This window comes from Streptomyces sp. NPDC054047 (assembly GCF_055585065.1).
Genome location: NZ_JBVJKV010000001.1, coordinates 1 through 111078 on the forward strand (window position 1 = coordinate 1; position 111078 = coordinate 111078).

At 71.7% G+C, this 111078-nt stretch carries 111 protein-coding genes, 2 pseudogenes and 1 riboswitch (1 of these 114 only partly in view); of the genes and pseudogenes, 55 read left to right on the forward strand and 58 right to left on the reverse strand.

What is annotated here, in order from left to right:
• Positions 1–385: 385 nt before the first annotated feature.
• Positions 386–1027 carry a DNA-3-methyladenine glycosylase gene (locus tag ACZ6ZP_RS00005; RefSeq protein WP_351161741.1) on the reverse strand — a complete coding sequence of 214 codons (642 nt, stop codon included), beginning with the start codon at positions 1025–1027 and terminating at the stop codon, positions 386–388.
• 160 nt (positions 1028–1187) lie between these two features.
• On the opposite strand from ACZ6ZP_RS00005, the gene ACZ6ZP_RS00010 reads away from it, so the two are divergent.
• The 3 genes from ACZ6ZP_RS00010 (at position 1188) to ACZ6ZP_RS00020 (ending at position 3224) form a co-directional block, all read left to right on the forward strand.
• A complete protein-coding gene (locus tag ACZ6ZP_RS00010; protein ID WP_351161743.1) occupies positions 1188–1970 on the forward strand; it encodes a sporulation protein in 783 nt (260 codons plus the stop codon).
• A gap of 60 nt (positions 1971–2030) precedes the next feature.
• A complete protein-coding gene (locus ACZ6ZP_RS00015) occupies positions 2031–2570 on the forward strand; it encodes a YbhB/YbcL family Raf kinase inhibitor-like protein (protein ID WP_351161745.1) in 540 nt (179 codons plus the stop codon).
• Between the two features lie 147 nt (positions 2571–2717).
• Positions 2718–3224 (forward strand): HNH endonuclease, encoded by a 507-nt coding sequence (locus ACZ6ZP_RS00020; protein ID WP_351161747.1) that lies wholly within the window; start codon positions 2718–2720, stop codon positions 3222–3224.
• 88 nt (positions 3225–3312) lie between these two features.
• On the opposite strand, the gene ACZ6ZP_RS00025 is transcribed toward ACZ6ZP_RS00020, so the two are convergent.
• The 3 genes from ACZ6ZP_RS00025 to ACZ6ZP_RS00035 all read right to left on the reverse strand — a co-directional run bounded on the left by ACZ6ZP_RS00025 (position 3313) and on the right by ACZ6ZP_RS00035 (position 5673).
• Positions 3313–4245, reverse strand: coding sequence for an SPFH domain-containing protein (locus ACZ6ZP_RS00025; RefSeq protein ID WP_351161749.1), 933 nt, complete (start codon positions 4243–4245; stop codon positions 3313–3315).
• Between the two features lie 118 nt (positions 4246–4363).
• Entirely contained in the window at positions 4364–4792 is a 429-nt protein-coding gene (locus ACZ6ZP_RS00030; protein WP_351161751.1) for an NfeD family protein, read from the reverse strand.
• Positions 4793–4875: 83 nt separating this feature from the next.
• Positions 4876–5673 (reverse strand): ABC transporter ATP-binding protein, encoded by a 798-nt coding sequence (locus tag ACZ6ZP_RS00035; protein ID WP_351161753.1) that lies wholly within the window; start codon positions 5671–5673, stop codon positions 4876–4878.
• A gap of 123 nt (positions 5674–5796) precedes the next feature.
• On the opposite strand from ACZ6ZP_RS00035, the gene ACZ6ZP_RS00040 reads away from it, so the two are divergent.
• Positions 5797–6576, forward strand: coding sequence for a hypothetical protein (locus ACZ6ZP_RS00040; protein WP_351161755.1), 780 nt, complete (start codon positions 5797–5799; stop codon positions 6574–6576).
• Positions 6577–6834: 258 nt separating this feature from the next.
• On the opposite strand, the gene chpE is transcribed toward ACZ6ZP_RS00040, so the two are convergent.
• From chpE to ACZ6ZP_RS00055, 3 genes are all read right to left on the reverse strand, one after another.
• The gene (chpE, locus tag ACZ6ZP_RS00045) at positions 6835–7080 is read right to left on the reverse strand and encodes a chaplin ChpE (RefSeq protein WP_351161757.1); all 246 of its coding nucleotides are present in this window, start codon (positions 7078–7080) and stop codon (positions 6835–6837) included.
• 170 nt (positions 7081–7250) lie between these two features.
• Positions 7251–7913 carry a response regulator transcription factor gene (locus ACZ6ZP_RS00050; RefSeq protein WP_351161759.1) on the reverse strand — a complete coding sequence of 221 codons (663 nt, stop codon included), beginning with the start codon at positions 7911–7913 and terminating at the stop codon, positions 7251–7253.
• Complete coding sequence (locus tag ACZ6ZP_RS00055; RefSeq protein ID WP_351161761.1) at positions 7906–9051, reverse strand: GAF domain-containing sensor histidine kinase; 1146 nt, start codon at positions 9049–9051, stop codon at positions 7906–7908. Before ACZ6ZP_RS00055 ends, ACZ6ZP_RS00050 begins: the two co-directional genes overlap by 8 nt.
• A gap of 194 nt (positions 9052–9245) precedes the next feature.
• Here ACZ6ZP_RS00055 and ACZ6ZP_RS00060 point away from each other — a divergent pair, with 194 nt between their 5' ends.
• The 3 genes from ACZ6ZP_RS00060 (at position 9246) to ACZ6ZP_RS00070 (ending at position 12056) form a co-directional block, all read left to right on the forward strand.
• Positions 9246–9962 (forward strand): SDR family NAD(P)-dependent oxidoreductase, encoded by a 717-nt coding sequence (locus ACZ6ZP_RS00060; protein WP_366464941.1) that lies wholly within the window; start codon positions 9246–9248, stop codon positions 9960–9962.
• The gene (locus tag ACZ6ZP_RS00065; protein ID WP_383819918.1) at positions 9959–11041 is read left to right on the forward strand and encodes an S-adenosylmethionine:tRNA ribosyltransferase-isomerase; all 1083 of its coding nucleotides are present in this window, start codon (positions 9959–9961) and stop codon (positions 11039–11041) included. The genes ACZ6ZP_RS00060 and ACZ6ZP_RS00065 overlap by 4 nt, the downstream gene beginning before the upstream one ends.
• Positions 11042–11336: 295 nt before the next feature.
• On the forward strand, positions 11337–12056 hold the full coding sequence (locus ACZ6ZP_RS00070) for a transglycosylase SLT domain-containing protein (protein ID WP_351161767.1): 720 nt from the start codon (positions 11337–11339) through the stop codon (positions 12054–12056).
• Positions 12057–12172: 116 nt separating this feature from the next.
• On the opposite strand, the gene ACZ6ZP_RS00075 is transcribed toward ACZ6ZP_RS00070, so the two are convergent.
• Positions 12173–14794 carry an ABC transporter ATP-binding protein/permease gene (locus tag ACZ6ZP_RS00075; RefSeq protein ID WP_469405077.1) on the reverse strand — a complete coding sequence of 874 codons (2622 nt, stop codon included), beginning with the start codon at positions 14792–14794 and terminating at the stop codon, positions 12173–12175.
• Between the two features lie 265 nt (positions 14795–15059).
• On the opposite strand from ACZ6ZP_RS00075, the gene ACZ6ZP_RS00080 reads away from it, so the two are divergent.
• Both ACZ6ZP_RS00080 and serB read left to right on the forward strand, forming a co-directional pair.
• Complete coding sequence (locus tag ACZ6ZP_RS00080; RefSeq protein ID WP_469405078.1) at positions 15060–16784, forward strand: streptophobe family protein; 1725 nt, start codon at positions 15060–15062, stop codon at positions 16782–16784.
• A gap of 173 nt (positions 16785–16957) precedes the next feature.
• Complete coding sequence (gene serB, locus ACZ6ZP_RS00085) at positions 16958–18172, forward strand: phosphoserine phosphatase SerB (RefSeq protein WP_351161773.1); 1215 nt, start codon at positions 16958–16960, stop codon at positions 18170–18172.
• 106 nt (positions 18173–18278) lie between these two features.
• Here the strand turns inward: serB and ACZ6ZP_RS00090 are convergent, their stop codons facing one another.
• The 4 genes from ACZ6ZP_RS00090 to ACZ6ZP_RS00105 all read right to left on the reverse strand — a co-directional run bounded on the left by ACZ6ZP_RS00090 (position 18279) and on the right by ACZ6ZP_RS00105 (position 20809).
• On the reverse strand, positions 18279–18797 hold the full coding sequence (locus tag ACZ6ZP_RS00090; protein WP_351161775.1) for a SixA phosphatase family protein: 519 nt from the start codon (positions 18795–18797) through the stop codon (positions 18279–18281).
• Positions 18798–18885: 88 nt separating this feature from the next.
• Positions 18886–19158, reverse strand: coding sequence for a hypothetical protein (locus ACZ6ZP_RS00095; RefSeq protein ID WP_383819908.1), 273 nt, complete (start codon positions 19156–19158; stop codon positions 18886–18888).
• A gap of 120 nt (positions 19159–19278) precedes the next feature.
• Positions 19279–19395, reverse strand: coding sequence for an SGM_5486 family transporter-associated protein (locus tag ACZ6ZP_RS00100; protein ID WP_351161777.1), 117 nt, complete (start codon positions 19393–19395; stop codon positions 19279–19281).
• A gap of 106 nt (positions 19396–19501) precedes the next feature.
• On the reverse strand, positions 19502–20809 hold the full coding sequence (locus ACZ6ZP_RS00105; RefSeq protein WP_351161779.1) for a CynX/NimT family MFS transporter: 1308 nt from the start codon (positions 20807–20809) through the stop codon (positions 19502–19504).
• 129 nt (positions 20810–20938) lie between these two features.
• On the opposite strand from ACZ6ZP_RS00105, the gene ACZ6ZP_RS00110 reads away from it, so the two are divergent.
• Positions 20939–21625, forward strand: coding sequence for a FadR/GntR family transcriptional regulator (locus tag ACZ6ZP_RS00110; RefSeq protein WP_351161780.1), 687 nt, complete (start codon positions 20939–20941; stop codon positions 21623–21625).
• A 19-nt stretch (positions 21626–21644) separates the two neighbouring features.
• Here the strand turns inward: ACZ6ZP_RS00110 and ACZ6ZP_RS00115 are convergent, their stop codons facing one another.
• The 3 genes from ACZ6ZP_RS00115 to fabG all read right to left on the reverse strand — a co-directional run bounded on the left by ACZ6ZP_RS00115 (position 21645) and on the right by fabG (position 23605).
• Positions 21645–21977, reverse strand: a complete 333-nt coding sequence (locus tag ACZ6ZP_RS00115; RefSeq protein WP_351161782.1) for a hypothetical protein — start codon at positions 21975–21977, stop codon at positions 21645–21647.
• 135 nt (positions 21978–22112) lie between these two features.
• Positions 22113–22880, reverse strand: a complete 768-nt coding sequence (fabI, locus tag ACZ6ZP_RS00120; protein ID WP_351161784.1) for an enoyl-ACP reductase FabI — start codon at positions 22878–22880, stop codon at positions 22113–22115.
• A 5-nt stretch (positions 22881–22885) separates the two neighbouring features.
• Positions 22886–23605 carry a 3-oxoacyl-[acyl-carrier-protein] reductase gene (fabG, locus tag ACZ6ZP_RS00125; RefSeq protein ID WP_351161786.1) on the reverse strand — a complete coding sequence of 240 codons (720 nt, stop codon included), beginning with the start codon at positions 23603–23605 and terminating at the stop codon, positions 22886–22888.
• 187 nt (positions 23606–23792) lie between these two features.
• On the opposite strand from fabG, the gene ACZ6ZP_RS00130 reads away from it, so the two are divergent.
• From ACZ6ZP_RS00130 to tyrS, 3 genes are all read left to right on the forward strand, one after another.
• Positions 23793–25316: a TldD/PmbA family protein gene (locus ACZ6ZP_RS00130; RefSeq protein ID WP_351161788.1), complete on the forward strand. Its 1524-nt coding sequence runs from the start codon at positions 23793–23795 to the stop codon at positions 25314–25316.
• On the forward strand, positions 25313–26725 hold the full coding sequence (locus ACZ6ZP_RS00135) for a metallopeptidase TldD-related protein (RefSeq protein ID WP_351161790.1): 1413 nt from the start codon (positions 25313–25315) through the stop codon (positions 26723–26725). Before ACZ6ZP_RS00130 ends, ACZ6ZP_RS00135 begins: the two co-directional genes overlap by 4 nt.
• 75 nt (positions 26726–26800) lie before the next feature.
• A complete protein-coding gene (gene tyrS / locus ACZ6ZP_RS00140; RefSeq protein WP_361463442.1) occupies positions 26801–28069 on the forward strand; it encodes a tyrosine--tRNA ligase in 1269 nt (422 codons plus the stop codon).
• Between the two features lie 74 nt (positions 28070–28143).
• Here tyrS and ACZ6ZP_RS00145 read toward each other — a convergent pair whose 3' ends face one another.
• Positions 28144–28419: a GlsB/YeaQ/YmgE family stress response membrane protein gene (locus ACZ6ZP_RS00145; RefSeq protein ID WP_351161794.1), complete on the reverse strand. Its 276-nt coding sequence runs from the start codon at positions 28417–28419 to the stop codon at positions 28144–28146.
• 215 nt (positions 28420–28634) lie between these two features.
• Between ACZ6ZP_RS00145 and ACZ6ZP_RS00150 the strand changes: the two genes are divergently transcribed.
• Together ACZ6ZP_RS00150 and ACZ6ZP_RS00155 are read left to right on the forward strand one after the other, a co-directional pair.
• Positions 28635–29024, forward strand: a complete 390-nt coding sequence (locus ACZ6ZP_RS00150) for a DUF3099 domain-containing protein (protein ID WP_351161796.1) — start codon at positions 28635–28637, stop codon at positions 29022–29024.
• Between the two features lie 189 nt (positions 29025–29213).
• Entirely contained in the window at positions 29214–29429 is a 216-nt protein-coding gene (locus ACZ6ZP_RS00155; protein ID WP_351161798.1) for a hypothetical protein, read from the forward strand.
• Here the strand turns inward: ACZ6ZP_RS00155 and moaA are convergent.
• From moaA to ACZ6ZP_RS00170, 3 genes are all read right to left on the reverse strand, one after another.
• Complete coding sequence (moaA, locus tag ACZ6ZP_RS00160; RefSeq protein WP_469405079.1) at positions 29426–30433, reverse strand: GTP 3',8-cyclase MoaA; 1008 nt, start codon at positions 30431–30433, stop codon at positions 29426–29428. The two genes, ACZ6ZP_RS00155 and moaA, sit on opposite strands and share 4 nt — an antisense overlap.
• 168 nt (positions 30434–30601) lie before the next feature.
• Positions 30602–32236 (reverse strand): solute symporter family protein, encoded by a 1635-nt coding sequence (locus tag ACZ6ZP_RS00165; protein WP_351161802.1) that lies wholly within the window; start codon positions 32234–32236, stop codon positions 30602–30604.
• Positions 32233–32601, reverse strand: a complete 369-nt coding sequence (locus ACZ6ZP_RS00170) for a DUF485 domain-containing protein (RefSeq protein ID WP_383819898.1) — start codon at positions 32599–32601, stop codon at positions 32233–32235. The genes ACZ6ZP_RS00165 and ACZ6ZP_RS00170 overlap by 4 nt, the downstream gene beginning before the upstream one ends.
• Positions 32602–32929: 328 nt before the next feature.
• On the opposite strand from ACZ6ZP_RS00170, the gene ACZ6ZP_RS00175 reads away from it, so the two are divergent.
• From ACZ6ZP_RS00175 to ACZ6ZP_RS00195, 5 genes are all read left to right on the forward strand, one after another.
• Positions 32930–34462: a S8 family peptidase gene (locus ACZ6ZP_RS00175; RefSeq protein WP_366463355.1), complete on the forward strand. Its 1533-nt coding sequence runs from the start codon at positions 32930–32932 to the stop codon at positions 34460–34462.
• Positions 34463–34476: 14 nt separating this feature from the next.
• A complete protein-coding gene (locus ACZ6ZP_RS00180) occupies positions 34477–36063 on the forward strand; it encodes a S8 family peptidase (protein WP_383819895.1) in 1587 nt (528 codons plus the stop codon).
• An 89-nt stretch (positions 36064–36152) separates the two neighbouring features.
• Positions 36153–36722 carry a hypothetical protein gene (locus ACZ6ZP_RS00185; protein ID WP_351161810.1) on the forward strand — a complete coding sequence of 190 codons (570 nt, stop codon included), beginning with the start codon at positions 36153–36155 and terminating at the stop codon, positions 36720–36722.
• A 21-nt stretch (positions 36723–36743) separates the two neighbouring features.
• Positions 36744–38237 (forward strand): CoA transferase, encoded by a 1494-nt coding sequence (locus ACZ6ZP_RS00190; RefSeq protein ID WP_383819892.1) that lies wholly within the window; start codon positions 36744–36746, stop codon positions 38235–38237.
• A gap of 84 nt (positions 38238–38321) precedes the next feature.
• Entirely contained in the window at positions 38322–39392 is a 1071-nt protein-coding gene (locus ACZ6ZP_RS00195) for a CopD family protein (RefSeq protein WP_351161814.1), read from the forward strand.
• On the opposite strand, the gene ACZ6ZP_RS00200 is transcribed toward ACZ6ZP_RS00195, so the two are convergent.
• The 7 genes from ACZ6ZP_RS00200 to ACZ6ZP_RS00230 all read right to left on the reverse strand — a co-directional run bounded on the left by ACZ6ZP_RS00200 (position 39379) and on the right by ACZ6ZP_RS00230 (position 46214).
• Entirely contained in the window at positions 39379–40059 is a 681-nt protein-coding gene (locus ACZ6ZP_RS00200; protein ID WP_383819961.1) for a lysoplasmalogenase, read from the reverse strand. The genes ACZ6ZP_RS00195 and ACZ6ZP_RS00200 overlap by 14 nt on opposite strands.
• Positions 40060–40094: 35 nt before the next feature.
• Positions 40095–40979, reverse strand: coding sequence for a sterol desaturase family protein (locus ACZ6ZP_RS00205; protein ID WP_351161816.1), 885 nt, complete (start codon positions 40977–40979; stop codon positions 40095–40097).
• 215 nt (positions 40980–41194) lie between these two features.
• Positions 41195–41923: a VIT1/CCC1 transporter family protein gene (locus tag ACZ6ZP_RS00210; protein ID WP_351161818.1), complete on the reverse strand. Its 729-nt coding sequence runs from the start codon at positions 41921–41923 to the stop codon at positions 41195–41197.
• A 72-nt stretch (positions 41924–41995) separates the two neighbouring features.
• Complete coding sequence (locus tag ACZ6ZP_RS00215; RefSeq protein ID WP_351162494.1) at positions 41996–43225, reverse strand: amidohydrolase family protein; 1230 nt, start codon at positions 43223–43225, stop codon at positions 41996–41998.
• An 11-nt stretch (positions 43226–43236) separates the two neighbouring features.
• Positions 43237–44520, reverse strand: a complete 1284-nt coding sequence (locus tag ACZ6ZP_RS00220) for an amidohydrolase family protein (RefSeq protein WP_469405080.1) — start codon at positions 44518–44520, stop codon at positions 43237–43239.
• A 10-nt stretch (positions 44521–44530) separates the two neighbouring features.
• Complete coding sequence (locus ACZ6ZP_RS00225) at positions 44531–45415, reverse strand: SDR family NAD(P)-dependent oxidoreductase (RefSeq protein WP_366463350.1); 885 nt, start codon at positions 45413–45415, stop codon at positions 44531–44533.
• 1 nt (position 45416) lies between these two features.
• Complete coding sequence (locus ACZ6ZP_RS00230) at positions 45417–46214, reverse strand: acetoacetate decarboxylase family protein (protein ID WP_469405081.1); 798 nt, start codon at positions 46212–46214, stop codon at positions 45417–45419.
• A gap of 71 nt (positions 46215–46285) precedes the next feature.
• On the opposite strand from ACZ6ZP_RS00230, the gene ACZ6ZP_RS00235 reads away from it, so the two are divergent.
• The 5 genes from ACZ6ZP_RS00235 (at position 46286) to ACZ6ZP_RS00255 (ending at position 50098) form a co-directional block, all read left to right on the forward strand.
• Positions 46286–46933: a TetR/AcrR family transcriptional regulator gene (locus tag ACZ6ZP_RS00235; protein WP_351161826.1), complete on the forward strand. Its 648-nt coding sequence runs from the start codon at positions 46286–46288 to the stop codon at positions 46931–46933.
• Positions 46934–46964: 31 nt separating this feature from the next.
• Positions 46965–47972 carry a DEDDh family exonuclease gene (locus ACZ6ZP_RS00240; protein ID WP_351161828.1) on the forward strand — a complete coding sequence of 336 codons (1008 nt, stop codon included), beginning with the start codon at positions 46965–46967 and terminating at the stop codon, positions 47970–47972.
• Between the two features lie 90 nt (positions 47973–48062).
• A complete protein-coding gene (locus tag ACZ6ZP_RS00245; protein WP_351161830.1) occupies positions 48063–48296 on the forward strand; it encodes a hypothetical protein in 234 nt (77 codons plus the stop codon).
• Positions 48297–48494: 198 nt separating this feature from the next.
• Positions 48495–49289, forward strand: coding sequence for an SURF1 family cytochrome oxidase biogenesis protein (locus tag ACZ6ZP_RS00250; RefSeq protein ID WP_361463461.1), 795 nt, complete (start codon positions 48495–48497; stop codon positions 49287–49289).
• A gap of 53 nt (positions 49290–49342) precedes the next feature.
• Positions 49343–50098, forward strand: a complete 756-nt coding sequence (locus ACZ6ZP_RS00255; RefSeq protein WP_351161834.1) for an SDR family oxidoreductase — start codon at positions 49343–49345, stop codon at positions 50096–50098.
• A gap of 52 nt (positions 50099–50150) precedes the next feature.
• Here ACZ6ZP_RS00255 and amaP read toward each other — a convergent pair whose 3' ends face one another.
• Genes amaP through ACZ6ZP_RS00280 form a run of 5 tightly spaced genes read right to left on the reverse strand, consistent with a single transcriptional unit; the run spans position 50151 to position 52489 of the window.
• On the reverse strand, positions 50151–50729 hold the full coding sequence (amaP, locus tag ACZ6ZP_RS00260) for an alkaline shock response membrane anchor protein AmaP (RefSeq protein ID WP_351161836.1): 579 nt from the start codon (positions 50727–50729) through the stop codon (positions 50151–50153).
• Positions 50730–50735: 6 nt separating this feature from the next.
• Positions 50736–51422: a DUF6286 domain-containing protein gene (locus tag ACZ6ZP_RS00265; protein ID WP_351161838.1), complete on the reverse strand. Its 687-nt coding sequence runs from the start codon at positions 51420–51422 to the stop codon at positions 50736–50738.
• Positions 51419–51763, reverse strand: coding sequence for an Asp23/Gls24 family envelope stress response protein (locus tag ACZ6ZP_RS00270; protein WP_351161840.1), 345 nt, complete (start codon positions 51761–51763; stop codon positions 51419–51421). The genes ACZ6ZP_RS00265 and ACZ6ZP_RS00270 overlap by 4 nt, the downstream gene beginning before the upstream one ends.
• A 3-nt stretch (positions 51764–51766) precedes the next feature.
• The gene (locus tag ACZ6ZP_RS00275) at positions 51767–51955 is read right to left on the reverse strand and encodes a hypothetical protein (RefSeq protein WP_249590721.1); all 189 of its coding nucleotides are present in this window, start codon (positions 51953–51955) and stop codon (positions 51767–51769) included.
• Between the two features lie 36 nt (positions 51956–51991).
• Positions 51992–52489, reverse strand: a complete 498-nt coding sequence (locus ACZ6ZP_RS00280) for an Asp23/Gls24 family envelope stress response protein (RefSeq protein ID WP_351161842.1) — start codon at positions 52487–52489, stop codon at positions 51992–51994.
• Between the two features lie 93 nt (positions 52490–52582).
• Here ACZ6ZP_RS00280 and ACZ6ZP_RS00285 point away from each other — a divergent pair, with 93 nt between their 5' ends.
• The gene (locus ACZ6ZP_RS00285) at positions 52583–53326 is read left to right on the forward strand and encodes a nucleopolyhedrovirus P10 family protein (RefSeq protein ID WP_469405082.1); all 744 of its coding nucleotides are present in this window, start codon (positions 52583–52585) and stop codon (positions 53324–53326) included.
• Positions 53327–53331: 5 nt separating this feature from the next.
• Here ACZ6ZP_RS00285 and ACZ6ZP_RS00290 read toward each other — a convergent pair whose 3' ends face one another.
• From ACZ6ZP_RS00290 to ACZ6ZP_RS00305, 4 genes are all read right to left on the reverse strand, one after another.
• Positions 53332–54144 carry an enoyl-CoA hydratase/isomerase family protein gene (locus ACZ6ZP_RS00290; RefSeq protein WP_351161846.1) on the reverse strand — a complete coding sequence of 271 codons (813 nt, stop codon included), beginning with the start codon at positions 54142–54144 and terminating at the stop codon, positions 53332–53334.
• A 134-nt stretch (positions 54145–54278) separates the two neighbouring features.
• Positions 54279–54500, reverse strand: coding sequence for a helix-turn-helix domain-containing protein (locus tag ACZ6ZP_RS00295; protein WP_055550175.1), 222 nt, complete (start codon positions 54498–54500; stop codon positions 54279–54281).
• A gap of 366 nt (positions 54501–54866) precedes the next feature.
• A complete protein-coding gene (locus ACZ6ZP_RS00300) occupies positions 54867–56465 on the reverse strand; it encodes an ABC-F family ATP-binding cassette domain-containing protein (protein WP_469405083.1) in 1599 nt (532 codons plus the stop codon).
• Between the two features lie 149 nt (positions 56466–56614).
• Positions 56615–57400: a PQQ-binding-like beta-propeller repeat protein gene (locus tag ACZ6ZP_RS00305; protein ID WP_361463467.1), complete on the reverse strand. Its 786-nt coding sequence runs from the start codon at positions 57398–57400 to the stop codon at positions 56615–56617.
• A gap of 243 nt (positions 57401–57643) precedes the next feature.
• Here ACZ6ZP_RS00305 and ypfJ point away from each other — a divergent pair, with 243 nt between their 5' ends.
• On the forward strand, positions 57644–58534 hold the full coding sequence (gene ypfJ / locus ACZ6ZP_RS00310; protein WP_351161852.1) for a KPN_02809 family neutral zinc metallopeptidase: 891 nt from the start codon (positions 57644–57646) through the stop codon (positions 58532–58534).
• A gap of 18 nt (positions 58535–58552) precedes the next feature.
• On the opposite strand, the gene ACZ6ZP_RS00315 is transcribed toward ypfJ, so the two are convergent.
• The 3 genes from ACZ6ZP_RS00315 to ACZ6ZP_RS00325 all read right to left on the reverse strand — a co-directional run bounded on the left by ACZ6ZP_RS00315 (position 58553) and on the right by ACZ6ZP_RS00325 (position 62020).
• Positions 58553–60034 (reverse strand): hypothetical protein, encoded by a 1482-nt coding sequence (locus ACZ6ZP_RS00315; protein WP_351161854.1) that lies wholly within the window; start codon positions 60032–60034, stop codon positions 58553–58555.
• A gap of 88 nt (positions 60035–60122) precedes the next feature.
• Positions 60123–61259 (reverse strand): alpha/beta hydrolase family protein, encoded by a 1137-nt coding sequence (locus ACZ6ZP_RS00320; RefSeq protein WP_469405084.1) that lies wholly within the window; start codon positions 61257–61259, stop codon positions 60123–60125.
• Positions 61260–61351: 92 nt separating this feature from the next.
• A complete protein-coding gene (locus tag ACZ6ZP_RS00325) occupies positions 61352–62020 on the reverse strand; it encodes a class II aldolase/adducin family protein (protein WP_361463470.1) in 669 nt (222 codons plus the stop codon).
• Between the two features lie 184 nt (positions 62021–62204).
• Here ACZ6ZP_RS00325 and ACZ6ZP_RS00330 point away from each other — a divergent pair.
• The 8 genes and pseudogenes from ACZ6ZP_RS00330 (at position 62205) to ACZ6ZP_RS00365 (ending at position 71567) form a co-directional block, all read left to right on the forward strand.
• A pseudogene (locus tag ACZ6ZP_RS00330) lies at positions 62205–62860 on the forward strand (GH25 family lysozyme).
• 192 nt (positions 62861–63052) lie between these two features.
• A complete protein-coding gene (locus ACZ6ZP_RS00335) occupies positions 63053–64327 on the forward strand; it encodes an inorganic phosphate transporter (RefSeq protein ID WP_351161860.1) in 1275 nt (424 codons plus the stop codon).
• A 12-nt stretch (positions 64328–64339) separates the two neighbouring features.
• A complete protein-coding gene (locus ACZ6ZP_RS00340) occupies positions 64340–64591 on the forward strand; it encodes a hypothetical protein (protein ID WP_469405085.1) in 252 nt (83 codons plus the stop codon).
• A gap of 171 nt (positions 64592–64762) precedes the next feature.
• A riboswitch (cobalamin riboswitch) is annotated at positions 64763–64905 on the forward strand.
• Between the two features lie 122 nt (positions 64906–65027).
• Complete coding sequence (locus tag ACZ6ZP_RS00345; protein WP_361463474.1) at positions 65028–65969, forward strand: cobalamin biosynthesis protein; 942 nt, start codon at positions 65028–65030, stop codon at positions 65967–65969.
• On the forward strand, positions 65966–67474 hold the full coding sequence (locus ACZ6ZP_RS00350) for a cobyric acid synthase (protein WP_351161866.1): 1509 nt from the start codon (positions 65966–65968) through the stop codon (positions 67472–67474). The genes ACZ6ZP_RS00345 and ACZ6ZP_RS00350 overlap by 4 nt, the downstream gene beginning before the upstream one ends.
• Positions 67475–67540: 66 nt before the next feature.
• Positions 67541–69601: a putative cobaltochelatase gene (locus ACZ6ZP_RS00355; RefSeq protein ID WP_351161868.1), complete on the forward strand. Its 2061-nt coding sequence runs from the start codon at positions 67541–67543 to the stop codon at positions 69599–69601.
• On the forward strand, positions 69601–70209 hold the full coding sequence (gene cobO, locus ACZ6ZP_RS00360) for a cob(I)yrinic acid a,c-diamide adenosyltransferase (protein ID WP_351161870.1): 609 nt from the start codon (positions 69601–69603) through the stop codon (positions 70207–70209). The genes ACZ6ZP_RS00355 and cobO overlap by 1 nt, the downstream gene beginning before the upstream one ends.
• Positions 70203–71567, forward strand: coding sequence for a cobyrinate a,c-diamide synthase (locus tag ACZ6ZP_RS00365; protein WP_469405086.1), 1365 nt, complete (start codon positions 70203–70205; stop codon positions 71565–71567). Before cobO ends, ACZ6ZP_RS00365 begins: the two co-directional genes overlap by 7 nt.
• A gap of 64 nt (positions 71568–71631) precedes the next feature.
• On the opposite strand, the gene ACZ6ZP_RS00370 is transcribed toward ACZ6ZP_RS00365, so the two are convergent.
• Entirely contained in the window at positions 71632–72363 is a 732-nt protein-coding gene (locus tag ACZ6ZP_RS00370) for a ZIP family metal transporter (protein ID WP_351161874.1), read from the reverse strand.
• Between the two features lie 153 nt (positions 72364–72516).
• On the opposite strand from ACZ6ZP_RS00370, the gene cbiE reads away from it, so the two are divergent.
• From cbiE to cobC, 4 genes and pseudogenes are all read left to right on the forward strand, one after another.
• Positions 72517–73800, forward strand: coding sequence for a precorrin-6y C5,15-methyltransferase (decarboxylating) subunit CbiE (cbiE, locus tag ACZ6ZP_RS00375; protein WP_366463346.1), 1284 nt, complete (start codon positions 72517–72519; stop codon positions 73798–73800).
• Between the two features lie 5 nt (positions 73801–73805).
• Positions 73806–74189 (forward strand): annotated as a pseudogene (locus tag ACZ6ZP_RS00380) (cobalamin biosynthesis protein); the annotation flags it as partial.
• Between the two features lie 265 nt (positions 74190–74454).
• A complete protein-coding gene (locus tag ACZ6ZP_RS00385; protein WP_383819848.1) occupies positions 74455–75378 on the forward strand; it encodes a sirohydrochlorin chelatase in 924 nt (307 codons plus the stop codon).
• Positions 75362–76438, forward strand: a complete 1077-nt coding sequence (cobC, locus tag ACZ6ZP_RS00390; protein WP_469405087.1) for an Rv2231c family pyridoxal phosphate-dependent protein CobC — start codon at positions 75362–75364, stop codon at positions 76436–76438. The genes ACZ6ZP_RS00385 and cobC overlap by 17 nt, the downstream gene beginning before the upstream one ends.
• Positions 76439–76629: 191 nt before the next feature.
• Here the strand turns inward: cobC and ACZ6ZP_RS00395 are convergent, their stop codons facing one another.
• A complete protein-coding gene (locus ACZ6ZP_RS00395) occupies positions 76630–77565 on the reverse strand; it encodes an SCO1860 family LAETG-anchored protein (RefSeq protein ID WP_469405088.1) in 936 nt (311 codons plus the stop codon).
• Between the two features lie 319 nt (positions 77566–77884).
• On the opposite strand from ACZ6ZP_RS00395, the gene ACZ6ZP_RS00400 reads away from it, so the two are divergent.
• Positions 77885–78793 carry a 2-phosphosulfolactate phosphatase gene (locus tag ACZ6ZP_RS00400; protein ID WP_469405089.1) on the forward strand — a complete coding sequence of 303 codons (909 nt, stop codon included), beginning with the start codon at positions 77885–77887 and terminating at the stop codon, positions 78791–78793.
• A gap of 122 nt (positions 78794–78915) precedes the next feature.
• Here the strand turns inward: ACZ6ZP_RS00400 and ACZ6ZP_RS00405 are convergent, their stop codons facing one another.
• Positions 78916–80004 carry an amidohydrolase family protein gene (locus ACZ6ZP_RS00405; protein ID WP_351161886.1) on the reverse strand — a complete coding sequence of 363 codons (1089 nt, stop codon included), beginning with the start codon at positions 80002–80004 and terminating at the stop codon, positions 78916–78918.
• 76 nt (positions 80005–80080) lie between these two features.
• Between ACZ6ZP_RS00405 and ACZ6ZP_RS00410 the strand changes: the two genes are divergently transcribed.
• The 6 genes from ACZ6ZP_RS00410 to thpD all read left to right on the forward strand — a co-directional run bounded on the left by ACZ6ZP_RS00410 (position 80081) and on the right by thpD (position 85659).
• Positions 80081–81181 carry a pyridoxal-phosphate-dependent aminotransferase family protein gene (locus ACZ6ZP_RS00410; RefSeq protein WP_351162496.1) on the forward strand — a complete coding sequence of 367 codons (1101 nt, stop codon included), beginning with the start codon at positions 80081–80083 and terminating at the stop codon, positions 81179–81181.
• Positions 81182–81317: 136 nt separating this feature from the next.
• Positions 81318–81842, forward strand: a complete 525-nt coding sequence (locus tag ACZ6ZP_RS00415) for a DinB family protein (protein WP_469405090.1) — start codon at positions 81318–81320, stop codon at positions 81840–81842.
• Between the two features lie 332 nt (positions 81843–82174).
• A complete protein-coding gene (gene ectA / locus ACZ6ZP_RS00420; protein WP_351161890.1) occupies positions 82175–82768 on the forward strand; it encodes a diaminobutyrate acetyltransferase in 594 nt (197 codons plus the stop codon).
• Positions 82769–82842: 74 nt separating this feature from the next.
• The gene (gene ectB, locus ACZ6ZP_RS00425; RefSeq protein ID WP_351161892.1) at positions 82843–84114 is read left to right on the forward strand and encodes a diaminobutyrate--2-oxoglutarate transaminase; all 1272 of its coding nucleotides are present in this window, start codon (positions 82843–82845) and stop codon (positions 84112–84114) included.
• Between the two features lie 98 nt (positions 84115–84212).
• Positions 84213–84617: an ectoine synthase gene (locus ACZ6ZP_RS00430; protein ID WP_351161894.1), complete on the forward strand. Its 405-nt coding sequence runs from the start codon at positions 84213–84215 to the stop codon at positions 84615–84617.
• Positions 84618–84759: 142 nt separating this feature from the next.
• Complete coding sequence (gene thpD, locus ACZ6ZP_RS00435) at positions 84760–85659, forward strand: ectoine hydroxylase (protein WP_351161896.1); 900 nt, start codon at positions 84760–84762, stop codon at positions 85657–85659.
• 119 nt (positions 85660–85778) lie between these two features.
• Here the strand turns inward: thpD and ACZ6ZP_RS00440 are convergent, their stop codons facing one another.
• Positions 85779–86846 (reverse strand): alkene reductase, encoded by a 1068-nt coding sequence (locus ACZ6ZP_RS00440; RefSeq protein WP_351161898.1) that lies wholly within the window; start codon positions 86844–86846, stop codon positions 85779–85781.
• A gap of 138 nt (positions 86847–86984) precedes the next feature.
• On the opposite strand from ACZ6ZP_RS00440, the gene ACZ6ZP_RS00445 reads away from it, so the two are divergent.
• Positions 86985–87473: a MarR family winged helix-turn-helix transcriptional regulator gene (locus ACZ6ZP_RS00445; protein WP_469405091.1), complete on the forward strand. Its 489-nt coding sequence runs from the start codon at positions 86985–86987 to the stop codon at positions 87471–87473.
• A gap of 400 nt (positions 87474–87873) precedes the next feature.
• Here the strand turns inward: ACZ6ZP_RS00445 and ACZ6ZP_RS00450 are convergent, their stop codons facing one another.
• The 6 genes from ACZ6ZP_RS00450 to ACZ6ZP_RS00475 all read right to left on the reverse strand — a co-directional run bounded on the left by ACZ6ZP_RS00450 (position 87874) and on the right by ACZ6ZP_RS00475 (position 93067).
• Positions 87874–88887 (reverse strand): maleylpyruvate isomerase family mycothiol-dependent enzyme, encoded by a 1014-nt coding sequence (locus ACZ6ZP_RS00450; RefSeq protein ID WP_469405092.1) that lies wholly within the window; start codon positions 88885–88887, stop codon positions 87874–87876.
• Positions 88887–89510, reverse strand: a complete 624-nt coding sequence (locus ACZ6ZP_RS00455; RefSeq protein WP_399978081.1) for a sigma-70 family RNA polymerase sigma factor — start codon at positions 89508–89510, stop codon at positions 88887–88889. Before ACZ6ZP_RS00455 ends, ACZ6ZP_RS00450 begins: the two co-directional genes overlap by 1 nt.
• Positions 89511–89579: 69 nt before the next feature.
• Entirely contained in the window at positions 89580–90626 is a 1047-nt protein-coding gene (locus ACZ6ZP_RS00460) for an aminotransferase class V-fold PLP-dependent enzyme (RefSeq protein ID WP_469405093.1), read from the reverse strand.
• Positions 90627–90697: 71 nt separating this feature from the next.
• Positions 90698–91420 carry a DsbA family oxidoreductase gene (locus ACZ6ZP_RS00465; protein WP_361463496.1) on the reverse strand — a complete coding sequence of 241 codons (723 nt, stop codon included), beginning with the start codon at positions 91418–91420 and terminating at the stop codon, positions 90698–90700.
• A 118-nt stretch (positions 91421–91538) separates the two neighbouring features.
• The gene (locus tag ACZ6ZP_RS00470; RefSeq protein WP_351161909.1) at positions 91539–92018 is read right to left on the reverse strand and encodes a GNAT family N-acetyltransferase; all 480 of its coding nucleotides are present in this window, start codon (positions 92016–92018) and stop codon (positions 91539–91541) included.
• A gap of 35 nt (positions 92019–92053) precedes the next feature.
• The gene (locus tag ACZ6ZP_RS00475; protein ID WP_351161911.1) at positions 92054–93067 is read right to left on the reverse strand and encodes a GlxA family transcriptional regulator; all 1014 of its coding nucleotides are present in this window, start codon (positions 93065–93067) and stop codon (positions 92054–92056) included.
• A gap of 71 nt (positions 93068–93138) precedes the next feature.
• On the opposite strand from ACZ6ZP_RS00475, the gene ACZ6ZP_RS00480 reads away from it, so the two are divergent.
• Positions 93139–94602, forward strand: coding sequence for an MFS transporter (locus tag ACZ6ZP_RS00480; RefSeq protein ID WP_469405094.1), 1464 nt, complete (start codon positions 93139–93141; stop codon positions 94600–94602).
• Between the two features lie 151 nt (positions 94603–94753).
• Here the strand turns inward: ACZ6ZP_RS00480 and ACZ6ZP_RS00485 are convergent, their stop codons facing one another.
• Positions 94754–95362: a DUF1349 domain-containing protein gene (locus ACZ6ZP_RS00485; RefSeq protein ID WP_399978075.1), complete on the reverse strand. Its 609-nt coding sequence runs from the start codon at positions 95360–95362 to the stop codon at positions 94754–94756.
• A gap of 5 nt (positions 95363–95367) precedes the next feature.
• Positions 95368–96897 carry an aldehyde dehydrogenase (NADP(+)) gene (locus tag ACZ6ZP_RS00490; RefSeq protein WP_469405095.1) on the reverse strand — a complete coding sequence of 510 codons (1530 nt, stop codon included), beginning with the start codon at positions 96895–96897 and terminating at the stop codon, positions 95368–95370.
• A 136-nt stretch (positions 96898–97033) separates the two neighbouring features.
• On the opposite strand from ACZ6ZP_RS00490, the gene ACZ6ZP_RS00495 reads away from it, so the two are divergent.
• From ACZ6ZP_RS00495 to ACZ6ZP_RS00520, 6 genes are all read left to right on the forward strand, one after another.
• On the forward strand, positions 97034–97804 hold the full coding sequence (locus ACZ6ZP_RS00495) for an IclR family transcriptional regulator (protein WP_160504308.1): 771 nt from the start codon (positions 97034–97036) through the stop codon (positions 97802–97804).
• A gap of 11 nt (positions 97805–97815) precedes the next feature.
• On the forward strand, positions 97816–98286 hold the full coding sequence (locus ACZ6ZP_RS00500; RefSeq protein ID WP_351162498.1) for a GNAT family N-acetyltransferase: 471 nt from the start codon (positions 97816–97818) through the stop codon (positions 98284–98286).
• Between the two features lie 170 nt (positions 98287–98456).
• Positions 98457–99416 (forward strand): hypothetical protein, encoded by a 960-nt coding sequence (locus ACZ6ZP_RS00505; RefSeq protein ID WP_469405096.1) that lies wholly within the window; start codon positions 98457–98459, stop codon positions 99414–99416.
• The gene (locus tag ACZ6ZP_RS00510; protein WP_469405097.1) at positions 99413–100738 is read left to right on the forward strand and encodes a sensor histidine kinase; all 1326 of its coding nucleotides are present in this window, start codon (positions 99413–99415) and stop codon (positions 100736–100738) included. The genes ACZ6ZP_RS00505 and ACZ6ZP_RS00510 overlap by 4 nt, the downstream gene beginning before the upstream one ends.
• A complete protein-coding gene (locus ACZ6ZP_RS00515) occupies positions 100735–101409 on the forward strand; it encodes a response regulator transcription factor (RefSeq protein ID WP_351161924.1) in 675 nt (224 codons plus the stop codon). The genes ACZ6ZP_RS00510 and ACZ6ZP_RS00515 overlap by 4 nt, the downstream gene beginning before the upstream one ends.
• A gap of 82 nt (positions 101410–101491) precedes the next feature.
• A complete protein-coding gene (locus tag ACZ6ZP_RS00520; protein ID WP_469405098.1) occupies positions 101492–102940 on the forward strand; it encodes a peptidoglycan D,D-transpeptidase FtsI family protein in 1449 nt (482 codons plus the stop codon).
• A 72-nt stretch (positions 102941–103012) separates the two neighbouring features.
• Here ACZ6ZP_RS00520 and ACZ6ZP_RS00525 read toward each other — a convergent pair whose 3' ends face one another.
• From ACZ6ZP_RS00525 to ACZ6ZP_RS00545, 5 genes are all read right to left on the reverse strand, one after another.
• Positions 103013–103750, reverse strand: a complete 738-nt coding sequence (locus tag ACZ6ZP_RS00525) for a hypothetical protein (protein WP_351161928.1) — start codon at positions 103748–103750, stop codon at positions 103013–103015.
• Positions 103747–104112, reverse strand: coding sequence for a PadR family transcriptional regulator (locus tag ACZ6ZP_RS00530; RefSeq protein ID WP_351161930.1), 366 nt, complete (start codon positions 104110–104112; stop codon positions 103747–103749). Before ACZ6ZP_RS00530 ends, ACZ6ZP_RS00525 begins: the two co-directional genes overlap by 4 nt.
• A 2-nt stretch (positions 104113–104114) precedes the next feature.
• Positions 104115–104867 (reverse strand): CPBP family intramembrane glutamic endopeptidase, encoded by a 753-nt coding sequence (locus tag ACZ6ZP_RS00535; RefSeq protein WP_469405099.1) that lies wholly within the window; start codon positions 104865–104867, stop codon positions 104115–104117.
• A 154-nt stretch (positions 104868–105021) separates the two neighbouring features.
• A complete protein-coding gene (locus ACZ6ZP_RS00540; protein ID WP_469405100.1) occupies positions 105022–105846 on the reverse strand; it encodes an HAD family acid phosphatase in 825 nt (274 codons plus the stop codon).
• Positions 105847–106007: 161 nt separating this feature from the next.
• Positions 106008–106601, reverse strand: a complete 594-nt coding sequence (locus tag ACZ6ZP_RS00545) for a TIGR03086 family metal-binding protein (RefSeq protein ID WP_361463513.1) — start codon at positions 106599–106601, stop codon at positions 106008–106010.
• Positions 106602–106744: 143 nt separating this feature from the next.
• Between ACZ6ZP_RS00545 and ACZ6ZP_RS00550 the strand changes: the two genes are divergently transcribed.
• Positions 106745–107953 carry an MFS transporter gene (locus ACZ6ZP_RS00550; RefSeq protein ID WP_469405101.1) on the forward strand — a complete coding sequence of 403 codons (1209 nt, stop codon included), beginning with the start codon at positions 106745–106747 and terminating at the stop codon, positions 107951–107953.
• Here the strand turns inward: ACZ6ZP_RS00550 and ACZ6ZP_RS00555 are convergent.
• The 3 genes from ACZ6ZP_RS00555 to ACZ6ZP_RS00565 all read right to left on the reverse strand — a co-directional run.
• Positions 107928–109277: a S28 family serine protease gene (locus ACZ6ZP_RS00555; RefSeq protein WP_469405102.1), complete on the reverse strand. Its 1350-nt coding sequence runs from the start codon at positions 109275–109277 to the stop codon at positions 107928–107930. The two genes, ACZ6ZP_RS00550 and ACZ6ZP_RS00555, sit on opposite strands and share 26 nt — an antisense overlap.
• A 111-nt stretch (positions 109278–109388) precedes the next feature.
• Positions 109389–110555: a hypothetical protein gene (locus ACZ6ZP_RS00560; protein WP_469405103.1), complete on the reverse strand. Its 1167-nt coding sequence runs from the start codon at positions 110553–110555 to the stop codon at positions 109389–109391.
• Positions 110552–111078: the 3' portion of a 5-dehydro-4-deoxyglucarate dehydratase gene (locus ACZ6ZP_RS00565; RefSeq protein WP_351161945.1), read on the reverse strand. Its footprint extends 427 nt past the window's final position; only the last 527 of its 954 coding nucleotides appear in the window; its start codon lies beyond the right edge, outside the window — the gene reads right to left on this strand; the stop codon is at positions 110552–110554. The genes ACZ6ZP_RS00560 and ACZ6ZP_RS00565 overlap by 4 nt, the downstream gene beginning before the upstream one ends.

Consider the following 111078-nt stretch of genomic DNA (forward strand, 5'->3'; position numbering starts at 1 on the left):
GGCGTTGACTTTTGGCACGCTGTTGAGTTCTCAAGGAACGGACGCTTCCTTTGTACTCACCCTCTCGGGCTTTCCTCCGGGCGCTTCCCTTCGGTATTTCGTGTTTCCAACCTTACCAGATCCGTTTTCCGTTCCGTTCCCGGTTCGGATTCATTTCCAGTGGCCGTTGGAGGGCCTTTGCCTTTCGGCGTGTTCACTACGTTAGCGGATTCCCTCTGCAACTCATAATCGAGTTCCGCGAGTTCGAATTCAGGCATGCGAGCACGCCAAATTCGCCCCCGCTGAGGGGAAGTCGTAGGTAGTGGTTGGCCGCTTCCGGCTGCTGGCAGAACGCCGTACCCGGGTCAAGCGGCTCGGGCCACATTACGGTCCCCCAGGGGCCGCGTCAAGTTCGGCGGCGTCGGGGCGTATGGGCCCGATAAGGGCTCACCGTCGGGTCGTTGGGGATCCAGAAGCGCCAGGGGTGGACGGCTCCGTCACCGCCGACTCCCGTACGCGGACCGTTGCTGACCTGGTCGGGGTGGTGGGGCGTGCCCGCAAGGAGAGTGAGAGGGGCGTCCTGTGCCGCGCAGAGGTCGGCGCCGTTCAGGCTTCGGTCCACGTCAAGGGCCGTGGCCAGGCGGGCCGGGCCTTTGGCCAGTTCCCTGTCGTTGCGGGCCGAGAGCCGACGCTTGCGGGCGATCTCGGCGCCGGTGGTGATCTCCCCTGCCCTGAGCAGGACTCCGCTCGCCTTGCCCTCCGGGCCGCACACCACGTTGAGGCAGTGCCACATGCCGTAGGTGAAGTAGACGTACGCGTGTCCGGGCGGACCGAACATCACGCTGTTGCGGGCGGTGGGGCCGCGATAGGCGTGTGATCCGGGGTCGGCATCGCCGGCGTACGCCTCCACCTCTGTCAGGCGCAGCTCGATCGGGCCGTCCGGTGAGCTGCGTACGAGAACGCGACCCAGCAGATCCGGGGCCACATCGAGGACAGGGCGCTCGAAGAAGTCACGTGTGAGGGGCGTACGGTCAGGGGCCTCGATCATGGCGTCCGAGCCTACTGGACACGGTCTGTACAGGCGGGTGGTCACCGGCCGGGCGGATTGCCAGGGTGAGGACGCGGAACCGGACGTGGGTCCACCGCGTTTGTATGGATCAAGGATTCAAGTCGAGTCGAACCACAGGCGGGGCCTGGGGAGGAGAGTCATGGGGTTCAAGAAGCTGCTTGCGAGCCTGGGTGCCGGTGGTGCTTCGGTGGAGACGGTGCTGACCGAGGTCAACGTCGTACCCGGTGGAGTCGTCCAGGGTGAGGTGCAGATCCAGGGCGGGTCCGTGGACCAGGAGATCGAGGGTCTGTCCGTCGGTCTGCAGGCCCGGGTCGAGGTCGAGGGTGCCGACCAGGAGACGAAGCAGGACATCGAGTTCACGAAGCTGCGGCTCGGTGGGGCCTTCACGCTCCAGGCGGGCCAGATGCACACGGTGCCGTTCGGGCTGGAGATCCCCTGGGAGACGCCGATCACCTCCATCGACGGGCAGCAGCTGCGCGGGATGAACATCGGTGTGACCACCGAGCTCGAGATCGCGCGGGCCGTGGACTCCAGTGACCTGGACCCGGTCAACGTGCACCCGCTGCCAGCGCAGCAGGCCATCCTGGATGCCTTCATCCAGCTGGGCTTCCGCTTCAAGAGTGCGGACATGGAGCGCGGTCACATCCGTGGCACGCGCCAGAAGCTGCCGTTCTACCAGGAGATCGAGTTCTTCCCGCCGCAGCAGTACCGCGGTCTGAACCAGGTCGAGTTGAGCTTCGTGGCCGACGACCGCGAGATGGACGTCATCCTGGAGATGGACAAGAAGCCGGGTCTCTTCAGTGAGGGCAGCGACTCGTTCCGGTCGTTCAAGGTCGGTCTGAACGACTTCCAGGGCACGGACTGGGCGGCGTACCTCAACGAGTGGCTGTCCCAGGTCGGCAGCAAGCGCAACTGGTTCTAGGCTCGGAACGGAAGAGCTGTAAAGCTACCGCCGATCAGGAACCAACCAGGAGGTGCCGACGTGACCGAGCTCAAGAGGCCGCCGCTTCCCCATGACTTCCACCCGCCCGTGGCGTCGTTCACGGTCGTGAGCGAGGACTTCGAGCCGGGGGCGGTCCTTAAGGACGCTCAGGTCCAAGCGGCCGGGAACACCTCGCCGCACCTGCGGTGGGAAGGCTTCCCGCCGGAGACCAAGAGCTTCGCCGTGACGTGCTTCGACCCGGACGCGCCCACGGGCAGCGGGTTCTGGCACTGGTCCGTCTTCGACATCCCGGTCTCGGTGACCGAACTGCCCACCGGTGCGGGCAGCGGGAAGTTCGAGGGACTGCCCGAGGGCGCGGTGCAGGTGCGCAACGACTACGGGACGAAGGAATTCGGGGGCGCCGCGCCGCCGCCCGGTGACCCGGCGCACCGCTATGTGTTCACCGTGTACGCGGTGGATCAGGAGAAGCTCGGGCCCGACTCGGACGCCTCGCCTGCCGTCGTCGGATTCAACCTCCGGTTCCACACGCTCGGGCGCGCGCAGGTGCTCGCCGAGTACGCGGCTCCCGCCGGTAGCTGAGCGTTCACTGAACGTTTGCCCGTCCCTGGTCATGGAAGTGATCAGGGACGGGCATTTTTTATTGCGTTGTCCATCTCGGCGTGCCCGGCCAGAGTTGATCCCAGCCCGCCAGGGGGTGGGTCGGTGTGCATACGGGAGGTGGGCGAAATGCGGGACACGCTGGTGCTGAACGCGAGCTTCGAGCCGCTGTCGACGGTGACGCTGAACCGTGCCATCGTGCTGGTCCTTACCGACAAGGCCGTTGTCGAGCAGGCCCACCCCGGACTCCGTGTGCGCGCGGCGGCGGTCGAGATACCGGTCCCCCGGGTGATCAGGCTCTGCAGGTATGTACGGGTGCCGTTCCGAAGACGGGCTCCGTGGTCTCGGCGCGGTGTTCTCGTACGGGACCAGCACAGGTGCGCGTACTGCGGGAAGCGGGCGACGACCGTGGACCACGTGGTGCCGCGGGCGCAGGGCGGTACGGACTCGTGGCTGAACACGGTCGCTTCGTGCGCGATGGACAATCACCGCAAAGCGGACCGTACGCCAGAGGAAGCCGGAATGCCGCTGCTGCGACAGCCGTTCGAGCCCACGCCCGCCGACGCGATGCTGCTCGCCCTCGGCCGGGACGGCATCGCCTCGCTGCCGAAGTGGCTCGCGCAGTCGGCCGCGTGAACTGACGAAGCGTAAGAGACGTAGGAGAAGGGCCCGTCTCCACCGCACCGGTGGAGACGGGCCCTTCTCCTACGTCGTACGCCGCTTGTCAGTCGATCGGCGGCTGTTCGCGGCGCTCGGTGGGCGGGGCGCTCGGGCCGCCGGCCATCGGGCCGAAGTTGCCCATGGCGCCGCTCAGGCCCTTGAGGGCGTCGCCGATCTCGCTGGGCACGATCCAGAGCTTGTTCGCGTCGCCCTCGGCGATCTTCGGGAGCATCTGGAGGTACTGGTAGGCGAGGAGCTTCTGGTCGGCGTCACCCGCGTGGATGGACTCGAAGACCGTGCGGATCGCCTGGGCCTCGCCCTCGGCGCGCAGGGCCGCGGCCTTGGCCTCACCCTCGGCGCGCAGGATCGCGGACTGCTTCTCACCTTCGGCGCGCAGGATCTCCGACTGCCGTACACCTTCGGCCTGGAGGATCGCGGCGCGCTTGTCGCGGTCGGCGCGCATCTGCTTCTCCATCGAGTCCTGGATGGAGGTCGGCGGCTCGATGGCCTTGAGCTCGACGCGGTTGACGCGGATGCCCCACTTGCCGGTGGCCTCGTCCAGGACACCGCGCAGCGCGGCGTTGATCTCCTCGCGGGAGGTCAGGGTCCGCTCCAGGTCCATGCCACCGATGATGTTGCGCAGCGTGGTGACGGTGAGCTGCTCGATCGCCTGGATGTAGCTGGCGACTTCGTACGTCGCGGCGCGGGCGTCGGTCACCTGGTAGTAGATGACGGTGTCGATGTTCACCACGAGGTTGTCCTGGGTGATCACCGGCTGGGGCGGGAACGGGACGACCTGTTCACGCAGGTCGATGCGGTTGCGGATCGAGTCGATGAACGGGACGACGATGTTCAGACCGGCGTTCAGCGTCCGGGTGTAGCGGCCGAAGCGCTCGACGATCGCCGCACTGGCCTGCGGGATGACTTGGATCGTCTTGATCAGGGCGATGAAGACCAGCACCACCAGAATGATCAGGACGATGATGATTGGTTGCATCGTTGTTCCCCGTACCCCTCTTGCTCGGTGTTCCCGGAAGATCCGCAGAGCCGGAACGCGGGCCTGCGAAGATCTTGCTGGTCGAGTCTGTCAGACCGCCGCACACCCCGTGGTGGATTCACATGACGATGGCCGTCGCTCCGTCGATCTCGACGACATCCACCTCGCGTCCCGCCTCGTAGCTCTGGGCGGTGTCGAGCGAGCGGGCCGACCAGATCTCGCCGGCGAGCTTGATCCGGCCGCCGGAGGCGTCGACCCGTTCCAGGACGACGGCCGTCCTGCCCTTCAACGCCTCTACTCCGGTGGCCAGTTCGGGCCGTTGGGAGCGGTGTCGCGCCGCCACCGGGCGTACGACCGCGATGAGCGCGACCGATACCGCGGCGAAGACGACGACTTGGAGTACGGTGCCGCCGCCGAGGCCGGCGGTCACGGCGCCCGCGACAGCGCCCACGGAGAGCATGCCGAACTCCGGCATCGCGGTCAGTACGAGCGGGATTCCGAGCGCGGCGGCGCCGATCAGCCACCACACCCATGCGTCGATGTCCACGTGGTCATCGTAGGACCGCGGGACCTTTCCGCACAGGGCACGTGATCTATCGGCCGGAGTGGGCCCGGCCGTTCGCGCCGGTGTCAGCCGAGCGGGAGGCCCTGTGCGCTCCAGCGCTCGCCCCGCTCCTCGACCACCAGGGGCAGTCCGAAGCACAGGGAGAGGTTGCGGGAGGTCAGTTCGAGCTCCAGCGGACCGGCGGCCATGATCTTGCCCTGGCGGATCATGAGGACGTGGGTGAAGCCGGGGGCGATCTCCTCGACGTGGTGCGTGACCATGATCATCGAGGGGGCGATCGGGTCGCGGGCCAGGCGGCCGAGGCGGCGTACGAGGTCTTCGCGGCCACCGAGGTCGAGGCCGGCGGCGGGCTCGTCCAGGAGGAGCAGCTCGGGGTCGGTCATCAGGGCGCGCGCGATCAGGGTGCGCTTGCGCTCTCCCTCGGAGAGGGTGCCGAACTTGCGGTCCAGGTAGTCGGTCATGCCGAGGCGGTCGAGGAAGGCGCGGGCGCGCTGCTCGTCGACCTCCTCGTAGTTCTCGTGCCAGCCTGCGGTCATGCCGTACGCGGCCGTGAGCACCGTCTGGAGGACGGTCTGGCCCTTGGGCAGCTTCTCGGCCATCGCGATGCCGGCGACGCCGATGCGCGGGCGCAGCTCGAAGACGTCCGTGCCGGGCCTGCCGAGGGTCTCGCCGAGGATGGTGGCGGTGCCGGTGCTCGGGTAGAGGTAGCTGGACGCGACGTTCAGGAGGGTGGTCTTGCCCGCGCCGTTCGGTCCGAGGATGACCCAGCGCTCACCCTCCTTGACCGACCAGGAGACCTGGTCCACCAGAGCCCGGCCCTCGCGGACCACGGATACGTCCTCCAGCTCCAGTACATCGCTCATGAGCGCGTTGTCTCCCATTGCAGTCTCGGCTGTCGCTTGCGTCTGTGGACGCAGTCCCCTGGGAGAAAACCTACGCCACCGGTCGAGCGCTCCAGCCCCTAGCCCGGTCCTTAGGCTGTACGCATGCTCTCGGAACCACGCTCAGGACGCTTGGCAGCATGGGGAAATGCCCTACTTGCCGGACTTGTCTCGCCGGACGACGCGGTGCTCGCGATAGTCGGTGACGACGCCGTGCACCGGGTCGAAGGTCTTCCCGGCGAGTCGGGGCCGGTCGGCCTCACCCTGGCCCTGGGGCGATTGCGCACGCTCGGGGTGACCGGGCTGCGGGTCGCGCTGCCCGCGCCGGGCCATCCGCTCGGCCTGAGCGGGCCGCCCGACTTCAACGCGCGGGCCCTGGAGGCGCAGGAGGCGGTCGTCGCCTACGGGGCGCCGTACGGCCTGGTGCCCGAGGTCTCGGAGGCGGGGCCCGCCGGTGATGTGCACGTGGAGGTCCTCTGGCGCTGCATGTCCGTACGGGAGGCGCCGCCGGCCGATGTGCCCTCGCTGGGCGAGGCGGAGCGCGAGCTCGCCGAGGCGCTGCGGGACGCGACGGAGGTGCTCTCGCGGCTCGACGTCGCGGGCTCGGGGCCGGTCGCCGAGGCGGCGGTGGACGCGTACCGGGCGCGGGCCGAGCGGGGGCGCGAGGCGCTGGCGCCCGGATACCCGCCGCGTGCGGTGCGGGTGTTGGAGCTGGCCCAGCGGGTCGGCCTGCTGATCTCGGTGGCGTTCGAGAACGGCCACGGTGGGGCCGTGAGCGCCTCGGAGATGGCCGCGCGCGGCGAGGCGCTCCGTCCGGTGGAGCGGACGGCTCGGCGGGCGCAGGTGGCCGCGTACAACGCTTATGTGGAGGAGCGGGAGCGGTAGCCGGGGGTGGGCGCCCTGGCAGTCCTCGGGGTGGCCCGGTGACTGCCGCTTCGCGGCGGGGGTGTCTCTTGGCTGCGGGTGCATCGTGGCTTGCCGCGCAGTTCCCCGCGCCCCTACGACTGCGGGTGCATCGTGACTTGTCGCGCTCACGTGGCGGAGCCGCAGACCGACACGGCCCCGTGCCCCTCGGGGCGCGGGCAGCCGCACATCGATACGGCCCCGCGGGCGATGCCCGCGGGGCCGTGGCTTCGGGGTGCGTCAGTGGTTGACGCCGAGGTTGCCGAAGGCCGGGTTGAGGGCGCCGATGACCGACACGGTGTTGCCCACGGCGTTCACGGGGATGTGCACCGGCGCCTGGACCAGGTTGCCCGAGCCGACGCCCGGCGACTTCACGGCCTTGCCGTGGGCCTGCGCACCGTCCGTGGCGGAGGCGAGAGAGGCACCGGCGACGACGAGGCCACCCGCCACCATCGTGACAGCAGCGGCCTTCTTCAGGTTCTTCACTTCTGGACCCTCCTAGCGATCGCTGCGACCAGCCGCCGCAGCACGCACTGGAGAACGGCCCGGCGGCGCGGAGGTTGCGCCAAGTGGGGGACATTGACACGACGGTATGAATCTCAGACCGGAACACGACGCTCCGGTCCGCCGGTCGACCAGGTGCGCGCAGACGCCGATCAGCCGGTCACACCATGTCGTACGGCCCACAGGGCGGCCTGGGTGCGGTCGGCGAGGTCCAGCTTCATCAGGATGTTCGAGACGTGGGTCTTGACGGTCTTCTCGGAGAGCACCAGCGCACGCGCGATCTCGCGGTTCGAGCGCCCGTCGGCGATGAGCCCCAGGACCTCACGCTCCCGCTCGGTGAGCGAACCGCCCCTCCCCTGCCCCGTGTTGGCCTCCTCCTGGGACAGCAGCGCCCCCGCCACCTCGGGCTGAAGCAGCACGTGCCCCGCGTGCACGGAGCGGATGGCGCCCGCCAGGGCGTCCGGGTCGACGTCCTTGTAGACATACCCGGCGGCGCCCGCGCGCAGGGCCGGGACGACCGTGCGCTGCTCGGTGAAGCTGGTGACGATCAGCACGCGCGCGGGGTTGGCCAGTTCGCGCAGCTTGCGCAGCGCCTCGACGCCGTCCATGCCCGGCATCTTCACGTCCATGAGGACGACGTCCGGTTTCAACTGCTCGGCCTGCTCGACGCCTTCGGCGCCGTCCGAGGCCTCGCCCACCACCTCGATGTCGTCCTGCACCTCGAGGAACGTACGCAGACCGCGGCGGACCACCTGGTGGTCGTCGACCAGCAGCACCCGGATCCCTGTCTTCGGATGGAACACAGCGTCAGCCACCGGGAACCTCCATCTCGATCGTCGTGCCCTTTCCGGGCTCCGATTCCACGGTCAGCTGTCCGCCGACCCCGCCGGCCCGGTCCCGCATGGAGACCAGACCCAAGTGCCGCCCCGCGCGCCGGATCGCGCGCGGGTCGAAACCGCTGCCGTCGTCCGTGACCCGCAGCACGGCTCCCGCGCCGCGCCGCACCAGGGCCACGGAGACGCGCTCGGCTCCGGAGTGGCGCAAGGCATTGTGCAGTGCCTCCTGGGCGACGCGCAGCATCGCCTCCTCCTGGGCCGCGGGCAAAGCGCGAACGGCGCAGCTCTCGAAGGTGACTTCGGCGGAGTGCGCGCGGTCAAGGACCTGCGTGTGCGTGCGCAAGGTGGCCACCAGGCCGTCCTCGTCCAGGGCGGCGGGGCGCAACTCCACGACGGCGGCGCGCAGTTCGTCCGCCGCCTCGGCCGCGAGGGTGGCCACCTGCTGGAGTTCGCCCTTGGCGCGCGAGGGGTCGCGGTCCACCAGGGTGGCCGCGGCCTGGGCCGTCAGGCGCAGCGAGAACAGCTTCTGGCTGACGGCGTCGTGCAGTTCGTGGGCGAGGCGCGAGCGCTCCTCGGCGATGGTCAGCTCGCGGCTGCGTTCGTAGAGACGGGCGTTCGTGAGGGCGATCGCGGCGTGCTGGGCGAGGATCGAAAGGAGCTCCTCGTCCTCGGCGGTGAAGCCGCAACCGCCGTCCGGCTTGGGGCAGTTCTTGTTGGCGAGGAAGAGCGCGCCGAGTGTCTCGTCCCCGTACCGGATCGGCAGGCCGAGGAAGTCGGACATGTCCGGGTGGGCGGGTGGCCAGCCCTCGAAGCGCGGGTCCTTGCGCACGTCGGCGAGGCGCTCGGGCTCGGCCTTGTGCAGCATCGCGGCGAGGATGCCGTGCTGGCGGGGCAGCGGGCCGATGGCACGCCACTGCTCCTCGCTGACGCCGTCGACGACGAACTGGGCGAATCCGCCGTGGTCGTCCGGAACGCCGAGCGCCGCGTACTCCGCGTCGAGCAGCTCGCGGGCGGAGGCGACGATCGTCTTGAGGACGTCGCGCACCTCGAGCTGCCTGCTCATGGCGAGAAGCGCGGAGCTCACCGCGTTCAGGCCGGACCGGTGACCTTGACTCATGGCCTCACCGTACCGGCGGGGTGTGACAGTGCGTATCGGACCTGTGGTGGCCACCGCCTAGGGCCGTGGGCGTAGGCCCAAGGGCCCTGCGGCGTTGCGGCCCGCGCACGAGGCGCCGGGAGCGGGTCCGTTCCTACCGTGGGGGTGATCCGCTGGAGAAGCGGCTGGCCGGGCGACCCGAGGGGACGGATGTCATGCCGGTAGCGATCATCACGGGGGCTTCGAAGGGGCTGGGGCGTGCGCTGGGGGCGGCGCTCGCCGAGCGGGGCTGGGATCTGGTGCTCGACGCGAGAACGGCCGCCGTGCTCGCTCGGTCCGCACGCGAGATGGCGGGGCGCGGCGCGCGCGTGGAGGCCGTCGCCGGGGATGTCACGGACGCCGGGCACCGGGCGGATCTGGTGGCCGCGGCGCACGAGCTGGGCGGTCTCGACCTGCTGGTGAACAACGCGAGCGCGCTGGGCGCGGAGCCTCTCGTACGCCTCGAAGAGCTCACGCTCGACGGGCTGCGGCAGGCTCTGGAGACCAATGTGGTGGCGGCTCTGGGGCTGGTCCAGGAGGCGCTGCCCTTGTTGCGGGCCTCGGGTGCGGGGGCGGTGGTCGACGTCAGCTCCGACGCGGCCGTCGAGGCGTACGAGACGTGGGGCGGGTACGGGGCGTCCAAGGCGGCGCTCGATCATCTGTCGGCGGTCCTCGCCGTGGAGGAGCCGGGGATCAGGGTGTGGGCGGTCGACCCCGGTGACATGCGGACCGATCTCTACGAGGCGGCTGTCCCGGAGGACGACACCTCGGGGCGGCCTTCGCCGGAGACGGTGGTGCCCGCCTTCCTGCGGCTGCTCGACGAGCGACCGGCGAGCGGGCGGTACGCCGCACCGGCCTTGCTGAGCGCTCCTTCCTCCCTGGACGCGCGATGACGCTGGCCGTGCGGGTGCCCGATGAGCTGGCGGCCCGCGTCCCCGCCGAGCAGCGGGGCCAGGGGCTCGGCAGGGACGCGGTGCGGCTGCTCGTGTCGCGCGGGACGGAGGTCTCGCACCACGCCTTCGCCGACCTTCCCGCGCTGCTGCGGGCCGGGGACCTGCTGATCGTGAACACCTCGCGGACGCTGCCCGCGGCGGTCGACGGGACCGCGGGGCACGCGCGCGTGGTGGTGCATTTCTCGACCCGGGGCGACGACGGACGGTGGGCCGTCGAGTTGCGGGATCCCGACGGCCGGGGCACCACGCGTGCGCGTGCGGGCGGGCCCGCGCATTCAGTCGTGCGGCTCCCCGGGGACGTACGCCTGGTCTTCGAGGAGCCGCTGGCCCTGGGGAGCGGGCGGTTGTGGTGGGCCCGGGTGCCGGCCGACGTGCCCGCGCTGCTGCGGCGGCACGGGCGCCCCATCCGCTACTCCTATACAGAGAGGGACCAGCCGCTCGCCGCCCACCAGACCGTGTTCGCGCTGCCGTCGCCCGACGGGGCGGGCAGTGCGGAGATGCCGAGCGCGGCGCGGCCGTTCACCGCGGAGCTGGTGGCGCGCCTGGTCAGCCGGGGTGTGCAGTTCGCGCCGGTCACCCTGCACACGGGGGTGGCATCGCCCGAGGCGCACGAGCCGCCGTACCCCGAGCTCTTCGAGGTGCCCGGGGCGTCGGCGCGTCTCGTCAATGCCGCGAGGGCGGGCGGCGGACGGGTCATCGCGGTCGGTACGACGGCCGTGCGCGCCGTCGAGTCCGCCGCGGGGCCCGACGGGGTGGTCCGGGCGGCGGCGGGCCGTACGGAGCTCGTGGTGACCCCCGAGCGGGGCGTGCGCGTGGTGGACGGGCTGCTCACGGGGCTGCACGAGCCGCAGGCCTCGCATCTGCTGATGCTGGAGGCGGTCGCGGGCCGGGCCGCCGTCGACCGGGGTTATACGGAGGCCGTACGCCGTCTCTACCTCTGGCACGAGTTCGGCGACGTGCATCTCCTCCTTCCGGAGGAGTTTGCTCACGCAGAGAATTGCGAGGGCAACTGTTGGTGAGGTTGTTACGTGTCCGATGTGAGCCCGCGCATAGGACGCACGTCACGTACGAAGGTCCCTAGTGGATGAGCAGGCCCTTTGTGGGCACGGGGTGCGCTGCCATCAGGGCCTACGGCGCGCCCCCTGATCCACTATCCGGCATCGTACGTCACTGCTTTGCCACAGAATTTTGCGCCCGCTAAGAATTGCTCCCGTCGCTCGGCGCCGCGGTCCCGCACCGCGGCGTTTGTGCCGGAGAAGCAAATGTCCCCCGCCGGCCAGAGCGACCTCCGCGATTCGAAGAGGTCCGTCTCCCATGTCCCAGCACAGCACCCCTGGTCATAGTCGCCCCGCGCTGACCAAGACCCAGAAGTTCTCGATCGCCGGTGTCGCCACGCTCGGCGCCGCCGCCCTCGCGTTCTCCCTCGTGCCGGGCAGCGCCGACGCCGGAACGCAGACGCAGAGCCTCGAAGCCGCCCCGGTGGCCTTCAAGCAGAACGTGGACGCCCAGCAGGCGGTCCACGCCGGCGTCATCAAGCAGCGGAACACCGCCGACAAGCAGGCCAAGGACGCCGCTGCCGCCAAGGCGAAGGCCGAGGCCGACGCCGCCGCGAAGAAGCGGGCCGACGAGGAGGCCGCGGCCAAGAAGAAGGCCGAGGACGAGCGCAAGGCCAAGGAAGCCGCGAGCCGTGCCGCCGCGCGCAAGCCGGTCTACGCCAACAACCTCGACGGCTGGATCCGCCAGTCCCTGGACATCATGAAGGCCAAGGGCATCCCCGGTTCCTACGAGGGCCTGCACCGCAACATCATCCGTGAGTCCGCGGGCGACCCGAACGCCAAGAACGGCTGGGACATCAACGCCATCAACGGCACCCCGTCGGTCGGCCTGCTCCAGGTCATCCAGCCCACGTTCAACGCGTACCACGTCGAGGGCACGTCCACGAACATCTACGACCCGGTCGCCAACATCACCGCCGCGGCCAACTACGCGGCCGACCGCTACGGCTCGATGGACAACGTCAACGGCGCCTACTGAGCCTGATCTCCTGATCAACGGACCTCTTCGCCGAGGCTCGTCAGACGCCGAAGGGCGGCACCCCCTGGGGGTGCCGCCCTTCTCGTCCGCCATGAAGCACATGGCACACGGCGTGCTTACTTGCGCATGACCTCGGGCTCGTGGCGGCGCAGCAGGCGCGCCACCGCGAAGCCGCAGGCGACGCCGATCAGGAGCAGGATCGTGATGTTCAGACCCCACTGGCCCGCCGAGTGCTCCCACAGCGGGTCGAGGTCGCCCGGCTTCTTCGGGTCCCACGGCGGCATGAGGTGCGCGAGGTCCAGCGTGGCGCCCGCGCCGGCGATGGCCCAGCGCGACGGCATCAGCCAGGCGAACTGCTCCAGGCCCGGCGAGCCGTAGACCTGGAAGAGCACGCCGGTGAAGACGACCTGGACGATCGCGAACATCACCAGGAGCGGCATGGTCTTCTCGGCGGTCTTCACCAGCGAGGAGATGACCAGGCCGAACATCATCGAGGTGAAGCCCAGGGCGATGATGACCAGGCAGATCTCCACGGCCGGAGGGAAGATCAGGCCCTCTTCCGGGAGATCGCGCGTCGCGAAGCCGATGCCGCAGATGATGACGCCCTGCAGGGCAGTGATCACGCCGAGGACGATGACCTTGGACATCAGGTACGCCGAGCGGGACAGGCCGGTGGCCCGCTCCCGTTCGTAGATGACCCGTTCCTTGATCAGTTCTCGTACGGAGTTGGCGGCGCCCGAGAAGCACATGCCGACCGCCAGGATCAGCATGATCGTGCCCGCGTCGCCGTTGAACTTGACCGGCGGCTTGGGCGGGCCGAGCCCGAACTCGGCCGGGATCACGACGCTGACGATGCCGAGGACCGCGGGCAGGATCACCATCAGGCCCAGGAAGCCCTTGTCGGAGGCGATCACCGAGGTGTAGCGGCGAATCAGGGTCCACAGCTGCGAGCCCCAGCCCTGCGGCTTGGGCGGCCTGATCGCCTGCGGCGGCGGCATGTGGACCGACTGCGCGGCCACGGCGTCGATGTCGGCGGCGTACATCTGGTAGTGCTGAGAGCCCTTCCAGCGGCCCGCCCAGTCGTAGTCGCGGTAGTTCTCGAACGCCGAGAAGACGTCCGCCCACGTCGAGTAGCCGAAGAAGTTGAGCGCTTCCTCCGGCGGACCGAAGTAGGCGACCGAGCCGCCCGGCGCCATCACCAGGAGCTTGTCGCAGATCGCCAGCTCGGCGACCGAGTGCGTGACGACCAGGACCGTGCGGCCGTCGTCGGCGAGGCCGCGCAGGAGCTGCATGACGTCGCGGTCCATGCCCGGGTCGAGACCCGAGGTCGGCTCGTCCAGGAAGATCAGCGACGGCTTGGTGAGCAGCTCCAGGGCCACCGACACACGCTTGCGCTGGCCACCGGAGAGGGAGGTGACCTTCTTCTCCTTGTGGATGTCCAGCTTGAGCTCGCGCAGGACCTCGTCGATCCGCTGCTCGCGCTCCTGCTCGCTGGTGTCCGAGGGGAAGCGCAGCTTGGCGGCGTACTTGAGGGCCTTCTTGACGGTCAGTTCCTTGTGCAGGATGTCGTCCTGCGGGACAAGACCGATGCGCTGGCGCAGCTCGGCGAACTGCTTGTAGAGGTTCCGGTTGTCGTAGAGGACGTCACCCTTGTTGGCGGGCCGGTAGCCGGTGAGCGCCTTGAGCAGGGTGGACTTTCCGGAGCCCGAGGGGCCGATGACCGCGATGAGCGACTTCTCCGGGACGCCGAAGGAGACATCCTTGAGGATGTCCTTGCCGCCGTCGACCGTCACCGTCAGGTGGCGGGCGGAGAAGGAGATCTCACCGGTGTCGACGAACTCCTCGAGCCGGTCGCCGACGAGCCGGAACGTCGAGTGGCCGACGCTGACGATGTCGTTCGGGCCGATGAGGGCCGTGCCCGACTTCGCGACCGGCTGACCGTTGATGTACGTGCCGTTGTGCGAGCCGAGGTCGTGGATCTCGAAGCGGCCGTCCGGAGTGGCCGTGAACTCGGCGTGGTGGCGCGAGACCTGGAGGTCGGAGACGACCAGTTCGTTCTCCAGGGCGCGGCCGATGCGCATCTTGCGGCCGAGCGCGAGCTGGTGGAACGTCGTCGGGCTGCGATCACCGTAGACCGGCGGGGCCCCCGCGACACCGCCGGAACCGGGGCCCTGCTGCTGCGGGACCTGCGGCTGCTGAGGCTGCTGAGGCTTCTGATGCTGAGCCTGCTGCTGGGGCTGCGGCCAGCCCTGCTGCTGGGGCATCTGCTGCTGCGCCTGGTACTGCGGCGCCTGCTGCTGGGACGCCTGGGCGGCCCAGCCGGGTCCGCCCTGCTGCCCGTGGTGCTGCGGTGCCTGGTGTTGCGGCGCCTGATGGGCCGGTGCCTGCTGAGCGGCCTGGTGCGGTGCGGCCTGCTGCGGTGCGGACACGGCGGCGGCGCCGGACGCGCTGCCGGAAACGTTCAGCCGCGGACCGTCGGTCGCGTTGCCGAGGTTCACTGCCGAGCCGGGGCCGATTTCCATCTGGTGGATCCGCTGGCCCTGCACAAAGGTGCCGTTGGTGCTGCCGTGGTCCTCGATGACCCAACTGCGGCCGCTCCAGCTGATCGTGGCGTGACGCCAGGACACCCTGGCGTCGTCAAGCGCGAGATCCCCCTGCGGATCACGTCCGAGGGTGTACGACCTGGACGGATCGAGCGTCCAGGTCCTTCCATTCAATTCCAGTACGAGTTCCGGCACTCCAGCCCCACTGAGTTGTCCCCCGAGCTAGCCCCCGTCATGGGGAGTCTAGGGATGTCGAACATCGGGAGGAACTATTTCAGGCGGAGGCCTCTGACCGAAAGTCGGGCCTTGTGAAGACTGCGTACGGGCCTGGGCGACCGCCCCGTTGACGGGGCAGAAACCGCCCCGGAGAGTAGTAACCGCCCATGAGTGCGTACGGATCATGCGCATTGCGCACATCTCGTACGGAACAGGGCGAGGCGCTGCGAGTCGGGGGGTCCTGATGGAGACCGGCGGGAAACAGGTCGAAGGCCGGGGTGTGCGGTGGGGCGATGTCCTGCTGTCCGCTATTGCCGCCGTGAGCTGGGCTCTTGTCGGCATGGCCGGCACCGCGGCGCTCGGCCTGCATCTGCTCGGCGCGGACACGGTGGGGTCACTGGGGCCGATGACCGCTGCCGTGGTGGCGCTCGGCGCGGGAGGCTCGGTCACCCCCTCCGGTGACGTCTCCGCCTTCGGACTCGATGGCGCAGAGGCGACCACCGCCATCGACATCGCGCCGCTCGGCGTCGGGCTCGCGGGCGCGCTTCTCCTTGCGTATTTTTTCCTACGCTCCCTGCGCGGGGCGGGAGTTGTGATCACGCCCGCCGAACTGGCCGCGCGCGCGGGCGCCGTGATCGCCCTCTTTCTGGCGATGCTCGGGGGGCTCGCCTGGGCGGGTCACGACATCATCACGATCGACGGTGACCAGCTGGGGATCGACAAGGGCATCGACGAGGGGATCGACCAGCTCCCGGACGACATCACGGACAAACTTCCCGACGGGCTCGGTGACATCGGCGGCCTGCTGCCCGACCGGCTCGGCGATCTCGCGCAGGCGAAGGCGGCGGTCGGCTTCACGGTGGACACGGGTCCGACGCTGCTCGGGGGCGCGATCTGGGTGATCGGCGTCCTGCTGATCGCGCTGCTCGCCTCACGTCGTACGCCGCTGCCGCGCGGGTGGGACGCCGTGCACCGCGTGGTGCGGCCTGCCGCCTCCGCGCTGGTCGCGGTGGTGCTCGTGGCGGTGCTCGCCGGGCTCGCGGCGGCGCTGTACGCGATGATCGGCGACGCGAATCCCAAGCGGATCGCGGGCGCCGCGCTGCTCGGGGCGCCGAACGGGGTGTGGCTCGGGGTGCCGATCGGGCTCCTCGTGCCGTGGGACGGCGAGGCGACGGGCCAGCTGGTGAAGCTGCTGCCGGACCCGCTGGACGACCTCCTCTCCGGGTCGGGCGCCTCGGGGGACGAGGCCGTGACACTGGGGCGGCTCGCGGAGCTCGACAGCCGGGTCTGGCTGCTGGGCGTCGCGGCGGCGCTGATGATCCTTTTCGCGGGGGTGCTCACCGCCGTCCGTACTCCTTACTCACGTGGCGAAACGGGCGCCCTGAGGTTCGCGGGGCAGTGTGCGGTGCGGCTCGGCGTGGTGACGGCGCTCGCGCTGCCGTTGATGGTGTGGCTGACGGGGGTCTCCGCGGATGCCTCGCTGTCGGTGCTCGGCTTCGACGCGTTCGGGGCGGGGATCGAGCTGCACGGTCAGCTGGGGATGGCGTTCCTGCTCGGCGCGGCGTGGGGCGTCGGTGCGGGCGCGGTGGGGGCGTTGCTCGCGGTGGCGAGCGGGGCCGCGGGCGGCAGGGTCTCGCCGTTCGCCGTCGCCGCGGCGGTTCCTGCGATGACGCCGCCGGCCGAGGTGGCCGCCGGTGCGGGGGCGCCGGGTGCGGGAGCGCCGGGTGGGACGGCGGGCGACGCCGCGGGGCCGTACAACCCCAGTGCCCCCTTCCGGCCGGCGAACCCCGACACGAACCCCTACCTCCGGCCGCCGCGTGATGTCTCCGGTGCGCCGACGGTGATCGGCCCGGTCACTCCTCCCCCACCGCGGGGGCAGTCGCGCCCCCGCTCCTCGGGTGGCGGCGACTGGCCCCCGCCACCACCACCGCCGCCTCCGCCACCTCCACCGGACGACCGGGGGCGGTAGACGCCGGGCAGTCGGGCGGTGGGGGGAGAGAGACCCGCCGCGCAGCGGGCGGGACAGAAGCACCCCGACGACCGGCAGACGAACAACCGGCCTCCCCCACCCCCACCGGGAGGTGTCCGGCAAGCGGACCGCCCCACCGGGTGACCCGCACCGCCGGATACGGTGGGACCACCATGAGCGCTCCTCATCACCCGCACCCCGCCGATGTCCCCACGCTCCTCGTCAAGATCTTCGGCAAGGACCGTCCCGGAATCACCGCAGGCCTCTTCGACACCCTCGCCGCCTACTCCGTCGACGTCGTCGACATCGAGCAGGTCGTCACGCGTGGCCGCATAGTGCTGTGCGCGCTCGTCACCGCGCCGCCGGCCGGCCTGGAGGGCGACCTGCGCTCCACCGTGCACAGCTGGGCCGATTCCCTGCGGATGCAGGCCGAGATCATCTCGGGCATCGGTGACAACCGTCCCCGTGGCCTCGGCCGTTCCCACGTCACGGTGCTCGGTCACCCCCTCACCGCCGAGTCGACCGCCGCCATCGCAGCACGCATCACCGGGACCGGCGGCAACATCGACCGCATCTTCCGGCTCGCCAAGTACCCGGTCACCGCGGTGGAGTTCGCCGTCTCCGGCACGGAGACCGAGCCGCTGCGCACCGCCCTCGCCCTGGAGGCGGCGAAGCTCGGCGTGGACGTCGCCGTCGTCGCGGCGGGTCTGCACCGCCGCGCCCAGCGGCTCATCGTGATGGACGTCGACTCGACCCTCATCCAGGACGAGGTGATCGAGCTCTTCGCGGCGCACGCCGGCTGCGAGGACAAGGTCGCCGAGGTGACCGCCGCCGCGATGGCCGGAGAGCTGGACTTCGAGCAGTCGCTGCACGCCCGCGTGGAGCTGCTCGCCGGGCTCGACGCCTCGGTCGTCGACAAGGTCCGCTCCGAGGTCCGCCTCACCCCGGGTGCCCGCACCCTCATCCGCACGCTCAAGCGCCTCGGCTACCAAGTGGGCGTCGTATCAGGCGGGTTCACCCAGGTCACCGATGATCTGAAGGAACGTCTCGGCCTCGACTTCGCCCAGGCCAACACCCTGGAGATCGTCGACGGCAAGCTCACCGGCAAGGTGACCGGCGAGATCGTGGACCGCGCGGGCAAGGCCCGGCTGCTGCGCCGCTTCGCCGACGAGGCCGGGGTCCCGCTGGAGCAGACCGTCGCGATCGGCGACGGCGCCAACGACCTCGACATGCTGAACGCGGCCGGTCTCGGTGTCGCCTTCAACGCCAAGCCCGTCGTCCGCGAGGCCGCGCACACGGCGGTGAACGTCCCCTTCCTCGACACCGTCCTCTACCTCCTCGGCGTCACCCGCGAAGAGGTCGAAGCGGCGGACACGCACACCGACTGAGCCGGGCCGACTCCTTCGTCGTCACGCACGTACGCCGATGGGCCCCGATACCGCCGCGGTATCGGGGCCCATCGGCGTACGTGCGTCAGGACCTGTTGTCGGGGACCTACTCGGACGGCGCCCAGTAGTCGGCCAGCGTGCCGACCCCGGGCTCCAGGGCCTTCCACGAGCCGGAGTACGTCAGGACGGCGAAGGCGGAAGTCGGGAAGCCGCGGCGGTCCATCCGAGTACGGGCGTCGCCCTCGGCGTCACCCGCGAGGATGTCGGCGAGCCCCTGCACCCCGGGGTTGTGGCCGATCAGTACGACGTTCTGCACGTCGTCCGGGGTTTCGTTGAGCACGGCGATCAGCTCGCCCGGAGAGGCCTCGTACAGCCGGTCCTCGTAGACGGTCTTGGGCCTGTGCGGCAGCTCATGGACGGCGAGCTTCCATGTCTCGCGGGTCCTGGCGGCGGTCGAGCAGAGGGCCAGGTCGAAGGGGATGCCGCTGTCGGCCAGCTTGCGCCCGGCGACGGGGGCATCCTTGCGGCCGCGCTCCGCGAGCGGGCGCTCGTGGTCGGACACCTGCGGCCAGTCGGCCTTCGCATGCCGGAAAAGGACAATCCTGCGGGGTTCTGCGACGCTCATGCGTCCCAGCTTCGCATGAAAGGCGCCAGCGGGCGCAAGGAGTTGGCGTGCTCCCCCGGCACGGGTGACGGCGTCCACCCGGGGCAGGTCACGGGGTCGTACGGAAGACCGTCTCCTGGATGCGCTCGAGCACGTTTGTCACCACCGGCTCGCCGCTCGCCGCGTGTGCGTCGGCCGGGTTCAGGATCAGCAGGAGCAGGGCCGCGAAGGCGATGGCGGGAAGGGCGATCGCCCACCACGGAAGCTGGATCTCGACGCTCGCAGAGTCCTGGCGGGCTCCCGGGTCGCGCCGAATGTGCGAACGGGCCGACATGCCGCCTCCGTGGTCTTCGAGTCCTCCGTGCCGCGTCTTCGCGGCCACATCTCGAAGGTACGGATCAGGCGACCCTCAGCACATCCGGTGATCCACCCACTTGACCCTGACACTGGCCCCCTAGGGGATGGTGGTGCTAACCCCACCATCCGCCCTGCCGGGGTCAGTTCACGGCGACGCGATGGAGGCGATGATGCCGATGACCACGGTGATGGCCAGCATCGCGCCGAGCACGATGAGCAGCTTCTTCTGGCCGTTCTGGGGGTTCGGATCGAGCACTGGCATGGGGAGAGTCTCGCACCCTTTGTCCGAGGGGCCTCCGCCGGGGTCGGCCGACGGAGGCACCGGGGCGGCCGACGGAGGCCTCCGCCGACCGACGGAGGCCCAGGGGTCAGGCAGCCGCCGCGACCTCGTCCTCGACCGTGCGGTTGCGGCCCGCGAGGATGCCCACCACGATCTGCGGCACCATCAGGCCCGCCATGAGCGCGATCGGCAGCCCCCAGCCGCCGCTGTGCTGGTAGAGCACGCCCACCAGGAGCGGCCCCGGGATCGAGATCAGGTAGCCCGTGCTCTGCGCGAAGGCCGAGAGCTTGGCGACGCCCACGCTGCTCTTGGCCCGCATGCCGACCATGGTGAGGGCCAGCGGGAAGGCGCAGTTGGAGACGCCGAGCAGCAGGGCCCACGCCCAGGCGCCGCTCTCGGGGGCGAGGTAGAGACCCGCGTACCCGGCCAGGCCGCAGGCGCCGAGGACGACCACCACGGGGCCCTGGTTCGGCAGCCGCGTGGCGACGCGCGGGATGACGAAGGCCAGCGGCACGCCCATCGCCATGGTGACGGCGAGCAGCACACCGGCCTCCCCCGCGGGGACCCCGGCGTCACGGAAGATCTGCGGCATCCAGCCCATCGTGATGTACGCGGCGGTGGCCTGCAGCCCGAAGAAGCAGGCCAGCGCCCACGCCGTACGGCTGCGGGTGATGCGCAGGCCCGCGTCCTCCTGGCGCACCGTGGGGCTGACGTGCTCCGGGGCGGCGGACGCGGCGGTGCGGTCGCGCACGAGCGGCACCCACGGCACGACGGCGACTACGGCGAGCACCGCCCACACCGCGAGCCCGGACTGCCAACTGCCGCCCAGCGCATCGGTCATGGGCACCGTGACGGCGGCCGCCATCGACGTGCCGAGCGCGAGCGCCATCGAGTAGAGCCCGGTCATCGAGCCGACCCGGTCCGGGAACCAGCGCTTGACGATCACCGGCATCAGGACGTTGCTGACCGCGATGCCCATGAGGGCGAGCGCGCTGGCGGCGAGGAAGCCGACGGTGCCGCCCAGGAAGGGGCGGATGGCCAGGCCCGTGGCGATCGCGGCCATGCCCGCGCAGACGACCGCGCTGGGGCCGAACCGGCGGGCGAGCCGCGGCGCCATCACTCCGAAGACCGCGAAACAGAGCGGCGGGACGGAGGTGAGCAGTCCGGCGAGCGTGCCGCTCATGCCGAGCCCGACACGCACCTCTTCGAGGAGGGAGCCGAGGCTGGTGATGGCCGGGCGGAGGTTGAGGGCGGCCAGGACGATGCCGACGATGACCAGACGCGTCGCCCACGCGCGCGTGGGGGGCTGTTTCTCCGCTGCCCCGCTCGCCGCGTCGGTACGTATCGGTGTCGTCGTCTGTGTCGGTGTCATCGTCCCGGTTTCCTCACTAGCCATGGGGCCATCATAGAATCATGGGATGATTGGCTGTCCAATCCGTTGTCGCTGTTTCCGTCACTCTGTTGCCTCCGTCCCCGTCACATCCTGTTGTCCCTGTCTCCGTCACATCGCGCACGAAGGAACGTCATGCCGCTGACCACCCCTCACCGCTCAGCGCTCTCCGAGCAGGTCATCGCCGAGCTGCGTAACCAGATCTCGTCGGGCGAGTGGCCGGTCGGCTCCCGCATCCCCACCGAGCCCGAGCTGGTCGAGCAGCTGGGCGTGGCGCGCAACACCGTCCGGGAGGCGGTGCGCGCCCTCGCGCACAACGGCCTCCTCGACATCCGCCAGGGCTCGGGCACCTACGTGGTCGCGACGAGCGAGCTGGCCGGCGTGATGCAGCGCAGGTTCGCCGACGCGGAGCCCCGGCACATCGCGGAGCTGCGCAGCACCCTGGAGTCGAGCGCGGCGACGCTGGCCGCGCAGCGGCGCACGGAGCGCGACCTCAAGCAGCTCGACGCCCTTCTGGAGCGCCGTGAGGAGGCATGGGAGTCCGGCGACGCGGAGGCCTTCGTGGCGGCCGACGCGACCTTCCACCTGGCGGTCGTGGCCGCGTCCCACAACGACGTGATGACGGCGATGTACGCGGACCTCGGCGAGGTCCTGCGGGACTGGCTGCGCGAGGACGTCGGCGAGAAGCTGACCCCCGAGAGCCACATGGACCACGCCCGGCTCGTCGACGCGATCCGGGAGAAGGACGCGGAGGCGGCCGCCAAGGAGGCCGCCGCCTACCCGTTCATGTGCCGCCCCGAGCGGTTCACGTCTGACGGGTGACTCGCTGCCTTCGGCTCACTCACTTCTGGTGGCTGACCCAGACGGACCGGATCTCTTTCCAGCACCGCCCGGTGAGCCGCACCGTCTGGGCGGGCCCGGCCTCCACGGAGACTCCGTCGCTGTCGATGTCCCACCACTGCTCGCACTCCACGTGCAGCCGGACCCGGTCGGTCTCGGGGTACGGGTTGTGGCAGTGCGCGACCGCGTCCGAACCCTCGACGCTGACGCGGCACTCCGCGCCGAACGGCCGCGGTTCGACCGCCTCCACGCGTGCGCGTGGCGGCCTCGCCTCTCCGACGGCGTGCGACGCGGCGCCGGGCAGGGCGATCAGCAGGGTGAGAGCGGCGAGCACCGCAGGAGGTGACGGGCGCACACCTCAGGGTGCGCGCTCGTGCCCCGACCGCGCCCGGCCAGTGGGCCGAACGGGCGACGCCCCGCCTCCCGCGCAGGGCGGGGACGGGGCGTCGGGAACGTACGAAATACCTGGTCAGGCACCCATCATGTGCACGCCGCCGTCGACGTGGACGATCTCGCCCGTCGTCTTGGGGAAGAAGTCCGAGAGCAGCGCGACGACGCCGCGGCCCGCGGGCTCCGGGTCGGCCATGTTCCACGCCAGCGGGGAACGGGTGTTCCACACGTCGGCCAGCTCCGTGAAGCCCGGGATGGACTTCGCGGCCATCGAGCCGATCGGGCCCGCCGAGATGAGGTTGCAGCGGATGTTGTCCTTGCCCAGGTCACGCCCGAGGTAGCGCGAGGTGGCCTCCAGGGCGGCCTTGGCCGGACCCATCCAGTCGTACTGCGGCCAGGCGAACTGCGCGTCGAAGGTGAGGCCGACGATCGCGGCGCCGTCGCTCATCAGCGGCCGGCAGGCCATGGCGAGCGACTTCAGGGAGAACGCCGAGACGTGCATGGCCGTGGCGACCGACTCGAAGGGCGTGTTGAGGAAGTTGCCGCCGAGCGCGTCCTGCGGGGCGAAGCCGATGGAGTGGACGACGCCGTCCAGACCGCCGAGCTCCTCGCGGACGAGGCCCTCGAGGCGGTCCAGGTGCTCCTGGTTGGTCACGTCGAGCTCGATGACCTTGGCGGGCTTGGGCAGCTTCTTGGCGATGCGCTCGGTGAGCGTGGGGCGCGGGAAGGCGGTGAGGATGACCTCGGCGCCCTGCTCCTGCGCGACCTTGGCCGCGTGGAACGCGATGGAGGACTCCATCAGCACGCCCGTGATCAAGATCTTCTTGCCGTCGAGAATTCCGCTCATGGTGATCAGTGACCCATGCCCAATCCGCCGTCAACCGGGATGACGGCTCCAGTGATGTACGAAGCGTCGTCCGAGGCGAGGAACTTCACCGCCGCGGCGATCTCCTCGGGCTGCGCGTAACGGCCGAGCGGCACCTGCGCCATGATGTTCGACCGCTGGTCGTCGGTGAGCGCCTTGGTCATGTCGGTGTCGACGAAACCGGGCGCCACGACGTTGAAGGTGAGGTTGCGCGACCCGAGCTCACGGGCGAGCGAGCGCGCGAAGCCGACCAGGCCCGCCTTGGACGCGGCGTAGTTCGCCTGCCCCGGGCCGCCCATCAGGCCGACGACGGAGGAGATCAGCACGACGCGGCCCTTCTTGGCACGCAGCATGCCGCGGTTGGCGCGCTTCACGACACGGAAGGTGCCGGTGAGGTTGGTGTCGAGGACGGACGTGAAGTCCTCCTCGGACATCCGCATGAGGAGCTGGTCCTTGGTGATCCCGGCGTTGGCCACCAGGACTTCCACCGGACCGTGCTTCTCCTCGATCTCCTTGTAGGCCTGCTCCACCTGCTCGGTGTCCGTGATGTCGCACTTGACGGCGAGGACTCCGAGCTCGGTGAGGGCCTGGGGCGGTTCACCCGAGCGGTAGGTGATCGCGACCTTGTCGCCGGCGTCGGCGAAGACGCGGGCGATGGCGAGGCCGATGCCCCGGTTTCCTCCGGTGACGAGAACCGAGCGGCTCAACGGATCACCCTTTCGATAGCGGTCTGGTACCTCGAAAACCTATCGGTACGGTGCTCCATACGGAGAATCGACGACCGACAGTGGCGTACCGGACTCACTGTCGGGTCCCTACAGAAAACTCTGGCCGCCGGGCCTCCACGCGCGACATGATCTGATACCGACCCGTGCCGACAGCAGGGAGACATCCGTGCCTCATTCCATCGATGAAGCCTTCACGGCACTGCCGCTCAGGGCTCTCGCCGACGCCGCGCTCGCCCGCGCGCGTGCGCTGGGCGCGGACCACGCGGACTTCCGCCTCGAGCGGGTGCGCAGCGCCTCCTGGCGGCTGCGGGACGCCAAGCCGTCCGGCACGTCGGACACCACGGACCTCGGCTACGCGGTCCGTGTCGTGCACGGCGGGACCTGGGGGTTCGCCTCGGGCGTGGATCTGACGATGGGAGCGGCGGCGAAGGTCGCGTCCCAGGCCGTGGCGATGGCCAAGCTCTCGGCGAAGGTCATCAAGGCTGCGGGTTCGGACGAGCGCGTGGAGCTGGCCGCCGAGCCGGTGCACGCGGAGAAGACCTGGATCTCCTCGTACGAGATCGACCCGTTCTCCGTGCCGGACGAGGACAAGAGCGGGCTGCTCGCCGAGTGGAGCTCCCGGCTCCTCGCCGCCGACGGCGTCTCGCACGTCGACGCCTCGCTGCTCACCGTGCACGAGAACAAGTTCTACGCGGACACGGCGGGGACGGTGACCACGCAGCAGCGGGTCCGCCTGCACCCGCAGCTCACCGCGGTCGCGGTGGACGAGACGAGCGGCGAGTTCGACTCGATGCGGACCATCGCGCCGCCGGTCGGGCGCGGCTGGGAGTACCTCACCGGGACCGGCTGGGACTGGGACGCCGAGCTGGACCGCATCCCCGAGCACCTCGCCGAGAAGATGCGGGCGCCGAGCGTGGAGGCAGGCACGTACGACCTGGTCGTGGACCCCTCGAACCTCTGGCTGACCATCCACGAGTCCATCGGCCACGCCACCGAGCTCGACCGCGCGCTCGGCTACGAGGCGGCGTACGCGGGGACGTCGTTCGCCACCTTCGACCAGCTCGGCAAGCTCGCGTACGGCTCGTCGATCATGAATGTGACGGGCGACAGGACCGCCGAGCACGGGCTCTCCACCATCGGGTACGACGACGAGGGCGTGGCCGCGCAGTCCTGGGACCTGGTGAAGGACGGCACCCTGGTCGGCTATCAGCTGGACCGGCGCATCGCGAGGCTCACCGGTTTCGAGCGCTCCAACGGCTGCGCGTACGCGGACTCCCCCGGCCATGTGCCGGTGCAGCGCATGGCGAACGTGTCGCTCGCGCCGGACCCCGGCGGGCTCGCCACGGAGGATCTGATCGGGGGCGTCGACCGCGGCATCTACGTGGTGGGCGACCGGTCCTGGTCGATCGACATGCAGCGGTACAATTTCCAGTTCACCGGACAGCGCTTCTACCGCATCGAGAACGGCCGCATCACCGGCCAGCTGCGCGATGTCGCCTACCAGGCGACGACCACCGACTTCTGGGGGTCGATGGCCGCGGTCGGCGGCCCGCAGACGTACGTGCTCGGCGGCGCCTTCAACTGCGGCAAGGCCCAGCCGGGCCAGGTCGCGGCGGTCTCGCACGGCTGCCCCTCGGCCCTGTTCCGAGGCGTCAACATCCTCAACACGACGCAGGAGGCGGGTCGATGAGCTCTCGTACGAACGGTTCGAACCGCACCAACAAGCCGCACGAGATCGTCGAGCGCGCCCTGGAGCTGTCCACCGCCGACGGCTGCGTCGTCATCGCCGACGAGCACTCGACCGCGAACCTGCGCTGGGCGGGCAACGCCCTGACCACGAACGGCGTCACCCGCGGCCGCACCCTCACCGTCGTCGCGACCGTCGACGGCAAGGAGGGCACCGCTTCCGGCGTCGTCTCGCGCTCGGCCGTCACCAAGGACGAGCTGGAGCCCCTGGTCCGCGCCGCCGAGCACGCCGCGCGCGGGGCGGGACCCGCCGAGGACGCGCAGCCGCTGGTCGCCGGGGGCAAGGAGTCCGCGGACTTCAGGGAGGCGCCCGCCGAGACGTCCTCCGCCGTCTTCGCGGACTTCGCCCCCGCGCTCGGCGAGGCGTTCGCCACGGCCCGCGCGGGCGGGCGTGAGCTGTACGGCTTCGCCAACCACGAGCTGGTGTCGAGCTATCTCGGTACGTCGACGGGGCTGCGCCTGCGGCACGACCAGCCCAACGGCACCCTGGAGCTGAATGCCAAGTCCCCGGACCGTACGAAGTCGGCGTGGGCGGGGCGCGCGACCCGGGACTTCGGGGACGTCGACCCGGCGGCGCTCGACGCTGAGCTGGCCAAGCGTCTGGGCTGGGCGCGGCGGCGCGTCGACCTGCCGGCCGGGCGGTACGAGACGATCCTGCCGCCGACCGCCGTCGCGGACCTGCTGATCTACCAGCTGTGGTCGGCGTCGGCCCGGGACGCGGCCGAGGGCCGGACGGTGTTCTCCAAGCCGGGCGGCGGCACCCGCGTCGGCGACCGGCTCGCCGAGCTGCCCCTGACGCTACGCAGCGACCCGAACGAGCCGGGCCTGGAGTCCGCGCCGTTCGTGCTCGCGCACGCCTCGGGCGGTGACTCGTCCGTCTTCGACAACGGACTTCCGCTCGCCCCCACCGACTGGGTGCGGGCCGGCGAGCTCGCGCATCTGACCAGCACCCGGCACAGCGCGGCCCTGACCGGCCTGCCGGTGGCCCCGGCCATCGACAACCTCATCCTGGACGGCGGCACCGACCGCTCCCTGGAGGAGATGGTCGCGAGCACGGAGCGCGGGCTGCTGTTGACCTGCCTCTGGTACATCCGCGAGGTGGACCCGGCCACGCTGCTGCTCACCGGGCTCACCCGGGACGGCGTCTACCTCGTGGAGAACGGCGAGGTGGTGGGCGAGGTGAACAACTTCCGTTTCAACGAGTCGCCGGTCGACGTGCTCTCGCGGGCCGCCGAGGCCGGGCGCACGGAGAAGACGCTGCCCCGGGAGTGGGGCGACTGGTTCACCAGGGCCGCGATGCCCGCCCTGCGCATCCCCGACTTCAACATGAGCTCGGTCAGCCAAGGCGTGTGACGCCCATAGACTGGCCGGTACCGGTTGGTACCGGCCAGAGCTTTTCCCAGCAGCCTTTCAAGGAGACACAAGACCGTGACGGACATCGTCGACGAGCTGAAGTGGCGCGGGCTTTTCGCCCTGTCCACGGACGAAGATGCACTGCGCAAGGCGCTCGCGGACGGCCCCGTCACGTTCTATTGCGGCTTCGACCCCACCGCGGCCAGCCTGCACGTCGGCCACCTGGTGCAGGTCCTCACGGTGCGCCGGCTCCAGCAGGCCGGGCACCGGCCGCTCGCCCTGGTGGGCGGCGCCACGGGCCAGATCGGTGACCCGCGGCCGACCGCCGAGCGCACCCTGAACGACCCCGAGACGGTCGCGAACTGGGTGGCCCGGCTGCGCTCGCAGATCGAGCCGTTCCTGTCCTTCGAGGGCGAGAACGCCGCGGTGATGGTCAACAACCTGGACTGGACCGCGGGAATGTCCGCGATCGAGTTCCTGCGGGACATCGGCAAGCACTTCCGCGTGAACAAGATGCTGACCAAGGACTCCGTGGCCCGGCGCCTGGAGTCGCAGGAGGGCATCTCCTACACGGAGTTCAGCTACCAGCTGCTGCAGGGCATGGACTTCCTGGAGCTCTACCGGCGCTACGGCTGCACGCTGCAGTCCGGCGGATCCGACCAGTGGGGCAACCTCACGGCGGGCATCGACCTGATCCACCGCCTGGAGCCGGACGCCGCGGTGCACGCCGTCGGCACGCCGCTGATGGTCAAGGCGGACGGCACCAAGTTCGGCAAGTCCGAGAGCGGCGCCGTCTGGCTCGACCCGGAGATGACCACGCCGTACGCGTTCTACCAGTTCTGGCTGAACGTGGACGACCGGGACGTCTCGACGTACATGCGCATCCTCAGCTTCAAGTCCCGCGAGGAGCTCGAGGAGATCGAGAAGCTCACCGAGGAGCGCCCGCAGGCCCGTGCGGCCCAGCGCGCGCTCGCCGAGGAGCTGACGACGCTGGTGCACGGCGCCGACCAGTGCGCCGCGGTCATCGCCGCGTCCAAGGCGCTGTTCGGCCAGGGCGAGCTCGGCGACCTCGACGAGGCGACGCTGAGCGCGGCCCTCTCCGAGCTGCCGCGCGTCCAGGTCACCGAGCTCGGCCCGGTGGTGGACCTCCTCGCGGAGGTCGGCCTGGTGGCGAGCAAGTCCGCGGCCCGGCGCACGGTCAAGGAGGGCGGGGCCTACGTGAACAACGCGAAGGTCGCGTCCGAGGACGCCGTACCGTCCCGCGACGAGCTGCTGCACGGGCGCTGGCTCGTGCTGCGCCGGGGCAAGAAGAACCTGGCGGCGGTCGAGGTCACCGCGGGCTGACCCGCTTCCCGTACGCGCGCGAGAGGGGCCGGCCCACCAGGACCGGCCCCTCTCGCATGCCGCTTACGCGCAGGTCAGGCCCGCTGTTTGTTGCCCCTGATCATCTTGTACGCCATGTCTCCGACGCCCACGACGACGAGGGCCGCCACCAGCTGAAGCGCGTGTCGACCCCAGTCGATGCCCTTGGTGTCATCGATGCCGAACCCAGAGGCAAGCGAGTTGCCGATGATCGCGCCGATGATGCCGAAGATCGTGGTCAGCCAGAGCGGACTGTGCTGCTTTCCGGGCAGGATCGCCTTGGCGATCAGCCCCAGCACGAATCCCACGACGATGGCCCACAACCAGCTCATAGCTGCCTCCTCATCCGGCTCAACATGAGCATTACGGTCAGTCTCGACCGATCCTCCATACGGCGCATGTCGGGCGCCCCCATACGTGGCATGACGCAGTCAGGACACCGGGAAGGGGGCGGCCCCGGTCTCGAAGGCTGCGCAGCCGCGGCGTAACGTGGAGCGGGTCCGGGCCGGGGAGTGCCCGGCTTCTTGTGAGCAGGCGGTGGAATGTGATGCGGAAGCAGAGCGGCGCCCAGGTCTTCCGGATCACAGGGGCCCGGCAGGGCCTCGCGGACGACGTGCGCGGCAGGCAGCGCCGGTACGTGATCTCGATGTCGATCCGTACTCTTTCGGTCATTGCCGCGGCGGTGCTGTGGAACGTCGAGCGGCATGTCGCCCTCGTCGCTCTGGTGCTCGGCATCCTCCTGCCGTACATCTCCGTGGTGATCGCCAACGCGGGCCGGGAGAGCGTCCCTTCGCTGCCGTCGACCTTCGTACCCGCACCATCCCGGCCAATGATCGCGCCACCGACGGCGCACGGCGAGTCCGCGGAACCCTTCCCGGAAGCCGGTACGGGGCCCGCGCCGGACGAGCCCAGCGCCCCCTCCGGCCGCCAGAACTGACCGTCGACGTTGCGCCAAGCTCAAGAAAAGCTCAGATCAATCATGTAGTTCCGGTGCCAGGCAGCGGGTCCCCCATGACATACTTCGTACGCGCTCCGCATCCCCCGTCGGAGCGACAGACCGACGCCGGGCAGCTCCCCCCGTGGCTGCTCGGCGTCGCCTTGTTTTGAACGCACTTGGACGTTACCTGTGAGCGACGAGACACCGATCTGTTCCGCCAAGGGCTGCCGCGCCGCCGCCGTGTGGGTGCTCGCGTGGAACAACCCGAAGATCCACACTCCGGAGCGCCGCAAGACGTGGCTCGCCTGTGATGAACACCGCGAGCACCTCTCTCAATTCCTGGGCGTGCGCGCCATGTTGAAGGACGTCGTGCCGCTGGCCGACTGGGAGGCGCGCGGCGACTAGCCGCCGATCGCCGACATCGGGCGGTCGGGCTGGAGGAACGCCGGGTCGTCGAGGCCCGAGCCCGCCTTCTTGCCCCACATCGCGAGCTTCCAGATGCGCGCGATGGCCTCGTCCGAGCCGCCCTCGCTGTCTTCGCCGTTCGCCCGCAGGGCCGCCCTGAGGTCGGTCTCCTCGGTGGCGAACAGGCAGGTGCGGACCTGGCCGTCGGCCGTCAGGCGGGTGCGGTCGCAGGCCGAGCAGAACGGGCGGGTGACGGAGGCGATGACGCCGACACGATGCGGTCCGCCGTCCACGACCCAGCGCTCGGCCGGCGCGGAGCCGCGCTCGCCGGAGCCCTCTTCGGTGAGCTCGAAGCGCGTACGCAGCGACTGCAGGATGTCACCGGCGGTGATCATGCCGTCGCGCTTCCAGCCGTGCTGGGCGTCCAGCGGCATCTGCTCGATGAACCGCAGTTCGTAGTCGTTCTCGACGGCCCAGGCGAGCAGGTCGGGGGCCTCGTCGTCGTTCAGGCCCGGCATCAGGACCGTGTTCACCTTGACCGGGGTCAGGCCCGCCTCACGGGCCGCTTCAAGGCCCTCCAGGACGTCCTTGTGGCGGTCGCGGCGGGTGAGGGTCTTGAAGACGTCGGGGCGCAGCGTGTCCAGGGAGACGTTGACCCGGTCGAGGCCCGCGGCCTTGAGGGCGGCGGCGGTGCGCTTGAGGCCGATGCCGTTCGTCGTCAGGGACATCCTGGGGCGCGGCTCCAGCTGGGCGCAGCGCTCGACGATGCCGACGAGGCCGGGGCGCAGCAGCGGCTCGCCGCCGGTGAAGCGGACCTCGGTGATGCCCAGCCGGGTCACGGCGATCCGGATGAGGCGGACGATCTCGTCGTCGCTGAGCAGCTCCGACTTGGACAGCCACTGAAGGCCTTCTTCGGGCATGCAGTACGTGCACCGCAGATTGCACTTGTCCGTCAGCGAAACCCGCAGATCGGTGGCCACTCGGCCGTAAGTGTCGATGAGCACGTGGGCCCCCTCCCTGATCCTGATTCAGCCGGTCCGGTTCAGATACCACGAGCCTACGTGACGGGAGTGACATCGAGCGGGGCCCGATCCCACGAGGAGCGGTGCGGCCGCGTCGTAGAGATCTACCAATGATCTACGACGCGGCCGCTGACGTGCGCTTTCAGCCGCTCAGTGAGCGCCGGTGCCCGTGAGGGACCGTACCTCCAGCTCCGCGTACTTGCCCTTGTCCGGCTCCTCCTTCGAGAGCATCGTGCCGAGCCAGCCGAGCAGGAAGCCCAGCGGGATGGAGATCAGACCCGGGTTCTCCAGCGGGAAGAAGTCGAAGTTCGCGCTGGGGAACATCGAGGTGGGCTTGCCGGAGACGACCGGCGAGAACAGCACCAGGCCGACCGCGGCCACCAGTCCGCCGTAGATGGACCAGAGCGCGCCCTGCGTGGTGAACCGCTTCCAGAAGAGGCTGTAGAGGATCGTCGGCAGGTTCGCGGAGGCCGCGACGGCGAAGGCCAGGGCGACCAGGCCCGCCACGTTGAGATCGCGGGCCAGGGCGCCCAGGGCGATGGAGACGAGGCCGATGAAGACGGTCGACCAGCGAGCGGCCTTCATCTCCTCCTTCTCGGTTGCCTTGCCCTTCTTGATGACGTTGGCGTAGATGTCGTGCGCGAACGACGAGGACGAGGCGAGGGTCAGACCGGCGACGACCGCGAGGATCGTGGCGAAGGCGACCGCAGAGATCACGGCGAGCAGGAGCGCGCCGCCGGTGGAGTCGCCACCGCCGCCGATCTCCAGGGCGGCGAGCGGCGCCGCGGTGTTGCCCGCCTTGTTCGAGGCGATGATGTCGCCCGGCTTGAGCAGGGCGGCGGCGCCGAAGCCGAGGACGATCGTCATCAGGTAGAAGGCGCCGATGATGCCGATGGCCCAGTTCACGGACTTACGCGCGGCCTTGGAGGTCGGCACCGTGTAGAAGCGGATCAGGATGTGCGGCAGTCCCGCGGTGCCGAGCACCAGGGCGATGCCGAGCGAGAGGAAGTCCAGCTTCGAGGTGCCGCTCGCGCCGTACTTGAGACCGGGCTCCAGGAAGGCCGAGCCCTTGCCGCTGTTGGAGGCGGCGGTGCCGAGCAGATCGGAGACGTTGAAGTTGAACTTCAGCAGGATCAGGAAGGTGATCAGCACGGTGCCCGCGATGAGCAGCACCGCCTTGACCATCTGCACCCAGGTGGTGCCCTTCATGCCGCCGATGGTGACGTAGACGATCATCAGGACGCCGACGAGGGCGACGATCAGGATCTTGCCCGCGTCGCTGGTGATGCCGAGCAGCAGCGAGACCAGGACGCCCGCGCCCGCCATCTGCGCGAGCAGGTAGAAGATCGAGACGACGATCGTGGAGGTGCCCGCGGCGGTGCGCACCGGACGCTGGCGCATGCGATAGGCCAGCACGTCGCCCATCGTGTAGCGGCCGGAGTTGCGCAGCGGTTCGGCGACCAGGAGGAGCGCCACCAGCCAGGCGACCAGGAAGCCGATGGAGTAGAGGAAGCCGTCGTACCCGAAGAGCGCGATGGCGCCCGCGATGCCGAGGAAGGACGCGGCGGACATGTAGTCGCCGGAGATCGCCAGACCGTTCTGGAAGCCGGTGAACTGGCGGCCGCCCGCGTAGAAGTCGGCGGCGCTCTTGGTCTGGCGCCCCGCCCAGACGGTGATGAAGAGGGTCGCGACGACGAAGGCCGCGAAGAGGCTGATGATCAGCGCCCGGTGCTCGGAGGCGTCGGATGTCGCTGCCAGGACTGTGGTGCTCAGCGCGGGGCTCATGCGCCGCCCTCCATACGGGACTTGATCGCCTCGGCCTTGGGGTCGAGCTTCGTGTTGGCGTGGCGCGAGTAGAACCAGGCGATGAGGAACGTGGTCAGGAACTGGGCGAGGCCGAGGATCAGGGCGACATTGATGTTGCCGAACAACTTGGTGCCCATGAAGTCGCCCGCGTAGTTCGAGAGCAGGACGTACGCGAGGTACCAGACGATGAAGGCGACGGTCAGCGGGAAGGCGAACGAGCGGTGCGCCTTGCGGAGTTCACCGAACTCCGGGCTCGCTTGCTCCTGGAGGAATTCTTCCGTGGTCGGCGCATGGGGAGCGGGGGCTACTCCGTCCTTGGACGGTGGGGAGGCATCGGGGGCCACGGAGTCTTCTCCTCGTGGTGCGGGTGCGGTGGGGACGGACAGCTGATCCATTGGCTCTCTCTGGTCCGGCAGTGATGCGGATCACGTGAGCCACGGATGGCGATGCTAAGGCCACGGGACGTGATCCGACAGGGGTCGATGTTGGTTCCGTTACCTGTTCAACGTCATGGCGGCACGTCCGGCGCGGTGCGACGCGGTGCTTTCTTCCGGAATCCATTGCTGGCCTGGGAGTTCGGGGGATAGCTTCACCCTGAACGACCCGTCATGTACCTGCCCGATCACAAGTTGTGTTCGGGCAGTTCACGTATCCGGATGATGTGGAGATCCCATGGCTCATCTGCGTTCCAGACGTCGCATCGCGCTCACCGTGCCGCTCGGCATCGCGCTCGCGGCGTCGGTCGGCTTCGCACCGGGCGTCGCGACAGCGGCCCCCGACGCCCCCGCCACCGCGTCGGCGAAGGCCGAGTCACCGAAGCTCGCGTACGTCGTCAACACCCGCACGGACTCCAAGACGATCGCGTACGTCAAGAGGGCGATCGCCAAGGCTGACGGCACCGTCGTCGTCGCCTACCCGAAGATCGGCGTGATCGTCGCGCACTCGGCCAACCCCGACTTCGGCAAGCAGCTGCGCAAGGTCAAGGGGGTCCACTCCGCGGGCGCGACCCGCACCTCGCCCCTGACGGCGGCGGGCACCACGGAGGAGGGCGCACCGACCCTCCTGTCGAAGGCCGACGCCAAGGCGGCCAAGGCGCAGGCGGGTTCGGCCGCCGAGCCGCTCGAGGCCGACCAGTGGGATCTGCGCGCGATAGGCGCCGACAAGGCGGCCAAGATCAATCCGGGCAGCAAGAAGGTCACCGTCGGCGTCATCGACACCGGAGTCGACGACACGCACCCGGACCTCGCGCCCAACTTCTCGGCCTCGCAGTCGGCGAGCTGTGTCGGCGGCAAGGCGGACACCTCCGCCGGCGCCTGGCGCCCGGAGAAGCCCGACCACTACCACGGCACGCACGTGGCCGGCGAGATAGCCGCCGCCCGCAACGGCGTGGGCGTCGCGGGCGTCGCACCCGGCGTGAAGGTCGCGGGCATCAAGGTCGCCGACCCGGTCAGCGAGCTGTTCTACCCGGAGAGCGTCGTCTGTGCGTTCGTGTTCGCCGCCGACAAGGGCATCGAGATCACGAACAACAGCTACTACGTGGACCCGTGGCTCTACAACTGCATGGACGACCCGGACCAGCGGGCCATCGTCGACGCGGTCAACCGCGCCCAGCTGTACGCCCAGAAGAAGGGCACCCTGAACCTGGCGTCCGCGGGCAACTCCAACCACGACCTCGCCGCCGACGAGATCCTGGACGACTCCAGCCCGGACGACTCGACGCCGGTGCCGCGCACCATCGACCCGTCCGAGTGCTTCGACCTGCCGACGCAGCTGCCGGGCGTGGTCACGGTCAGCGCGACGGGCGTGCAGAACCTCAAGTCGTACTACTCCACGTACGGCAACGGCGTGATCGACATCGCGGCCCCCGGCGGCGACAAGTACCAGATCCCGGCCGACACCCCGTCGAAGAACGGCCGCATCCTCTCCACGATGCCGGGCAACGAGTACGGCTGGCTCCAGGGCACCTCGATGGCGTCGCCGCACGCCTCGGGCGTGGCCGCGCTCCTGAAGTCGACGCACCCCAAGGCGAGCCCCGCCGAGCTCCAGCGGCTGCTCAAGAAGCAGGCCGACAACCCGGGCTGCCCGACGACTCCCTACGACCCGGACGGTGACGGCAAGGTCGACGCCGTCTGCGAGGGCGGCAAGAACAAGAACGGCTTCTACGGCAGCGGGATCGTCGACGCGCTCGACGCCGTGAAGAAGTGAGGGGCTCGCACACCATGACCGCACCCTTCACGCGCTCCCGCCGCGTGCTCGCACTCCCGCTCGGCATGGCGGTGGCCTCGGCCGTCGCCTTCCTGCCGGGCACGGCGTCGGCCCAGCCCGACGCCGCGGCACGTCCCGGCACCCCGGTGTCGTCGGCCGTGTCGGCTCTCGGCGCGTCGCTCTCGGACGGCACGTCGATGAGCTACGTCGTCAACGTCCGCTCCGGGCACGCCGGTTCACCGTCCGCCAAGACGTCGGCGTACGTGAAGAAGGCCATCGCCAGGGCGGGCGGCAAGGTCGTCATCGCGTACGACAGGATCGGCGTGATCGTCGTCCACTCGTCGAACGCGGACTTCGCCAAGGAGATCCGCAAGGCGCGCGGAGTGGCTTCCGCGGGGGCGACCCGCACGGCGCCGCTGTCCGCGCAGTCCGACGACGCCCTTGAGGCCGACCGGCCGCTGACCGCCGCAGAGGCGCAGCAGGCGGCCGGGCAGGCGGGCGCGGGCCAGGACGAGCTCGAGCCGCTCCAGTGGGACCTGCCCGCCATCAAGGCGGACAGGGCCCACAAGGAGTCGCTCGGCAGCTCCAGGGTCACCGTCGGCGTCCTGGACTCCGGCGTGGACGACACGCACCCGGACATCGCGCCGAACTTCGACGCGAAGGCGTCCGCGAGCTGTCTGGGCGGCGTGCCCGTGCAGAAGGACGGCGCGTGGCGTCCGGTGTCCGGGGAGAGCGACCACGGGATGCACGTGGCGGGCACGATCGCCGCCGCGAAGAACGGCACCGGCGTCACCGGTGTCGCTCCGGGCGTGAAGGTGGCGAGCCTGAAGGTGGCCGAGCCGGCGACCGGCATGTACTACACGGAGGCCGTGGTCTGCGGCTTCATGTGGGCGGCCGATCACGGCGTCGACGTCACCAACTCCAGCTACTACACCGACCCGTGGCTGTTCAACTGCAAGACGGACGCCGACCAGAAGGCCTTGGTCGACGCCGTCGGGCGGGCCACCCGGTACGCGGAGCGCAAGGGCGCGGTGAACGTCGCGGCGGCCGGCAACGCCGAGACGGACCTCGCGCAGGACGAGATCGTCGACGACTCGAGCCCGGACGACACGACGCCCACGGAGCGGGTCATCAAGACCGCGGACTGCCTCGACCTTCCGTCGCAGCTTCCGGGTGTCGTGACCGTCTCCGCCACGGGCGCGAAGGGCATCAAGTCCTCGTACTCGAACTACGGCAAGGGCGTCATCGACATCGCGGCGCCGGGCGGCGACTCCACCCGGTTCCAGAAGCCGGACGCACCGGCCACGGACGGCCGCATCCTGTCGACCCTGCCGGGCGGCAAGTTCGGCTACAAGGCGGGTACGTCGATGGCGTCACCGCACGCCGCGGGCGTGGCCGCGCTCATCAAGTCGGCCCACCCGCACGCGTCGTCGGCGAAGGTGAAGGCGCTGCTCTACGGCGAGGCCGACGCCATGAAGTGCACCGATCCGTACGACATCGACGGTGACGGCAAGGTCGACGCGGTCTGCGCGGGCGGCAAGAACAAGAACGGCTTCTACGGCGTGGGCATGATCGACGCGCTCGACGCCGTGCGGAAGTAGCAGGTCACAGGGCGAGCCGGCAGGTTCGTGAAGCGAGTGGGGCCGGGCGGCCGCGTGCCGCCCGGCCCTTCGCGAGAGGATCTCGTTCCATGTATGAGTATCGCGACGCCGCGTTCGTCCCCGCCGGCACGGACGACTGGGTGGCCTGGCCCGTCCGTCCCCGGTGGCAGGTGGTGCTCGGTTTCCTCGCCCTGCTCGCCTACCTGCCGCTGTGGTGCGTGTTCGCCGTGGTGGTCGTGGCCGGGGTCCTGGTCGTCCTGTTCGTGGCGGAGATCGTCGAGGTGATCAGTTCCTCGACCGAGAAGAAGCTGGACGGTCTGTCGGACCGCATGCTGGAGCGCCTGCGGCTGCCCGACTGGTGCGTGACCTGGCCGGAGCTGCGCCATGAAGGAGACGCGGACTACTACCGCGCCCGGGTGGACAAGATCGTCGGCCGCTGGACGGCCCAGGCGTCCGCGCCCCGGGAGCCCAAGAAGCCGAACCCGCCCGTCGAGTGCGAGATCCCGTGGCGCAACTACCGCGGTGTGGGCGGCGGTTACGTCGTCAGGACCGCGACCGCCCAGGGGTGGGAGCCGCGGCCTTCGGAGCCGGAGAAGTCGGTCAGGCTGTGGTGGTCGGCGGCGTCGGGTACCGAGGCGGGCAGGGGCACGCCGCAGTAGCGGAGGCTGCACAGTACATACATGACGGACACACCCATGGCCGGTACGCGGACGGCGTGGGCCGCGCTCGGCGGCGACCCCGCTCTCCTCCCCCGCGTCACGCCCGTCGTCCGGGACGGCGCGCTCCCCGCGAAGCTCCCCGTGCGCGAACTGGCCCGCGGCTGCGTCGGGGCCTGCGCGCTGGCCGCCGCCGAGCTGACCGCGGCCCGTACCGGGCAGGCGGTGCCGGGGGTGCGGGTCGACGACGGGGCGGTGGCCACGGCGTTCACCAGTGAGCGCCACCTCCTCGTGGCCGGGCGTGCGCCCGTCACCTTCGCGCCGCTGTCCCGCTTCTGGCGCACCGCGGACGGCTGGGTGCGGACCCACGCCAATTACCCCCACCACCAAGAAGCGCTGCTGGCCGCCCTTGGCCTCGCGGCGCCCTCCGTGGAGACGGTGGCCGCACGGCTCGCGGAGCGCTCCGCCCTGGACGTCGAAGACGCCGTGTACGCCGTCGGGGGCCTCGCCGTGGCGCTGCGTACGCCCCAGGAGTGGGCCGCGCACCCGCAGGGCGCCGCGGTGGCGCGGCGGCCGCTGCTGAGCCGCGAGCGGATCGGTGACGCGCCCGCACGGGCCCTCCCCGGGCTCACGGGCTCCCCCGCACTGCCCGCCGCGGGACTCCGTGTCCTGGACCTCACCCGGGTCATCGCGGGCCCCGTCGCGACCCGCACGCTCGCGCTGCTCGGCGCGGACGTGCTGCGCGTCGACCCGCCCCGGCCGCCCGAACTCCCCGACCAGCACACCGACACGGGCTTCGGGAAGCGGTCCGCGACGCTCGACCTGGCGGCACGCGCCGACCGGCGTACGTTCGACGAGCTGCTCGCACGGGCCGACGTGGTCGTCACCGGCTACCGGCCCGGCGCCCTCGACCGCTTCGGGCTCGCACCGGAGTCACTGGCCGAGCGCAGGCCCGGGGTCGTGGTGGCGCAGCTGTCGGCGTGGGGCGGGTACGGGCCGTGGGCGGGGCGGCGCGGGTTCGACAGCCTGGTGCAGGTCGCCACCGGGATCGCGGCCGTCGAGGGGTCACGGGAGCGGCCCGGCGCGCTGCCCGCCCAGGCCCTGGACCACGGCACGGGCTACCTGCTGGCGGCGGCCGTCCTGCGCTCGCTCGCCGAGCAGGCGGCGGGCGACGGCGGGGCCCGGTGCGTGCGGCTCGCTCTGGCGCGGACGGCGGGGTGGCTGCTGGAGGGGCGGCTGCCGAAAGGGGACTGTGCGGAGATGGACGGTGCGGAGATGGGCGGTGCGGAGGTGGATGGTGCGGAGGTGGATGGTGCGGAAGGGGACTGTGGGGAAGGGCCGGTCAGCGCGGTCGCCGTCGACGCCTCGTACGACGGTCCCGCCGCCTGGCTGACCGGGATGGACAGCCCGCAGGGGCCGCTGCGGTACGCGCTGCCGGCGGTGAGCTTCGCGGACGGGCCGGTGAACTGGGCGCGTCCGCCCGGCCGTTGGGGCGCCGATACGCCCGAATGGCGCTGAGAGGGACCCGCCGGGCGGAAGGGGATTCCGCCAGTTGTTCGCCAGGACTTGCCCGTCAAGGGGGCACCTGGTGAAGATCTTGTGGTGAGTTCCATACAACCGTCCGCCGACCCCGGCGGCGAGGCCACGGCGGACGCGGGCGCCGCCACGCCCCACGCCGCGCCCCTCGCCGCGCATCGCGCACCGCGCCGCCGCCCCTCGACGGGTCATGCCGTCGCCGTGCTCGTGCTGGTGGCCGTCGCCGCGCTCGTCCCGCTGCTCGGCCCGTCGGCGGCGCTGAGCGGCACCGGGGAGGCCGAGGCGCCGGGCACGGCCGGGATCACGTTCCTGCGGACGGTCATGTTCGCCGCGCTCTGCGTGCAGTTGGGCGAGGTGTACGCGACGCGTCTGGCCCGCCGGGTGCCGGGCGCGCCCCTCGACCGTGCGCCGCGCAGCTGGGCGGCGTACGCGGCGGGCGCGGGCATCGTCGCCGCGCTCGGCCTGGCTTCGGTGGTAGCCACCGGCAACCTCGTGCCCCGGCAGCTCTCCGACATGGACATCGGCGGCCTCTACCAGTCGCGGGACGGCAGGCTCGCCCTCCTGGAGGTCAACGCCTTCATCGTGGCGCTGCTGTGCGCGCGCTCGCGCCGCCCGTCCGGTGCCGCGCTGCCGCTGGCCGCGGTGATCGTGGCCGAGGCGCTGCGCGCGCACCCTCCGGTGGAGGACACCCCGCTCATCGGCACCGGTCTGACACTGGTGCATCTGACCTGCGGGGTGCTGTGGGCGGGCGGCCTGCTCCAGGTCCTGCGCATGCTGCGGCTGTGGCGGACGTCGGCTCCGGAGGCGGGCGCGGCGGTACTGGGGCTCTACGCGCGCGTGGCTGCCGTCCTGTTCGCCGCGATCACGGTGACGGGCGTGTGCAGCACGCTGCGCCGGATGCCGGCGAGCACGGTCGCCGAGCAGCTGACGGAGACGGCGTACGGGCGCACACTGCTGGCCAAGGTGCTCCTGGTGGTGGCCGTGGCCGTCCTCGCGCTGCTGGCACGGCGCCGGCTGCGCAGGGCCGCGGACCGGGTCTCCGCGTACTCCCCCGCGCGGGCGGAGGTCGTCGTGCTCGGGGTCGTCGTGGCGGTGTCGGCGCTGCTGACCGCGTTGCCGCTGCCTATTCGTTGGTGAGCGGCGCGGGCTGGTGCCGCCTCGGGGGCTGCGTCGCCAGTACGCCGCTGACCAGCAGGAACTGCGCGGCGATGTAGGTCAGCATGATCCAGAAGTCGGGGCGCGGGGCCTGCGGCCACTCGGCGACGCCGGTCGCGATGAGGGTGTCCGACAGGAGGAAGAGCGCGCCGCCGACCGCCGCGGTGAGGCCCAGCCTCGTGGCGGCGAACGCCATCGCGGTGAGCAGGAGGCTGTAGCCCGCCACCGGGCCGCGCATGTCCGCGGGGAGGTCCGGCCAGAGGAGGGCGACCGTGGCGACGAGGGCGACGGCGTACGCGGCCACCAGCCAGGCGCCACGCGCGCGTGCCCTGCCGTAGCGCCTGAAGAGGGCGAGGTAGCAGACGTGCCCCGCGGCGAAGGAGCCCATGCCCGCGAGGAACGCGGGGTCGGCGTCGAAGAGGAGCAGGGTGTCGCCTCCCCAGCCGAAGAGGAGCGCGACGGTCAGGAGGCGCGGGCCTCTGACCGTGAGCACGTACGCCGCCAGGAGCGGCATGAGGAGGGGCTTGAAGACGGTGTGGGCCGCGTCCGATCCCGCCAGCAGGGCCACGAGGTCGCCTGCTGCCGCCAGGGCGAACGCGGCCAGGAGCGCCTTCGCCCTGAGGGACGCCGCTTCTTCGGTGCGCGGCAGCGGAAGCCGCCCGCCCGCGACAGGAGCTGGAGGACTCACGCCGCGCTCTCCGTCACCGGCTCTGGCGCCTTCTGTGGTGCCGCCGGTGGCTGTGGCTGCCAGCCCGGGCCCCGGAACAGCCGTCCGCCCCGCTCGCGCCAGCTGGTCGCCTTCCTGAGGTCCTTGGCTATCGCCGCGTACTCGTGCGTGGCCACCCGCAGCGGGTTGTACGTGGTGATGTTCTTCGTGAGGCCGTAGACCGGGCGGTCCGTCTCCGCGACCCAGGAACCGAACAGGCGGTCCCAGATGATCAGGATGCCGCCGAAGTTGCGGTCCAGGTAGCCGCCCTGCGACGCGTGGTGGACGCGGTGGTGGGAGGGCGTGTTGAACACGAACTCGAAGGGGCGCGGGAGCTTCCCGATGCGTTCGGTGTGGATCCAGAACTGGTAGACGAGGTTCGCCGACGAGCAGAACGCGAGGGCCGCCGGATGCACGCCGAGGGCGATCAGCGGGACGTAGAACGGCCAGACCGTCAGGCTCGTCCAGGGCTGGCGCAGCGCCGTCGTGAGGTTGAACTTGCGGCTGGAGTGGTGCACCACGTGGCAGGCCCACAGGATGCGGATGACGTGGTGCCCGCGGTGCGACCAGTAGTAGAAGAAGTCCTGCGCGAGCAGCATCAGGGGGATCGTCCACCACAGGACCGGGATGTGCAGCGGCGTCAGCGCGTAGATCGCCGTGTAGATCGCGACGATCGGGATCTTCCACAGGAGGTCGAAGACGAGACTGCCGAGCCCCATGCTGATGGAGGTGGCGGCGTCCTTCGTCTCGTACCCGGCTTCGTCCTCGTCGGGATGGATCCGGTGGCTCACGATCTCCACGACGGTGAGCAGCACGAAGGCGGGGATGGACCACAGCACGACATCGGGCAGGTTCGGCGGCATGCGTGCACCGTAAAGGCCCCTGGTCGGCCCCCGCTAGACGTAGTTACCGACAAGTATTACCAGCGGTAAGAAGGCAGATGTTGGTGATCTCCGCCAAAAGCGGACGCTCAAACAACTAGCGGCGCTCGGACAACTGCCGGCGCTCGGACAACCACCGGCGCCCGGACAGCTGCCGACCCGCGGACAGCTGAGGCCGTTCGGCCAACCGCAGCCCCTCAGACCCCCACCGCCCCGAGCAGCACCCCCGCCCCGTACGTCACCGCCATCGCGAGCGCCCCTCCCGCCATGTTGCGCAGCACGGCGGGCCGCACGGCCGCGGAGCCCAGCCGCGCGCTGCTCCAGCCCGTGAGGGCGAGCGCGCCCAGGACCGAGACGACCGTGACCGCCAGGCGCCAGTCAGAGGGCGGCAGGACGATCGCGAGGAGCGGAAGCAGCGCGCCCACCGTGAAGGCCACGAAGCTGGCCCAGGCGGCGTGCCACGGGTTGGTGAGCTCGTCGGGGTCGATACCGAGCTCCACGCGGGCGTGCGCCCGCAGCGCGTCCCGCTCGGTGAGCTGCTCGGCCGCCTCCCGGGCCACTTCGCGGCTCAGCCCGCGGTCCTGGAGGAGGTCCGTCAGCTCGGCCAGCTCGGCCTCGGGCTGCTCCCGCAGCTCGCGCTTCTCCATGGCGAGTGCCGCCTTCTCGGAGTCGCGCTGGGTGGACACGGAGACGTACTCGCCCGCCGCCATCGACATCGACCCGGCGAGCAGTCCAGCAAAACCGGCCGTGAGCAGCGTGCTGCGGTCGCCCGTGGCGCCCGCCACGCCGACCACGAGACCCGCCGTGGAGACGATGCCGTCGTTGGCCCCCAGCACGGCCGCCCGCAGCCAGTTGAGACGGGAGGCGAGCGCGCCGCCGTGCGCCTCGTCGTGTTCGGCCACCTGATCGCTTGCCTGATCGCTCACCCGGGGAGGGTCTCACCCCCGGGTGAGCGACTCCGGCAGGGGCACGCCGTCACCGTCGGCAGGGGCACGCTCTCACCAGACGCGTACCGACCCTCCCGGAGCGAACACCGGGCTCGTCGCGCCGACCGGCGTCTCCTTGAGGGGTTCGTCCAGTTCCTGGACCGTCGGTCCCACGCGCGCGGCGACCGCGTCGAGCCGCTCCAGGTCGAAGCCGTAGACACGGGCCGCGTTGCCGCCGACCATGGCCGCTATCTCGTCCTTCGGCAGTCCCGCGTAGGCGATGCGCAGGCCTTCGCGCGAGTACGGGTGCGTGCCTTCGTCGTGCGGGTAGTCGCTCCCCCACATGATCTTGTCGAGGCCGATCCGGTCCCGCATCCGCGCCTCGTGCGGGCGCATGAAGCTCGCGCCGACGAAGCAGTTCTCGCGCCACACCTCGGACGGTCCCTTGCCCATCGAATCGGCGAGCCCCGCCCCGAACTTCGACTCGGCGGTGTCCGCCCTCGATGCCGCGGCGACCAGGCGCCCGTGGTAGTAGTCCAGCATGTCGAGCACGCCCGGGATCCAGCCCGACCCCTGCTCGGTGAGCACGAGCCGCAGCTCCGGGTGGCGGCGGAAGGCACCGCCGAACACCAGGTGCCACAGCGCCCGGTGCGAGAACCACGTCGTCTCCACCATGAACACGGCCCGCGCGGCCGGTTCCTCGCCAAGGGGCGGCGACGCCGACCCCGCATGGTGGTTGACCGGCACCCCGCGCTCGGCGCAGGCCGCCCAGATCGGGTCGTACGTCGCCGAGTAGAGCTCCGCCAGCCCACTGCCCGGCGGTGTGCCGGGCAGCAGCAGGCCGCCCTTGAGGCCCGCGTCGGCCGCCCAGTGGATCTCCTTGACGGCCTCGTCCACGTCGTTCAGGAGGATCTGGAAGACGCCCGCCCTGCGGCCGTCGGCCGCGGCGCAGAAGTCGGCGAGCCAGCGGTTGTGGGCGCGCAGACCGGCCCAGCGCTGCTCGAACTCCTCCCGTGTGGGCGCGGGCGCCATCAGGGAGGCGGTCGGGAAGAAGGGCGGGATGGTGTTCGGGAAGACGACCTCGGCGACGATGCCGTCCTGTTCGAGCTCGGCGAGGCGGCGGTCCGAGTTCCAGTTGCGGTCGGCGGTGTCGGCGAGCAGGTCCTCGTACGGATTGACGTAGGTGGCCGCCCAGGCGTCGAACGCGTCGTGGTGGCGCGACTCCAAGTAGGGCTTGTAGTCCAGGAGATCGGCGCCCGCGTGGCAGTCCGCCGAGATGACGGTGTAGCGCTCTTCGGTCATGCGTCGTGCACTCATGCGTCCGCCCCCAGTACCGGGAAGTCGTGGTCCGTCAGCCAGTGGCGGCCCACGTCGCGCGAGCGCGCCCAGGACGCCTCGACGGCCGACTGGTCGGATTCCTGGCCGAGTTCGGCCGGTGTCGGGCCGATCCGGCGGGCCAGCGGCGCCAGCTTCTCGGTGTCGAAGCCGAACACCTCCGCCGCCGCAAGGCCCAGCATCCGGCGGGACTCCCCCACTGGGATGTCGTGGAAAGTCTTCTTCAGCCACGCGCGCGTGTCTGGCCAGGTGCCTTCGGGGTGCGGGAAATCGCTGCCCCACAGGATGTTGTCGACGCCGATCTCGTAGCGCTGGGCCAGTTCACGGCGCTTGGTGTTGGTGGCGCAGATGAAGATCTGCCGGTCCAGGTACTCGTGCGGCGCCCGCTTGAGCTCCGCGAACGGGGAGAGCTTCTTGCCGCCGTGCGCACCCAGGTAGAGGCGGTCCATGAACCACAGGAGGTTCGGCAGCCACCAGCAGCCGGACTCCGCGACACCGAACTTCAGCCCCGGATGGCGCTCGAAGACGCCCGACCAGAGCATGAACCACAGCGGGCGCGCGGGCCACCAGGTCACCTCGGAGACATAGATCCCCAAGTGGTCGCCGTACTCGTGGCGGGGCGCCGCCCCGGAGTGGGTCACCACGGGCATCGCGCACTCGGCCGCCGCCGCCCACACGGGGTCGTAACGCCGGTCGTGGTAGGGCGCCTTGTCGACCCACATGGAGGGGATCATCAGCGCGCCGAGCCCGGACTCCTTGGCCCGGTGCACCTCGGCCACGACACGGTCGACCTCCCCGGTGATGGGCAGCAGGGCCACACCGCAGTGCCGTTCGGGATGCTCGGACACGAACTCGGCGAGCCAGCGGTTGTGCGCCTGCGCGCCCGCCATGCCGAGGTCCGGGTCCTGGTCCCCGGAGAGACCGAGGCCCACCCCGAAGGGCGCGGCCGTCTGGCTGTCCACGGCGTCCGCGTCGGGAAAGACGACCTCGGCGGCCACCCCGTCGCCGTCCAGCTCCTTGAGGCGCTGCGAGGTCTCCCAACCGCCGCGCAGCCCCTCCTCGTTGTCCTGGAACCACTTGGCGGCGAACGCGTCGTTGCGGATGCCGAGCCGGGTCGCCTCCGCGCGGCGGGCGTCGCGCTCCCCCAGGAACTGGTCGAAGTCCCGGTGGAAGCGGCTGTCGAGATAGGGCCGGTACTCCTCGGTGGGCAGCCCGGCATGGCAGTCGGAGGAAATGATCAGGTAGGGATCCTGGTCGGTCATCACGTGCCCTTCAGTCCAGAATGAAGCTCTCCAAGTACGCCGGGTTGGCGCGGTCGAGCATCGACCGCGACCTGGCCTTGATCTGCCGGTCGCTGTGCTCGCTCTCCGGAAGCAGCCAGAACCGGTCGGCCGCGATCCCCTCCGCCACGAAGTCCGCGACCTGCTCGACCGGCGTGAACTCCACCGCGTGACCGGCGTCCTTCATCGCCGACTCCCACTGGTCGAGGCTGCGGTAAGGCGTCTTGCGGGGCCGGGCCTTGGCATACCGGTCGGGCCGGTTGCGGTGCGACTCCCACAGCCCCGTACGCAGCATGTGCGGACCCGGAAAGAGCACGGAAGCGCCCACGCGCGCGTGCTCCGCCTTGAGATGCGCGTACAGCGACTCCGTCATCGTCACGACGGCCGCCTTCGTGACCGCGTACACGGACGCCGTCGGCAGCGGTGCGATGCCGCCGTCACCGGAGGACGTGTTGACGACATGGCCCGGCTCGCCGCCCGCGATCATCCGGGGCACGAAGGCCTGGATGCCGTGGAAGACACCCCACACATTGACCTCGAAGGCCCACTTCCAGTCGTTCGGCTCGTGCTCCCACATGCGCCCCTCGGCGCCCGAGCCGACCCCCGCGTTGTTGCACAGCACATGGACGGCGCCGAACTTCTCGTACGCCGCTTCGGCGAGCGCGAAGACCTGCTCGCGCGAGCCGACGTCGACCACGCGCGCGTGCACGCTCGCCCCGTCCTCGCGCAGCCCGGCCGCCGCCTTCTCCAGGGCGCCCTCCTCGACGTCCGCCAGCACCACCTTCAGGCCGCCCGCCGCGAACCGCCGCGCCATGGCGAGGCCGATGCCGCTCGCCGCGCCCGTGACGACGGCGACCTGCCCCTCCCGCAGCTCCATCTCAGGCGCTCCCCTCGGGCGGGCCGTCGAGGATCTGCTGCGGGTCGTCGTAGCGCTGGTGGATGTAGGGCAGCAGCGCCTGCGCGCTGACCCGCTCGGCCACCCGGCCCTTCTGGTCGGTGGTCTTCTCGCCGATGGTGATCTCGACCACCGCGCGTACGGGGAGGTCCGCGACCGGGTCGTACATCGACTCGCGCAGGACGACGTCCCCGGTGATGCCCTCCAGCTTGCGGGCCTTCTCGTTGCGCACGCAGTGCACGAGCACCGGATCGGCTTCGAAGCCCGAACCGTCCACCGCGGGAAGGAACTTGAAGTAGAAGTCCGTCTTCTGGACCGGCTCCGGAAGCGGCAGCGCGCCACTGACCGCGCCGCGCACCTCCACGAACGCGATGCCGTGCCGGGCCAGCCACGCGCGGATCACCAGGCCGTCGCGCTCCACCTCGACCTCGCCCAGCTTCTTCGGCTCGCCGAAGACCTCACGCCCGCCGATCAGCGCCCGCTCATGGGTCATCGGCATGACCAGCGGATACCACCCCCGCACCCCGGCGTGCTCGGCGGCGACGGCCACCGAGCCCGCGCCGAGCGGATAGCCGGGCAGGTCGACCTTGCTGATGTTGGCTCGCACCAGGGGCCGGTCCGTGGGCTTGAGCGGGGGCGGCAGGACGGCCGCCACCGCGTCCGGATCGCTCTCCCAGACGGCCACCACACCGGTGGACCAGATGTCGGGCAGCTTCGAACTCGCGGTGCGCGCCGCGGCGATCTCCGCCTCGGTGCGCGCTCCGTAACGTACGCGTGCCATGTCGTACCACCCTTCGTCAGGACTACAAGAGGTCTTGCGGGCGGTTCTGTAACACAGTTACAACAGGAGGCGTGAAGAGTGAAGAGACGCGTACGCATCTGAACCGGGAGCAGGTGCTCGTCGCCGCCGCCGGGCTCGTGAAGCAGCACGGCCCGCAGGGCCTGACGATGCGCAAGCTGGCCGCCGAGCTCGGCACCGCCGTCACCTCGATCTACTGGCACGTGGGCAACCGCGAGTCGCTCCTGGACGCGCTCGTCGAACGCACCGTCGCCGACCTCCGCGAGATCCGCCCCTCCGGAACGACCCCCGCCCGGCGCATCGTCTCCGTGGCCCGCGCCCTGCGCCGGCAGCTGCGCGACCACCCGCACCTCGTCGCGATGGTGCACGAACGCGGCCTCACCGAGCGGATGTTCCTGCCCGCCCAGCAGGTCCTCGTCCACGAAGTGCACGCGGCGGGCCTGCGCGGCGCCCGCGCCGCCGACGCCGTACGCGCCGTCCAGGTCCATGTCGTGGGTCACGTCCTCGTCGAACGCAACCGCGAGCGCGCGCCGGTGCAACGGCCCGGCGAGGAGGAGCTGTGGGGCGCGCAGACGGCGGAGGAGGACCCGGCACTCGCCCGTGCGCTCGCCCGCCCGGTCGACCCGGAAGCCCTGTTCACCCTGTCGGTGAGGGCGTTGGTGTCCGGACTCCTGCACACGGGATCCGGACCGGGGACCTGACTGTCAGTCGCGGCCCGTATCCTCATGGACCATGCTCGAAGACCAGACGACCGCAGCGTCCGCAGCCACCTGGCCGGCCGCGTACCCAACGGGGTACGCGGTCGTCGACGTCGAGACCACGGGTCTCGCCCGCGACGACCGCATAGTGTCGGCTGCCGTCTACCGGGTGGACGCCCAGGGCGAGGTGGAGGACCACTGGTACACGCTGGTCAACCCCCAGCGCGACCCCGGACCCGTCTGGATCCACGGCCTCACCAGCGACCTCCTCGCCGACGCCCCGCTCTTCAAGGACATCGCCGACGAGTTCGCCGCGCGCCTCGCCGACCGCGTCCTGGTCGCGCACAACGCCGTCTTCGACTGGTCGATGATCGCCAGGGAGTACGCACGCGCGGAACTCACCGCCCCCGTGCGCCAGCGCCTGTGCACCATCGCCCTCTCCAAGGAGCTTCAGCTCCCGCTGCCCAACCACAAGCTGGAGTCGCTCGCCGCGCACTTCGGGGTCGAGCAGCGCCAGGCGCACAACGCCCTCGACGACGCACGCGTGCTCGCCGAGGCCTTCCGGCCCAGCCTCAAGGCCGCCGCGAGCGGCGGGGTGCGCCTGCCGCTCCTGGAGTGCCGCCCGCTCACCGAGTGGTCCGACGGCGCGGCCCGCATCGTCCGCCAGCCCACGGGACCGGGCTCCGCCGCCTCCTCGTACTCGTCGTACGGACCGGGGAGTTGGCGCCCCTCACGCAAGCGGCCCGCCTGCCCGTACCCCAACCCGGGGCGGTACGAAACGGGCAAACCGCTCCAGCAGGGCATGCGCGTCGCGTTCTCCGGAGACACCTCCATCGAGCGCGAGCTGCTCGAGGACCGCGCGGTCGAGGCGGGGCTGCACATCGCGACGAGCGTGTCGCGCCTGACCAGCCTGCTCGTCACGAACGATCCGGACTCGGGCACCTCCAAGACCGTCAAGGCGCGCTCCTTCGGCACGCCCGTCATCGACGAGGCGGCCTTCGGCCAGCTCCTCCAGGACGTCGCTCCGGCGGCGGAGGGCTGAGCCGCCCGGCGGACGGCAGACGGGTGATTGTCGGACCGGCGCCCGCCTGCTTGCTCGCATGCGGGCGCCGCGCGTCCCACCCTGTGGCGCATGGCACGTTGCGAGGTCTGCGGAAACGACTACGGCATGTCGTTCGAGGTGCACGCGCAAGGCGCGGTGCACGTCTTCGACTGCTTCTCCTGCGCCATTCACCGCATGGCGCCCATCTGTGAGCACTGCCGCTGCCGGATCATCGGCCAGGGCGTGGAGGCCGAGGGCAAGTGGTACTGCGGTGCGCACTGCTCCCGGGCGGAGGGGCAGGTGGGCATCGTCGACAGGGTGTGACCCGACACGTGACCGGGCATTCAGGCGATCGTTGTGCGGGGCACCGCGGCCGTCCGTTTTCCCCGCCCGTGCGGGGGTGATCCGCGGTACACCCCCCGGCGGTACAAGTCGGCTGTGTGCTCCCCGCCGCACCGGGGGCCGGCCCCCGACGGGACCCCTCCCGCCGGGGGCCGATATGCGCCGGGTAACGTCGAAGGCGTGTACCGCTTCCTGTTGTCCCGGCAGTGGGTGATCCTCACCCTCATCGGCCTCGTCCTCATCCCCACGATGATCGAGCTGGGCTTCTGGCAATTGCACCGCCACGAGCACCGCGTCGCGCAGAACGCGGAGATCGCCGAGGCGCTGGACGCCGATCCGGTGCCGGCCGAGCGGCTGACCTCGCCCGGCCACTCCGTGAAGCCCTCCGAGCGCTACCGCCGGGTGAGCGCGCACGGGACGTTCGACACCGAGCACGAGGTCGTCGTGCGGCGCCGCACGAACTCCGACGAGGAGATCGGCTTCCACGTCCTGACCCCGTTCGTCCTCGACGACGGCAAGGTCCTGCTGGTCAACCGGGGCTGGATCCCGGCGAACGGACCGCAGACCGCCTTCCCGAAGATCCCCGCGGCGCCCAAGGGCGAGATCACCGTCACCGGCCGCCTGATGGCCGACGAGACGTCCGCGCAGAGCGGCATCAAGGACGTCCAGGGGCTGCCGGACCGTCAGATCATGCTGATCAGCAGCGGGCAGCAGGCCCACAGCCTCGGCAAGGAGGTGCTCGGCGGCTACGTCGAGCTGACCTCGCCCGAGCCCTCCGGGGACGGGGGCTCCCCCCAGCTGATCGGCGAGCCCGAGCACGGCGACATCGGCCCGCACATGGCGTACGCGGTCCAGTGGTGGCTGTTCTGCACGGGCGTCCCCATCGGCTGGGTGGTCCTGGTGCGCCGGGAGGTGCGGGACCGCAGGGCCGCCGCGCAGGCTCCGGCGCCGGAGGCCACTCCCGCCGGTGTGTAGCGGTCCCCCCCCTCGCCTAAGACACCGTCGGCGCGAGGCGGCAAAATAGGGCCATGGATCTTGGACTGAAGGACCGCGTCTACGTCATCACCGGCGCCACCCGTGGCCTGGGCAACGCCGCCGCGCGCTCGCTGGTCGCGGACGGCGCGAAGGTACTGATCACCGGCCGGGACGAGAAGACGGTCGCCGAGGCGGCGGCCGAGCTCGGCGACAACGCCCGTGGCCTCGCGGCGGACAACGCCGATCCGGCCGTCGCGGGCCGGCTGATCGCCGCCGCGCGTGAGCACTTCGGCCGCTTCGACGGCGTGCTGATCAGCGTCGGTGGCCCGGCGCCCGGTTTCGTCGCCGACAACACGGACGAGCAGTGGGAGTCGGCCTTCGAGTCCGTCTTCCTCGGTGCGGTGCGGCTCGCGCGCACCGCGGCGGCGGAGCTCGGCGAGGCGGGTGTCATCGGCTTCGTGCTGTCCGCCTCCGTGCACGAGCCGATTCCGGGCCTGACCATCTCCAACGGGCTGCGGCCCGGCCTCGCGGGCTTCGCGAAGTCGCTCTCCGACGAGCTCGGCCCCCGGGGCATCCGTGTGGTGGGGCTGCTTCCGTCCCGTATCGACACCGACCGCGTGCGGCAGCTGGACGGGCTCTCCGCGGACCCCGAGGCGACCCGGGCGGGCCACGAGTCGCGGATTCCGCTGCGGCGGTACGGGACCCCGGAGGAGTTCGGGCGGACGGCGGCCTTCCTGCTCTCGCCCGCGGCTTCGTACCTGACGGGGATCATGCTGCCGGTGGACGGCGGGGCGCGGCACGGGTTCTAGCCGCGGGGTCTCCGACCGGTACGGGGCCTTACGCGGCCCCGTACCGGAGCCCTCAACTGACCCGCTCGGCCCGATGCTTCACGGCCCGCAGCTGCACCACGGCGGGCAGCCGGGCGAGCCCCGCCGAGTCCCGCGCGTGCGCCAGCGCCTCCGCGGAGAGCCGGTGCAGCGCCTCGTCGGGCATCGCGTGGGGCTCCAGGAGCAGGGACACCCGCGCGTCCGGAGCGTTGCGGCGGCCCGTCAGGGCGACCGCGGCCCGCTGTACGCCCTCCAGCGACTCCGCCTCCCCCACGAGCACGCTCTCCAGGGCCCGTCCGCGCAGCAGCGCGCCCTCGCCGTCCCCGGTCTCCACGAGCACCTCGGCCAGCCTCCGCCGCCGCAGCTGCGCCACCAGCCACCACAGGGCGAGCAGCAGACAGACCGCGAGCACGGCGATCACGGTGGGCCAGAACCAGCCCTCGTCGCGCCAGCGCGAGCGGTCCGCGTCGCTCAGCAGGACGTCACGCTTCCCGTCGTGGACCCACCACGACGGCGGCGACGCCCCGAGCCCGACCGCGAGGACCGAGCCGCCCCCGAGCACCAGCACCAGGCCGATGAGGCCGAGCACCACACGGTTGACCGTCTTCAGCATCGCCGCTCAGCCCTTCCTGCCAGGCCGTGCCACCCGGACGGAGAGCCCGGGGCCGCGGGCCAGGCCCAGGTCCCTGATGCCGTCGGCCAGCGTGGCGTCCAAGTCGCTTCGTACGTCGTCGAGTTCACGGAAGTGCGAGACCGCGTGGACGTCCACCTTGGAGCGCGTCATGCGGACCCGCACCGACTGCACGCCGGACACGTCCATCGCCCGGTCCCGCAGCACCATCGCGGCGGCGCCCCGGTGCAGCCCCGCCCGTACGTCCGCGTCCCCGCGGCGCATCGCGAGGATCGCCCGGAGGCCGGGCGTCACGGCGAGCACGAGCAGCCAGATCCCGGCGGCCGCCGCCACCCCGGCGCCGACGAGGACCGCCGTGTCGTCCAGGGGCCGCTCGGCGAGTTCGCGGGCGAGGTCGCGCCGCCAGCCCATGGCCGAGTGCCCGGCCCGCACGGCGGCGATGTCGTACAGAAGAAGCCCCGCGCCGCCGAGGAGCAGCAGCGAGAGGACGGCGGCGGGCACGCGCCGCGCCGACCAGAAGCGGGTCGCTTTGGTCTCGTCGGCCAGCGTGGGCGGCGGGTCGTAGGCCGCCGCGGAGGCCGACTGGTCGAGTTCGCTCCCGGTGCGTTCGACGACGGGCAGCGGCTGGGTGCCGCCACCGCCTCCCGCGCCCGGGGGCCCTTGAGCCTCGCTCATCGCGTCCTCCCCTGCGCCGCGGCGTGCCTGTGTGCCGAGTGCAGCCGCTCCACCTGGACGGCGACCTCGGGCACTTCCATCCCCGCCAACGCCTTTACCCGCTGGGCGACTTGGCGACGCACCGCACCGCACTGCGCGCCGATGTCCGAGGGGTAGTCCAGCTCGACGCTGATCCGCACGCGGGCGACGTCGTGGCGCACGGTGACGGTCGCGTGCGGCGGCGAGCCGTCCGCGGGCACCGCCGTCAGCGCCTCACGTGCCGCCTGGGCCGCGATCTTCGCGACGACCCGATCGGCGATCCGGGTCGCACCGCGCTCCCCGGGTGCGACCTCTGCCGCCACGGCTCACCGCCGCCGGTCGTCGCCACGGGTACGGAAGAAGTCGCCGAGCTCCAGGTCCCCCTCGAGGAACCGGCCCGCGACAAACCCTATGGCGCCGAGGGCTGCCACCAGCAGAAACGCTCCGAACCCGCCGAAGTACCCGGCGAAGCCGAGTGCCATTCCGGCCACCATGCCGATCACGGCCATGCTCATCGTGCGCTCCTTGAGTTCGCGCTCCCAGCGACAGGGTTACTGCAGGCGGCCTTGCGGCTCATCGTCTTCCTCGTCCGGGAGCTTCACATCGCTGACCGCGATGTTGACCTCGACGACTTCGAGCCCGGTCATGCGCTCGACCGCACCGATGACGTTCTCGCGCACGTCGCGCGTGACGTCGGCGATCGAGACGCCGTACTCGACGACGATCTCCAGGTCGAGTGCCGTCTGCACCTCGCCGACCTCGGCCTTCACGCCGCGCGACACGGACTTGGAGCCGGATCCGCCCGGCACCCGGTCGCGTACGGCCCCGAAGGTCCTGGCGAGCCCGCCGCCCATCGCGTGCACGCCGTCGACGTCGCGGGCCGCGAGCCCCGCGATCTTCTCGACCACGCCGTCCGCGATGGTGGTGCGCCCCCGGGTGGCGGGGTCGCCGCCGCCCCTCTTGGTCGTACTGCTCTTCCCCAGCGCCTCGTCCGGGGACTCCTTCGCGAGGGTCTCCTGAGGCCGGTTCCGCTGTCCGGTGTCGGTCATCGCCGTGTGTCCCTTTCGAAAGGGGATCTACTCCTTCGCCCACACTAAGTGCGGTTCCGTCCGCGCGCGCCAGGGATGCGGCAGGCTGGGGCAATGACCGGTGACGGATGGACTGAGGCGGTACGGCGACAGCTCGGCCTGGGCCGGGTTCTCCCCCTGGGAGGCCCGGGTGACGGCTCCTGGCTGACGGAGGCGTGTGCGAACGAAGTACTGCGCCATGCGGCGGAACGGGTGAGCGGCGTACGGCTCGGCGGCCTGCGGGTGGCGCTGGCCGATCCGTCGAAGGCGTACGCGTCCTCCGTGCCGTCACCGCCGAGCGCGCTGCCGCCGGGCCCGCTGCGGATCACGGCGGAGTTCGCCGCCGAGCCCACCGAGCCGCTTCCCGCGGCGGCGGCCCGGCTCCGGGCGGCGCTGTTCGCGGCGGCCGGCGAGCGGCTCGGCCTGGTGGTCGAGGAGGTGGATCTCAGCGTGACGACGCTGCTGGACGCGGGGCAGCCTCCCGGCGAGGTGCCCGTGGACCCGGTGGACAAGGAGGCGCTGCAGGACGGGGCGCAGGCGGCGCCGGGCAGCGGGGACGAGGCCCGCGCGGCGAGCGCCGCCCTGGAGGTGCCCGGCGTACGGCGGCTGACGGGCGCCCTTGGCGGCTTCGGCCGGGCCGTTCACCTCGACGAGCCGCCGGCGACGGGCACCGCCCTGCCGCGGCGCCACGCGCGCGTGGAGCTGGCGACGGACCGCGAGCACCGCGCTCTCGACGTGGCGCTCGCGGTCCGCACGGCGGTCGGTGACGCTCTGGCGGACCACCCAACGGTTGCCGTCCTGGTCACCGGGGTGGAGTGACGGCGTCAGTCGCCGAGCCCCGCCAGGTCCCGCAGGCGTCGTCCCTGCGCGGCGCGCTCGGCGGTGCGCTGCTCCTCGTACGTACGGCCGACGACGCCCTGGAGCAGTGCCTTGGTCTCGATGACCGCGTCGCGCGGCGCGGCCAGGAGCGCGGCGGTCAGGTCGTTCACGGACGCGTCGAGCTGGTCCGCGGGCACGACGAGGTTGGCCAGGCCCACCCGCTCGGCCTCGGGCGCGTGGACGAACCGCCCGGTGGCGCAGATCTCCAGCGCGCGGGCGTAGCCGACAAGTCCCACGAGGGGGTGCGTGCCGGTGAGGTCGGGCACCAGGCCCAGGCTGGTCTCGCGCATGGCGAACTGCACGTCGTCGGCGACGATCCGCAGGTCACAGGCGAGCGCGAGCTGGAAGCCCGCACCGATGGCATGCCCCTGCACGGCGGCGACGGACACGATGTCGCTGCGCCGCCACCAGGTGAAAGCCTCCTGGTACTCGGCGATCGTCGCGTCGAGGACGCCGTCGTCACCGCGCGCCAGATCGATGAATGACGGCTCACCGTCGAAGCCCTCGGGCGTGAACGCCTGGCGGTCGAGGCCCGCGGAGAAGGACTTGCCCTCACCGCGGAGCACGACGACACGGACACTGCCCGGCAACATCTGGCCTGCCTCGGCCAACGCCCTCCACAGCGCGGGAGATTGGGCGTTGCGCTTGGCCGGGTTGGCCAGCGTCACCGTGGCGACGGCCTCGTCGACAGTCAGGCGTACGCCGTCCTTGTCGAGTACCGGTGCGGATCCGCCGAGTTCACTGCCGGGCGAAACCATGGGGGCCTCCGATGGTGGTGTGCGGTCGGTCCGGACGCACGTTCGCGTCCGTAAGTGACTGCACAGTAACCACCCGGTCGATCAGTCGATCGACCGGGTGGCCACCGTCGGAGCCGGTGAACCGCCCGCAGCCGTCAGCCGGCTGCGGCCTTCTTGCCTCGCGTCGCCCCGCCGCGTCCCCGCAGCGTGACTCCGGACTCACTGAGCATCCGGTGCACAAAGCCGTACGAACGGCCGGTCTCCTCGGCCAACGCCCGGATGCTCGCACCGCCGTCGTACTTCTTCTTCAGGTCTGCCGCGAGCTTGTCGCGCGCGGCGCCGGTTACCCGGCTGCCCTTCTTCAGAGTCTCGGCCACCCGTGCCTCCTCATGGGAAGTGCGCTCTGGACTTCTCATGATCACCCCTCCCGGGCTTCCTGGCCACCCATTCGGCAAGGTCGGTACGACGAGCTTTCCCGTCGGGGACGGCGGAACCACGAGCGGAATTAACGATTCCGCGCATCGAATTCCGTACGGCCGAATGGGTTGTGGGCCGAAGTGCCAGGTCAGCGCGGTGCAGGGGGAGAGCCCCGGAGGACACCCCTGCGACCTGGGAAATCCGTGTATCCCACACTTCGGTACGAGGAGACCTCACACAGATGAAGGATCACGGATCGGCCGAATGATCCATACGCAGTGGATCAGTTATTCGATCAACCAAGGTGGACACCCCGGAAACCCGGATCAGGCGAGCGCGACCAGATCCGCGTAGTCCTGGCCCCACAGGTCCTCGACGCCGTCGGGCAGCAGGATGATCCGCTCCGGCTGGAGCGCCTCCACCGCGCCCTCGTCGTGCGTGACGAGGACGACCGCGCCCTTGTAGGTGCGAAGGGCGCCGAGGATCTCCTCGCGGCTCGCCGGGTCGAGGTTGTTCGTGGGCTCGTCGAGGAGCAGCACGTTGGCGGAGGAGACCACCAGGGTGGCCAGGGCCAGACGGGTCTTCTCGCCGCCGGACAGGACGCCCGCCGGCTTGTCGACGTCGTCTCCGGAGAAGAGGAACGAACCGAGCGTCTTGCGCACCGCCACCAGGTCGAGGTCGGGGGCGGCCGAGCGCATGTTCTCCAGGACCGTGCGCTCCGGGTCGAGGGTCTCGTGCTCCTGGGCGTAGTAGCCGAGCTTGAGGCCGTGGCCCTCGATGACCTGCCCGGTGTCGGGCTTCTCGGCGCCGCCGAGGAGCCGCAGGAGCGTGGTCTTGCCCGCGCCGTTGAGGCCCAGGATGACCACGCGTGAGCCCTTGTCGATGGCGAGGTCGACGTCCGTGAAGATCTCGAGGGAGCCGTACGACTTCGAGAGTCCCTCGGCCATCAGCGGGGTCTTGCCGCAGGGCGAGGGGTCCGGGAAGCTCAGCTTGGCGACCTTGTCGCTCTGGCGTACCTCGTCGAGGCCCGCGAGGAGCTTGTCGGCCCGCTTGGCCATGTTCTGCGCGGCGACCGTCTTGGTGGCCTTGGCGCGCATCTTGTCGGCCTGCGAGTGGAGCTGGCTGGCCTTCTTCTCGGCGTTCTGGCGCTCGCGCTTGCGGCGCTTCTCGTCGGACTCGCGCTGCTGCTGGTAGAGCCGCCAGCCCATGTTGTAGACGTCGATCTGGGCGCGGTTGGCGTCCAGGTAGAAGACCTTGTTGACGACCGTCTCGACCAGTTCGACGTCGTGGGAGATCACGATGAAGCCGCCGCGGTAGGACTTGAGGTAGTCCCTGAGCCAGACGATGGAGTCGGCGTCGAGGTGGTTGGTCGGCTCGTCGAGGAGCAGGGTGTCGGCGTCCGAGAAGAGGATGCGGGCCAGCTCGACGCGGCGGCGCTGGCCACCGGAGAGCGTGTGCAGGGGCTGGCCGAGCACGCGGTCGGGGAGGCTGAGCGCGGCGGCGATGGTGGAGGCCTCGGCCTCGGCGGCGTACCCGCCCTTGGTGAGGAACTCCGTCTCCTGGCGCTCGTACTGCTTCATCGCCTTGTCGCGGGTGCCGCCCGAGCCGTTGGCGATGCGCTGTTCGTTCTCGCGCATCTTGCGGATCAGGGTGTCGAGCCCGCGGGCGGAGAGGATGCGGTCGCGGGCGAGCACGTCCAGGTCGCCGGTGCGCGGGTCCTGCGGGAGGTAGCCGACCTCCCCGGAGCGGCTGATGGTGCCGCCGGCCGGGATGCCCTCACCGGCGAGGCACTTGGTGAGCGTGGTCTTGCCCGCTCCGTTGCGGCCCACCAGGCCGATGCGGTCGCCCTTGGCGATACGGAAGGAAGCGTTCTCGATGAGGATGCGGGCGCCGGCGCGCAGCTCGATGCCGGAAGCGGTGATCACGGACAGACTCCTGGGCAAGGGTGGGTATGGACGGCGGAAGGACAACAAGGTGGTGCCGCGCGCAGCGCGCCGTTGCAAGGGCGGTGGCGGGCTGGCGGGCGGGCGATCACGCCGTCTAATGCACGAGGAGAATGGCCATGCGGCCAATTCTAACGGGGCCGTGCAACCTCATTTTCTGCCCGGGGTGGTACGCCGTCGGCGGCGCCGCCCGGCAGCTCGTTGCCCAGGGGTGTTCGCCCGGGCACGATCCGGCCGAGGTCGTCCACCGCGATCAGCTGCGCGGTCCAGGACGTCGCGGCGTCGCGGCAGGGCTGGGCGATCATCAGGGCGGTGCCCCGGCGCACGGAACGGGCGGGCTCGAAGGCGCAGCCGGGGCGGGCCGGCAGCACCCAGCGCAGGTCGCCGTCGGCGGTGCGGTAGGCGGCCACGCGGTGCGGCGTGACGACGGCGAGCATGCGGCCGCGGGGGTCGAGCGGCTGGAGGACTCCGGCGGCGCCGCGGGCGGCGGGAGAGCGCAGCCAGGGGGCGCCGCCGGGGATGGCGCGGTGCCAGCGGACGGCGCTGCCGTCCGCGCGTGCGGTGTCGGTGACCAGACCGTCGCTCCAGAGCGCGACGGCGTGCCCGGGGGCGGGCAGCACGGCGAGCGGACGGGCTCCCTCGCGGCTGTAGGTCCAGCGCGGGCGGCCTGTCGCCGGGTCGTACGCCTCGACCGCGCGGCCCGTGGTCCGCAGCTCGGGGGCCACCGCGCCGTCGGCCACGCGCGCGTGGACGGTGACGTGGTCTCCGTAGGGGGCCGGTCGCGAGTGGTGGGCGGCGGTGACGAGCGGCAGGGCGAGGAGGCCGATGACCACCGGGAGCGCGAGCCGGGAGCGGCGGCGGGCGGGCGCCCGTCTCACGGGCCCGGCTGCGGTCACCTCGAACGGCACTACGGACACGACGCCCCCTCTGCGGCATCTCTGCCGGTACCTCTGCCCACGGAACAGGCGCAGAGCGTAGCGGCGGCGTCGGCCCGCGGCCCCGGGCGGCGGCCGCGACACGAGGCGCCGTTCGGCGGGGTCCCCCGTTCGGACCCCCGTCCGGCGCCGCGCGGGATGGGGCATACCAGGATGAAGGCGCCGACATCTCGGCACAGGGCGGTGCGACGCCGCCCCGGACGCGAGGCAGAGGGTGGTGCGCCCATGCAGTTCGACGACGACGCCGATCTGGACACGTCCGAGGTACAGGATGTGCGGGGCAGCCGGGTTCCCGGCGGCAAGGCGACGATCGGCGGCGGCGTCGCGGGGCTGATCGCGCTGCTCCTGGGGCTGTTCTTCGGGGTCGGCCCGGACCAGCTCGGCCTCTCGTCGGGCGACGAGGAGCCCGCCGCCACCTCCTCGTCCCTGGCGCAGGTGCAGCAGACCTGCCGTACGGGGCAGGACGCGAACACCAAGGAGGACTGCCGCATCGTGGCGGTGGTCAACAGCGTGCAGGACTACTGGCGCGCGGAGTTCCGGCGCAGGCAGGCGAGCTACTCCCCCGCGTCGACGGTCCTGTTCACCAGCCGGGTGGGCACGGCGTGCGGCGCCGCGACGTCGGCGGTCGGCCCGTTCTACTGCCCCGGTGACCGGAAGGTCTATCTGGACCTGGGCTTCTTCGAGGAGCTGCGGACGAAGTTCGGCTCCAGCGGCGGCCCCTTCGCGCAGGCGTACGTGGTGGCGCACGAGTACGGGCACCACGTGCAGAACCTGATGGGGACGCTGGAGCGCTCCCAGGACGGGCGTACGGGGCAGAACAGCAACGCCGTGAAGGTCGAACTGCAGGCCGACTGCTACGCGGGCGTGTGGGCGCGGCACGCGACCCGCACCCCCGACGACAAGACGGGCAAGCCGCTGATCACCAGCCTGAACGACGCGGACATCCGCGAGGGCCTGGACGCGGCGGCCGCGGTGGGCGACGACCGCATCCAGGAGAAGTTCCAGGGCCGGGTCACCCCCGAGTCCTGGACGCACGGCTCGGCCGAGCAGCGCCAGCAGTGGTTCTACCAGGGCTACCGCACCGGTGACATGGGGCAGTGCAACACCTTCCGGTGAGCCGCACGCCCGGGTGACTCAGACGCCGCCGGTGTGCACCTGGAAGGCCGCCCGCCGCACGGCCTTGGCCAGCGCCGGGTCCGGGTGGGCCGCCGCGAGGGCGACCAGGACCTGGACGGTGCGGGGGTGGCCGATGCGGCGGATCTCGTCCAGGAGCGCGGGCACCGTGGGCTGCACCGCGGACTCCAGGTGCCGTACGAGGAGGTGGATCTCCCCGTGGTCGGCGACGGCCGCGGCGGTGTCGACCCACAGCCACGTCGACTCGTCCCGCGTCAGGACCAGGTGGACGTCCTCGGGGTCCGCGCCCTCCTGCTCGGCCAGCCAGATGAGGGCGTAGGGCCGCAGCGAGGTCTCGTCCACGACGGACCGCACCTCGGCCTCGGCCGGGGAGCCGACCACCCGCAGGGCCTCGAAGGCGAGGCCGCGCAGGAGGGCGTCCTCGCCGCGGGCGGCGTCCAGGAGCTCGGTGACGGCGCTGCCGACGGGGCGGGCGGCGAGCCAGGCGCGGTACTCGGAGCGGGCGGCGTTCGGGCGCAGGCGCGCGCAGCCGCGGAGCATGTCCTCGGCGGACTGCTCGATGTTGCCCGCCGGGCTCTGCGCGGCGACGCAGATCTGCTCGAGCTTGACCCAGACCGCCCAGGAGCCGAGCGGCGTGAGGGTGGCCTGTCCGTCCGCGTACGTCAGCGCGCCGACGGCGGCGAGGCCGCGCAGCGCCCAGTCGAGGAGGGTGGGCAGGGCCGGGGTGTCGGCGGGGTCGACCGGTTCGGGCTGCGGGCCGTAGGGGATCTCGCAGCGTTCCGTGCGCAGTTCGGTGACGCGCTGGTCGAGGAGGTCCAGGAGCTGGGGCACGGGGACGGGGCCCGCGGAGAGCTGCAGCAGGGTGAGGAGCTGCGGCATGGCCTCGACGGTCTCGGCCACGGTGGCGGGGGCCAGTTCGCGCGATGCCGCGTGCGTGAGCGACCAGGCGTCGAAGAGCGCGACCCAGCCGCGCAGGACGGCGGCGTCGTCACGGTCCCAGGCGCGCAGCCGCCAGCCGGGGCGCGCGATGTCGCCGTGCACCTCGATGAGGCCGGCCAGGCGTGCGGTGTCCCAGTCGGCGCGGACCTGATCCGGGGTCAGTCCGAGTTCCGCGGCGGCCCGTTCGGCGGTGGCGGCGGAGAGGGTGCCCTGGGTGCCGCCGGCTGCGTCGGCCGCCCCTTTGGCCGCCGGGCCGTCGGGCGCTCCCTTGCGGCCGCGCCCGGGGCGCAGGGTGGTGTCGGCCCAGCGGGCCACTCGTACGGCGTCGGCCAGGCCTTTGCGCGCCATTCGGGCGAGTTCGCCGGGGGCGGGTGTGCCCTCGGGGGGCCGGGGCGCGGGGCGGCGTGAGCGCGCTTGTGTCACTGCGCCGGGGGCGGTCAGGGGTCGCGCTGTGCCGCGCTCCGCCCCCGCTCGCCTCTCGGCCCTGGGGGACTGAGCGCGGACGAGTCGGAGCCTTGAGTCGCGCGGGATACGGGACGTCACGGGAGCAGTCTTCCTGTTGACGGTCCGAAAACCCAAACGGAATGCCTTGGTGACGCTCTGCAACGCTCGGTCGAGGGGGTTGCGCTCGCTACATCAGAGGCGTGAGGAAGCGCCGCAGGGCCTCTTCGTAGCCCGTCGGGTCGGCGTTCCACATGGCTCCGTGGGGCGCATCCGGAACGGTGTGCAGAGTGACCAGTTCCGGGCGCCGCGCGGCCAGTTGACGGGAGAGCGCCCAGGGCGCGATCACGTCGTCGGGGCCGTGGAAGAGGAGCGTGGGGACCTTGAGCACCTCGGGGTGGGCGGCCTCCAGGATGCGGTCGCCGCGCAGGCCCGTGCGGCCCTGGGCGGCGCGCACCGCGAGCGGCAGGAGCGGGCCCGGCGTGCGCCGGGCCGCGGCGAGCGCGCGCAGGGTGGTCTCCCAGTTGAGCACCGGGGAATCGAGGACGAGTCCGCTGATCCGGTCGCGCAGGGCCGAGTACGCGGCGGCGTGCAGGGCCATGGCGGCGCCGGTGGACCAGCCGTGCAGGATCACGTTCTCGGCGCCGTAGCGCACGGCGTAGCGGATGGCGGCGTCCAGGTCGCGCCACTCGGTCTCGCCGAGGTGGCCCAGGCCGTCCGGGGAGCGGGGCGCGCCGACGTCGCCGCGGTAGGCGAGGTCGAGGACCGGGAACTGCTGGCGGTGCAGGAAGTCCATGACGACCATGGGGTGCTCGCGGGTCGTGCCGAGGCCGTGCACGGTGATCACCCAGGTGTCGCGGACGCCCGGTACGAACCAGGCGGGCAGGCCGCCGGGTTCGCCGGGGACGTCGATGTCCGCGTGGTCGATGCCCAGTGCGGCGTGCGGGTCGCCGATGTGGACCTGCGGGGTGAGCCAGACCTTGTCGCCGGGGTCCAGGGAGCCGTGCGTGACGCGCTCCAGGCGGCGTACGACGGTGTCCGCCGCGTGCGGGGCGGTGTCGAGGACGGGGCCGATCACCGCGTGGCTGCCGTTGCCGCTGAGGCCGTACGTGCCGGGGCGCAGGCTGGCGAGGGCGCGGGTCAGGGTGATCTGGCCGGCGGCCGTGGAGTGGACCGTGAGGCGCGGCTCGGTGGGCAGCGGGCGGCCCGCGGGTGCCTTCAGGGCGGCGTTGCTGGCGAACCGGCCCGCGGCGACGGCGGCTGCGCCGCCCAGGAGGGCGGTGGTGACGGCGGTGACGGCCGTTGCCGTCGCTTTGGCTGGGCGCACCTGCCCAGTGTCCGGCCCGGGGGGTGCCAGGGCCAGTGGGCGGGGCTCCCGGAGTGATGCGAAGTGATGTCGGCCGCCGGACGCGCGCGCCCTCAGCGCTGCCCGTAGCCCCGCAGTCTGTCCTCCGCTTCCCTCAGCTGGCCCGCGGACAGGAGCGTCGGGGCGTGACCCGGGATCGCGCTGGCCGTCAGCCACAGGCGGGACATCCACTCCAGCTGCGCCGTGCGGTCGTACGCCTGGTCCAGGGTGTCTCCGTAGGTGATGGTTCCGTGGTTCTGGAGCAGGCAGCCCGTGCGGTCCCTGAGCGCCCGGAGCATGTTCTCGGCCAACTCCTCGGAGCCGTAGGGCGCGTACCGGGCGACCCGGGCCGGGCCGCCGAGGGCGGCCGCCATGTAGTGGATGGGCGGGAGCTCGGGGACGAGGGTGGAGACGGCGGTGGCGTGCACCGCGTGGGTGTGGACCACGGCTTTGGCGTACGTGGTGCGGTAGACCGCCAGGTGCATGGGCAGTTCGCTGGTGGGGGCGAGATCGCCGAAGAGCTGGTTGCCGTCCACGTCGACACCGACCGCGTCCCGCGGCCCCAGCCGGTCGTACGGCACGCCGCTGGGGGTGACCAGGATCGTGCCGCCGACGCGCACCGAGACGTTGCCCGACGTGCCGACCACCAGGCCGTCCGCCACCGTTCTGCGGGCCGCCGCCACCAGCTCGTCCCACGCCCGCTCCATCGCGTCCTGCCGGTCGTCGCCCTGCTGCTCCGTCATGCCGTGATCCTGCCAGCCGCCGGGCCGCGCCACCGTAGTGCGGAGCCCAGAAGTCCGTAAGAGCACGCATCGGCACAAAACACCCTTTGCCACTGATTGGCTTGGCCGGTGGTCGACCGACATTGAATGATCTTCCAGTACCATCTGGGGGTTTTGTCCCATACGTCGTCATCCGGGGGGAAATATGGCTCGTGACCACAAACCGTCCCGCCACCGCGCCCGCGTCATCGCGGCCTCGGTGGCGACTCTGGCCCTCGGGGGGACCACCCTCGCCGAGATTCCGGTTTCGGCGGCGGGCAAGGCGAGAGGGCACGACGTCTCGTCGCACCAGAAGAACGTCGACTGGCGGAAGGCGAAGAGCAAGGGCGCACGCTTCGTCACTTCGCCGTGCCGAGCAAGTCGTCGGGCAAGAAGTCGGGCAAGAAGCAGGCCGCGTACTTCATGAGGCACGGTGGACGGTGGCGGGCGGACGGCATGACACTGCCGCCGGCCCTGGACATCGAGCACAATCCGTACAGCCGCCGGAAGTGCTACGGCATGAGCAGGACCGGCATGGTCAACTGGATCAAGTCCTTCAGCGACGAGGTGAAGCGGCGGACGGGGCGGCGCCCCGTGATCTACACGACCACCAAGTGGTGGAACACCTGCACGGGCGGCAGCCGGGCCTACGGCGCGCATCACCCGCTGTGGCTGGCACGCTGGTCGTCGACGTCGGGAGCGCTGCCCAAGGGCTGGTCGCACCTGACCATCCGGCAGTACGACAACGGCGGCAGACTGCCGGGTGACCAGAATCTCTTCAACGGCTCGCCGAACCAGTTGAAGAGGTTCGCCCGGGGGTAGCCCAGACACCCTCGGAAGCCCGGATTCCGGGCCTCGCACCGCCACTCCGGCCGATCCCCGGCAGGACCCCGGCGGAACCGGAGTGACGGTGCCCCGAATTGGGTCACCGCACGGCCCGGCCCAGTTCACTTTCCGTTCACCCAGGTTGCCTACGTTCCACTTGCCACTGACGTCCAACAGAAGCCTGGGTAAATGGAACACATCACGCTTCTCCTCGGGATCGTGATCGTTACCGCTCTCGTGTTCGACTTCACGAACGGTTTCCACGACACAGCCAACGCGATGGCCACCACCATCTCGACCGGCGCCCTCAAGCCCAAGACGGCGGTGGCCATGTCCGCCGTGCTGAATCTCGTCGGCGCCTTCCTGTCGGTGGAGGTCGCCAAGACGATCTCCGGCGGGATCGTCAACGAGGACGGACTGAAGACAGAGGTGATCTTCGCGGCCCTGGTGGGCGCGATCCTCTGGAATCTGTTGACCTGGCTGGTGGGCCTGCCCTCCAGCTCCTCCCACGCACTCTTCGGCGGCCTCATCGGTGCCGCGGTCATGTCGATGGGCTGGTCGTCGATCGACGGCGGCACCGTCGTCACGAAGATCCTGATCCCCGCGATCGCCGCGCCCCTCGTCGCCGGCATCGCCGCGACGCTGGCCACGCGCCTGACGTACCGCATCGGGCGCAACACCGACACCAAGGCGACCGCCAAGGGCTACCGCACCGGCCAGATCGCCTCCGCGGGCCTCGTCTCGCTGGCGCACGGCACGAACGACGCGCAGAAGACGATGGGCATCATCACGCTCGCCCTGATCACCGGCGGCGTCCTGAACCCGGGTGCCAACCCCCCGATGTGGGTCATCGTCTCGGCCGGTGTCGCCATCGCGCTGGGCACCTACCTCGGCGGCTGGCGCATCATCCGCACCATGGGCAAGGGCCTGACGGACCTCGCGCCGCAGCAGGGCTTCGCCGCCCAGACCAGCGCCGCGACCGCGATCCTCGCCTCCTCGCACATCGGCTTCTCGCTCTCCACCACCCAGGTCTGCTCGGGCGCCGTGATGGGCGCGGGCCTCGGCCGCAAGGGCGGTGTGGTCCGCTGGTCCACGGCGACCCGCATGTTCGTCGCCTGGGGCCTCACGCTCCCGGCCGCCGGTCTGGTCGGCGCGGGCGCGGAGTTCCTCACCAAGCAGGGCCCCTGGGGCGTCGCGGCGACCGCCGCGCTGCTCATCGGTGGCTCGGCCGTGATCTGGGTGCTCTCCCGGCGCAACGCCGTCGACCACACGAACGTCGCCGACGACGAGATCGGCGGCCCCTCCGGCGCCGAGCCCGCCGGTGTCGTGACCACCGCGATGGCCGCCGTCTCGCCGCCGCCCACCGGGTCGGCCGTGGCGAGCGCCGACGTCGACTTCGTCAAGGCCACCATCCCGGCCCCGACCGGCACCGTGGCGGATCCCGCCCGGCCCGCCACGGTGTAAGGACAACTCAGCATGAACATCGACTGGGCAGCTCTCGGCTCCGTGTTCGGAGTCAGCCTCGGGGTGACGGTGGCCCTGGTGGGCCTGTTCACCCTCGGCATCGTCGGCCTCTCCAAGCGCGAGGCGGCCACCTCCGGCTCCTCTTCCACCACCGCCGGCACCACCGCCGGCACCGTCCCCGTGGCGGCACGCACGGGCGCGTACGCGTGCTTCGCGCTCTGCCTGGCGGCCGTCGCGTACGGGATCTATCTGATCGTCGCCTGACGGCACTTCGGCCTCACGGGAGCCGGGTGGGACACGCCTCGACGAGTGCGTCCCACCCGGCTTTCGCGTGTCCGCCGTGCCCGGCCCGCGCCGACGCACGCCGACGCCGGGAAACCGGCCCCATGTGGGCCTCGGCACACTCTCCCGTACCAGGTCAACGGCAAGTTGACGGGCGTTCGCGGGCGTGGTGGACTGCCGGAGCCATTACGGCGGCAGGAGAGGAAGCCGGTGCGAATCCGGCGCGGTCCCGCCACTGTCATCGGGGAGCCCCCTCCTCGGAAGCCAGGAACTCTCGCCGCCGGTCACGTCGAACCAGGGCGCGGACACCCTGAGTGAGGACATATCGCCATGCGCGGCCGCCCGTTGCCGGTCTCTGTGCCCCTGCCCTTCCAGGCCAGGCCCCTCGCTCCTCTCCTCCTTCCGGTCGGCTGAACCCGTGCGTGCCGACCGCGACTTCGCGTACGGCGCCGCCGCCGGCCTCCTCGGTGACCTGCTGCTCGGCGATCCTCGCCGCGGGCACCCGGTCGCCGCGTTCGGCCGGGCCGCGGGCGCCGTCGAGCGTGTGCTGTGGCGTGACCACCGCGGGTGGGGCGCCCTGCACGCCGTGGTGTGCGCCGGGGGCGCGGCCGGTGCCGCCGCCCTGGCCTCTTCTCTCGTACGTGACTCACGCGCCGCGTCCGTCGCGCTGACCGCCGCCACGACCTGGGCCGTGGTCGGCGGGACCTCGCTGGGGCGTGAGGCGCGGGCCATCGGCGGGGCGCTCGCCGCCGGGGACGTCGAGGTGGCGCGGGAGCGGCTGCCGCATCTGTGCGGGCGCGATCCGCAGGCTCTGGACGCCGACGGCATCGCGCGGGCCGTGGTCGAGTCCGTCGCCGAGAACACCTCCGACGCGGTGGTCGGTGCGCTCGTGTGGGGCGCCGTCGGCGGGGTGCCGGGGCTGGTCGCCTTCCGTGCCGTCAACACGCTCGACGCCATGGTCGGGCACAAGTCCGTGAGGTACCGGCGCTACGGGTGGGCCTCCGCGCGGCTCGACGACGTTCTGGGCTGGCCGGGCGCCCGGCTCACCGCGGTGCTGGCCGCCGTCGCCGGGGACGCTCCGAAGGGAGCCCTGCGCGCCTGGCGCGCGGACGCGGCCAAGCATCCGAGCCCCAACGCGGGGCCCGTGGAGTCCGCCTTCGCCGGGGCGTTGGGGGTACGGCTCGGGGGGAGCCTCTCGTACGGAGGCCGGGTCGAGCACCGGCCCGTCCTGAACACGGGCGGGCGGGCCGTCGACGTGACGGACATCGAGCGGGCCGTGCGGTTGTCGCGGCGGGTCGGACTGCTGGCCCTGGGGGTCGCGGCAGTGGTGAGCACTATGCGGAAAGGCGGCGCCTCGTGAGTGGTGGACTGCTCGTGGCCGGGACCACATCGGACGCGGGGAAGAGCGTCGTCACCGCGGGCATCTGCCGGTGGCTGGCCCGCAAGGGAGTCTCCGTCGCGCCCTTCAAGGCGCAGAACATGTCCCTCAACTCCTTCGTCACGCGCGAAGGCGCCGAGATCGGACGGGCCCAGGCCATGCAGGCGCAGGCCGCCCGGGTCGAGCCGAGCGCGCTGATGAACCCCGTGCTGCTCAAGCCCGGCAGCGACCGCAGCAGCCAGGTCGTCCTGATGGGCAAGGCCGTGGGCGAGATGAGCGCACGCGGCTACCACGGTGGACGGCAGGAAGCGCTGCTCTCCACCGTCGTGGGATGCCTGGAGGAACTTCGGGGCAGCTATGACGCCGTGATCTGCGAAGGCGCGGGCAGCCCCGCCGAGATCAACCTGCGGCGCACGGACATCGTGAACATGGGGATCGCGCGGGCCGCCCGCTTCCCCGTCCTCGTCGTCGGCGACATCGACCGCGGTGGCGTCTTCGCCTCCTTCTTCGGGACGACGGCGCTGCTCAGCGCACAGGACCAGGAACTGGTCGCCGGGTATCTCGTCAACAAGTTCCGGGGCGACGTCTCGCTGCTGGAACCCGGGCTCGACATGCTGCTCGGGCTCACCGGGCGGCGCACGTTCGGTGTGCTGCCCTTCCAGCACGGCCTCGGCATCGACGAGGAGGACGGCCTGCGGGTGTCCCTGCGGGGCGCCGTGCGCGAGTCCGCCGTCACCCCGCCGGTCGGTGAGGACGTGCTGCGGGTCGCCGTCTGTGCCGTGCCGCTGATGTCGAACTTCACGGACGTGGACGCCCTGGCCGCCGAACCCGGCGTCGTGGTGCGGTTCGTGGACCGGGCCGACGAGCTCGTCGACGCCGATCTCGTGGTCGTGCCGGGCACGCGCGGCACCGTGCGCGCCCTGGAGTGGCTGCGCGAGCGCGGTCTCGCGGACGCCATCGCGCGGCGCGCCGCCGAGGGGCGGCCCGTGCTCGGGATCTGCGGCGGCTTCCAGGTGCTCGGCGAGCACATCGAGGACGACGTCGAGTCGCGGGCGGGCGCCGTGGACGGGCTGGGGCTGCTGCCCGTGCGCGTGCGGTTCGAGCGCGAGAAGACCCTCGCGCGGCCGGTCGGCGAGGCGTTGGGCGAACCCGTCGAGGGGTACGAGATCCATCACGGCGTCGCCGAAGTCCTGGGCGGAGAGCCCTTCCTGGACGGCTGCCGCGTCGGCGAGGTGTGGGGCACGCACTGGCACGGCTCCCTGGAGAGCGACGCGTTCCGGCGCCGCTTCCTGACCGAGGTCGCCCGCGCCGCCGGACGCCGCTTCGTGCCCGCGCCCGACACCAGCTTCGGCGCCCTGCGCGAGGAGCAGCTCGATCTGCTCGGCGATCTGATCGAGGAGCACGCGGACACCGACGCGCTGCTCGGCCTGATCGAGAACGGCCCCCCGTCCGGCCTCCCCTTCATCGCACCGGGGGCACCCTCATGACCGCGGAGGGGGACCGGTGAGACCCGCTGTCCCCTGCCCCGCCCCGAACCACGCCATGGAGGCCTTGTGAGTACCCCCTATCCGTTCACCGCTCTCGTCGGGCAGGACGACCTGCGGCTCGCCCTGCTGCTCAACGCCGTGTCGCCCGCCGTCGGCGGCGTGCTCGTACGCGGCGAGAAGGGCACCGCCAAGTCCACCGCCGTGCGCGCCCTTTCGGCCCTGCTGCCGCAGGTGCCCGTCGTCGCCGGCTGCCGCTTCTCCTGCGATCCGGCCGCCCCCGACCCCGCCTGCCCCGACGGTCCGCACGACGCCGGTGGCGCGTCGGTGCGGGACGCACGGATGGTCGAGCTGCCCGTCGGAGCCTCCGAGGACCGTCTGGTCGGGGCGCTCGACATCGAGCGGGCGCTCTCCGAGGGCGTGAAGGCCTTCGAGCCCGGCCTGCTCGCCGACGCCCACCGCGGCATCCTCTACGTCGACGAAGTCAACCTGCTGCACGACCACTTGGTCGACCTGCTCCTGGACGCCGCCGCCATGGGCGCCTCGTACGTGGAGCGCGAGGGCGTGTCCGTGCGGCATGCCGCACGGTTCCTGCTCGTGGGCACCATGAACCCCGAAGAGGGCGAACTGCGCCCGCAGTTGCTCGACCGGTTCGGGCTCACCGTCGAGGTCGCCGCGTCGCGCGAGACCGATCAGCGGGTCGAGGTCGTGCGGCGCAGGCTCGCGTACGACGACGACGCGGAAGGCTTCGCCGCGCGGTGGCACGACGACGAGTCCGAGCTGCGGGAGCGGATCGTCGCCGCGCGGGCGCTGCTTCCCCACGTGCGGCTCGGCGACAAGGCGTTGCGGCAGATCGCCGCCACCTGCGCGGCCTTCGAGGTCGACGGGATGCGGGCCGACATCGTGATGGCGCGCACCGCGACGGCGCTTGCCGCCTGGGCGGGGCGCGACGACGTGCTCGCCGAGGATGTGCGGCAGGCCGCTCTCCTCGCGCTTCCGCACCGGCGTCGGCGCAACCCCTTCGACGCCCCCGGGCTCGACGAGGACAAGCTCGACGACACGCTGGAGCAGGCCGACGACGGCAGTGACCGAGGGGACGACGGCGACGACGACCCCGACGGCGACGGCCCCGGCGGTGGCGGGCAGCCGCCGCAGGGCGGGCCCGACACCCCTGACGTGCCCGACCAGCGTGACGCCCATGACGCACCGGCCGCCGACGACGCCGGGAGCGGGCAGGACGAGGACTCCTCCCCCGCGCAGGCACCCGCTGCCGGTACCGGTGGCGGTGAGCAGCAGGCCGTGCGCGCCTCCGAGCCGTTCCGTACGAAGATGCTGAGCGTGCCCGGCCTGGGCGAGGGCGCGGCGGGGCGGCGCTCCCGGGCGCGGACCGAGCACGGGCGGACCACCGGGGCCCGGCGCCCGCAAGGGGCGCTCACCAAACTGCACTTGGCGGCCACCGTGCAGGCCGCGGCCCCGCATCAGCGGGCGCGCGGTCGCTCGGGGCGTGGGCTCGTCGTGCGCCGTGACGATCTGCGGCAGGCGACGCGGGAGGGGCGTGAGGGCAACCTCGTGCTCTTCGTCGTGGACGCCTCCGGGTCCATGGCGGCGCGGCAGCGGATGAGCGCCGTGAAGGGCGCGGTGCTCTCGCTGCTGCTGGACGCCTACCAGCGGCGGGACAAGGTCGGGCTCGTCACCTTCCGCGGTTCTGACGCCGAGGTGGCGCTGCCGCCCACCTCTTCCGTCGACGCGGCCGCCGCGCGCCTGGAGACGCTGCCCACGGGCGGGCGCACCCCCGTCGCCGCCGGGCTGCTCAAGGCGCACGACGTGCTGCGCGTGGAGCGGCTGCGGGACCCGGCACGGCGCCCCCTGGTCGTGGTCGTCACGGACGGCAGGGCCACCGGAGGCGTGGAGCCGGTGGCCAGGGCTGGCCGTGCCGCACGGCTGTTCGCGGACGCGGGGATCGCCTCCGTGGTCGTCGACTGCGAGTCGGGGCACGTGCGGCTCGGGCTCGCGGGGCAGCTGGCGGGCGAGCTCGGCGGCACCGTCGTGACGCTGGACGAACTGCGGGCGGAGTCCATCGCCGGGCTCGTCAAGGACGTAACTGGAACTCGGATGAGGAGCGTGGCCTGATGCCTCAGGGACAGCCGAACGTGGTACCGGACGACGGGCTGACCACGCGTCAGCGGCGCAACCGGCCGCTGGTGATGGTGCACACCGGGGTCGGCAAGGGAAAGTCCACCGCCGCTTTCGGGATGGCGCTGCGGGCGTGGAATCAGGGGTGGCCCATCGGGGTCTTCCAGTTCGTGAAGTCGGCGAAGTGGAAGGTCGGCGAGGAGAACGCCCTCAAGGTCCTCGGCGCGAGCGACGAGGGCGGCCCCGTCGACTGGCACAAGATGGGCGAGGGCTGGTCGTGGATCCAGCGCGCGCCCGCCGAGGGCGAGCCCAGCCATGAGGACAAGGCCCGCGAGGGGTGGGAGCAGGTCAAGCGCGACCTCGCCGCCGAGACCTACCAGCTGTACGTCCTCGACGAGTTCGCCTATCTCCTGCACTGGGGCTGGATCGACGTGGACGAGGTGATCGAGGTCCTCCGGGACCGTCCCGGGCATCAGCACGTCGTCATCACCGGGCGCTACGCACCGGAGGCCCTGGTCGAGTTCGCCGACCTCGTCACCGACATGTCCAAGGTCAAGCACCCCATGGACGCCGGTCAGAAGGGCCAGAGGGGCATCGAGTGGTAGCTCGGCTTGTCGTTGCCGCGCCGTCTTCCGGGTGCGGCAAGACGACCGTGGCCACGGGTCTGATGGCCGCCTTCACGGAGGCCGGGCTCGCCGTGTCCCCGCACAAGGTGGGGCCCGACTACATCGATCCCGGGTATCACGCGCTGGCCACGGGGCGCCCCGGGCGCAACCTCGACGCCTACATGTGCGGTCCGGGGATGGTGGCGCCGCTGTTCAACCACGGGGCCCGCGGCAGCGACCTCGCCGTGGTCGAGGGCGTCATGGGGATGTACGACGGGGCGTCCGGGCAGGGTGAACTCGCCTCCACCGCGCACGTGTCGAAGCTGCTCCGGGCGCCCGTGGTGCTCGTCGTCGACGCGTCGTCGCAGTCCCGTTCCGTCGCCGCGCTGGTGCACGGCTTCGCGTCCTGGGACCCCGAGGTGCGGATCGGGGGCGTGATCCTCAACAAGGTGGGCTCCGCACGGCACGAGACGCTGCTGCGGGAGGCCCTGGGCGAGTCCGGGGTGCCCGTCCTCGGCGCCCTGGGACGGGTGCAGCAGGCCAGGACGCCCTCGCGGCATCTGGGGCTCGTCCCGGTGGCCGAGCGGCAGGCCGAGGCCGTCGGGTCGGTGGCCGCGCTGGCCTCCCGGGTGCGCGAGGGCTGCGACCTGGAGGCGATCGTCGCGCTGGCGCGCAGTGCGCCCGCGATGACCGGCGAGACGTGGGACCCGGGTGCGGCGGCGCCACCGGCGCAGGACGGGCCGCGGGCCGCCGCCCTTCGGCCGGTCGTCGCCGTCGCCGGCGGGGCCGCGTTCTCCTTCTCCTACACCGAGCACGCCGAGCTGCTCACCGCCGCGGGCGCCGACGTCGTGGCCTTCGACCCGCTGCACGACGAGGAACTGCCGCCCGGCACCGCGGGGCTGATCATCGGCGGCGGGTTCCCCGAGGTGTACGCGCCCGAGCTCTCCGCCAACGAGCCGCTGCGGAAAGCCGTGGCCGAACTCGCGCTGAGCGGGGCGCCCGTCGCCGCCGAATGCGCCGGGCTGCTCTACCTGACCCGGGAGCTGGACGGAAAGCCGATGTGCGGCGTGCTCGACGCCCGCTCCCGGATGTCCGAGCGGCTCACGCTCGGCTACCGCGAGGCCGTCGCCGTGTCCGACAGCCCGCTCGCGGCCGTCGGGACCCGGATGCGCGGGCACGAGTTCCACCGCACCGTCGTCGAGCCGGGCGCCGGGGCGGCTCCCGCCTGGGGCATGCACTCCCCTGAACGGCGCGTCGAGGGTTTCGTACAACAGGGTGTGCACGCGAGTTATCTGCACACGCACTGGGCCGCCGAACCCGGTGTGGCCCGACGGTTCGTGGAGAGGTGCGGGGCATGAGCGGCCGGCCTGCGGGGGACGGGGTGCGGGGCGGGGCGCCGTGACCTCGGTCCGCGCCGCGGCCTCACTCCGCGATGCCCACCACCAGCCAGATGAAGCCCGCCCCCGCCACCGTGCACAGCAGCGTCGAGCGCGCCGGGTGCTCGTGGTGCGCCTCCGGCAGGATCTCCGCGGCGGCCAGGTAGAGCAGCGCGCCGCCGAAGAAGCCGAGATAGCCGCCGAGCAGCTGCTCCGGAATGGTGAACAGGAGCGTCGACGCGGCGCCCGCCACCGGGGCCACCGCGTCCGCGAAGAGCATCGCGAGGGCCTTGCGCCGTGCGTTCCCGTACAGGCTGGTGAGCGTGTACGTGTTGAAGCCGTCCGCGAAGTCGTGGGCGATCACCGCGACGGCCACCGCCACGCCCATGCCGCCGCCCACCTGGAACGCGGCGCCGATCGCGACGCCGTCCATGGCGCTGTGGCCGACCATCGCGGCGGCGGCCGTGAGGCCCACCTGGGGGACCCGGCCGTTCTCGTGCTCGTCCGCCCCGTGGGCCGCGTGGCGGCCCGCGAGGAGATGTTCCACCAGGTGCGCGGTGAGGAAGCCGGCGACGAACAGGAGCAGCGCCGCGGGGACGCCGAAGACCGGGCCGCCCGCGGCCTCCAGCGCCTCCGGCAGCAGGTCGAGGCCGACCACGCCGAGCATCAGGCCGCCCGCGAGCCCCAGCACGAGGTGGCGCCGGTCAGTGACCCGCTGGGCCGTCCAGCCGCCCACCAGGGTCATCACAAAGGCGCCGAGCGCCACGAACACCGCCATGCGCCCTTGCTAGCCGATTCACCCCCTGCCCCGCACATCCACGCCCACCGGTGACGCAGACACCGCCCGTTCTTCACTCGTACGAGAGGAATCCCCACCCATGGCCGACACCGTCCACGAGCGGGCCGCCGCCGAAGGGTTCAAGGCCGCCTCATGATCACTGTCGTCGGTACGGGGACGGGTGCGCCGCTCGACGCGTCGGCCCTCGATGCGGCCCACGAGGCGGTGCGCGCCGCGGGGCTCGTCGTGGGGGCCCGGCGTCACATCGACGCCGTCCGGCTGCCGCCGGGGACGGCCCGGGTGGTGCTCGGGCCGCTGGACCCGGCGCTCGACGCCGTCGAGGAGCACCTGGCGAAGGCGGACGGGGCGACGGAGGGCGGCGGTGTCGTCGTGCTCGCCGCCGGGGACCCTGGGTTCTTCGGGATCGTGCGGGCGCTCGCCGAACGGTTCGGGCCCGCCGAGCTCGACATCCGGCCCGGCGTCCCGTCCGTCGCCGGGGCCTTCGCGCGGATCGGGCTGCCGTGGGACGACGCGGTGGTGGTGAGCGCGCACGGGCGTGATCTGCGCACCGCCGTGAACGTCTGCCGCGCGCACCCCAAGGTGGCCGTCCTGACCGGCCCCGGCAGCGGTCCCGCCGAACTCGGCGCCGAGCTGACGCGCCGCACCGACTCCCGGACCCTCGTCGTCGCCTCCGCCCTCGGCGACCCGGGGCGCGAGCGCGTCGAGCGGGTCACGCCCGCCGAGGCCGCGGGCCGCGACTGGGGCTCCGGAGTGGACGTCGTCCTCTGCCTGGACGAGGAACGGGCCATCGCGCCCGCGCACGCCATCGCCGGGCCCCGCCTCTCCCCCACCCGGTGGGCCCTGCACGAGGACGAGTTCACCCACCGCGACTCGATGATCACCAAGTTCGAGGTGCGGGCGCTCGCCCTGGCCCGGCTCGGGCCGCGCACGGGTGACCTGGTGTGGGACATCGGCGCGGGATCGGGTTCGGTCGCCGTGGAGTGCGCGCGGTTCGGCGCGGCCGTCGTCGCCGTGGAGAAGACCCTCGACGGCGTGGAGCGCGTCCGCGCCAACGCGGCCCTGCACGGTGTCGACGTCCGTGCCGTGCACGGGGCGGCGCCCACGGTCCTCTCCGACCTCTCGGACCCGGACGCGGTGTTCATCGGCGGCGGCGGCCGTGAGCTGCCCGCCATAGTGACGGCGTGCGCACGGCGGGCGCGGCGGACCGTCGTGGTCGCCATGGCTGCGATCGACCGGGTGCCCGTGGTGCGGGCCGCGCTGAGCGGTGCCGGGTACGAGTGCGACGGCGTCATGCTCCAGTCGTCGCGGCTCGCGCCGCTGCCCGGTGAGGTCTCGCGGCTCGCGGCGGCCAATCCGGTCTTCCTGCTGTGGGGCACGCGCCCCTCGTCGTCCGCGCCCGAGGGGGCCGTTCGGTGAGCGGCCTCGTGGTGGGCGTCGGCGCGAGCAAGGGGGTGCCCGCCGAGGAAGTCGCCGGACTCGTCCGGGACGCCCTCCGGGACGCGGGGCTCTCCCCGGCCTCGGTCACCGCGTTGGCGACCGTCGACACGAAGGCCGCGGAACCCGGTGTCGTCGGGGCGGCGGCGCGGCTCGGGGTGCCGGTCGTGGCGTACTCGGCCGATGAGCTGGCCGGCGTCGCCGTGCCGAACCCCTCCGCCGCGCCGCTCGCCGCCGTGGGCACGCCTTCCGTGGCGGAGGCCGCCGCGCTGTGCGGCGGCGGCGAACTCCTCGTGCCCAAGCGGAAGTCGGCGCCGGAAGGACGTGCGTCCATGGCGACCTGCGCGGTCGTGCGACGCTCGGTCCGGGGCGGGTCGGCATGATGGTGGGCGGGGCGGGTGAGGTGGGCGGGACGGTCGAGGCGATGGTGATGACCGAGGCGGTTGTGACGACGGTCGGTGCTACTGCGGCCCGGGACACTGCGGCGCGCGCCACAGCGGCCCGCGAGATCCGTGTCGCATGCGAGGCGCCGTTCGTGTCCGCGCCTCATGCGGCGTACGCGTCCACACCGCATCCGGCGTCCGCGTCCGCGTCGCAGCTGAACGAAACAAGCAAAGCAATCAAGGAGTCCGCCGAGTGACCACCCCGCCCGCACTGCTCATCGCCGGCCACGGCACCAGGGACGAGGCCGGGGCGGCCGCCTTCCGGGACTTCGTGCAGGAGCTCGCCCGCCGCAACCCCGAACTCCCGGTCGCCGGGGGCTTCGTCGAACCATCGCCCCCACCGCTGGGGGACGCGGTCACCGGCCTCGTCGAGCGGGGCGTGAAACGTTTCGCGGCCGTACCGCTGACGCTGGCGCCCACCGCGCGCGCCGAGGGCGAGATCCCCGCGGCGCTCACCCGCGAGCAGGAGCGCCACCCCGGCATCTCCTACACCTGCGGCCGCCCGCTCGGCCCGCACCCCTCGCTCCTGAAGGTCCTCGGCCGCCGCCTGGACGAGGCGCTCGGCGGCGCCGCCCGCACGCCCCAGGACCGCGCCGACGTCACGGTCCTGCTCGTGGGTCCCGGTTCGACCGACCCGGACGCCAACGCCGAGGTCCACCGGGCGGCCCGGCTGCTGTGGGAGGGGCGCGGATACGCGGGTGTGGAGACGGCGTTCGTGTCGCTCGCGGCGCCGGACGTGCCGTGGGGCCTCGACCGCTGCGTACTCCTGGGCGCGAAGCGGATCGTGGTCCTGCCCTACTTCCTGTTCACCGGCGCCCTGCCGGAGCGGCTCCTCCAGCAGACGGAGGGCTGGGCGGCGGCGCATCCGGAGATCGAGGTGCGCTCGGCGGAGGTGATCGGCCCCGAGGAGGAGCTGCTCGACCTCGTCATGGAGCGCTATCGGGAGGCGGCGGGCGCCGATGATGGGCCACTTGGCCTCGGGCACGGCCTTGACTGCGGGCACGGCCTCAGCCGCGGGCACAGCCTCAGCCGCGGGCACGACGGCCAGGGACACGACGGCCAGGGACACGACCACGGACACCTTCACCAAGACGGATCTCATGCGCACTCCCACTGAACCCGAACCCGAACACGAGGCCGGACCGGACCTGCGGCACCACGGCGATGCCGAGGTCCGGGGCGCCGGCGACCTCACCGACCTCGCGGTGAACGTCCGCGCGAACACCCCGCCCGCCTGGCTGAAGCAGCGCCTCGCCGCCTCGCTCGACGGTCTTGCCGCCTACCCGGACGGCCGGGCGGCGCGGGCGGCGGTGGCCGCCCGGCACGGCGTGACGCCGGACCGGGTGCTGCTCACCTCGGGCGCGGCGGAGGCGTTCGTACTGCTCGCGCGCGCCCTGAAGGTGCGTCAGCCGGTGGTGGTGCACCCGCAGTTCACCGAGCCCGAGGCGGCGCTGCGGGACGCGGGGCATGTGGTGGGGCGGGTTCTGCTGCGTGAGGAGGACGGGTTCCGCCTCACGGGGGCGGTGGTCCCGGAGGGCGCCGATCTGGTCGTGATCGGCAATCCGACGAACCCGACGTCGGTGCTCCACCCGGCCGAGTCGATCGCCGAACTTGCCCGGCCCGGACGGGTGTTGGTGGTGGACGAGGCGTTCATGGACGCGGTGCCGGGTGAGCGGGAGGCGCTGGCGGACCGTACGGACGTACCGGGTCTGGTGGTGCTGCGGAGCCTCACCAAGACGTGGGGTCTTGCGGGGCTGCGGATCGGCTACGTCCTGGCGGAGCCGGAGACGATCGCGACGCTGGCTGCGGCGCAGCCCTTGTGGCCGGTTTCTTCTCCCGCGCTTGTGGCGGCGGAGGTCTGCGTGGCGCCTGCGGCGCTTCGGGAGGCTTCTGCCGCGGCTCTGCAGATCGCCGCCGATCGGGCCTATCTCCTGGACGGGCTCCGGGAGTTCGCCCCCTGCGGGGTGCGGGCCCTGGAGGACGCCGAGGGGCCCTTCATCCTGCTGCGGGCCCCCGAGGCCCCCGCCCTCCGCGAACGCCTGCGGGAGCGGGGGTTCGCCTTGCGGCGTGGCGATACGTTTCCGGGGCTCGGGGATGAGTGGCTTCGGGTGGCGGTGCGGGACCGGGGGACCACGGATCGGCTTCTTGGGGTCTTGAGGGAGGTGTTGGGGAGCTAGGGCTCTTTCCTCTCCCCAACCCCGCCCCTTCCCGAAAACCCGCTCGGCGCAGGGGCCTTGGTTGCCGTCGATCACCGTCTCCGCCGAGTTCGTCCTCAAACGCCGGACGGGCTGGAACCATCCATCCCGTCCGGCGTTTGAGCAGCGGGGTCTGGGGCGGAGCCCCAGAATGCCCGCAGGGAGCCCCCGCCTCAGCCCTTCCGCGTCCGGCGGGCCAATACCAGTGCTCCGCCGCCCGCGGCGAGCAGGGCCGCTCCGCCGCCCACCAGGTACGGCGTGGACGAGTTGCCGCCGGTCTCGGCGAGGTTCGCCTCGGCCGGCTTCTCCGGCTTCGCGACGACCGGCTTCTCCTCCGCTCCGCCCTGCGGCTTCACCGGCGCCGAAGGCTCCGGCTTCGCGGCTGCCGCCGGTGTCTCGCACGACGCGCCCGCCAGCGTCACCGTGCCCTCCACCTCCGCGACGTTCAGCTTCAGGGGGTTCACGGACACCTTCAGCTCCAGCGCGGTCGCCGCCGCCGTACGCGAAGTCGTGTGCGTCTTCGACAGGTCGAGCCGCACCTCCCCGACCCCCGGCACCGTCACCTGGGTCGTGCCGCCCGCCGACAGCGTGACCTTCTTGCCGAGCACCGTCACGCCGCCCAGCAGGTTCGCCTCGGCGACGGGCCGCTTGCCCGCCGCGCAGACCGCCTTGGACGTCACCTGCTCGACCTCGATCAGGGACAGCAGCGGCAGACCCGGCACATGCACCTTGGCCCGCGCGATGTTGCTGTACCCCTCCGCCTTCCCCTTCTCGACGGTCGCCTTCGCGGTGGCGACGTCCGCCCGCAGCACGCTGAACGGCCGACCGCCGTCGATCCCGTCCAGCTCGGCGGTGAGCGCGGTCTTCTCGGCGCTGGCCGGCGCCTGTACTTCGTTGAGCGAGACCCTGAGCGGGACGTTCAGGGTCTTGTTGAGCAAGGACACGTCGAGCCCGGTGCGCAGCACGACGGCGTTCGCCCGGCCCTTGTCGCCGCCCGTCGCCGAGGCGGTGCCCGCGGTGGCGAGCGCCATGGGTCCCGCGACGAGGGCCGTGGCGGTGGCGATCACGCCAAGACGGCGTGCGGGCAGGCGGAAGGCATTGCTGTTCAAGGTGGTGGAACCCCCACAAGAGTTACGGAGTCGCCGGAAGCCTCGCGCTTCGCTGGATGGGGACATCGCTTGAGCGCGACACCGGCAACATCGACAGGGGGAATCTTTACGCACTGAGAGTGAATAGCCAGCGACCAAGCGTGAGTTCACTCCAAAGGGAGGTTTCCGCCCCTGCTTTCGAATCTTTCGGCACGGACGTTCCCTCCAGCCACCTGAGCAACTCCCTGGCTCGAACATATCGATCGACAGCTGGATCGTGGCCGAATCATGTGCAACGAACCAAGGGCCTCGCGCGTAACGCTCCGTCAATATGAGGCACATGGGGAAGATGCAGCAGACGCAACGGGCGAGCGGCGAGGAATGGTCCGCGCAGGGCGAGTACGGGGTGCGGTTCGAGTGGGGACCCGAGGGGGCCCGGCGGCTCATGGCGGCCGGTGACGTGGCGTGCCTGGTCGTCGTCGACGTGCTGTCGTTCACGACGGCGGTGTCCGTCGCCGTGGACGCCGGGACGAAGGTCTTCCCGTACGCGTGGAGGGACGAGAGCGCCGTCGCTTTCGCCGCCGAGCGGGAAGCCGAACTGGCGGTGGGGCGGCGGGCGGTGACCGCCGAATCGCCGTGGTCCCTCTCCCCCGCCGCCCTGCGCCTGGCACCCTTCACGCCCCGCCTGGTGCTGCCCTCGCCCAACGGGTCGGCGATCGCCGCCGCGGCAGGTACGTCCGGCACGGTGGTCGCGGGGTGCCTCAGGAACGCCGCGGCGGTGGGGAGTTGGCTCGCGGGTCAGGGGTACGGGGGGCCTGAGCGGCCGGTTACCGTGGTCGCCGCGGGTGAGCGGTGGGCCGAGGGGAGCCTGCGCCCCGCCCTGGAGGATCTGCTGGGGGCGGGGGCGATCATCTCCGCGGTCGCCTCTGCGGTCGCCGCTGCCGCCGTCCCTGCGGTCACCGCCGCTGCCGCCACCGCCGCCGCCGGCTTCGCCGTGAACGGAGCCCGGGTCTCGCCGGAGGCCGCCGTGGCGGCCGCCTCGTACGCGTCCTGTGCGGATGTCGCGTCGGCGGTCGCCGACTGCGCGTCGGGGCGGGAGCTGCGGGCCTCCGGCTTCGCGGAGGATGTCGCGGTGGCCGTGGAGTCGGGAGCTTCGGAGAGGGTGCCGGTCTTGGCGGCCGAGGGCTTCTTCTCCCCCAACTCCCCGAACCCCCCGAACACCCCCAACTCCCCCAACTCCCCGAACTGACTCAGCTCCCCAGCTCCCCGAACTGACTCAGCTCCCCAACTCCCCCAGCCCTGCCCCGTCCTGAAACGGGGTTCCACCATCAGCCCCCCGCCCCTCACACACTGTAGGAACTGGCGCGCCAGCTACCCCACGACCCTCCCGTTCAGCACGACCCTCCGCGGCGCCGCCAACACCCCCACGTCCTCCCGGGGATCGGCCTCGTACACCACCAGGTCCGCAGGCGCCCCCTCCACCAGGCCCGGCCGCCCCAGCCAGGACCTCGCCCCCCACGTCGTCGCCGACAGGGCGTCCACCGCCGGGATACCGGCGAGCCGCAGCTCCGCCACCTCGGCGGCGACGAGGCCGTGGGCCAGCGAACCGCCCGCGTCCGTGCCCGCGTACACCGGCACGCCCGCGTCGTACGCGGCCCGCACCGTGTCGTAGCGCCGCTCGTACAGCCGCCGCATGTGCCGCGACCACTTCGGGAACTTCGACTCGCCGCCGTCCGCGAGAGCGGGGAACGTCGCGATGTTCACCAGCGTCGGCACGATCGCGACGCCCCGCTCGGCGAAGAGCGGAATGGTCTCCTCGGTGAGGCCCGTGGCATGCTCGATGCAGTCGATGCCCGCCTCCACCAGGTCCCGCAGGGAATCCTCGGCGAAGCAGTGCGCCGTCACCCGCGCGCCCAGCCGGTGCGCCTCGGCGATCGCCGCCTCCACCTCGGGCCTGGGCCAGCACGCCGTCAGGTCGCCCGCCTCGCGGTCGATCCAGTCGCCGACCAGCTTGACCCAGCCGTCGCCGCGCCCGGCCTCCTGGGCGACGTACGCGACGAGGTCGGAAGGCTCGATCTCATGGGCGTAGTTGCGGATGTAGCGGCGCGTGCGCGCGATGTGGCGGCCCGCCCGGATGATCTTCGGGAGGTCCTCGCGGTCGTCGATCCAGCGGGTGTCGGACGGGGAGCCCGCGTCGCGGATCAGGAGGGTGCCGATCTCGCGGTCGGTCAGCGCCTGCTTCTCCGCGACGTCCGCCTCGACCGGTCCGTGCGTGTCCAGGCCCACGTGGCAGTGCGCGTCGACCAGGCCGGGGAGCGTCCAGCCCTGGATCGTGACGTCCGGCGCCGCCGACGGGCGGTCGTACGTCACCCGGCCCCCGACCACCCACAATTCGTCCCGGACCTCGTCCGGGCCGACGAGCACCCGCCCCTTCACGTGCAGCACCGTGTGATCGCTCATGTACAGCAGCTTAGGAGCCTGTCGGTACGCTCGGACCGGCAGCCCGAACGAACTCGTGAGCGAAGTGAGCAGCACCGTGACGCACCCCTTCCTTGACCTGGCACCCCTGAGTGCCCAGCACTTCGCCTCCATCGAGGAGCGCGTCGCCGGGCTGCTCTCCACCGACCAGGACGTCGTGATCATGCAGGGCGAGGCGCTGCTTCCCCTGGAGGGCTGTATCCGGGGTGCGGCGCAGCCCGGCACGACCGCCCTGAACGTCATCACGGGCCCTTACGGGCAGACCTTCGGGAACTGGCTGCGGGACTGCGGTGCGACGGTCGTCGATCTCGCCGTCCCCTTCCACACCGCCGTGACGGCCGAGCAGGTCCGCGAGGCGCTCGCCGCGCACCCCGAGATCGACTTCGTCTCGCTCGTCCATGCCGAGGCCGCGACGGGCAACACCAATCCCGTCGCCGAGATCGGTGAGGTCGTACGCGAGCACGGCGCCCTCTTCATGCTGGACGCCGTCGCGTCGGTGGCTGCGGAGCCGCTGCTTCCGGACGCGTGGGGCGTGGACCTGTGCGTGATCGGCGCGCAGAAGGCGATGGGCGGCCCCGCGGGCGTCTCGGCCGTCTCCGTGAGCGAGCGGGCCTGGTCGCGCCTCGCCGCCAACCCGCAGGCGCCGCGCCGCTCCTACCTCTCCCTCCTGGACTGGAAGGAGCGCTGGATCGACGGCGGGCGCAAGGCCCTGCTGCACGCCCCGGCCCAGCTGGAGATGCTCGCCCTGGAAGCGTGCGTGGAGCGCATCGAGGCGGAGGGCCTGGACGCGCTGATGGCGCGGCACGCCACCGCCGCCGCCGCGACCCGTGCGGGCGCGATCGCCCTGGGCGGCGGCCTGGTGCCGTACGTCCATGAGGCGCGGGACGCCGCTCCGGTCGCCACGACGCTGCGGGCCCCGGCCGGGGTGGACGCCTCCCAGCTCGTCGCCAAGGCGATCGCGGCGGACCCGGTGCTTCCGCTGGTCGCCGGTGGTGGCGCGCTGGCCAAGGAGATGATCCGGGTGAACCACTACGGTCCGGACGCGACCCGTGGCGTCGTGCACGCATCGCTGGCCGCCCTGGGCGCCGCGATGGGCGAGGCCGGGCTCGCGGTCGACCTCGAAGCGGCGCGGCGCGCGGTGACGGCCGCCTGGCAGTAGGCGCCCCTCCGCCCCTGGCCGTCCCTGGCCCGTCCGCGTCTACCCTGCCCTCCCTGGGCGGTCCACCCCTGGCCCGTCCCCAAGCTCACAGCGAACAGCGGCCGTCCGAAGCGGCCGGCGTGGCAGCGTGACCGCCATGACCACGCTTCCGGACGGCCGCCCCGTTCCCGGGCTCACCGACGGCGAGCCGGCGATGCTGGCGGGCTGGCTCGATTTCCATCGCGGGACCCTCGCGGTGAAGTGCGAAGGGCTCGACGACGCACAGACCCGTATCGCTTCGGTCCCGTCGTCGTCGCTCACCCTGCTCGGTCTCGTGCAGCATCTGGCCGAGGTGGAGCGGAACTGGTTCCAGCGGGTACTCGCCGGGCGGGACGTGCCGCCGGTGTACGGAGACGCTGCCGGAGGCTTCGCCCTGGACCCGGAGCGGACGTGCGACCAGGCCCTGGCCGTGTGGCGGCGCGAGGTGGCGGTGAGCAGGGAACTCTGCGCGGGACGGTCGCTGGACGACGTCGGGCGGCTGAGCGAGCGGGAGGCGGCCGTGGCGGGCGGCACCGAGGTCAGCCTGCGCTGGATCCTGGTCCACCTCGTCGAGGAGTACGCACGGCACAACGGTCACGCCGATCTCCTCAGGGAGGGAATCGACGGAGTGACGGGGCCGTAAATACGCTACGTAAATTCACGGACGCATTCTCACCGCTTCTTTATCCACTTTATCAGCACAGCTTCCCGTATTCTTCTGCCCGCTTTCCGGAGACCTAAACACTAAGGTTTCGACAGCATCAAGTCTCACAATTCGGACAGGCTTCGTGGGAGTTACGGTTCTGTGACGTACTCCACATCACGCCCGGTATATGCCGTATGACCCCATCAAATCAGGCCAAACCGCCGGGGATTCCTGCGGGCGCGCACCCCCGCGTGATAACACAAGAGCCGCTTCGACGTAACCCCTCCCGGCGATGCAATTAAAGAAATTGCTCGGTAAATTCAATCCGCATGACCGCTGCACAAGCCGATCTACCGACCGACCTGCTAGCGAATTCCCTGGAAATGCCCGAGGGGTTGCGCCTCGACACCCCCGACGTCGCCGACGGCGCCGCGATCTGGCGGATCGCCCGCGACTCGAAGGTGTTGGACCTCAACTCCTCGTACAGCTACCTGCTGTGGTGCCGCGACTTCGCGGCGACCTCCGTGGTGGCCAGGGACGCCAAGGGTGAGCCCGCGGGGTTCATCACCGGCTACATCCGGCCCGAGCGGCCGCGCACCCTGGTGGTCTGGCAGGTGGCCGTCGACCAGGCGCACCGAGGCCGCGGCCTCGCCGGTGCGCTGCTCGACGGTCTGACCGCCAAGGTCGCCGCCGACCGGGAGCTGGTCTCGGTCGAGACGACCATCACGCCGGACAACACCCCGTCCGAGCGGCTCTTCACCTCATACGCACAGCGCCACGGAGCGTCTGTCGAGCGCACGGTGCTCTTCGACGCCGGACTCTTCCCCGAGGAGGGGCACGAGCCCGAGGTCCTGTTCCTGATCGAGCCGATCGCACAGACCGGGAAAGTCGCGCAGATCGAACCGGTCGAGCCGGTCGGCTGAGTTCCGCCGTTCCCCCCACGCACCACCCGTCACCCCCCACCTCCCAAGTCTTTCCATCTCCCAGGAGATCTGCTGTGACCATCACCCAGCCCGACCTGAGCGTCTTCGAGACCCTGGAGTCGGAGGTGCGCAGCTACTGCCGCGGTTGGCCCACTGTCTTCGACCGTGCGCAGGGCAGCCGCATGTTCGACGAGGACGGCCACTCGTACCTCGACTTCTTCGCCGGGGCCGGCTCGCTCAACTACGGCCACAACAACCCGGTCCTCAAACGCGCCCTGATCGACTACCTGGAGCGCGACAGCGTCGTCCACGGCCTCGACATGTCGACGACCGCCAAGCGCGCGTTCCTGGAGTCGTTCCAGAACATCATCCTGCGCCCGCGCGACCTGCCGTACAAGGTCATGTTCCCGGGCCCGACGGGCACCAACGCCGTCGAGTCCGCGCTGAAGCTGGCCCGCAAGGTCAAGGGCCGCGAGTCGATCGTGTCGTTCACGAACGCGTTCCACGGCATGTCGCTCGGCTCGCTCGCGGTGACCGGCAACGCGTTCAAGCGCGCCGGCGCCGGCATCCCGCTGGTGCACGGCACGCCGATGCCCTTCGACCGCTACCTCGAGGGCACCACCCCCGACTTCGTCTGGTTCGAGCGTCTGCTCGAGGACCAGGGTTCCGGCCTCAACCAGCCCGCCGCCGTGATCGTCGAGACGGTCCAGGGCGAGGGCGGCATCAACGTCGCCCGTGCCGAGTGGCTGCGCAAGCTCGCCGACGTGTGCGAGCGCTGGGACATGCTCCTCATCGTCGACGACATCCAGATGGGCTGCGGCCGTACCGGCGCGTTCTTCTCCTTCGAGGAGGCGGGCATCACGCCGGACATCGTGACGGTGTCCAAGTCCATCAGCGGCTACGGCATGCCGATGGCGCTGACCCTGTTCAAGCCCGAGCTGGACATCTGGGAGCCGGGCGAGCACAACGGCACCTTCCGCGGCAACAACCCGGCGTTCGTCACGGCCGCCGCCGCCCTGGAGACCTACTGGTCCGACGGCCCGGCCATGGAGAAGCAGACCCGGGCCCGCGGCGAGCAGGTCGAGGAGGCGTTCAAGGCGATCGTCGACGAGAACCCCGGCGCCATCAAGGAGTACCGCGGCCGCGGCCTGGTCTGGGGCATGGAGTTCCTGGACAAGTCGCGCGCCGGCGCCATCGCCAAGCGGGCCTTCGAACTCGGCCTGCTCATCGAGACCTCCGGCCCCGAGAGCGAGGTCGTCAAGCTCCTTCCGGCGCTGACGATCACCGCCGACGAGCTGGACGAGGGACTGCGCACGCTCGCCCGTGCGGTGCGCGAGACCGCCTGATCGGTGCGGGTAGCTGCCCGGGCGGTGCGTGCGCGCACCGCCCGGGCGGCTCTCGGGCCGCGTCTTCACCCCCGTAAGAGAAAAGGAACCAAGTCACCGTGATCGTCCGTTCGTTCAAGGACATTGAAGGCACCGACCGGCACGTCAAGTCCGCCTCGGGCACCTGGGAGAGCAAGCGCATCGTCCTCGCCAAGGAGCGGGTGGGCTTCTCGGTCCACGAGACCATCCTGTACGCGGGTACGGAGACGTCCATGTGGTACGCCAACCACATCGAGGCCGTCGTGTGCACCAAGGGTGAGGCCGAGCTGACCGACGACACGACCGGCGAGAAGTACACGATCACTCCGGGGACCATGTACCTGCTCGACGGGCACGAGAAGCACACGATGCGGATCAAGGAGGACTTCCACTGCATCTGTGTCTTCAACCCGCCCGTCACGGGTCGTGAGGACCACGACGAGAACGGCGTGTACCCGCTGCTCACGGAGCCGGAAACGGCCTGAGTACGGAAAGTCGGGCTTGAGCTCCGGCTCCGCACGCAGAGCTGAGGCACGCCCCCTGAATCTCCCCCGCCGCCCTCTTCCTCTGGGCGGCGGGGGTATACATCCCGGAAAGGGCCGTACGAGAGGAGAGGCAGGCAACACCATGACCACCGCACCCGAACGCACCGCCGATCTGTACCCGACACGAGGCACCGAAGAGGTCCTCATCGAGCGCAAGGACCCCGTCGTGTGGTCCGAGCCGGGTACGCCGGGGCCGATCGAGGCCGATGAACTGGCGGGGTTCGAACGGGACGGTTTCCTGGCGATCGACCAGCTCATCACCCCGGACGAGGTGAGCGTCTACCACGCCGAGCTCGCGCGGTTGATCGATGACCCCACGATGCGGGCGGACGACCGGTCCATCGTGGAGCCGCGTTCCCAGGAAATCCGCACGATCTTTGAGGTGCACAAGATCAGCGAGCTGTTCGCCAAGCTCGCAGCCGACCCGAGGGTGGTGGGCAGGGCCCGGCAGATCCTGGGTTCCGACGTCTACATCCACCAGTCCCGGATCAACGTCAAGCCGGGCTTCGGAGCCACGGGGTTCTACTGGCACTCGGACTTCGAGACCTGGCACGCCGAGGACGGGCTCGCGAACATGCGGACCGTCTCCGTCTCCATCGCGCTCACCAAGAATCACGACACCAACGGCGGCCTCATGATCATGCCGGGGTCGCACAAGACGTTCCTCGGCTGTGAAGGCGCGACGCCGAAGGACAACTACAAGCGGTCCCTGCAGATGCAGGACGCGGGCATTCCGTCGAACGAGACGCTGACCAGCCTCGCCTCGGACCACGGCATCCGGCTCTTCACCGGTGAGGCCGGCTCCGCGACCTGGTTCGACTGCAATGCCATGCACGGTTCGGGGGACAACATCACGCCGTTCCCGCGCAGCAACGTCTTCATCGTGTTCAACAGTGTGGAGAACACCGCGGTGGAGCCGTTCTCGGCGCCGGTCCGGCGGCCGGATTACATTGGGGCTCGGGACTTCACTCCGGTGAAGTAAGCAATCTTGTAAGAGAGTTGGCCCGGCACCTGGGGGTGCCGGGCCATGCTTGGGTTCGGGCCATGCTTGAGGTCGGGCCGCGCTTGGGTTCGGGCCGGTGCCGCGTGCTCGCTGCGGGGTTACAGCGCCGGGTAGTCCGTGTAGCCCTTCTCCGTGCCGCCGTAGAACGTCGACGTGTCAGGCGTGTTGTACGGGCCTTCGGCCTTGAGGCGGGCCGGCAGGTCGGGGTTGGCCAGGAACAGCGCGCCGAACGACACGATGTCCGCGGTGCCGTCCTCGACGAGGGCGAGCGCGTCGGCGCCCGTGGGACCCTCGGTATCCGGGTTCAGGATGAAGGGCCCGTTGAAGCTCGCGCGCAGGGTGGTCACCAGGTCGCGGATCGGGCCCACCTCCATGACGTGCAGGTACGCCAGGTCCAGGGCGCTCAGCTCCTTCACCAGGGCGGTGTACGTCGCCTCCAGCTCGGCCTGCGGCTCGGAGATGTCGTTGAAGGGGTTGCCCGGGGAGAGGCGCAGGCCGGTGCGGGCGGCGCCGATCTCGGCGGCGACGGCCCGCGCGGTCTCGACCGCGAAACGGATGCGGTTCTCGGGGGTGCCGCCCCATTCGTCGGTGCGCCGGTTGGAGCCGGGGGCCAGGAACTGGTGGATCAAGTAGCCGTTGGCGCCGTGGAGTTCGACTCCGTCGAAGCCCGCGTCGATCGCGTTGCGGGCCGCGGTCACGAAGTCGCCGATGGTGGCGCGGACCTCGTCGCCGGTCAGCTCCCGGGGCGTGACGAAGTCCTTCAGGCCCTCGGCGGTGTAGACCTGCCCCTGGGCGGCGACGGCCGATGGGGCCACGTTCACCTGGCCGTCGGGGAGCAGTACGGGGTGGCCGATGCGGCCGGTGTGCATGATCTGGGCGAAGATCTTGCCGCCAGCGGCGTGGACGGCGGTCGTGACCTTGCGCCAGGACTCGACCTGCTCGGCGGAGTGCAGGCCCGGGGTGTCCGGATAGCCCTGGCCTATGGCGGAGGGCTGGATGCCCTCCGTGATGATCAGGCCGGCGGAGGCGCGCTGGGCGTAGTACTCGGCGGTGAGCTCCGTGGCGGTGCCGCCGGCGCCCGCGCGGTTGCGGGTCATGGGGGCCATGGCGATGCGGTTGCCGAGCAGGGCGCCGGAGAGGTCGAGCGAGTCGAACGCGGTGGTCATCACGTACTCCCAGAGGAACGGTGCGGCTTGCTTTATTGGTCGGCCAAGTAACCCAACCGGGCGCCACTGCAACTTATTCCTTGGCCGACCAAGCTAATTTGGAGGAGCACGCTTTCCGACGAGGACCGAGGAGTCCCGATGAAGGGTTCGGCCGACCCCGCCTGTACCAAGCCCCCCGCCGCGGCGCGGCGGGGGCCCGTCAGCCACACCGTGAGCCGGGTGGCCCGGCTGCACCGGATCGCGGCGGGCAAGGTGCTGAAGCGGCTCGGGCTCTATCCCGGCCAGGAGTTCGTGATGATGCACCTCTGGGAGGCCGGGCCCGTACGTCAGTCGGACCTGATCAAGGCGGTCGACCTCGACCCGTCGACGGTCACCAAGATGCTGCAGCGCCTGGAGCAGTCCGGCCACGTCCAGCGCCGCCCGGACCCGGCGGACCGCCGCGCGGTCCTGGTCGAGCCGACGCCTTCGAGCTGCGGGCTGCTGGCGGAGGTGGAGCTGGCGTGGGGGGAACTGGAGGAGTACACGCTGGCGGGCCTGAGCGGGGAGGACCGGGCGGAGCTGGCGCGGCTGTTGGGGCGGGTGGCGCTGAACTTGTGCACAGAGACGGCGGACTGCGAGGGGGCGTAGGCCCCGGGGGGGGCGGGGTGCGGGGTACGGGGCCCTCCGTGTGTGGGTACGGTGTCGCGCCGGTATGTCCGTCCTCGCCATCGTCCGGGGGCCGCCTGGACGGGGTGCGGGGTGCGGGCCTCGGTCCGCCCTGGGGGCGGGGCCGCGCCGGTATGTCCGTCCTCGCCATCGTCCGGTGGCCGCCCGGCCGCTGCGGCCCCGGAGCGCCGCGAACCGTGCTCCGGGCGGACATACCGGCACGTCCCCTCCCGAGCGCTCCCGACTGCGGGTAGTCGCTGGCCGCTGCGGGGCAATCGGGCGGGTGGGCGGGAAAGGCCTGTTCGGTGAGGGGGTGCTGCGGGGTGATCGGGCGGGTGGGTGGGAGAGGTTTGTTCGGTTCGGGGTAGTTGGCGGGGGGAGGTTAGAGCCAGGCCAGGGAAGCCGCTCGGGTCAGGACCTGGTGCGCGGCCGGCTCGTTGCCCGAGATTCCCCTCGGGACCTCCGCGGGGTCCACCCTGCCGCCCATGAGCAGGCAGAAGTCCACCGGGTCCAGGACCAGCTCCGCGCTCACCGGCTCCGCCCCGCTGCCCAGGATCCACGACACCTCGCCGCCCTCCCCCGCGACGGTCAGCGCGACGGCCGGTGCCTTCGTGCCCAGGGCCCGGTCCAGGATGCGTACCGCCAGGCGCACCAGTTGCCAGAGGTGCGGCGTCAACGGCGGCGGGACCGGCATGTCCAGGGCCCGGCCGATGTCCTCCGTGTGCACCCACGCCTCGAAGGCCCGCACCAGGAAGTGGTCCGACAGCGGCAGCCTGGCGCCCATCAGGGTCGTTGCCCGGCCCGCCAGTTCCGCGTCGTGCGCCTCGGGGCTGGAGAGCAGGGCCGTCGCCTGGCTCCGCCAGGAGGCGATCGTCTCCACCGGGGCACGGAGCCGCTCCCGGGCCAGGGACTCCTCCGTACGCGCCGCCCACGTGACCCGCCAGGGCGTCCCGTCCACGCCGTCCCACACCGAAGGCGCCCGCAGGCCCAGGCACACGGCCAGCGGCTCGTCCGCCGCCAGCAGGTGCGCGACCGTGTCGTGGACGTCCCAGTCGTGCACGACAGGCGTCCCCCAGGGCCCGTCCTGCGCCAACTCCCCCAGCAGCGCCTGGAGTCCGGACACGGCAGCGGCGTACGGCGCCGCGTGCGCAGCCGCACGGGAAGCCGGGGGGCGGGTGCGCAGGGCCAGGGCGAGGCCCCGGTCGGCGGGGGCGGCCCCTGCGGTGAGGGGCGGGCCGTCCAGGTCCCGTACCACCGCCCGCAGCCGCGTCGCCTCCGCCGCGCACGGGTCGCAGTCGGCGATGTGCGGAGCCACCGTCCGCTCGTCGCCCGGCATGAGCGCGCCGACGGCCCAGGCCCCGAGAAGTTCACGTACGGCTTCGTGATCCGTGGTCATCACGCGCCTCTTTCGCCTGGTGCGTCGGCAAGTGCCGATGGGTCGGATGGGTCGGGTGGATCGGGTGGGTCCGCCAGGGCTTCTGCCAGTCTGCGCAGCGCCGTGCGCAGGCGCGTCTTCGCCGTGCCCTCCGGAATGCCCAGCTCCACCGCCGCCTGGCGGTACGTGCAGCCCGCGAAGTACGCCAGGTGCACCACCTGGCGCTGCGGGAGCGGCAGTCTCGCCAGTGCGGAATGCAGGAGCAGGGAGCGTTCTCGTGCCATGACCACGTCTTCCGGGGGCGGGTCCGGGGTGGGGATCGTGTGCAGGGTCGCGTCGTCGGCGTGGGCCGCCTTGCGGTGGCGCTCCTCGCCGCGTACCCAGTCCACCGCCCGCCGATGCGCGAGCATGCACAGCCAGGTGCGCAGGCTCCCCCGCCGCGCGTCGAACGCGTAGGGCCTCGACCAGAGATGGGCGAAGACCTCCTGGGCGACGTCCTCCGCCGCGGCGGGGCTGCGGGTGACGCGTCCCGCGATGCGGTGGACGAGGGTGCCGTACTCGTCGTAGGCCTCGGCGAGAGCCGTCTCGTCGCCGTACACCAGGCGCTGGTGCAGGTCGGCTTCCCGATAAGGCTGCTGAGCCACTGACACCACCGCCTCGTGAGGCCACCCCGTCATGCCTTCCTAGCGCCCCGCCGCCCGGCGCGCCAGGGTTCAGCCGGAGAGCACGTCGAGGATTCGGTCCACGTCCGCCTCTGTGTTGTACAGATGGAACGAGGCTCGCAGGTGTCCCGCCCGTGCGGACGCGATGATCCCGGCGCGGCTCAACTCCGGCTCCCTGTCGGCGAGTCCGGGGACCGAGACGATGGGGGACGCGCCGGGCACCGGCTCGTGGCCCAGCTCCGCCAGGCCCGAGCGGTAGCGGGCCGCCAGCGCCGTGTCGTGGGCGTGCACCGCCTCGATGCCGGCCTCCTCCAGGTACGCCAGGCCCTGTGCCGCCCCGTGGTAGGCGAGGAAGGCGGGGGGTTCGTCGAAACGGCGGGCGCCTGGGGCCAGTTCCGAGAGCGGGCCGTACGTGGAGTTCCAGGAGTCCGCCGACGCGAGCCAGCCGCCGTGCAGCGGCACGAGGGACTCCTGCGCCTCCTCGCTCACCGTCAGGAAGGAGGTGCCGCGCGGGCAGAGCAGCCACTTGAAGGCGCCGGTGACGGTGTAGTCGTACAGACTCGCGTCGAAGGGCAGCCAGCCCGCGGCCTGCGTGGCGTCGTTGAGGGTGCGGGCGCCGTGGGCGGCGGCGGCCTCGCGCACCGCCGGGTCGTCGGCGAGACGGCCGTCGGCCGACTGCACGGCGGAGTACACGACGAGAGCCGTGGTGGGGCGGATCGCCTCGGCGAGGCCCTCCAGGGGCGCATAGCGGATCTTGAGGTCGCCGCGCACCACGAAGGGGTTGATGATCGAGCTGAAGTCGCCCTCGGGGAAGAGGACTTCGGAGCCGGGCCGCTGGGACGCGGCGATCAGCCCCGCGTGCACGGCGACCGAGCCGCCGGTGGCCACGCGCGCGTGCGGCACGCCGACGATCCGCGCGAAGGACTCGCGGGCGGCCTGCACGACCCCGAAGTCACCCGCCCCGCCGCGTCTGCCCGCGCCGTTCTCGGCCGCGAGGCCCTGGACGGCCGCGACGGCCCGGGCGGGCAGCAGGCCGCAGCTCGCGGTGTTCAGATACGTCGACGTGGGCGCGAACTCGGCGCCGTTGATGATCCCCATGGGATCAACTCTCGCGCCCGTTCCCGCCCACGTCCATCGCCGATGTCCGGAACCGGCCGGTCAGCGGGCGCCTACGCGTCCTTGGCGCCCGGCTGCGGGACCTCGCAGCCGTCGGGACCGCACGCGTCGCCCTCCGCGAGGGTGGTGAGCGGCGAGCGGCTGCCCCACGCCTGCTCCAGGGCCTGCGCGAAGACGTCGGCGGGCTGGGCCCCGGAGACGCCGAACTTACGGTCCAGGACGAAGAACGGCACGCCGTTCGCGCCGAGCTCGGCGGCCTCGCGCTCGTCGGTGCGTACGTCGTCGGCGTACCGGGAGGGGTCCGCGAGGACCGCGCGGGCCTCGTCCGCGTCGAGACCGGCCTCGACCGCGAGCTCCACGAGGCGCTCGTCGTCGTCGAAGACGGAGCGCTCCTCGGCGAAGTTGGCCCGGTAGAGGAGTCCGATCAGCTCGTCCTGCCTGCCCTGCTCCTTGGCGAGGTGCAGGAGGCGGTGCATGTCGAAGGTGCTGCCGTGGTCGCGGCCCTCGGTGAGGTAGTCGAGGCCTTCGGACGAGGCGTTCACACCGAGGTTCCGCTCGGCCTCCTGGGCCTGCTCCTCGCTCATGCCGTACTTCTTGGCGAGCATCGGGATCACGAGCCCGCTGTCGCCCTTGGCGCGCGAGGGGTCGAGCTCGAAGGAGCGGTGCACCACCTCGACGTCGTCGCGGTGCGGGAAGGCGGCGAGTGCCTTTTCGAAGCGGGCCTTGCCGACATAACACCAGGGACAGGCGATATCGGACCAGATCTCGACGCGCATGTGACTAGCTCTCTTCAGGTCGGACGGTAGTACGGAGGGTCCCTCCGGTCAGTTGAAGAACGTACGACCTGGCCCGCTCATTCCCGTACGAACCGGCTTCCCGTACGAACCGACCCGCTCATTCCCCGGCGGTGACGGTCAGCCGCATCCGCAGGTGGGTGCCCGCGCCCTCGCCCTGCTCCGCCGGCTGCCAGCCGTGGCGTACGTAGAAGGCCTGGGCGCGCCGGTTCTCGCGGTGGACGTCCAGGGTGGCCGTCCGGACGCCGTCGGCCAGCCATTCCTCCACGCACGCGGCGTGCAGGGCCGCCCCGACCCCCGCGCGCCAGTGGTCGGGGTCGACGTGGAACTGGAAGAGCGCCACGGTGTCCGCCGCCTCGCCGTCGGGCGTGCGGAAGGACGCGACGCCCACGATGCGGCCGTCGCGGACCGCGCACAGCACGTGCCCGTTCCGGCGCTCGACGGCTCCCCGCCACATCGCCGTCCCGTCGACGCCTTCGTCCGGGAGCCCCTCGGGGTAGTACGTGGCGCGGGCGCGGGCGTGCAGGGCCGCCAGGGCCGGGGCGTCGGCGGTGAGGGCGGTGCGTATGACGGTCGGCATCACGGTCCGCGTCGTCGTGGGGGGTGCTGAGTGGATCACGCTGCGATAGACGTGTTCCGGGGGTCTTGAGTTCCGAGGCGGCTGAACTGGGCGCGGTAGGCGCTCGGCGTGAGCCCGGTGCGGCGCACCAGATGGCCGCGGAGCGAGTCGGCGGTGCCGAGCCCGCAGGCCTGCGCCACCTGGTCCATGGGGAGCGAGGTCGTCTCCAGGAGCTCCTTGGCCCGCTCGATGCGCTGGTGGAGGAGCCACTGGAGCGGGCTGACCCCGCTCTCGGCGTGGAAGCGCCGGGTGAGGGTGCGCACGCTGACGCCCGCCTGCCGGGCGAGGTCGGTGAGCGTGAGCGGCTCGTCGAGGTGGCGCATGGCCCAGCCCCGGGTGTCGGCGCAGGCGTTGCCGCGCTCGGGCGGGAGCGGGGTCTGGGTGAACTGGGTCTGGCCGCCGGGCCGGACGGGGGCGACGAGGGCGGCTCTGGCCACCTGGTTGGCGACGGCCGCTCCGTAGTCGGTGCGGATGATGTGCAGGCACAGGTCGATCCCGGCGGCGTACCCGGAGGACGTCATGACCTGTCCGTCCTCCACGTAGAGGACGTCTCCCTTGAGGTCGAGCGCCGGATAGCGGCCGCGCAGCTCTTCGGCGAGCTGCCAGTACGTGGTGGCGCTGCGCCCGTCGAGGAGTCCCGCCTCGGCGAGCACGAAGGCGCCGCTGCAGATGGAGGCGATGCGGCGGCCCGCGTCGGCGGCCTCGCGGACGGCGGCGACGGTCCGCGGGTCGGGTGCGTAGCGGTGCCCGGTGCCCGCGACGAGGAGGGTGTCGGCCTCGCGCACGGCGTCGAGCCCGTGCTCCACCTGGAGGCTGAGCCCGCCGGTGGTGGCGATGGTGCCGGGCTGCGGGGTGCAGACGACCACCTCGTAGCCGGGTCCGCCCGCCACCTCGACCTTGTCGAAGAGCATCTCGGGGACCGCGAGGTTGAACATCGACACGGGTGAGGGCGCTATGACGGCGACGCGGTGGGGGCGGTGCGGCCGGCGGGCGGGCTTCGGGCGGGGCATGGCCAGAACCTCCGGAGGTATGGCATTCAGGCCACTACTGTAACCGCGCCGCCGTCAGCAGACTCATGGACATGGCAACGAACGACCTCACCGAAGGCCCGCACGCGACGCGGCATTTGACGGACGCGGCTCCCGCCGGGCCACCTGGCGGCCGGGCTCCCGCTGGGGCTCCCGGCACCCCGGCTCCCCCGCCGACGGCGCCCGGCAAGCGCGGCCGTCCCTCCTCCCCGTCCCCCGGCCTCACGCTCACCGCCGCCATGCTCGGCTTCGCCCTGATCACGCTCGACGCCTCCGTGGTGAACGTGGCACTGCCCGCGATCGGCGACTCCCTGGGCGGCGGCATGTCCGGGCTCCAGTGGGTCGTGGACGCCTACACCCTCGCCTTCGCCGCCCTGATGCTCTCCACCGGCGCGCTCTCCGACCGGATCGGCGCGACCCGGGCGTACGCGATCGGCATCACGGTGTTCACGGCCGCCTCGGTGGCGTGCGGGCTCGCGCCGTCGCTGCCCGTGCTGATCGGCGCGCGGGTGGTGCAGGGCGTGGCGGCCGCGGTGGTCCTGCCCGCCTCGCTCTCCCTCGTGCGCCAGGCCTACGCGGACCCGGCCAGGCGGGCCCGCGCGGTGGCGATGTGGGCGGCGGGCGGCTCGGTGGCGGTGGCGCTCGGCCCGGTCGCGGGCGGCGCGCTGACCACGGCGTGGAACTGGAGCGGCATCTTCTTCATCAACGTCCCGCTGGGCGCGGTGGCCTTGGTGCTCCTGCTCCGGGCACCGCGCTCGGAGCGCAGGCCCGCGCCCCTGGACGTGCCGGGTCAGCTGCTCGCGGTCCTGACCCTCACGGCCGTGACCTTCGCGGTCATCGAGGGCGGTACGACGGGTCTGATCGCCCTGGTGATCGCGGTGGCGGCGGGTGCGGCCTTCTGGCGGACGGAGGCGCGCCAGCCGCACCCGGTGGTGCCGTTGACGCTCTTCCGCGACCGGACGGTCGCGATCACGGTGGCGGCGGGTGCCGCGTGCAGCGTCGCCTTCTACGGCCTCGTCTTCGTCTTCAGCCTCTTCTTCCAGGAGGTGCAGGGGCGTTCGGCGCTGTGGGCCGGGCTGATGTTCCTGCCGATGACGGGCCTGATCGCGGTGACGAACGTCTTCGCGGGAAAACTGTCGGCGAGGGTGGGCCCACGGACCCCGATGCTGGCGGGGCAGGCGGTCGCCGTACTGGGCCTGCTGGCGCTCTTGTTCGCCGACGCGGAGACGCCCGCGCTCGGCCTGGCGTTCCTCATGGTCCCGCTGGCCCTGGGCTGCGCCCTGACGATCCCGCCGCTGACCGCGGCCATGATGGAGGCGGTGCCTGCTGACCGGGCCGGTCTTGCCGCGGGAGTGCTCAACTCGGCCCGGCAGGTGGCCGGGGGCCTGGGGATCGCGGCCTTCGGGGGACTGGTGGCGGGTGACTTCGTACCCGGGATGCGGGTGAGCCTGCTGATCGCTGCGGCGCTGCTGACGGCTTCTGGGGTGGCGACGCTGGGGCTGCGGCGCGGGCGCTGAATTTCTCCCCAACGCGGGCGCTGAATTTCTCCCCAACCCCGCCCCTTCCCGACGCCGGACGGGCTGAAAATTCCAGCCCGTCCGGCGTTCGAGGACATCTTGTCCGGGGTCCGGGGCGGAGCCCCGAGAACGGCGCCCACCCCGCGGGGTACTAGGACCCGTCCCTGAGGCCCTGGGGCCAGTTCGGGCGGAACTCGAGTCCGTCGTACGTCACCACGCACCCCTCCCCCACCGGCGACTGCGCCATGAAGCCCACCAGGGCCGCGCCCGCCGTCTTCTCCTCGCCCAGGGAGAAGATCCGGACGAACGTCCAGTGCTTGCCGTCCTGGGAGGCGTGGAAGGCGAACGCGTTGCCCGTGCGGCTGATGCGGAGCCAGACGCTGCTGCCGTCCACCACGAACGCGTTCGCGTCGTCGGAGCGGCCCCGGGTGACGACCGTGCAGACCGTCGCCTCGTCCGGCGACCGCTCCAGGCAGAGCTTGGCCCACTCCCGGTCGCCCACGTGCAGGTACAGCACCCCCGCGTCGAACGCCGCCGCGAAACCGACCGTCACCCGGGCGATCAGCTGGAAATCCCCCTCGGGGGCGCCCAAGAGGCGGGGTGCGTCCGCTGCCGGGTCCAGGGCCTCGCCCGTCGGGGGGACGAAGCGGTCCTGCCGGGCGCCCGCCCAGCCGGTGAGCACCCCCTCGTCGTACGACCAGTTCCCGTCGGGACCGTACGTGCGCAGGGAGAAGGGCAGTTCGGGGATATTGACGTCCATGGGCGTCAGTGTTCCAGGCGCCCGTCGTAGCGACGCGGCAGCCCCAGCGGGTTCTCGTCACGCAGCTCCGGCGGGAGCAGCGCGGCGGGCGTGTTCTGGTACGCCACAGGACGCAGCCAGCGCTCGATCGCCGTACCGCCCACGGAGGTCGAGGTGGACGTCGTCGCCGGGTACGGACCGCCGTGGTGCTGCGCGGGCGCCACCGCGACCCCGGTCGGCCATCCGTTGACCAGCACGCGCCCGGCCAGCGGCGTCAGTTCGGCGATCAGCGCGGCGCCGCCGCCCTCGCCCGCGGCCTCCTCGGCGGACAGCTGCACCGTGGCCGTGAGGTTGCCGGGGAGGCGGGTGAGCACGTCGGTGATCTCCGTCTCGCTCTCGTAGCGCGCGACGACCGTCACCGGACCGAAGCACTCCTCCAGGAGCAGGTCGTGCTCGCCCTCGGTGGCGAGCTTCGCCGCGGGAACCGTCAGGAAGCCCGCGCTCACCGTGTGCTCGCCGCCCGCGCCCGGCGTCACCGGCGCGTCCACGTCCGGCAGTTCGCCGCGCTCGCGCACGCCCGCCACGAAGTTGTCCCGCATCCGGTGGTCCAGGAGCACCCCGGCCTCGGTGTCGCTGACCGCCTCCGTCAGGGACTTGACGAAACGGTCGCCGCCCGCGCCCGCCGGCGCGAAGACCAGGCCCGGCTTGACGCAGAACTGGCCGACGCCGAGCGTCATCGAGCCCGCGAGGCCCGCTCCGATCTCCTCCGCGCGCTCGGCCGCCGCCGCCTCGGTCACGACGACCGGGTTGAGGGAGCCGAGCTCGCCGTGGAAGGGGATCGGCACGGGACGGGCCGCCGCCGCGTCGAAGAGGGCGCGGCCGCCACGGATCGAGCCCGTGAACCCGGCGCCGGAGACGAGCGGGTGCTTGACCAGCTCGACGCCCGCCTCGAAGCCGTGCACGAGGCCGACGACGCCCTCCGGGATGCCGTGCAGGGCCGCGGCCCGTCGCAGCGTCGCCGCCACCAGCTCGGAGGTCGCCGGGTGGTCCGGGTGCGCCTTGACGACCACCGGGCAGCCCGCGGCGAGCGCGCTCGCGGTGTCGCCGCCGGGGACGGAGAAGGCGAAGGGGAAGTTGGACGCGGAGTAGACGGCCACGACGCCCAGCGGGATCTTGTAGCGCCGCAGGTCCGGGATGGGCGGGGTCGCGCTGCTGTCGGGGTGGTCGATGACGACGCCGAGGAAGCCGCCCTCGTCCACCACGTCCGCGAAGGCCCGCAGCTGGAAGCAGGTGCGGGCGAGTTCACCGGTGAGCCGGACGGGACCGAGCGCGGTCTCCGCGTCCGCGGCCTCCACCAGGTGGTCCTTCGCTCCGTCGAGCAGTTCGGCCGCGGAGCGCAGGAACGCCGCGCGTACGGTGCGGTCGGCGAGGGCGTCCTGGGCGGCCAGCGCGGCGCGTACCGCCTGGTCCACCTCTTGGGCCGTGGCTTCGACCGCAACCTGCTCGCGCTGCTTCCCGGTTCGGGGGTCGACACTCCAGACTGGTGCTGCTGCCACCGCGGGCTCCTCCAGAGGTGATGCCACAGATGTGCTGCCACCCACCTGGGCTGTTCGATATGCTGAACGCTGTCTCCGATGATGAATAGCGGAGACTTCGGAGACTATTTCTCGTCGAACTAAGGGGTCAAGGGCGATGTCGGCTGGCGAGACTGGCGGGGCACAGGTCAAGTCCGCGGTGCGGACGGTGGAGTTGCTCGAATACTTCGCGGGACGCCCCGGAATGCACTCTTTGGCCGCCGTCCAGGAAGCCGTCGGATACCCCAAGTCCAGCCTCTACATGCTCCTTCGTACGCTGGTGGAGCTGGGCTGGGTGGAGACGGACGCGACGGGCACGCGGTACGGCATCGGGGTGCGGGCCCTGCTGGTCGGCACCTCGTACATCGACGGCGACGAAGTGGTGGCGGCGGCCCGGCCGACGCTCGACCGCCTCTCGGACGACACCACGGAGACGATCCACCTGGCGCGCCTGGACGGCACGAACGTCGTCTACCTCGCCACGCGCCAGTCGCAGCACTACCTGCGCCCCTTCACCCGGGTGGGCCGCCGCCTCCCCGCGCACTCGACGTCCCTGGGCAAGGCCCTGCTCGCCACCCACACCGACGAGCAGGTGCGCAAGATGCTCCCGGAGACGCTGCCCGCCCTGACCGAGCACACGATCACCGACCGCGAGAAGCTGATCGAGGAGCTGCGCACGGTCCGTGAGCAGGGCTTCGCGGTGGACCGCGAGGAGAACACGCTGGGCCTGCGCTGCTTCGGCGTCGCGATCCCCTACCGCACGCCCGCGCGGGACGCGATCAGCTGCTCCGTGCCGGTGGCGCGGCTGACGCCCGCGCACGAACAGATGGTGAAGGACGCGTTGTTCGACGCGCGGGACAGGCTGACACTGGCGACTCGTAGGCTCTGAGCATGACGAGCATGGATGTCGGTCTGCGGCCGGTGCACGACAGTGATCTCCCGGTCTTCTACCGGCAGATGAACGATCCCGAGGCGACCCGCGTCGCCGCCTTCACCTCGCCGAAGACTTCCGACTGGACGCTGTTCGAGGCCCACTGGAAAGGGCTGAGGGAGTCGCCCGACGTCGACGCACGCACGGTCCTCGCGGACGGCGACGTGGTGGGCAGCGTGGCGGTGTACGGCGAGCCGGGCGAGCGGGAGGTCACGTACTGGATCGACCGCTACTACTGGGGCCGGGGCCTGGCCACGGCCGCGTTGCGGGCGCTCCTCGCGGAGGTGCCGGAGCGTCCGCTCCACGCACGGGCGGCGGCGGACAACGCGGGGTCGCTGCGGGTCCTCGAGAAGTGCGGGTTCCGGGTCACCGCCGCCGAGCGGGGCTTCGCGCATGCGCGGGGCGAGGAGATCGACGAGGCGGTGCTGGTGCTGGAGTAGGGTCCGTCCGGCGGCGGAGCCCCACGGTTCCGGGAAGGCGCGGGATCAGGGAGAGCCCCGCAGGGCCCCCACCCCCGGCACCCGTCCCCCGCGCCCCTCCCCCGCACGGCGGACCCGGATCATCGTCGCGCAGGACGTGCGCCGCACCCGGCGACGGGAGCGTAGAGGGCATGAAAGCCCTCCGCGCCGTCGCGATCCTCGCCGCCCTCCCCTACCTCGCCCTCAAGATCGCCTGGATCGCCGGCAGCCACATCGGCATTCCCGAGGGCAGCAGCCTCCTCCAGCACCGCACCACCATGATCTTCGCCAACGGCCTCACCCTGCTGATGGACGCGAGCGTCATCGTCCTCGCGCTGCTCCTGACCCGCCCCTGGGGCCTGCGGACCCCCGCCTGGCTGCTCGCGTTCCCCATGTGGGCCGCCACCGGGCTGCTCACGCCGATCATGGCCGGGTTCCCGCTCCAGCTCCTGGTCAAGGCGCTGGGCGGCAGCGTCGACCAGCCTTCGTCAAAGGGCAGCGACGGCGCCTTCCTCGACGCGTGGGTCTTCGGCGTCGTCTACGGCGGGTTCATCCTCCAGGGCCTGGCCCTCGGCGCCCTGTTCGTCCGCTACGCACGGGCCCGCTGGGGTCACGTCTGGCGGGGCCGGGCCCTCGCCCCGGCGGACCGCGGCCACTTCCAGCGGGGCACCGCCGTCACCGCCGCCCTCCTGGCCGTCGTCCCCGCCGCCCTGCACATCCTCTGGGCCACCGGCTCCACCCTCGGCCTCAACGAGGCGCGGACCGAGGAGCGTACGACCGACTTCTACGTCCTCGAAGCCCTGGACCTGGTCTACCTCGGCTCCGCCGTGGCCGGCGCGCTGCTCATCGCGTTCCGGTGGGCCCCCGCCCTGCCCGTCAAGGTGCCGCTCGCCCTCGCCTGGATCGGCTCGGGCGCGATCGCCTGCTGGGGCGGCTGGCTGCTGTTCGCCACGGTCGTCGGCGTGGACGACATCGCCAGGCGGCCCACGGCGGGAATGCTCCTGACCTACTCTGTGCAGATGATCGTCGGGACGCTCGTGGCCGCCGTCGGAGCACGCTTCCTCAGGGAGCGGTCGGGCGCGGTCACCACGGCGGCGGGGCGCCCCGCGTGAAAGCTTTCGCGGCGACCCTGACCACGCTCTTCGGACGGCGGGCCCGGCGCCGGTGGATCCACCTCATCCTCGGTGGCGCGCTCGCCATGCCGTACGTCTTCGTCGGCTCCGTCGTCGTCGGGCCGCTGCTCGGCGAGGACAACGTCCTAGGCTCGCTCACCGCCCAACTCAGCGCGTTCGCCGTGGGGTTGCCGCTCGCCGCGATCACCGCGCTCTTCCCGCTCACACGGCCCATGTCGGTGGCCGCCGTGCGCGCGCTGTGCGACGTGCCGGGCGAGGCGCTCGCCGAGGGGCCCGCGCGGTCCCGGCAGGCGCGCGGGCGCACGGCCGCGTGGTTCACGCTGCACCTCGGGTTCGGCGGGGTCATCAGCGGAATGTCCCTCGCGCTGCCGCCGTTCGCGGCGGTGCTCATCGCGCTGCCGGTGGTCTCCGCCCTGCGGGACAGCCGCATCGGGATGCCCGAAGTCTTCGACGAGAACTGGATGCTGGCGCTCTCCCCGGTCATCGGCGTCCTCTCGCTGGTCGCGCTCGCGGGGTGCGCCGCGGCGGCCGGGAGCCTGCTCGCGCGCTGGGCGCCCGATCTCCTGGGGCCGTCGCCCGCCGACCGGCTCGCGGCGGCCGAGCAGCGCGCCGCGGACCTCGCCGTGCGCAACCGGCTCGCGCGGGAGCTGCACGACTCGGTGGGCCACGCCTTGAGCGCGGTCACGCTCCAGGCGAGCGCCGCCCGCAGGGTCCTCGACCGCGACCCGGAGTTCGTCCGCGAGGCGCTTGCCGCCATCGAGGAGACGACCCGGCGCACGGTGGGCGAACTCGACGCGGTCCTTGGGGTGTTGCGGGAGGGCGGCGACGACCGGGCGAGTCCGGCCGCGCCCGCCCCCACCCTCTCCGCCGATCTCGACGGGCTCCTCAAGCGCACCCGCGCGGGCGGCCTGCGGGTGAGAGCCGCGGTGGAGCTCGGCCCCGACGGCCCGGACGCGCTGCCCCCGATGGTGTCCCGCGAGGCCTACCGCATCGTCCAGGAGAGCCTGAGCAACGCCCTGCGGCACGCGGGCCCCGACGCCCCGGTGACCCTGCGGATCGCCCTGGACGGCGCCGACCTGGAGATCCTCGCGGAGAACCCGCTGCCCCACGCCACCCCCGCACCCCGCCCCGGCGGCGGCCACGGCCTGCGCGGCATCACCGACCGGGCCAGGCTCCTCGGCGGCACGGTCCGCACGGGCCCCGCCGACGGGGTGTGGCGCGTGGACGTACGACTCCCCCTGAAGGGTCCCGTCGAAGGGGCCCGCAGGACGACCGACCCGAAGGGCCCCGCACACCCATGACCGAACCCACCGGCACAGCCGCCCCCATCCGCATCGTGCTCGCCGACGACGAGCGCATGGTGCGCACCGCCCTGCGCGTGATCCTCTCCGCCGAACCCGACCTGGAGGTCGTCGGCGAGGCGGCGAGCGGCGCGGAGGCGGTGTCCGTCGTGCGCGAGCTGACGCCCGACGTGGTGCTCATGGACGTACGCATGCCGGAGGTCGACGGCATCCGGGCCACCGAGCAGATCCTGCGGACGCATGCCGACCCGCCGCGCATCGTGGTCGTGACGACCTTCGAGAACGACTCCTACGTGTACGAGGCGCTGCGCGCCGGTGCCTCCGGGTTCCTGCTCAAGCGGGCCGACGCGGACTCGCTCGTCCAGGCGGTGCGGCTCGTCGCGCGCAGCGACTCACTGCTCTTCCCGGCGGCGGTGCGCGCCCTGGCCGCCGAGCACGGGCGCGCGAAGCCCGCGGCCCCGGCCTGGGTGGCCCGTCTGACGGGGCGCGAGAGCGAGGTGCTGCGGCTGATGGCGGCGGGCCTGACCAACGCGGAGATCGCGGGCCGGATGGGCGTGGGTCCGGCGACGGTGAAGACGCACGTGGCCGCCGTGCTTGCCAAGACGGGGGCGCGGGACCGTACGCAGGCGGTGATCGCGGCGTACGAGGCGGGCTTCATGAACGCCGACTGAGCCGGAAGCCGCAGTATGAGGAATCTCTAAGAAACCCGACAGAACGGAACGAATAGATCCGCGCCGCTCGTCCTTTCGTGGGATGAACAAGACGATCAGGCACGCCTCGGTCTTCACGCTGCTGCTCGTGGTCGCTCTGCTGGTGCGGGCGACGTGGGTGCAGTTCTACGACTCGAAGGCACTCGCGGACGACAAGCTGAACCGGCGCAACGCGATCGAGCAGTACGCGAACCCGCTGGGCGACATCATCGTGGGCGGTGACGCCGTCACCGGCTCCGAGCGGACGAAGGGCGGCGACCTCAAGTACAAGCGCACCTACAAGGACGGCGACCTGTACTCGTCCGTCACGGGCTACAGCTCGCAGGTGTACGGAGCGACGCAGCTCGAGGGCATCTACAAGGACGTCCTCGACGGCACCGACAACCGGCTGAAGAACCCGCTGGACACGCTCACGAACAAGCGCGCCGACCCGGGTGACGTGATCACGACGATCGACCCGGCGGTGCAGAAGGCCGCGTACAAGTCGCTCGGCGACAAGAAGGGCGCGGCGGTCGCCGTCGACCCGAAGACGGGCAAGATCCTCGGCATGGTGTCGACTCCCTCGTACGACCCTTCGGACATCAGCGGCTCCACGGACTCCAAGGAGTGGAGCGCGCTGCTGAAGGACGAGGACAAGCCGCTGGTCAACCGCGCGCTGCGGCAGCCGCTGCCGCCCGGTTCGACGTTCAAGCTGGTCGTCGCGGCGGCGGCCCTGGAGGACGGGCTGTACGGCTCGGCGGACACCAGGACCGACAGCCCGAATCCGTACACGCTGCCCGGCACGACCACCGTCCTGAAGAACGAGAGCGCGAGCGCGCCCTGCGAGGACGCCACGATCCGTACGGCGCTGCAGTACTCGTGCAACAACGTCTTCGCGAAGATGGCCGTCGACCTGGGCCAGGACAAGGTCAAGTCGATGGCCGAGAAGATGGGCTTCAACACCGACAAGCTGGACGTGCCGGTGCGCGCGTCCGAGAGCGTCTATCCGTCGGACATGGACAAGGCCCAGACGGCGCTGACCGGCATCGGCCAGTTCGACGTGACGGCGACGCCGCTGCAGATGTCGATGGTCTCGGGCGCGATCGCCAACGGCGGCGAGCTGGTGTCGCCGCACATGGTCTCCCAGATCACCGACTCGGACGGCAACGTCCTCGATTCGTTCGACGACGCCGACTCCGAGCGTGTGATGAGCCAGGAGACGGCCGGTCAGCTCCAGTCGGCGATGGAGACGGTCGTCGAGGAGGGCACGGGCACGAACGCGCGGATCAGCGGCGCGGACGTGGGCGGCAAGACGGGCACGGCCCAGCACGGCGAGAACAACAGCAAGACGCCGTACGCCTGGTTCACCTCGTACGCCAAGGGCAGCGGCGGCAAGGAAGTCGCGGTGGCGGTCATCGTCGAGTCCTCCAGCGCGGCGAGGTCGGAGGTCAGCGGCAACGGCCTGGCGGCCCCGATCGCCAAGGCGATGATGTCGGCGGCCCTGAAGCGCTAGCCGCTTCTGCCGCTGTGGGCACAGCCCCGAGGCCGCGGGGTGCCGGTCGAGAGAGACGGCACCCCGCGGAGGTCAACGGCGCGCTCTCCACACCTGCCGGCCCCACAGGGCGGCGACCGGCACCAGAGCTCCGGCCACGAGCCCCCCGGCGAAGCCGAGCCCGCTCCCGGCATCACCGTCGTCGACGGCGACCGCGACACCGGCCAGGACGAGGACCACCGCCGCGACAGCCACCAGCGCATAGAACCGCCGGCTGAAGAAACGCCACCGGCCAGGCATCTCCGGGGGCGCCGAGATCTCCGCCCCGGGACCGAGGCTCGCGGCCACCGGCCGCTTGAACCACGCATAGACGATCCAGTTCCCGCAGGCCTCCCAGCCCTCGGGAGCGAGCCGCTCGTCCAGCCCCTCACGCCCCCGCGTGACCAGCTCACGCCGGTACTCCCACCGCTGCGGCCGGTCGAGGTCCCGGTGGCTGACGAAGCGCCCGAGCGCGTCGACCCGCTCGACCTCCCACCCCTCGCCGCCGAAGCGGTTCAGGAGCTCCTCGTCGACGTACGTGTCGGCGGTCCACCGCCACGTCTCGACGTGGGTGCCGGGAGCCTCGGGCCCCGGCCCCTCCCCGGCGGGCGCCAGCTCGCGGGCGAACTCCTCCACCGGCCCGAACTCGGCCTCCGGATCGGCCCCGGACTCCTCCAGGTGCGCCCCGAGGTCGACGACGGTCGCCTCGACGCGGTCGGCGGGCAGCCCGTGCTCGCGGAGGTGGTCGGCGAGGGCGAGGAGATACCCGTCCCGCGCATAGTCCTCGTTCATCGCACACCCGCCTTCGCAAGCACCTCACGTACGGAGCCGTCGAAGGCGAGCCACAGCCCGCCCTGCTCGCCGAGGGTGGCGCGCCCGGCGTCCGTCAGGGAGTAGTAGCGCCGGCCGGGCCCCTTCTCCGTGGCCCGGAACTCGGCGGCGACCAGGCCCGCTTCCTCCAGCCGGTTCAGCACGGGATAGAGCGTGCCGCCCTTGATCTGGCCGAAGCCTGCGGCGCCGAGCAGCTTGGCGATCTCGTAGCCGTAGCTCTCGCCGTCGGTGAGGCTGGCGAGCACGAGCAGATCGAGCACGCCCTTGAACCAGCTGGCCCGGCGGTCGGTCTTCGCGCCTCCGGACGACGCGGATGGGGTCATCGTCAGCTGCCCTTCGGGATGGGTGCGTACGCGGGCACGGAGCCGATCGGCTCCGGCACGGGGAGCGTCAGGTCCCGCACGGTGAGGGCGATGTGGACGGCGATGGGCAGCAGCAGGCTCCCGCTCGACACATAGAGCCCGGCGAGCAGCACCCCGACGACGCCGAAGGCGATGACGCCGCTGCGGCCCTGGTAGATGCCTGCGACGGCGTACGCGAGCACCGAAAGGGCCGCCGCGGCATAGAGGTTGAGGCCGAGCACGCCGACGCCGAAGGCGATCAGGAGCCCGCGGTAGACGAGTTCGGCGCAGATGCCGTCGGTCACGGCGACGGCGATGGCGAGGCGCCGCTCCTGGGGTGTGCGCGGCAGCATCGCCCGGATGGAGGCGAGCCCCGGAACGTTCTTGCCGCCTTCGGCGAGGGCGCGCATCTTGCGCCCGGACACCACCGAGACCGCTCCCACCAGGACGACGATGACGGCCGTGGTGACCGGCGATTCGGGTGCCGCGATGCCGAGGTCGGCGGCGGCCATGGCCGGCGAGAGCAGCAGGACCACCAGGGCGAGCGCGGCGAGGGCCCACCAGAAGACGAGCACGAAGGTGAAGTAGCCGACGAGAGCGCGCGGTTCGATGTCGCGGCGGCGCGCGAGCGAGCCGTAGACGCGGCGCCCGAGCCAGGGTTCACCGAGCAGCAGATAGGCCCCGAGCACGGCCGTGACGGCCGTGGAAGCGGCCGAGAAGTCGGGCGAGATGGTCATGTGGGAGTCCCCCTTCCCGAAGGGGCCGCGGCGGACGTGCCGCACGCGGCCCCATGAGCATGTGAGCTACCTAGACCGTAAGGCGACCTAGTCAGGATTGCAACCTATCTCGCGATGTCGACTCGACCGTCGGGCCGGGCCCCGCGGCAGCGGCCTACTCGACGAAGTACGTCGGGTTCGGCAGCTTGTACGTCTTGTCCGCGTAACCGCCCGCGAGGTCGGAGACCTGGTCGCCGAAGCTGCCGACGATGTCGTAGCCGGTCGACTCGATGTGCTTGCGGGTGCCTTCCTTGAACTGCACGGTGGTGCACTCCCACTTGGCGGGCGTGGCGCAGTTGCTCAGGTAGGCGGGCGGGGCGGTCTTGTTCTTGGTGAACACGTGCTTGGTGTCGAGCTGCGTGTCGTACCCGGCCCTGGCGAGGTTGGTGACCGCGCCCTCGCGCTGCGACTCGCTCAGGCCGGTCAGGAAGAAGACCTCGACGCCCTTGCTCTTGGCGTACGTGACGAGTTCGGGCATGCCGAAGACGGCGGGGCGCTTGGCCGCCTTCACGTACGCGTCCCAGGTGGCGCTGTTGTACGTGTAGTTGGTGGTCTTCTCGTAGTCGAAGCTGAGCAGCGAGGTGTCGTCCACGTCGAGGACGATCGCGGGCTTCTTGCCGTGAGCACTCCCCTTCGCGCCGTGACCGCCGCCCTTCGCGCCGTGCGCGGCGGCCTTCCTGATGTCCTTCTTCGCCTTCGCCTGGATGCGCGCCAGGTCCTTGGCGTACGGGCTGTCGGGCGAGGAGCGCCAGAAGCCGTCGGCGTCCTGGTACGCGCCGTAGTAGTCGTCTATCTCGCCGACGAGCACGCCGATGTTCTGGGGTTCGGCGGTGTGCCGCGCCGAGGCGTTGTCGGCGGTGGCGGCGCCGGTGCCGTACAGCGCGGCGCCGGCGACGGCACAGGCGGTGGCGATGCCCGCCACCCGTAGGGACTTGTGCATGAGTCGATTTCTCCGGATCGATCAGAGTCTGTGCAGGGCCATGAGTTCGAGCAGGTCAACACCTGTCTACGCGCACTGTCTACGCGCATCACACAGCGATCGGCGAGACTCTTTGCCCGATCGATACCTGATCCGGGGAAAGCCTGGTACCGCGGCCGTCCTTAGGCTGACGCGCCCGGCGTCCAGCCCGGGTCCCTGCCGCTGAGTCCGATCACGCGGTCGAGGAGCGGGGCGTCGCCCGGCACCGGGACCACGGCTCCGAACAGGCTGTCCCCGGACGCGCCGTCCTCCTCGGGCGTGAGCAGCGCCTCGGCCACTTCGAGGCTCGCCCCGTCAGGTGCGTACGCCTGCCCGGTCGCCCGCGCCAAGTCCCAGCCGTGCACGACGAGTTCGTCCATGGCGACGGCTCCCGCGACGGCCCCCGGCAGGTCGATGCCGCCCGCCCGGGTCATGCCCTCCCACGCGGCCGGGTCGCGCCACGCCTCCACCAGCTCGTCGAGCAGCTTCGGCAGGGCGGCCCGCCACTCGGGGCCCACGTCCGGCACGGTGTCCCCCGGGTTCCGGTCGAGGTGCGGCCCGAGATCCTTGCGCGCGGCGTCCCGGAACGCGGCGCTCAGACCGGCCAGGTGACCCAGCAGATGGCGCACCCGGTACTCCGGACAGGGCGTGGGCCCCGAGAGCTGCTCGTCGGTGACGCCCTCGGCGACGCGCGCCACGAGCCGGGCCTGCGGCGCGAAGTCGATCATGTCCGTCATGAATCCTCCCGAATCTCGGCGGCGGCCCTGCCCCCGGGACCGCACTCCTGCCCTGTAGACCACCCCGACGCCCGAAAGTCATCGCGGATCTACCGCACTCGACCTATGCCTGCCCGGGGGCCTTAGAACCACCATCACCTGCCATGACATCGACGATCACGCGGATCCTGCGCAACCGCGACGCGAGCCTCTGTCTGGGCGCGGTGGTGGTGTCCGGCTTCGGGAGCTCCGCGATGTGGCTGGTCTGCGGGATCTGGGTGAAGGGACTGACCGGCTCGGACGGCCTGGCCGCCCTCTGCGCCTTCGCCCTCTGGGCCCCCGCGCTGATCGGCCCCCTCCTGGGCACGCTCGCCGACCGCACCCGCCGCAGACCCCTGCTCATCGGCACGAACCTCACGCTGGGCGCCCTGCTGACCACCCTCCTGTTCGTCGACTCCACGGGCACCCTGTGGATCCTCTACGCGGTACTCCTCCTGTACGGGGCGTGCGGCGCCGTCACCGACGCGGCGGAGGCGGCTCTGGTGACGGCGGCCGTCGGCAAGGACCTGACGGGGGACTTCAACGGCCTGCGGATGTCGGCGAACGAGGGCGTGAAGCTCGTCGCGCCGCTCGCCGGAGCGGGCCTCTTCGCCGCGTACGGGGGCGCCCAGGTGGCGCTCCTGGACGCCGCCACCTTCGTACTCGCGGCCGGAATGTTCACGCTCCTGCGGGTGCACGAGAACACTCCCGTGCGCGGCACGTCGGGCTGGCGCGCCCAAACCGCCGAAGGAGCCCGCTGCTTGTGGCGCCACCCCGAGCTGCGCCCTCTCGTCCTCGCGGGCGGTCTGACCATGCTGACCTCGGGGATCAGCGGGGCGGCCGTCTACGCGGTCGTGGAGGGCCTGGGCCACTCGCCCACCTACACAGGCGTGCTGTACGTCGCGCAGGGCGCCGGATCGGTCGCGGTCGGCGTCGCTTCGGGTGCGCTGATGCGGCGCTTCGGAGGGCGCGGGTTCGGCGGGGCGGGCATCGCGCTCACCGCACTCGCCGCGGCCCTGCACGCGCTGCCGTACGACGCGACGGCCCTCGCGGGCAGCCTCGCCAACGGCCTGGGGCTGCCCTGCGTGCTGATCGCGGCCATGACGGCGGTGCAGCGCGCGACACCGCGGGCCCTGCTGGGCCGCGCGGCGGCGACCGCGAACACCCTGATGTTCACCCCGACGGCGCTGGGCATCGCCCTGGGCGCGGCCCTCGTGGAGACGGTCGACCACCGCGTCCTGCTGCCGGCCCTCGCGGGGGCACGACTGCTGATCGCCGCACCCCTGCTCAAGGCCCCTCTGACGGCGGCTACTTCACGTCGGCCCAGCGCTTGATGGTCGCGACGGCCTCCGCCTGCTGGGCCGCGGGCAGTTTGGCGATGGAGGCGCCGTGGTTCGAGCCGGGGACCTCGTAGCGGTGGGAGTCATGGCGGCTCGGGGTGAACTTCTCCGCGCTCCACGGGTCGTTCTCGCCGTAGATGAACATCATCCGCTGGCCGCGGGTCTTCACCCAGCGGTCGACGTCGGCGATGGTCCTGTTGTCGTACGAGCCGCGCATCGCCTCGGGAAGGACCGAGTTGGGCTGGTAGATGTCGGGGTAGTTGCGGACGTCCCTGAGATGCTTGAACTTGAGGTCGGCCCAGCCGAGTTGGGTCGCGGCCTGCCGGTAGTAGGGGCCCGTGCCGTTCGTGCCGAGGGTCTCGTCCTGGTAGACGCTGAGGCCGTGCTTCTTCGACCAGGAGTACAGCTCGTCGTCGCCTGCCTTCTTGGCGTCGGGCACGGTCGGGCAGTCGTCGGCGGTGCCGCTCTGCCAGAAGTTCCACACCTGGTCGAGCACGGCGAACTCGTAGGCGCGGTCGGTGGTGCCGAGCGTCTCCTCGAAGGTGTCACCGGCGGCCTTGGCGTCCGCCTCGAACTTGGGGAGCAGCGTCTCGCGGCGCAGCAGCATCTCGCGCTGCACGGCGTCGAGCGCGGTGCGGCACTCGGCCGTGCCGACCGTCCTGAAGAACCGCTCGTAGCCGCTGTCGTCCTTGTTGTTCGCGTCGTTCGGGGCCACGAACGCGACGACCGCGTCCAGGTCACCGGGGTAGAACCGCTCGTGGTACGTCGCCGTCATGCCGCCCTTGCTGGCGCCCGTGCCCAGCCACTTGCCCTTCTCGATGCCGCGAAGGGCCTGGGTGAGGCGGTGCTCGTCGGCGGCCTCCTGCTGAACGGTGAGCTTGGACCAGTCCGCTGCCGCGGGGCCGGAGGGGCGCGACTGCTCGAAGTAGCGGTGTTCGACGCTCACTTGGTTGGCGTCGATGAGTTTGGTGAGGGCGGTGGTGTTGGACGCCAGGGTGTAGCCGCCGGTGTAGAGGACGGTCGGCTTGTCCGTGGCCTTGTGCCAGAGCGTGGCGCGCTGGGTGAACGTGCCGGCGCCGGGGTTGTCGTGGTCGACGGGCTGGGCGTAGGTGAGCGTGTAGAAGGGGTGGCCCTCCCGGTCGGCCACGGAGACGACCTTCATGCCGGGGATCTTCTCCAACTGCGCCCGGATGTCGGCCTTGGCGTCCGCCGCCGGTCTCTCGTCACCCTGCGCGGCCGCGGGTACGGCCCCGCCGAGCACGGCCGCGCCTGCCATGAATCCGGCACAGAGCAGCGCGGATATCCCCTTGTTGCGCACCTTGTCTCCTCGTCGTCGCGTTGCGTGGTGCGCGGATGGTAACCGCTTCCACTTGGGCTGCGACAGGGGATGTTCAGGGTGCGCGAGGGGCTGTTCGAGGGGCGCGCGGGGCTATTCGAGGTACGTCAGGGCCTTGGTCACGTGTGCGAGATCCGTGTCGGACGCCAGCCCGGCGTGGTAGAGCCGCAGTTCGTTCGCGCCCAGCGTGGCCGCGTGCGCGGCGTCGGCCGCGAGGGTGGCCGGGCTGCCGCCCATGCCGGAGACGACGGTGAGGTTCGCGGCCAGGGTGGTGCGGGGTGCGCGGTGCGCGGCGAAGGGCGTCAGGGCCTGGGCGCCGCCCGTGCAGGGCACGACCACGCCGTCCGCCACAGACAGGATGTGGGCCGGGTCGACGCCCGCGTTCGCCCCGCAGTGATAGGCCACCGGGTCGGCGTGCAGCAGCACCTGGAAGCCGTCCGGGGCCGCGGCGCGCACGGCCGCGATCGCCGCCTCCTGGAGGGTGCGGGCGGATTCCTCGCGCCACGCGCGCGTGGCGGCCGCCGTCTCGGCGCCCAGGAGCTTCTCCACCGCTTCCCAGCCGCCGGAGGGCTCGGCGCCGCGCCACACGGGCTCCAGGGCGCGGCGGACTCCGGCCGCCAACTCGCCGGGGGCAAGCCCCTGTTGGGCGTACCCCGCCCGGCAGTCCGCGCAGAAGCACAGCGACATCAGGTACTGCCCGGCCTCCCCGAGCGGCACTCCCGCGATCTTGTCGTGGGCGTGCAGATGCGCGAGGCCGTACCAGCCGAGGGACTCCAGTTCGGTGCCGCCTGCGCCGGGGCGCACGGCGGCCTCCGCCGCGAGGTCGACGAGGTACGCGCGCGTGGCGGGCTGTGCGATGCAGGGCGCCCAGGGGTAGCGGTCTCCGTAGGCGTTGACGACGGAGGTGTCCGGATGCTCGGCGCCCATACGGGAGTTGTGCGCGAGGACCACCCAGGTGTGCACGTCGAGCCCGGCGCCCGCCAGCGCGGCGGCGGCCTCTCCGTAGGCGTCGCCCGGGGCCCAGCCGCCTGCCGCGTACGGCCGCAGCTCGCGCCCCTTCCACCGGTCACCGGGCTCGTACAGGACTGCCGCGTGCTCGGCGGTGACGATGCGGTGGCGGGGGTGGCGGGGGGTCAGCGCGCGCGTGGAGTGGTAGGCGGAGGCGAGGGTGACCTGCTGGACGCCGAGGCCGGCGATGCGGGCGGGCGCCCCGGGGTCGCCGACGACGTCCCAGGGGTACAGGAAGGCGGAGGTCCTCACGCGCTCTCCTCCCGCAGCAGGGCGCGCCCGCGCTCGGTCAGCTCGGCCAGACGCTTGATGTGTTCGTCGGCGGGTTCGTGCAGCGGCGTCCGCACCCCGCCGACGTCGAGCCCGGCCAGGCGTACGCCCGCCTTGACGAGGGAGACCGCGTACCCCCGGCCCTCGCTGCGCAGCTCCACGAAGGGGCGGTAGAACCCGTCGATGAGCCGGTTCACGGTGGCGTCACCCTCGGCGGTCCCAGCATTGAAGGCGCGGTGGAAGGCGAGCGCGATGTCGGGCGCGAAGCAGAAGACCGCCGACGAGTAGAGCGTCACGCCGATGCCGCGGTAGGCGAGCCCGGTCAGCTCGGCGGTGGGCAGGCCGTTGAAGTAGAGGAACTCCTCCGGGACCTCGGCGCGCACGGCGCTGACGACGCGCTGCATCAGGTCCATGTCGCCGAGGCCGTCCTTGAAGCCGATGATCCCCTCGGTACGGGCGAGTTCGACCACCGTCTCCGGGGTGAACACGGCGTTGTCGCGCTGGT

Coding starts and splice junctions, on each gene's coding strand:
- ACZ6ZP_RS00005 (WP_351161741.1), bottom strand. CDS start 1,027: ATGATCGAGGCCCCTGACCGTACGCCCCTCACACGTGACTTCTTCGAG.
- ACZ6ZP_RS00010 (WP_351161743.1), top strand. CDS start 1,188: ATGGGGTTCAAGAAGCTGCTTGCGAGCCTGGGTGCCGGTGGTGCTTCG.
- ACZ6ZP_RS00020 (WP_351161747.1), top strand. CDS start 2,718: ATGCGGGACACGCTGGTGCTGAACGCGAGCTTCGAGCCGCTGTCGACG.
- ACZ6ZP_RS00025 (WP_351161749.1), bottom strand. CDS start 4,245: ATGCAACCAATCATCATCGTCCTGATCATTCTGGTGGTGCTGGTCTTC.
- ACZ6ZP_RS00035 (WP_351161753.1), bottom strand. CDS start 5,673: ATGAGCGATGTACTGGAGCTGGAGGACGTATCCGTGGTCCGCGAGGGC.
- ACZ6ZP_RS00040 (WP_351161755.1), top strand. CDS start 5,797: ATGCTCTCGGAACCACGCTCAGGACGCTTGGCAGCATGGGGAAATGCC.
- ACZ6ZP_RS00055 (WP_351161761.1), bottom strand. CDS start 9,051: ATGAGTCAAGGTCACCGGTCCGGCCTGAACGCGGTGAGCTCCGCGCTT.
- ACZ6ZP_RS00060 (WP_366464941.1), top strand. CDS start 9,246: ATGCCGGTAGCGATCATCACGGGGGCTTCGAAGGGGCTGGGGCGTGCG.
- ACZ6ZP_RS00065 (WP_383819918.1), top strand. CDS start 9,959: ATGACGCTGGCCGTGCGGGTGCCCGATGAGCTGGCGGCCCGCGTCCCC.
- ACZ6ZP_RS00070 (WP_351161767.1), top strand. CDS start 11,337: ATGTCCCAGCACAGCACCCCTGGTCATAGTCGCCCCGCGCTGACCAAG.
- ACZ6ZP_RS00080 (WP_469405078.1), top strand. CDS start 15,060: ATGGAGACCGGCGGGAAACAGGTCGAAGGCCGGGGTGTGCGGTGGGGC.
- serB (WP_351161773.1), top strand. CDS start 16,958: ATGAGCGCTCCTCATCACCCGCACCCCGCCGATGTCCCCACGCTCCTC.
- ACZ6ZP_RS00090 (WP_351161775.1), bottom strand. CDS start 18,797: ATGAGCGTCGCAGAACCCCGCAGGATTGTCCTTTTCCGGCATGCGAAG.
- ACZ6ZP_RS00100 (WP_351161777.1), bottom strand. CDS start 19,395: ATGCCAGTGCTCGATCCGAACCCCCAGAACGGCCAGAAGAAGCTGCTC.
- ACZ6ZP_RS00105 (WP_351161779.1), bottom strand. CDS start 20,809: ATGGCTAGTGAGGAAACCGGGACGATGACACCGACACAGACGACGACA.
- ACZ6ZP_RS00110 (WP_351161780.1), top strand. CDS start 20,939: ATGCCGCTGACCACCCCTCACCGCTCAGCGCTCTCCGAGCAGGTCATC.
- fabI (WP_351161784.1), bottom strand. CDS start 22,880: ATGAGCGGAATTCTCGACGGCAAGAAGATCTTGATCACGGGCGTGCTG.
- ACZ6ZP_RS00135 (WP_351161790.1), top strand. CDS start 25,313: ATGAGCTCTCGTACGAACGGTTCGAACCGCACCAACAAGCCGCACGAG.
- ACZ6ZP_RS00145 (WP_351161794.1), bottom strand. CDS start 28,419: ATGAGCTGGTTGTGGGCCATCGTCGTGGGATTCGTGCTGGGGCTGATC.
- ACZ6ZP_RS00150 (WP_351161796.1), top strand. CDS start 28,635: ATGCGGAAGCAGAGCGGCGCCCAGGTCTTCCGGATCACAGGGGCCCGG.
- ACZ6ZP_RS00165 (WP_351161802.1), bottom strand. CDS start 32,236: ATGAGCCCCGCGCTGAGCACCACAGTCCTGGCAGCGACATCCGACGCC.
- ACZ6ZP_RS00175 (WP_366463355.1), top strand. CDS start 32,930: ATGGCTCATCTGCGTTCCAGACGTCGCATCGCGCTCACCGTGCCGCTC.
- ACZ6ZP_RS00180 (WP_383819895.1), top strand. CDS start 34,477: ATGACCGCACCCTTCACGCGCTCCCGCCGCGTGCTCGCACTCCCGCTC.
- ACZ6ZP_RS00185 (WP_351161810.1), top strand. CDS start 36,153: ATGTATGAGTATCGCGACGCCGCGTTCGTCCCCGCCGGCACGGACGAC.
- ACZ6ZP_RS00190 (WP_383819892.1), top strand. CDS start 36,744: ATGACGGACACACCCATGGCCGGTACGCGGACGGCGTGGGCCGCGCTC.
- ACZ6ZP_RS00205 (WP_351161816.1), bottom strand. CDS start 40,979: ATGCCGCCGAACCTGCCCGATGTCGTGCTGTGGTCCATCCCCGCCTTC.
- ACZ6ZP_RS00215 (WP_351162494.1), bottom strand. CDS start 43,225: ATGACCGAAGAGCGCTACACCGTCATCTCGGCGGACTGCCACGCGGGC.
- ACZ6ZP_RS00220 (WP_469405080.1), bottom strand. CDS start 44,520: ATGACCGACCAGGATCCCTACCTGATCATTTCCTCCGACTGCCATGCC.
- ACZ6ZP_RS00225 (WP_366463350.1), bottom strand. CDS start 45,415: ATGGAGCTGCGGGAGGGGCAGGTCGCCGTCGTCACGGGCGCGGCGAGC.
- ACZ6ZP_RS00230 (WP_469405081.1), bottom strand. CDS start 46,214: ATGGCACGCGTACGTTACGGAGCGCGCACCGAGGCGGAGATCGCCGCG.
- ACZ6ZP_RS00240 (WP_351161828.1), top strand. CDS start 46,965: ATGCTCGAAGACCAGACGACCGCAGCGTCCGCAGCCACCTGGCCGGCC.
- ACZ6ZP_RS00245 (WP_351161830.1), top strand. CDS start 48,063: ATGGCACGTTGCGAGGTCTGCGGAAACGACTACGGCATGTCGTTCGAG.
- ACZ6ZP_RS00255 (WP_351161834.1), top strand. CDS start 49,343: ATGGATCTTGGACTGAAGGACCGCGTCTACGTCATCACCGGCGCCACC.
- amaP (WP_351161836.1), bottom strand. CDS start 50,729: ATGCTGAAGACGGTCAACCGTGTGGTGCTCGGCCTCATCGGCCTGGTG.
- ACZ6ZP_RS00265 (WP_351161838.1), bottom strand. CDS start 51,422: ATGAGCGAGGCTCAAGGGCCCCCGGGCGCGGGAGGCGGTGGCGGCACC.
- ACZ6ZP_RS00275 (WP_249590721.1), bottom strand. CDS start 51,955: ATGAGCATGGCCGTGATCGGCATGGTGGCCGGAATGGCACTCGGCTTC.
- ACZ6ZP_RS00280 (WP_351161842.1), bottom strand. CDS start 52,489: ATGACCGACACCGGACAGCGGAACCGGCCTCAGGAGACCCTCGCGAAG.
- ACZ6ZP_RS00285 (WP_469405082.1), top strand. CDS start 52,583: ATGACCGGTGACGGATGGACTGAGGCGGTACGGCGACAGCTCGGCCTG.
- ACZ6ZP_RS00290 (WP_351161846.1), bottom strand. CDS start 54,144: ATGGTTTCGCCCGGCAGTGAACTCGGCGGATCCGCACCGGTACTCGAC.
- ypfJ (WP_351161852.1), top strand. CDS start 57,644: ATGCAGTTCGACGACGACGCCGATCTGGACACGTCCGAGGTACAGGAT.
- ACZ6ZP_RS00325 (WP_361463470.1), bottom strand. CDS start 62,020: ATGACGGAGCAGCAGGGCGACGACCGGCAGGACGCGATGGAGCGGGCG.
- ACZ6ZP_RS00335 (WP_351161860.1), top strand. CDS start 63,053: ATGGAACACATCACGCTTCTCCTCGGGATCGTGATCGTTACCGCTCTC.
- ACZ6ZP_RS00340 (WP_469405085.1), top strand. CDS start 64,340: ATGAACATCGACTGGGCAGCTCTCGGCTCCGTGTTCGGAGTCAGCCTC.
- cobO (WP_351161870.1), top strand. CDS start 69,601: ATGCCTCAGGGACAGCCGAACGTGGTACCGGACGACGGGCTGACCACG.
- ACZ6ZP_RS00370 (WP_351161874.1), bottom strand. CDS start 72,363: ATGGCGGTGTTCGTGGCGCTCGGCGCCTTTGTGATGACCCTGGTGGGC.
- cbiE (WP_366463346.1), top strand. CDS start 72,517: ATGATCACTGTCGTCGGTACGGGGACGGGTGCGCCGCTCGACGCGTCG.
- cobC (WP_469405087.1), top strand. CDS start 75,362: ATGCGCACTCCCACTGAACCCGAACCCGAACACGAGGCCGGACCGGAC.
- ACZ6ZP_RS00400 (WP_469405089.1), top strand. CDS start 77,885: ATGGGGAAGATGCAGCAGACGCAACGGGCGAGCGGCGAGGAATGGTCC.
- ACZ6ZP_RS00405 (WP_351161886.1), bottom strand. CDS start 80,004: ATGAGCGATCACACGGTGCTGCACGTGAAGGGGCGGGTGCTCGTCGGC.
- ACZ6ZP_RS00415 (WP_469405090.1), top strand. CDS start 81,318: ATGACCACGCTTCCGGACGGCCGCCCCGTTCCCGGGCTCACCGACGGC.
- ectA (WP_351161890.1), top strand. CDS start 82,175: ATGACCGCTGCACAAGCCGATCTACCGACCGACCTGCTAGCGAATTCC.
- thpD (WP_351161896.1), top strand. CDS start 84,760: ATGACCACCGCACCCGAACGCACCGCCGATCTGTACCCGACACGAGGC.
- ACZ6ZP_RS00440 (WP_351161898.1), bottom strand. CDS start 86,846: ATGACCACCGCGTTCGACTCGCTCGACCTCTCCGGCGCCCTGCTCGGC.
- ACZ6ZP_RS00445 (WP_469405091.1), top strand. CDS start 86,985: ATGAAGGGTTCGGCCGACCCCGCCTGTACCAAGCCCCCCGCCGCGGCG.
- ACZ6ZP_RS00450 (WP_469405092.1), bottom strand. CDS start 88,887: ATGACCACGGATCACGAAGCCGTACGTGAACTTCTCGGGGCCTGGGCC.
- ACZ6ZP_RS00460 (WP_469405093.1), bottom strand. CDS start 90,626: ATGGGGATCATCAACGGCGCCGAGTTCGCGCCCACGTCGACGTATCTG.
- ACZ6ZP_RS00465 (WP_361463496.1), bottom strand. CDS start 91,420: ATGCGCGTCGAGATCTGGTCCGATATCGCCTGTCCCTGGTGTTATGTC.
- ACZ6ZP_RS00470 (WP_351161909.1), bottom strand. CDS start 92,018: ATGCCGACCGTCATACGCACCGCCCTCACCGCCGACGCCCCGGCCCTG.
- ACZ6ZP_RS00475 (WP_351161911.1), bottom strand. CDS start 93,067: ATGCCCCGCCCGAAGCCCGCCCGCCGGCCGCACCGCCCCCACCGCGTC.
- ACZ6ZP_RS00480 (WP_469405094.1), top strand. CDS start 93,139: ATGGCAACGAACGACCTCACCGAAGGCCCGCACGCGACGCGGCATTTG.
- ACZ6ZP_RS00485 (WP_399978075.1), bottom strand. CDS start 95,362: ATGGACGTCAATATCCCCGAACTGCCCTTCTCCCTGCGCACGTACGGT.
- ACZ6ZP_RS00495 (WP_160504308.1), top strand. CDS start 97,034: ATGTCGGCTGGCGAGACTGGCGGGGCACAGGTCAAGTCCGCGGTGCGG.
- ACZ6ZP_RS00500 (WP_351162498.1), top strand. CDS start 97,816: ATGGATGTCGGTCTGCGGCCGGTGCACGACAGTGATCTCCCGGTCTTC.
- ACZ6ZP_RS00505 (WP_469405096.1), top strand. CDS start 98,457: ATGAAAGCCCTCCGCGCCGTCGCGATCCTCGCCGCCCTCCCCTACCTC.
- ACZ6ZP_RS00515 (WP_351161924.1), top strand. CDS start 100,735: ATGACCGAACCCACCGGCACAGCCGCCCCCATCCGCATCGTGCTCGCC.
- ACZ6ZP_RS00520 (WP_469405098.1), top strand. CDS start 101,492: ATGAACAAGACGATCAGGCACGCCTCGGTCTTCACGCTGCTGCTCGTG.
- ACZ6ZP_RS00525 (WP_351161928.1), bottom strand. CDS start 103,750: ATGAACGAGGACTATGCGCGGGACGGGTATCTCCTCGCCCTCGCCGAC.
- ACZ6ZP_RS00530 (WP_351161930.1), bottom strand. CDS start 104,112: ATGACCCCATCCGCGTCGTCCGGAGGCGCGAAGACCGACCGCCGGGCC.
- ACZ6ZP_RS00535 (WP_469405099.1), bottom strand. CDS start 104,867: ATGACCATCTCGCCCGACTTCTCGGCCGCTTCCACGGCCGTCACGGCC.
- ACZ6ZP_RS00540 (WP_469405100.1), bottom strand. CDS start 105,846: ATGCACAAGTCCCTACGGGTGGCGGGCATCGCCACCGCCTGTGCCGTC.
- ACZ6ZP_RS00545 (WP_361463513.1), bottom strand. CDS start 106,601: ATGACGGACATGATCGACTTCGCGCCGCAGGCCCGGCTCGTGGCGCGC.
- ACZ6ZP_RS00550 (WP_469405101.1), top strand. CDS start 106,745: ATGACATCGACGATCACGCGGATCCTGCGCAACCGCGACGCGAGCCTC.